This window comes from Streptomyces sp. NPDC017095, assembly GCF_044332325.1.
In the GTDB taxonomy this organism is placed as follows: Bacteria; Actinomycetota; Actinomycetes; order Streptomycetales; family Streptomycetaceae; genus Streptomyces.
Genome location: NZ_JBIROU010000001.1, coordinates 338,305 through 448,439, shown reverse-complemented (window position 1 = coordinate 448,439; position 110,135 = coordinate 338,305). Strand labels below are relative to the sequence as shown.

Genomic DNA, 110,135 nt, shown 5'->3' with positions numbered 1-110,135 from the left:
TCTCCTCGATGTGCTCGATGGGTTTGCGGCGGAGGATCCCCTCACCCGGACGGAGCCTGCCCATGCGTCTCACCTCTTCGCCTACGGCAACGGCTGACGGCGGATCATGATGTCCCAGCCGTGCCGCCCAGGGAAGACGCCACGCACGGCCGCACCGGCGTCCGCGGCCCCGGCCGGGCGCCCTACGGCACGACCGTCACCGGCCAGCGCCCCGCCTTCACCAGCCGGACCGCCACCGAGCCGATGATCCGGTGGCCGGCCTGCTCGGAGGCGCCCACCACCACCGCGTCCGCCTTCAGCTCGTCCGCCGCCTTCACCAGCCCGGTGTACGGGTCGCCGCGGAAGGTGTGGAACTCCCAGCGCACCTCGAATATCCCCTTGACCCGCTCGGCCGCCTCCCGGATCTGCGTGATCAGGTCCTCGGCGATCTCGTCGGTCGTCTCGGCCACCGGCGCCCCGAACGCCGCGCCCGCCGCGAGCACCGGCTGCACGTACACCACGGCCAGCAGCGCGTGCTGCCGCCGGGCCAGTCCGCCCGCGTACGCGGCGGCGCGCAGCGAGGAGTCGGAGCCGTCCACGCCGACGACGATCACCTTCGGGCCGTCCGTGCCCCGTTCGAACGTGTGCGAGGGCTGTTGCTGCTGTTCCGTCACGGCCCGAGGTTATCGGAACCCTTCGTTCCCGCCCACGTCCCGGGTTCCGCGGGCCGCGGGCCGTCCGTCTCGGCCGCGCTGCGCTGTCCGGGTGCATTCCCGCCGCCGTCCCCGTGGCGTTGCGGTGCGCCGGTGTCCGGCGGGGCGAGTGATGAGTCATGCAGAAGGATCAGTTGTTCACGCGGCGCCGGATGCTCCTCGCCGGTGCCGCCGCGCTCGGCTCGGCGGCCACTGCGGGCCTCGTCCTCGCGGGCGACGGCGAGGAGACCGTCCGGCCCGCCGCGGCCCCGGCCGCCGGTCCGCCGGCCCGCCAGGCCCGCCAGGCCCTGAAACCCTCCTCCTTCCGGCTCCAGCCGCTCACCGGCGAGGGCCCGCCGCGCGCCGCGCCCCGCAGGCTCGCCGTGCGCGAGGAGCCCCTCCTGCGGCTCTCCGGCCCCGGCCGGCACATGGTGCTGACCTTCGACGACGGTCCCCACCCGGACTACACCCCGCACATCCTGGACACCCTCGCCGAACACCGGGTCCGGGCGATGTTCTTCGTCTGCGGGGAGTGCGTCGCCGACCACCGGGAACTGCTGGCCCGGATGGCCGACGAGGGCCATGTCGTCGGCAACCACACCTGGACGCATCCGCTGCTGACGACCCTCGGCCGCGCGGAGATCCGCTCCGAGATGGAGCGCACCAGCGACATCATCGAGGACAGCTACGGCGAGCGCCCCCAGTGGTTCCGCGCGCCCTACGGCGCCTGGAACCGGGCGACCTTCGAGCTCGGCGCCGAGATGGGCATGGAACCGCTGGCCTGGACCGTCGACACCACCGACTGGATGGAGCCCGGCACGGACACGATCATCGACCAGGTGGAGAGCGGCGCGGGCCCCGGCGTCGTGGTGCTCTCCCACGACGCCGGGGGCGACCGCTCGCAGACCGTCCGCGCGATCCGCGAATGGCTGCCCTACCTGATCGACTCCGGATACCGCCTCACCGTGCCGCCCCGCCGCGTGTGACGGCGGTCCCGTCCGCGTCCTCCGCCCGTTCGCGCGGGGCGCGCGCCGCCCGCCGGGCCGCGGCGGTTCAGACGACCGCGGCCAGGCGGGCGAAGACGACGACGTTGCCCTCGTAGCCGTTGCGCTGGGAGAAACCGCCTCCACAGGTGATGACCCGCAGTTCCGGCGCCCCCTTCGAGCCGTAGACCCGGTCGCCGGGGAAGGCGTCCTTCGCGAAGACCTCGACGCCGTAGATCTCGAACACCGCGGTCTTCCCGTCCTGGCGCGCGACCTCGACCTGGTTGCCCTTCTTCAGCGCCCCGAGGCCGTAGAAGACCGCGGGGCCCTGCTTGTTGTCGACATGGCCGACGATGACCGCGGTGCCCTTCTCGCCGGGGGACACGGCGCCGGTGAACCAGCCGGCCAGGCCCGGGTTCTCCGGCGGCGGCGCGGCGACCCAGCCGTCCGGGTCCAGCCCGACCTGCACGACGGGCGCGTCCACCCGGATCGCCGGGATCCGGACCCGCTGCACCGGCGAGAACGGCAGCGCGGTGGGCGCGGGCGCGAGCGTGCCGAGGGTGGCGCGGCCGTCCGGGGCCGCCGCCGAGGCGGGCTGCGGCGGCCCCGTGTCGAATTCCCCCGAACCGTTGCGGAGGAGAGCCAGGCCGGTCAGCAGGACGAGCGCTATCACGCCCCACGGGGCGCGCCTCTTGCGCCGCTCCTCCTCGGCAAGCTCGGACAGCACGGACGCAGACATTCGCCATCCCCTCTCGACGCGGTCCCGCCACGTCCCTCGCACCTGGGAAAACGCTAAGTCCCGTGCGGGCGGCGGGCGACGGGTCAGTGGGCGAACGGGTGGCCGGGCAGCCGCCCGGTGCGCCATCCGAGTTGCCGTCCCCAGGTATTTTCTGACGGTCCGTGACCTGCGGCAATATCCGATTGTGTGGTTATCCGTCGGCGTGTCTGATCACCAGGACGGACCATTCTCGACATGCGGGCGTGTTCCGCGCGTCCGAGGGTCTGTCCGGGAGGTGTTTCTCGCCGATCCACCGGGGACGGGACCCGGTCACCTTCCGCGGAGGATCACATGCGCAACCAACGTGCCCTGGCGGCGGCGTGCACCACGGTCGCCGTCCTCGGGCTCGCCGTCCCCGTGGCCGTCGCGGACGGCATGGGCAACGGGGGCGGCCCGAGCGGCACCGACACGACCGTCGTCGTCCCCGGCACCGGCACCGGCAACATCGGCACGTTCAGCGGGAACGGCGTCTTCCCCGGCAACGGCAACGGCAACGGGAACGGGAACGGGAACGGAAACGGTCACTTCAACGGCGGCGGCAACGGGAACGGCAACGGAAACGGCAACGGTCACTTCAACGGCGGCGGCGGCAACGGCAACGGGAACGGCAACGGGAACGGGAACGGGAACGGTCACTTCAACGGAAACGGGAACGGCAACGGAAACGGGAACGGCAACGGAAACGGTCACTTCAACGGAAATGGCAACGGAAACGGTCACGGAGGCGACGGCTTCGGCAACGGGCACGGAGGCGAGGGCTTCGGGAACGGCCGCGGGGGCGAGGGCCGTGGCGGTGAGGGCAACGGCCGTGGCGGCGAGGGCGGCCGTGGGGACGACTTCCGCCACGGAGGCGGATTCGGCGAGGAGGGCGAGGGCGGCCACGGCGAGGAGGCCGGCAACGCGCGCGACATCTTCGTCACGCCCGACGTCCTGCCCGCCGGCGGCCGCCTCACCATCATCGTGAACGGCTGCCGCGGCGGCACCGCCGGCTCCGACGCCTTCGGCACCGTCCGGCTGGAGTCGTTCCGCGACGACAGCGCGCGCGGCGTCGCCGTCGTCGACCGCGACGCCCGCCGCGGCCGGTACGACGTCACCGTCCGCTGCGACGGCCGCACCCTGACCCGCCGCGGGGCCTTCACCGTGCTCGGCGGGGTCAACGGCGGCCTCGGCGGCAGCAGGACCAGCGGCGCGACCCCCACCGACATGGCCATCGGCAGCGGCCTGGTGGCCACCGCCCTGATCGGCGGCGGGGCCTTCTGGCTGCGCCGGCGGCACGAGAACCGGATCTGAACCCCCGGTGCGCCGCCGAGGCCACCGCGACCGTTCCGGCGCCGGGCAGCCGTACCGCGACAGGCCCTCGCTCCCGTTCCCCTGCGGAACCGGGAGCGAGGGCCTGTCGCGCCGGCCGTGCCCGTCCTGCCCGGCCGGGCGGTGCCGGCCGTCCGGGAGCTACCGGCCGGCGCCCGGGAACAGGCTGAGGAACGGCTCCGCGGTCACCGCGATGCCCCGGCCGTACGGCGCGTCGAGATCCCAGATGAGGAACAGCATGAAGGCGATGGTCGCCGAGAACAGCCCGGCCAGGACCAGTTCCCTCGGGGTGCGCCGGATCTGCAGGGCGAACACCATGCCGATGGTGATCAGTCCGCCGGTGATCAGGCCCCACCACACGACCGGCGGCATGGTGGGCCCGGTGGCGTCGGCGCGCGCGTTGCGCTCCTGGTCGGCGGCGGCCAGCTGGTCCAGCAGCGGCTGGTACGCCTGGGCCTCGAAGTCGTTCGCCGGCCGGTAGTCGGTGACGTCCGCGCGCAGCCGCCGCAGCAGTTCGGTGCCGCGCCCGGTGACCTGCTCGTCCTCCGCCATCCGCCGCCACTCGGTGTGGACGACGTAGCCGACGTAGGTGTCCACGTCCTCGCGGATGCGGTCACGCACCTGCGGCGGGTAGACCCGCACCCGCTCCGAGATCTCGTGCAGCGCCTGCGCCTCGGCCTGGACATGGTCCTCGGCGGCGCTGCGGGCCTCCCAGACGCCCGCGATGGCCAGGCCCAGGACGATGGCGTAGATGACGCCGATCCACATCGTCATGTACTCGATGACGTCGGGGGTCTCGCTGGGGTCCTCGTCCTCGGCGGCCGTGCGGTGCCGTACCAGCGTGATGACGACCACCACGGCACAGGCCCCCAGCATCGCAAGGACGAGAACAAGCCAATCCGACAAGTGGTGCCTCCGGAGATGACGGGCCCGCGCGTCAGCGCGGACGGAGCGCCGCGACGGCGACGATCGCGGGGACGGTGATGAGCAGGACGTAGATGACGGGGGTGGTGTGGCGGGGCGCCCGACGGCGCACGACGTGGGCGTGGTACGCGGGGTAGCTCACCGGCGTCGCGGAGGGCCGCGGGGCGGGCCTGGGCGACGGCTTGGGCACGGGTGTGGGCCGGGGCGCCGGAGCCGGTGCCGGCGGGGCGGCCGGCCGGGGCGGCGGGGGAGCCGGGGCGGGCCGGGCGGGCGGCCTCGGCGCGGGCGCCGGCGGGGGCGTGGGCGCCGGCGGTGGCGGCGGTGTCGGCTTCGGCGAGGGCGTCGGTCTCGGCGACGGGGTGGGCGTGGGTGTGGGGGTCGGGCTGGGCGTGGGTGTCGGCGTAGGCGTGGGCGGGCACGGAGGCGGGGGCGGCGGGCAGGGCGGGTCGGGCCAGTGGTGTCCGCCGGCGTGGGTCTCGACCACCGCGCCGCCGGGGCCCGTCGAGGCGTACGCGCAGGCGTCGGCCGAGGCGCTGGAGGCCGGCCAGCCCGCCAGGGCCCAGGCCAGCGCCAGCAGGGCCAGCACCCGTGCGGCGGGCGCGCGTCGGGTCACTTCGGGTCCATGCACGACGCAGATCATGAGGCGCGGACGGCCGCCGTGCGCCGGGCCGGCCGCAGATTGGCCCGAAAGAGCGAGATAACGTGATCGGAGGTTTCGCGGACGGAAAACACCCATCGGCGCGCTCTGTCCCCTTATGCCCACCGAGACGCGCGTACGGCGTCCCGGGGCCGGTGCCGGGGGCCGGCGCACCGCGCCCGGGAAGAAAGTCCGCCCGCCGTTGAACACCGCGGCCCCCCGGCCGCGTACCCATGGCCGTGCGGTGGCGTGGCAGGCGCCGTACATCCAGGTGACGATGGGGAGTTGACGATGAATACCTCCTGGCGGACCGCCTCGCTGGTGGCCACGGCCGCCGCGGTGCTGGCGCTGACGGCGGCGTGCGGTCAGGACGACACCACCACTCCCGCGTCGGCGGCCCGGGACATCGGGGCCACGGCGCCGGCCGGCGACTACGGCGGCCCGGGCGGCCAGACCGCGACCGGCACCGGCACCGGCACCGGCAACGGCTACGGCGCCGACGGCAGCCAGACCACCGCCCCGGCGGCCCAGGCCGCGCCCGCGGGCGAGCTGACCGTGGCGGACAATCCCGACCTCGGCCCGGTGCTGACCGACGGCTCCGGCCTCACCCTCTACCGGTTCGACAAGGACACCGCCGATCCGCCCGCGTCCCACTGCGCCGGCGACTGCGCCACCACCTGGCCGCCGGTCCCCGCCGGCGACGCCACCGCCGGCGCCGGCGTCGACAAGGCGCTGCTCGGCGAGGTCACCCGCGCCGACGGCTCCCGCCAGCTCACCGTCGGCGGCTGGCCCGCCTACCGTTACGTCAAGGACGTCAACGCCGGTGACGTCAACGGCCAGGCCGTGGGCGCCACCTGGTTCGCGCTCGCCCCGAACGGCAAGAAGGCCAAGGCGTCCGCCCTGCCCGGCCTGTCCGTGCGCAAGGACCCCGAGCTGGGCGAGATCGTCGTGGACCGCCACGGCAGGACGGTCTACCGCTTCCTGAAGGACCAGGCCTGGCCGAAGTCCGTCTCCCGCTGCACGGGGGCCTGCCTGGAGAAGTGGCCGGCCGTCGGCCCGGTCGCCGCCAACGACACCGAGGGCGTGCGGAAGAAGGGGCTCATGCCCTTCACCCGGCCCGACGGGGTGAAGCAGATGACCGTCGACTGCTGGCCCGTCTACACCTTCTCCGGGGACAAGGCCCCGGGCGACACCAACGGTCAGGGCGTGGGCGGCACCTGGTACGCCGTCTCGCCCGACGGCAAGCCGGTCGGCGCGCCGGGGAAGTAGACCCCGCCCCAGGGTCGACCGTCCCGCCCGGCCCGGCGCGCGGCCGTGATCCGCCCCCTCCGTACCGCACGGAGGGGGCGGATCGTTGTGCCGTGCACGAGCCGTCCGCCGGGTGCGCCAAGGCAGTCCGGCCGTCACGCAACGGGGTCGGACGGGCACTTGTCGCAGGCAGTGACCGGGAACGGATGGTCAATATCCGGTTCGGGTCGCCCCTTTGGCGGGCGATCAGTAGCCTCAGCTCGAACACCGGATCGCCTACACCCTGTCCACGCCTTGGAGAGATACATGGAGCGTCCCGCCTGGGCCCCACGCAGCATCGACATCACGGTGCCGAGCGTCTCGCGGATCTACGACTACTACCTGGGCGGTTCGCACAACTTCGAGGTCGACCGGGAAGCGGCGCGCAGGACCCTGGAGTTCCTGCCGGGCCTGCCGAAGACCATGCAGGCCAACCGGGCGTTCATGCGCCGCGCGGTGCGGTTCGCGGCCGGGGAGGGTATCACCCAGTTCCTCGACATCGGCTCCGGCATCCCCACGTTCGGCAACGTCCACGAGGTGGCCCAGGCCGCCGCACCGGGCGCCCGGGTGGTGTACGTCGACCACGACCCGGTGGCCGTCGCCCACAGCGAGGCGGTGCTGGCCGGCAACGACGACGCGGACGTGATCGCCGCCGACCTCCGCAAGCCCCGGGAGATCCTCGCCAGCCCCCGGCTGGAGCGGCTGATCGACCTGAACCGGCCAGTGGCACTCCTGCTCGTTGCCATACTGCACTTCGTGGACGACGCGGACGACCCGTACGGCGCGGTGGCCGAGCTGCGCGAGGCACTCGCGCCCGGCAGCCTGCTGATCCTCACCCATGCCTCGTACGAGGGAATCCCGCTGCCCGCCGAACGGGCCGAGGGCGCGGTGGACGTATACAAGGACATTCGCAACCCGCTGATCATGCGCTCGCGCGAGGAGATCGCGCGGTTCTTCGAGGGGTACGACATGGTGGCACCCGGACTGGTGCAGATGCCGCACTGGCGCCCGGACTCGGCGCCTCAGGACGAGGATCCGTATGCCTTCTCCGGTTTCGCCGGCGTGGGGCGTACGGCGTGATCACCGAGCCGGACGGGCCGGAGGGCAGACTGCGCCGGCTGACGACGATCTGGAGCCGGGCGCTCTTCCCGGTGACCTCGACCTCGCTGACCCGCGTCGAGTTCGAAGAACAACTCCTGCCGCTCGCCCGCCGGTTGAGCGAGCAGCTGCGCGCCCGCAACTTCGACGCGGGCGAGGCGAAGGCCGTCGGCGCCGCCCTGGTCGAGGCGCACTGCACCGACCCCGAGGCGCTGGCCCGCACCCTGGACTGCGTCGACGCCTATCTGGTGCTGTACTGCGGCGCGGACGGCCCCCAGGACGAACTGCGCATGCGCTCCTCGCGGTTGCAGCACGCGCTCGCCGCCGGCTACGCCCAGGCGCTGCGCGAGCGCACCCTCGCCGAGCAGGAGGCCATCGCCCAGGCCGCGTTGCGGGCGCAGGGCGTGGTCGCCCAGGCGCTGCACGCCAGCGAGGCCCGCTTCCGCGCGGTCTTCGAGGGCGCCGCCATAGGGATCGGCATCGCCGACCTCGACGGCAACGTCCTCCAGGTCAACGAGGCGCTGCTGCGCATGTTCGGGCTCTCCGAGCAGACCCTGCGCGGCCGGCGCGTGCAGGACTGGGTGCACCCGGAGGACGCCCCGCAGACCTGGCGGCTCTACCAGGAACTGGTGCGCGGCGAGCGCGAGCACTACCACCTGGAGAAGGCGTTCAACCGGCCCGACGGCACGGCGCTGTGGACCAATCTCACGGTCTCCCTGCTGCGCGACGCCGACGGCAGACCGCAGTACCAGCTCGCCCTTATGGAGGACACCACCGAGCGCCGGCTGCTCAACCTGCGGCTGCGCTACGAGGCCACCCACGACGCCCTCACCGGCCTGCCCAACCGCACGCTGTTCTTCGAACGGCTGGAGAAGGCGCTGAACGCGGGCGAGGGCCAGCGCTTCGGCCTGTGCTACCTGGACCTGGACGGTTTCAAGACCATCAACGACAGCCTCGGCCACGCGGCCGGCGACCGGCTGCTGGTGGAGATCGCCGACCGGCTCCAGTCCTGCGCGACCGCGCCCGGCGAGATGGTCGCCCGGCTCGGCGGCGACGAGTTCGTGGCCCTGACCACCGGAGCCGCCGCCGAGGGCACGGTGGACGACCTCGCCGAGCGCATCATGAACGCGCTGGTGACGCCCATCAGCATCGACGGCCGCGACCTGCTGGTCCGCGGCAGCCTCGGCATCGTCGAGGGCGCGGCGGGCGAGCGCACCGCCGCCGAGGTGCTGCGCAGCGCCGACATCACCATGTACCGGGCCAAATCGGCGGGCGGCAACCGCTCGGAGCTCGCCGACCCCGAGGCCGACGCCCGCGCCATCACCCGGCACGGCCTGACCACGGCCCTGCCCACCGCGCTGGAGCGCGGCGAGTTCTTCATCGAGTACCAGCCCCTGGTCCACCTCGGCGACGGCAGCGTGCGCGGCGCCGAGGCGCTGGTGCGCTGGCTGCACCCGCAGCACGGCATCCTCGGCCCCGACCGGTTCATCCCGCTCGCCGAGCACACCGGGCTGATCGTGCCGCTCGGCCGCTGGGTGCTGGAGGAGTCCATCCGGCAGGCCCGCGCCTGGCGGGAACGCCATGGCGAACAGGCCGCCGGCCCGCTGCGCATCAACGTCAACCTCTCGCCCTGCCAGCTCAGCCACCCCGGGCTGGTGCAGGACACCGTCGACATCCTCGAACGCGCGGGCGTCGCCCCGGAGGCGCTGTGCCTGGAGGTCACCGAGTCCGCGCTCATCGGCGCCGACGACGACCTCCTCAAGCCCCTGCGCCGGCTCGCCGACATGGGCGTCGACATCGCCCTGGACGACTTCGGCACCGGCTACTCCAACCTGGCCAACCTGCGCCGGCTGCCGGTGAGCGTCCTCAAGCTGGACCGCTCCTTCACCCAGGGCATGCAGCGCTTCCCGGCCGATCCCGTCGACCTGAAGATCGTGGAGGGCATCGTCTCCCTCGCCCACAGCCTCGACCTGGCGGTGACCGTCGAGGGCGTGGAGACCGGCGCCCAGGCCGAGCAGCTGCGGATACTGGGCTGCGACACGGCCCAGGGCTGGTACTACGCGCGCCCCGGCCCGCCGGAGCGACTCCACGACCTGGCCCTGGTGGACGCGACCGGCTGACGCGCCGAGGGACGGTCCCACCGGGCGGACGCCCGCGGACGGACCGTCCCTCACCGCTCCAGCAGCATCCGCTGCAACTCCCGGGCCGCCCGCGGCGGGGCCACGTCGCTGCGGTGGGCGAGCGCGATCGTCCGGTGCAGTCCGGGCCGGGCCAGCGGGGTCACCCGCAGGCCGCGGCCGGCCCGGGCGGCGACCATGCGCGGCACCACGGCGACGCCCAGCCCGGCCCGCACGAACCCCAGCACCGCGTCCATCTCGCCGCCCTCCACGGCGAAGTCCGGTTCGAAGCCCTCGGCCCGGCACGCGGCCACGGTCAGCTCCCGCAGGTCGTACCCGTGCCGGAACATCACCAGCCGCTCGCCCGCCAGATCGGCGACGCGTACCGACCGCCCGCCGTGGCCGGGCGCCGGCGCCTCCGGTGAGGACACCACCACCAGGTCCTCGCGCAGCAGCTCCACGGTGGTCAGCGCGGGCGCCGGCGCCGGCAGCGGCAGCACGACGAGCGCCAGGTCGAGCGCGCCGCGCGCCAGCTCCCGCACCAGGTCGTGCGAGCCGCTCTCCTCGATCAGCAGACGGATGCCCGGGTAGCGGTCGTGGAAGGCGCGCAGCACGTCCGGCAGCAGACCGGTGCACAGGCTCGGCGTGGCGCCCAGCCGCACCCGCCCGCTCCGCAACTGCGCCAGCTCCTGCACCTCCTGCCGGGCGGTGTCCGCGTCGGCCAGGATGCGCCGGGCCAGCGGCAGCAGCGCCTCTCCGGCGTCGGTGAGTGTGATGTTGCCCCGGGCGCGCAGGAACAGGTCCGCGCCCAGCTCCCGCTCCAGCGCCTTGATCTGCTGCGACAGCGAGGGCTGGGCGACATGGACCCGCTCGGCGGCCCGGGTGAAGTGCCGGGTCTCGGCGACGGCCACGAAGTACCTGAGCTGCGGGAACTGCATGCTGCCATGATAGCTCGGGGCTATGGAAACAAGCTGGACCATGTCTTGGACCGATCGGGATCTGTGGCCCTAGCGTGCTTGCCATGGCTCTGGCAACGCGGACGGACCGACGGCCGTCCATGGCGCGCACGGTGTGGGACTCCACCGTCGGCAAGAAGACGGTGATGGCCGTCAGCGGTCTGGTCATGCTGCTCTACCTGGTGGCGCACATGATCGGCAATCTGAAGATCTTCTTCGGCGCGGGCGAGTTCAACCACTACGCGCACTGGCTGCGCACCGTCGGCGAACCGTTCATGCACTACGAGTGGACGCTCTGGCTGATCCGGATCGTCCTGGTCGTCGCCGTGGCCGCCCACGCCACCTCCGCCTACCAGCTCAGCCGCCGCGACCTCAAGGCGCGGCCCAGCCGGTACGTCCACAAGAAGCCGCGGGCGAGCTACGCGACGCGCACCATGCGCTGGGGCGGCGTCATCCTCGGCCTGTTCGTCGTCTGGCACCTGCTGGACCTGACCACCGGCACCGCGCACCCCGGCGGCTTCCAGAACGGACACCCGTACCAGAACGTGGTGGACACCTTCTCCACCTGGTACGGCGACGTCGTCTACATCGTCGCGATGCTCGCGCTCGGCCTGCACATCCGGCACGGCTTCTGGAGCGCCGCCCAGACCCTCGGCGTCGGCAGCCGCGCCCGCGACCGCGTCCTGAAGACCCTCGCCGACGTCCTCGCGCTGCTGCTCACGGCCGGCTTCATCGCCGTACCCGTGGGCGTCATGACCGGAGTGGTGAGCTGACCATGACGTACACCGACTACGCGACCGGCACGCCGGTCACCGACACCAAGGCCCCGGCCGGCCCGATCCACGAGCGCTGGGACAAGCGCCGGTTCGAGGCCAAGCTGGTCAACCCGGCCAACCGGCGCAAGCACACGGTGATCGTGGTGGGCACCGGTCTCGCCGGCGGCTCCGCCGGCGCCACCCTGGCCGAACAGGGCTACCACGTCGTCCAGTTCTGCTACCAGGACTCCCCGCGCCGGGCCCACTCCATCGCCGCGCAGGGCGGGATCAACGCGGCGAAGAACTACCGCAACGACGGCGACTCGATCCACCGGCTGTTCTACGACACGGTCAAGGGCGGCGACTTCCGCGCCCGCGAGTCCAACGTGCACCGGCTCGCGCAGATCTCCGTCGAGATCATCGACCAGTGCGTGGCCCAGGGCGTGCCGTTCGCCCGCGAGTACGGCGGGCTGCTCGACACCCGCTCCTTCGGCGGCGTCCAGGTCTCCCGCACCTTCTACGCCCGCGGCCAGACGGGCCAGCAGCTCCTCCTCGGCGCCTACCAGGCGCTGTCCCGGCAGATCGCCGCCGGGAACGTCGAGATGCACCCGCGCACCGAGATGCTCGACCTGATCGTCGTCGACGGGCGGGCGCGCGGCATCGTCGCCCGGGACCTGGTCACCGGCCGGATCGACACCTACTTCGCGGACGCCGTCGTCCTCGCCTCCGGCGGCTACGGCAACGTCTTCTACCTGTCGACCAACGCCATGAACTCCAACGCGACCGCCGTCTGGCGGGCGCACCGGCGCGGCGCGTACTTCGCCAACCCCTGCTTCACCCAGATCCACCCCACCTGCATCCCGCGCACCGGCGAGCACCAGTCCAAGCTGACCCTGATGAGCGAGTCGCTGCGCAACGACGGCCGGATCTGGGTGCCCAAGGCCAAGGGCGACACCCGGCCGCCGCACCAGATCCCCGAGGACGAGCGGGACTACTATCTCGAACGCGTCTACCCGTCCTTCGGCAACCTGGTCCCGCGCGACATCGCCTCCCGCGCCGCGAAGAACGTCTGCGACGAGGGCAGGGGAGTGGGCCCCGGCGGACAGGGCGTCTACCTGGACTTCGCCGACGCCATCCGGCGCCTGGGCCGCGGGGCCGTCGAGGCGAAGTACGGCAACCTCTTCGACATGTACCAGCGGATCACCGACGAGGATCCGTACGAGGTGCCGATGCGGATCTACCCGGCCGTGCACTACACGATGGGCGGCCTGTGGGTCGACTACGACCTCCAGACCACCATCCCCGGCCTGTTCGCGATCGGCGAGGCCAACTTCTCCGACCACGGCGCCAACCGGCTCGGCGCCAGCGCCCTGATGCAGGGCCTGGCCGACGGCTACTTCGTCCTGCCGGCCACCATCAACGACTACCTGGCCCGCCACCCCCACCAGGAGCCGGTGACCGCCGCACACCCCGTCGTCCAGGAGGCGCTGGCCGAGACCGAGGATCGGATCAGCCTGCTGCTGGCCGTGGACGGCGACCGCACCCCGGATTCCTTCCACCGCGAACTGGGCGAACTGATGTGGGAGTTCTGCGGCATGGCCCGCTCCGACGCCGGACTGCGCAAGGCCCTGGAGCGCATCCCGCAGATCCGCGAGGAGTTCTGGCGGCGGATCAAGGTGCCCGGCACCGGCGAGGAGTTCAACCAGTCGCTGGAGAAGGCCAACCGCGTCGTCGACTACCTGGAACTCGCCGAGCTGATGTGCCTCGACGCGCTGCACCGCACCGAGTCCTGCGGCGGCCACTTCCGCGAGGAGTCCCAGACCCCGGACGGCGAGGCGGCCCGCCGGGACGAGGCGTTCTCCTACGCCGCGGCCTGGGAGTTCACCGGCACCGGCGAGGCACCCGTCCTGCACCGGGAAGACCTGGTCTTCGAGTACGTCCATCCCACCCAGCGGAGCTACGCATGAAGCTCACCCTGCGCGTCTGGCGGCAGAAGAACGCCGGCGCCGAAGGAGCGATGTCCACCTACGAGGTGGACGACATCTCGCCCGACATGTCCTTCCTGGAGATGCTGGACGTCCTCAACGAACGGCTCATCCTGGCCGGCGAGGAACCGGTCGCCTTCGACCACGACTGCCGCGAGGGCATCTGCGGCGCGTGTTCGCTGGTCATCAACGGCGACGCGCACGGACCGGAGCGCACCACCACCTGCCAGCTGCACATGCGGTCCTTCCGGGACGGCGACACCATCGACATCGAGCCGTGGCGGGCGTCCGCGTTCCCCGTGATCAAGGACCTGGTGGTGGACCGGTCGGCGTTCGACCGGATCATCCAGGCCGGCGGCTACGTCACCGCGCCGACCGGCTCCGCGCCGGAGGCCCACGCCACCCCGGTGCCCAAGGCCGACGCCGACTTCGCCTTCGAGCACGCCGAGTGCATCGGGTGCGGGGCCTGCGTGGCCGCGTGCCCCAACGGCGCGGCGATGCTGTTCACCTCGGCCAAGGTCAACCACCTCAACGTGCTGCCGCAGGGCGCGCCCGAGCGGGAGACGCGGGTGCTGGACATGGTGGCGCAGATGGACGCGGAGGGCTTCGGCGGGTGCACGCTGGCCGGCGAGTGCGCCACCGCCTGCCCCAAGGGCATCCCGCTGATGTCGATCACCAGGATGAACAAGGAGTGGCTGCGGGCCGCCCGGAAGACGGGCGGGCGCTGAGCGCCGCGGCCGGCCGTGCCCCGCGCGGGGCACGGGTATGAGCGTTCGCCCAACAGGAGGCGGGCGGGCGGGGCCGGGAGTGGTGCTCACCGGCCCCGTCTGATGTCCGGCCGGAGCCGAGGCGGCCGGAAACGTTCGGAGCCGAGGCGGCCGGGAACGGACCGAGGCGGCTGGAAACGTTCGGCACCGAGGCGGCCGGAGATGTCCCTCGCGCCGGCTCACGCGGTGGGGCGCACCACGCATTCCAGGACGGCCATCGCGCTGGGGAGTTTCATCGCCGCCTGCGTCCAGGCGAGCGAACGCGGCCCGTCCAGCACCGCGCCCGCGACCTCGTCGCCGCGGTGGGCGGGCAGATCGTGCAGGAACGACGCCCGCGGCCAGCGGCGCATCAGCGCCTCGTCCACGTGGAAGGGCCGGAACACCTCCCGCCACGACGCGTCCGCCTTGCTGGTCCCGGTGGTCTGCCAGCGCGTGGTGTACACGACGTCGACCCGGTCCGGCGCCTCGGCCGGGCAGTGGGTCTCGGCCAGCACGGCACCCGTGTCCCGCGCGACGCGCCGCGCGGCGGCCAGCACCCCGTCCGGCAGCCCGTACCCCGGCGGGGTGACGAAGGTGACGTGTGCTGCGGGCACCGTGGCGAGCCCGTGGGCCAGCGCGGTGGCCGTGTTGTTGCCCTCGCCGAGGTACAGCACGCGGATCCCGCTCAGATCGCCGTACGCGAGCGTCAGCGTGGCCAGATCGCACACCGCCTGCGTCGGGTGCTCCTCCGCCGCCATCGCGTTGACCACCGGCAGCCCGCCCTCGCCGGACAGTTCCCGCAGGTGCCGCACGGGCCCCGCGGTGCGCGCCACGAGCAGGTCGAGCATGGCACCGAGAATGCGGCCGGTGTCGCCCACCGACTCCCCGGTGTCGAGCTGGAGGTCGTGCGGCCCGTAGCAGACCGGGGTGCCGCCCAGGCGTACCGCGCCGGCCTGGAAGGCGGTACGGGTACGGGTGGAGGTGCGGGTGAACAGCACCCCGACGAGCCGGTCCCGCAGCGGCAGATCGTGCGCCCGCCGGTCGTGGAACAGCTCGGCGGACCGCGCGACCAGCTTGCGCAGCGCCGCGGGCTCCACGTCCGCCAGCGAGAACAGCCCCTGCTCCCGGGTGGCCGCGGGGCGGCCGTGCAGCGTGCTCATGCGGTCCTCTCCTTCGGTGCGGTCGCCGCCGGCGCGCGCTCGTCCGTGCGGGCCCGGCGGCGACCCAGTGGACCGCATCCGGCGGGCCCGTCCACGGCCGACATGCCGGACGGACCGCCTGTCCCGCCCGCCGCACCTCTTCCCATCGGCTGATCAGGTGGTAGGAAACGTCGTTTTATGGCACCCCGCATGATGTGCTGGTTAGCATGAACCGCTCAGTTCCCGACCACGTCTCCCCAGGGGAGTTATCGGTGAGTGCATCGCCGTCGAACGACGCGCCGGACCGTGCCATCGCCGAACGGCCGGACGACGGCACCGCCGTCGTCCGGGTCGCCGACTACCGCCATCTGCGCCCCGAGGACCGCACCCCGCCCGGCCGGGCCCGGGTGTTCTTCGACCCGGTGGACACCGAGATCGGCGTGTGGGCGACCGTCGACGTCCTCAGGCCGGGCGCCACGGTGCTGGACCTCGGCTCGGGCAGCGGCGCGGCCGCCGCCGCGGTGGCGCGCGCGGGCGCCGCGCGGGTGCACGGCGTCGACGTCTCCGCCGACAGCCTGGCGTGGGCCGCCGCCCGCTACGCCACCGCAACCGAGGCCGCCGACGCCACGGACGGCGCGGCGCCGGACGGCGCCGCCGGCGGCCGGGTGTCCTTCGGCCCCGCCGACTACGCCGCCCTCTCGCCCGACGGGCTGCTGGCCGCCTGTCCGTTCACCGCCGCACCGGACGTGATCGCCAGCAACCCGCCGTACGTGCCGCTGCCGTCGGCCGCCGGCACCGGCGGCCGCACGTCGATCGACGGCGGCGCCGACGGACTGAGCCTGGTCCGGCACGTGCTCAGGCACGCCTCGGCGCTGGGCGCCGACCTCGCCCTGACGGTGGGCAGTTACACCACGCCCCGCCGGACGGCGGCCCTGCTGCACGAGCACGGCTACCGGATCACCTCGCTCACGCTGGGCGCCCTGCGGCTCGGCGAGCACACCCGCGACCACATGGCCCGGGTGCGCGAACTGGAGGCGTCCGGCGAGGGCCCGCTCCTGCGCACCCCCGACGGCGTCCCGTACTACCTCGTCGTCGGCCTGTCGTGCCGGCGCGACGACGGCACGGCGGCCGGGGAATCCGCGCCGCGCCGCTTCCTGCCGCCGGAGGAGCTGCTGCCGCTGCTCCAGCTGGCCTGCCGGTCCCGGACGCTCGAGCTGGAGACCCTCGACGCGGCACCGGCCGGCCGGCACGTCCCGGTCCGGGTCGTGAGCCTGCCCGACGAGTCCCGGCGCCGCCATGTCTGACCCCGGGCGCCGGGAGGACGCCGCCGCGTGGCCCGCGGACGGACCGCTCACCGTCGGGGTGGAGGAGGAGTTCTTCGTCCTCGACCAGGACACGCACCGGCTCGCCGACAGCGCGCCCCTGCTCGACGCCCTGCGCGGACACCTCGACGAGGACGGCAGCGAGACCTACAGCTGCGAACTGCGGCCCTGCATGATCGAGAGCCGCACCGGCATCTGCGGCGGTCTGGACGCCCTGCGCGCCCAACTGTGCGAGCGGCGGGAGACTTTGAGCCGGGCCGCCGCGGGACACGCGCTCGCGATCGCGTCCTCGGGCACCTACCCGCTCGCCGACTGGCGGCAGGAGGGCTTCACCTCCTCGCCGCGCTACGACCACATCGCCCGCGTCTACGGGCGCCTCGCCGCCGAGCACCTGGTCTGCGCCTGCCATGTGCACGTGGGAGTCGCGGACCGCGACACGGCCGTCGCGGTGATCAACCGGGTCCGCCCGTGGGTGCCCGTGCTGGCCGCGCTGGCGGCCAGCTCCCCGTTCTGGACCGGCGAGGACACCGGCTACGCCAGCTACCGCGGCATCATCTGGTCCCACTGGCCGACCGCGGGCATGCCCCCGACGCTCGCCTCCTACGCCGACCACCGCGAGCGGGTCCGCGGGCTCGTCGCCCTCGAGGCCGGCGCCGACGCCGGGCAGGTCTTCTGGGACGTCCGGCCGGGCACCCGGTACCACACCGTCGAGTTCCGCATCGCCGACGCCTGCACCACCGTCGGCGAGGCCGTGCTCCAGGCCGGGCTGGCGCGCGCGCTGGTCCGCCAGTGCCTCACCGAGATGGCGAACGGGGACCCGGCTCCGGAGGTGCACCCGGAACTGCTGCGCGTGGCGAAGTGGCGGGCCGTCCGGTTCGGCCTCACCGAGCGGCTCGTCGACCCGCTGGCGGTCGCGCTGGTGCCGGCCGCCGAACTCGTCCACCGGCTGCTCGACCACGTGCGCGGGCCCCTGACGGACACCGGGGACTGGGCGGAGGTGACCGGCCTGGTGGACCAGGCGCTGCGCCAGGGCACCTCCGCCGACCGCCAGCGCCGCGCCCTCACCGCCGGCGCGGGACTGGCGGACGTGGCCGAACTGCTGGTCACGGAGACCGGGAACTTCCGGTCCGCACCCTCGCTCTGAACGGGTGCGCACCGGTCGCGTCCGGCGAGACATGGCCCCGGGCGAGCCGCGGGCCATGACACCGAACAAGGAGGAGACAGCGTGCGAGAAGAGCCCGACTGCGTGATCACCGCCTATCCGGACGGTCCCCTCCTGGTGCGCGGCGCGCACCGCGTCGTGGACGCCGACGGCACGGAGACGGAGGTCACCCGGCCCGTGGTGGCGTTGTGCCGCTGCGGCCGGTCCGGCCAGAAGCCGTGGTGCGACAGCACCCACAAGCTGACCCGCTTCCGCGACCGCGGCCGCCGCCGCGACACCGAGTAGGGGACCGGCCCCCAGTCTGGGCGGCGGGGCGGCTCACACGGTCCGCAGCGTGGGCCGGCCCTCCGCCCAGCAGTCGAGCAGATACTGGGCGGACAGCGCGTCCAGGCCGCTCGTCGCCGTGGCCCCGAAGAGCACGTCCGGTGCCAGCGCGGGCTCCTGCGCCAGCAGGCCGCCCACCAGATCGTGCAGCGCGATCACGTCGTGCACGGAGTCGGCGAGGACGTGCTCGTCGAAGAAGCCGGTGGCCGCCGGGCCGAGGCCCAGCCTGCGCAGGCCGTCCGCCACGTTCTTGTTCGCCAGCGAGGACGTCATCTCCGCGAACGCGAGATGGCCCGCGAGCGCTCCCCGCAGCCGCCGGTGCAGACCGAACAGCGACATGAGGTTGACCGTCGCCAGCATGAGCCCGGGCACGGCGTCCAGATAGGCGCCGTACCGGCCGTCCAGGTCCAGCGCGCCCATCGTCTCGCGGTACAGCTCCGCGTGGATGCGCTCGGGCCGGCCGCTGCCGAACTCGTCGAACTCCACCTCCAGCAGCGCCGCCTTCGCCCGGCCCGTCAGGCGCGGAATGGCCCAGGCGTGCGGGTCGGCCTCCTTGAGCTGGTACGCGGACCGCAGGGTGACGTAGTCCCGCACCTCCGCGAGGGTGGCCTCGTCCCGCACATGGCGCGAGAGCGGCGGCCCGGGCTCGTCGGCGATCCGGTTCAGCGCCGCGATGACCGCGGCGGCGTCCTCGGGCGGCTCGGCGCCGAACCGGTCGCGCAGCGCCGCCTCGAACGGCCGCTCCAGCCGGCCGCGCAGGGCCAGCACCGCGGGCTCCCACTCCCAGCGCTCGTCCACGCCGGCGAAGCCCCGGTAGTGCAGTTCGTAGCACACGTACAGGGCGAGGTGATGGTCGTCGCCGGTGAGCGGGTCGTCCTCGGCGGCGGGCGCGGCGAAGTCGCCCGGCTCGCCCGCCAGCGCCCCCAGCAGCGCCTCCGTGACCGGCCCCCGTGGCTCCGGCAGCTTCGCGACGCCCTGGTCCGACAGATCGGGGACAGTTGTGCGAGCAGCAGCCACGGAAGCCTCCTCGGCCCGGCGCCCCGACGGGTAGCCGGTTGTCATATGTGTCGTACCGCCTCACCACAGTACGGGCGGCACACCGGACACCTCAACACATGACCGCGGCAGGCGACCGCACTTGGCCGGGTCCTGCGTGCCCGGCCGGATTCCGTGGCCGCTTCCGTGGTGTCACCGTGCGGCCGCGCGGCTGTCCACGCGGCGGAGGATGTGTCCGGTGGGGACCGGCCCGTATGACCGGGGCCGTCACCGGTCCGGATCCGGGGCGCGGCCGGCGAGGAAGGCCAGGGCGACGGCGGCCTCGCAGGCGATGCCGGTGGCGATGACGTCCTCGTCGATGGTCATCCTGGGCGAGTGCAGTGCCGGTGCCTCGTGCGGTGCGCGGTCCGGCGGGCAGGCGCCGAGGAAGGCCAGGGCGCCGGGCACGGCCTGGAGGACGTAGGAGAAGTCCTCCGCCGTCATCTGCGGGGCGGGCAGGACGTCCACGGCCCCGGCGCCGAGCGCGTCGGCGGCGGCCCGCAGCACGAGGCCGGTGACGCCGGGGTCGTTGACGGTGACCGGGTAGCCGGGGTCGATGACGGCCTCCGCCGTGGCCCCGTGCGCGGCGGCCACTCCGCCGGCGACCCGGGCGATCGTCTCGTGCAGCCTCAGCCGGGTCGGCCCGGCCAGCGTGCGCAGCGTACCGGCCAGTTCGGCGGTGTCCGGGATGACGCCGGCGGCGGTGCCCGCGGCCAGCCGGGTCACGCTCAGCACGGCGCTGTCGTCGGCGGCCACGCCCCGGGTCAGCGCCGTCTGCAGCGCGAGCACGATCTCGCAGGCCACCGGCACCGGGTCGCAGGCGGTGTGCGGGGCCGAGGCGTGGCCGCCGCGGCCCCGGACGACGACCCGGAACCGGTCGGAGGCCGCCATCTGCGGTCCCGGCCGCAGCCGTACCGCGCCCGCCGGCAGGTTCGGGTGCACATGCAGGGCGAACGCGGCCTCGGCGCGGGTGCCGGACGCCTCCAGCACGCCTTCCTCGATCATGAGGCGGGCTCCGTGGTGGCCCTCCTCGCCGGGCTGGAACATGAACACCACGCGTCCGGCGAACGCGGCGCGCCGCCCGGCGAGCAGCCGCGCGGCCCCCACCAGCATCGCCATATGGGCGTCGTGCCCGCAGGCGTGCATCAGCCCCGGGGCCCGGGAGGCGAACGGCAGACCGGTGTCCTCGGTGACCGGCAGCGCGTCCATGTCGGCCCGCAGCAGGATCGTCGGACCGTCGCCCGCCCCGGTGAGGGTCGCGGTGACGGAGGACAGGGCGCGGCCGGTGCGGATCTCCAGGCCGAGGCCGTCGAGCGCGTCCAGCACCAGGCGCTGGGTGGCCGGCAGGGTGAGGCCCTCCTCGGGGCCGCGGTGCAGGGCGCGGCGCAGGGCGACCGCCTGCGGGGCCAGCCGGCGCGCCTCGCCGAGCAGGTCCGGTACGGCGGGGGCGCCGGCCGCCGACAGATGCGCGGCGGGACCGGGCGGGCCGGGCGGGTCCCGGGGCGGAGGTGTCATCCGGCGGTTCTCCTTCCGGCGACCGGCGCTTGGCCGGCGGTACGTCCCCACGGTAGGGAGCGCGGTGCCGGCCGGACAGTCCCTCCCCGGCCCCGGCGCACCGGAATCCGGCCAGCGCCGTCCGGCGTCAGGATGGCGGATTTGGCCCCCTGACCGGGAGCCGACGCGCTGACATGATCGGAAGCGGAAAGTCCGCAGGCCCGAGTGAGCGTAAGGACCCACCCATGGCGATGTCCGTGTCCGCGGCACTACTCCGGCGCCCCTGGGAGCGGGACGAGAACGAAGGGCGGCGGCACGCCGGCCGCGTGCCGGCCGAGCGTGGCCCGGGGCCCGAGCCCTGGTCCGGCGGGGCGCGCCGGGCGGCGGCGCCTTCCTTCGGAGCCCACCACGAGACGATCCCGTCCCGGCACCGCGAGGCCGCGTCGGGCAAGCCACCACGGGCCGGGTACGGCGCCCGGACCGGCGCACCCCGCGTACCGCGCCTCCCGGAGCGGCACGGTGTACCCGCCACGCACTTCCGGCCGGCGGTGTCGGCGCCGCCGCGTCCCGACGAGGCCCGCGGTCACGCCGTCACCTCCCCGCACCGGGGCCCCTCCTCCGCGGTACGCCTGCCCACCCCGCCACGAGCACCGAGCCCGCTGTGGCGCGACGCGTTGTCCGCCGCCCACACCGCGGGCGCACGCCGTGTGCGGCAGGAGGCGCACGGGGACGGCGCGCTCTGATGGTGTCGACGTCACGAGCAGGGGGCGGCCCTGCGCCGACCCCGGTGGTCCGGCTGCGGCTGGAAGTCGACGGCATCCCGCGGGAGCTGTGGCTGAAACTGGAGAGCTACAGCCCGTACGGATCCGTCAAAGGGCGTACCGCGCTCGCGCTGTGGCGGGACGTCGAGGCGCGGGTGGACCCGGCGGCGGGGCTGGTGGAGTCCACGTCCGGGAACCTCGGGCTGGCGCTGGCCGCGCTGGCCGCCGCCCACCGGGTGCCGTTCACCGCGGTGGTGGACCCGCGCACCAGCGCCGCGCTGCTGTACGACATCCGCGCGCTCGGCGCCCGGATCGTCACGGTGGACACCCAGGACGGCGCCGGCGGCTACCTCCTGGGCCGGCTGGACCGGGTGCGGTCCCTGCTCCGTGAGCGGCCCGGCCTGGTCTGGACCGACCAGTACCACAATCCGGCCAGCCCGAACGCCCACACCACCGGCACCGCGCCCGAGCTGCACCGGCAGACCCGCGGGCAGCGGATGAGCGTGCTGGTGGCCGTCTCCACGGGCGGCACCCTGGCCGGTTTCCGGCGCTACGTCGAGGAGTCCGGCCCGGACTGGGAGCTGGTCGGTGTGGACGTGACCGGTTCGGCGGCCCTCGGCGGTACGGCGGGCCCGCGCCTGCTGTCCGGCATCGGCGCCAGCCGCCGGTCCGCGTTCCTGCCCGACGGACACCGGCCCACGGTGCACATCGACGCCCAGGAGGCGGTCACGGTGTGCCTGTGGCTGCGCGACACCGCCGGCGTCGGCGTCGGCGGCAGCGCCGGGGCCCTGGTCGCGGCGGCGCTGCGGAGGTTCCGGGCCGACCCCGCGTGCACCAGCGCCGCCTGTCTGTGCCCCGACGGCGCCGACCGCTACCTCGGCACCGTCTACTCCCCGGACTGGCGCAGCGCCCACGGCCTGACCGGGACCGCCCCGCCGCCCGGCGTCCGCCTCCTGGCCGCCGACGGGCCCGTACCCCGGACCGAGGGCACGGGATGACCCAGGCAGGCGGCGCCGGACGGGACTGGTACGCCAAGGCGGGCGTCCGCCGCGATCCGCGCCGGCTCCGTGGGACGAACCGAGCACCGGACGCCTGTACCTGCCCTCAGCCCGTACGCCGGCCACCCCCGGGTGCGGGCGACGGGAGTGCTCGCGGCAGACGGCGCCCGTGACGCCGTACACGCGGCGGGCCTGCTGACCGAGACCGAAGGAGACGACTGGTGACGGAGGAATCACGCGTGCCCGCACACCCGACCCTGACCGGCCCCGGCGGACCACCCGCCCGGGACCTCGCCGGACCGCCCGACCTGCTCGGCGTCCCGACCCCCGCGCCCGAGCGGGGACTGTTCACGCTGGCCGAGGTGGAGCCCGAACGGCTGCGCCGGCTCGTCGCCCGCTCGGTGGAGCTGTTCCGGGACCGGACGGCCCACGACCGGCCGCTGCGGGACCGGGTGGTCGGAGTGCTGTTCACCCGCACCTCCACCCGTACCCGGACCGCCTTCCAGACCGGCGCCGTCCGGCTCGGCGGCACGCCCGTCACCTACGGGCCCGGCGACCTTCAGTTGAACACCGGCGAGTCGCTGCCGGACACCGGCCGGGTCCTCGGGGCCATGCTGGACCTGCTGGTCGCGCGCACCGCCGGGCCGCTGACGGAGCTGCGGGAGCTGTCCCGGGCCGGCCGGCTGCCGGTGATCAACGCGATGGCGGCCGAGGAACACCCCACGCAGGGTGTGTGCGACCTGGCCGTACTGACCCTGGCCTACGGCGACTTGAGCGGCATCCGGCTGCTGTACACGGGGGAGGGCAACAACACGGCGACGGCCCTGGCCCACGGGCTGGCGACGGTGCCCGGCGCCCACGTCACCTTCGCGACCCCGCCCGGCTACGGCCTGCCCGCCGACGCGCTCGCGCTGGCCCGCAAGAACGCCGAAGCCGTCGGGGCCCGGCTCGACGAGATCCACGACCTCGCGGACGCGCCCGCGGAGGTGGACGCCGTGTACACCACGCGCTGGCAGACCACCGGCACCAGCAAACCGGACGCGTCCTGGCGGGAGATCTTCCGCCCGTTCCACGTCGACGCCGCGCTGCTCGACCGCTGGCCGGGCGCGCTGTTCCTGCACGACCTGCCGGCCCACCGGGGCGACGAGGTCGCCGGCGAGGTGCTGGACGGGCCGCGCTCGCTGGCCTGGACCCAGGCCGCGATGAAGCTGACCAGCGCCATGGCCGTCCTGGAACACGCCGCCGAGTCACCGCCCGCCTGACCCGGGGCCCCGCACCACCCGGCGCGGAAGCGGAGCCGGCGGGCGGCCACGCTCCGCGGCCGGGTCCGCCGCCTCCCGACCGGTGAGCCCGGACACGCCGGGCGCGAGCCGCCGCCCCGGCCGGACCGTGTTGTGGGTCTGCCGTCCCGGCTGGGCCGGGACGGCCGGTGAGCACCAGTAGGCTGCCGTACCCGGCCCGCGCGCCCCGCAATCGGTCCGGGTCCGGCAGGACGGCGTCGTGGAGCCGGGTCGGTGGCGCGTTCGCCGGCTCCGCCGGGGCGAGTCCGCGCTCGCTCGGCATGGTGCTGACCGGTATCAGGGTTCACGGGAGACTGATCCGGCCACTCGGCCACCGCGCGCCACGGCCGGAACGGCGCGGTCCGGCACCCCGGCGGCCGGCCGGCGGAAGAACGGCGTTCACCACCCTCACATCCGCTCTCCCGGCACAGGTCACGCGCACGCCAACCGGCCTCGGCAGAACAGGAGCGGCGGGCCGCACCACACCGGGTCCGCCGCCGCTGCCGCCGAACCGGCCCGTCACCTGGAGTGAGCCATGACCGGCGTTCCCACGCTCGACCGTCCCGCGCAGCCCGCCCCACCCGCCCGCTACACCGTCGCCCTCGCCCGCGACGAGGCCGACGTCCGGGCCGCGCAGCGGCTGCGGTACCAGGTCTTCGCCGGGGAGCTGGGAGCCCTGCTGGGCGACGCGGAGCCGGGGCACGACATCGACGCCTTCGACGCCTACTGCGACCACCTCCTGGTGCGGGACACCGCGACCGGGCAGGTCGTCGGCACCTACCGGCTGCTGCCGCCCGAGCGGGCCGCGGTCGCCGGACGGCTCTACGCCGAGGGCGAGTTCGACTTCACCGGGCTCGGCGCGATCCGGTCCGGCCTGGTCGAGGCCGGCCGCTCCTGCGTCCACCCCGACCACCGCGACGGCGCCGTCATCGGCCTGATCTGGGCCGGCATAGCCCGCTACATGACCGGCCGGGGCCACGAGTGGCTGGCCGGCTGCTGCTCCGTCCCGCTCGCCGACGGCGGCGCCCTCGCCGCCGGCACCTGGGAGCGGGTCCGCGCCGGACACCTGGCGCCCGAGGAGTTCCGGGTCCGGCCGCTGCTGCCCTGGACCCCGCCCGCCGCCCGGGCCACGGCCGGTCCCGGCGAGCTGCCCGCCCTGCTGCGCGGCTACCTCCGGCTCGGCGCCTGGGTGTGCGGCGAGCCCGCGCACGACCCGGACTTCAAGGTCGCCGACCTGTACGTCCTGCTGTCGATGCGCCGGATCCACCCGCGCTATCTGCGGCACTTCCTCTCCCTCGTCCCGGCCGGATGAGCGGCTGGCTGCCCACCGCGCCCTGCACCCCGGCGGCCTGCGCGGAGCCGGACCGGCCCGCCGTGGCCGTCGCCCGTGCCGCGCTGCGGCTGACCGCCGTCGCGGCCCTGGTGCTGGCCGGGATCGCGCTGTCCCCGGTCGTCCGGGGGCGGCGCGGCGCGCGGGGGAGGAGGTCCGCCGAGTGGGTCCGGCGGTGGTGCCTGGTGATCGTGCGGGCCGCCGGGGTCCGGGTCCGCGTCACCGGCGCCGCCCCGCCGGCCGGCGGGCTGCTGCTGGTCGCCAACCACGTCTCCTGGCTGGACGTTCCGCTGCTCGCCGCCGTGCGCCCGGCCCGGATGGTCGCCAAGGCCGAGGTCCGGCGGTGGCCCGTGGCGGGCGCGCTCGCCGCGCGCGGCGGCACCCTGTTCATCGAACGGGACCGGCTGCGCGCCCTGCCCGGCGCGGTCGCCCGGATCGCCGCCGCCCTGCGCGCGGGCGCGGCCGTGACCGCCTTCCCCGAGGGCAGCACCTGGTGCGGGCGCGCCCAGGGCCGGTTCCGCCGGGCCGTCTTCCAGGCCGCGCTGGACGCGGGCGTACCGGTGCAGCCGGTCGTCCTGCGCTACCGGCGGCTGGACGGCGGCCCCGGCACCGCGGCGGCCTTCGTCGGCGAGGACACCCTGCTCGCGTCCCTGTGGCGGGTGGCCCGCACCCGCGGCCTGGTCGCCGAGGTGGAGATCCGGCCGGTGCTCCCGCCCGGCGTCCACCCCGACCGCCGGACCCTCGCCCGCGCCGCCCAGCCGCCCGCCCCGGAGCCGGCCTGGACCCACACGGCCCTGGTCACGAGCGGGTGGCCGCGGGAGCCGGCGAAAGCACGCGGACCGGCGAGAACAGGCGGGCCGGGGAGAACACGCGGGCCGGAGACAACAGGCGGGCCGGCGAAACCGCGGGCCGGGCACGGTGCTCAGGGCATGACCCGCGCCAGATAGGGTGCCGTCGCGCTGCCCGGCGCGCGGGCCACCTGGTCCGGCGGGCCGGCCGCCACGATCCGCCCGCCCCGGTCGCCGCCGCCCGGCCCCAGGTCGATCACCCAGTCGGCGCCCGCGACCACCGTCATGTCGTGCTCCACCACGACGACCGTGTGCCCGGCGTCGACCAGCCCGTGCAGCCGGTCCATCAGCACCTCGACGTCGGCCGGATGCAGCCCGGTCGTCGGCTCGTCCAGCAGGTACAGGGTGTGGCCCCGGCGCCCCCGCTGGAGTTCGCTCGCCAGCTTGATCCGCTGTGCCTCGCCGCCGGACAGCTCGGTCGCGGGCTGACCGAGCCGCAGATAACCGAGGCCCACGTCGAGCAGGGCGCCGAGACTGCGCGCGGCGGCCGGGCTGTCCGCGAAGAACTCCGCGGCGGCCTCCACGGTCAGGTCCAGCACCTGCGCGATGTTCCGGCCCCGGTAGGCCACTTGCAGCGTCTCGGGGCGGTAGCGGGCGCCCGCGCAGTCCGGGCAGGGCGCGTACGTGCTCGGCAGGAACAGCAGTTCCACGCTGACGAAGCCCTCGCCCTGACAGGTCTCGCAGCGCCCGCCGGGGACGTTGAAGGAGAACCGCCCGACCCCGTAACCGCGCGCCTTCGCCTCCGCGGTGCCGGCGAACACCTTCCGTACGACGTCGAACAGGCCCGTGTAGGTGGCCAGGTTGGACCGCGGGGTGCGGCCGATGGGCTTCTGGTCGACCCGGACCAGCCGTCCGACACCGGGCACGTCCTCGGTCAGCTCGCCGATGAGCGTGGACTTCCCCGAGCCGGACACACCGGTGACCGCGGTGAAGGCGCCGACCGGGAACCGGGCCGCCACCTCGCGCAGATTGTGCCGGGTCACCGGGCCCACCGTCAGCCAGCCGCGCGGCTCGCGGACCCGGCGGACCGGCCCGGGCGACTCGTCGAAGAGGTACCCGGCCGTCACCGACCGGGCCACCGAGGCCAGTTCGGCCGGCGGCCCGCTGTACAGCACCCGCCCGCCGTGCTCGCCCGCGCCCGGTCCCACGTCGACGACCCAGTCGGCGCCGCGCACCACGTCCAGGTGGTGCTCCACGACGAACACCGAGTTCCCGGCCGCTTTCAGCCGGTCCAGCACGGTGAGCAGCGCCTCGGTGTCCGCCGGGTGCAGTCCGGCGGACGGCTCGTCCAGCACGTACACCACGCCGAACAGTCCGGAGCGCAACTGGGTGGCGAGCCGCAGCCGTTGCAGCTCGCCCGCGGAGAGCGTCGGGGCGGCCCGGTCCAGGCTGAGGTAGCCGAGGCCCAGCTCGATCACCGGCGCGATCCGGGACTTCACGTCCGCCGTGAGCACCCGGGCCGCCTCCGAGCGGCCGTCGAGCAGCGGGACGAGGTCGGTCAGCGGCAGCGCGGCCAGCTCGGCGATGGTCCGCCCGCCGAACGTCACCGCGAGCGCCTCGGGCCGTAGCCGGCTGCCCGCGCACGCCGGGCAGGGCGCGCTGGTCAGGAACCGCTCCGCCTTCGCCCGCAGGGTGGCCGACCTGGTGTCGGAGAACGTCTTCAGCACATACCGGCGGGCACTGGTGTAGGTGCCCTGGTACGGCCGCTGGATGCGGTCCGCGTCCCGCACCGGGTGGACGGTGACCACCGGCTGCTCGTCGGTGAACAGGATCCACTCGCGCTGCTCGGCGGGCAGCTCGCGCCAGGGCCGGTCCACGTCGTACCCGAGCGCGTCCAGGATGTCCCGCAGGTTCTTGCCCTGCCAGGCGCCCGGCCAGGCCGCGACGGCCCCCTCGCGCACGGACCGCGACGGGTCCGGGACCAGCAGCTCCTCGGTGGTGTCGTGGACCTGACCGAGGCCGTGGCAGGCCGGACAGGCACCGGCCGCCGTGTTCGGCGAGAACGCGTCCGAGTCGAGCCGCGCGGCACCGGGCGGATAGGTGCCGGCGCGCGAGAAGAGCATGCGCAGCGAGTTGGACAGCTGGGTGACCGTGCCCACCGAGGAGCGCGAGGTCGGTGCCGAACGGCGCTGCTGGAGCGAGACCGCGGGCGGCAGCCCGGTGATCTCACCGACTCTGGGCGCCCCGACCTGGTGGATCAGCCGGCGCGCGTACGGCGCCACCGACTCGAAGTACCGCCGCTGGGCCTCGGCGTACAGGGTGCCGAACGCCAGGGAGGACTTGCCCGAGCCGGAGACGCCGGTGAACACGGCCAGTACGTCCCGGGGGATGTCCACGTCCACGCCCTTGAGATTGTGCTCGCGGGCGCCGCGGACGCGGACGTACGGATCATGGGAACTGTGCATCGGGGGCCTACTCTATGCCGCCCCCGAGCGCTACGACCGCGGAGGGTTGCCCCGGTCCCCGCGGGTGCCGAACTCGTCCCTCGCCTTGTCCTGCCCGGTGTCGACCTGCGACCGGTACTTGTCGCCGGTGCGCTGGTCGATGTAGTCGCCGCCCTTGTCGATGCCCTTGTCGGCCACGCCCTCATGGCCCTTGAGCATGCCCTTGATCTTGTCCATGAAGGACATGGCAGCCCTCCTCGTCGATTGCGGCTTGCCCTTTCAGGGTCACCGGCCGGGGCCGGGTCCGCATCTCGGGCGGCTCAGCGGCCCGGCGCGAAGAGCGCGGCGAGCCGCCGGTAGGAGTCCAGCAGGGCCGTACGGTCGTATGTGCTGGTGGTGACGAGCACTTCCGCGGCGCCCGTCTCCTTCAGCACCGCCTCCAGCTCGTGGGCGACCTGGTCCGCGGTGCCCGCGATGTGCCCGGCGAGCCCGGACGCGTACAGCTCCCGCTCCCTGGCGGTCATCGTCCGTGCCTCGACCGCCTCGGCGGGGGCGAGCGGCGGGAACGTGCCGTGCGTGCGGGAGTGCGCCAGCGCCCAGGCCTCGGGGACCAGCAGTCGGCGCGCCGCGGCCTCGGTGCCGGCGACCGCGACCGTGCCGGAGATCACCACGTACGGCTCGGCGGCCCAGCGGGAGGGGCGGAACAGGGAGCGGTAGCGGTCGACGCCGCGCAGCAGCTTCTCGCGGCCGCGCAGATCCCCGATGACCAGGGGCAGTCCGGCGCGGGCCGCGATCCGCGCGCCCTCGCCGGTGGCCAGCACGAACGGGGGCACGGTCAGACCCTCGGCGGGGCGGGCGCGCACCCCGGCCGGCGAGGCGCCCGTGAACCAGTCCAGCAGCTCGCCGAGCTGCGCCGCGAAGTCCTCCGCGTCGCCCTTGTCCCGGCCGAGTGCCTTGCGTACCCCGTCCGTGAAGCCCACGGAGCGACCGAGCCCCATGTCGACGCGGCCCGGGAACAGCGCTTCCAGGACCCCGAACTGCTCGGCGACGACCAGGGTGCGGTGGTTGGGCAGCATGACACCGCCGGTGCCGACCCGGATGGTGCGGGTGGTGGCGGCGACCGCGGCGGCGAGCACGGTCGGCGCGGAGCCGGCCACCCCGGGCACGCCGTGGTGCTCGGAGACCCAGAACCGGTGGTACCCCAGCGCCTCCGCCTCCCGGGCCAGCGCGACGGTGTCCCGCAGCGCCTCGGCGGGCGGGTGGCCCTCCCGGGTGCGGGAGCGGTCCAGGACGGAGAACCGGGTCCGGCTGATCACAGAGCTGCTCACGCAGGGTTCAACGCCTGCGCGGGCCGGTGATTCCCGCGGCGCGCAAGCGCGGGGGCGTGGGCCCGTCTCCCCCAGGACGCGCCGGCCCGTGCCCGGCCCGGGGTGTTCCACGGCAGGCCGCTGGTTAGGGTGGCCGGTGTGAGTGACAGCAGCGGGCGGCCGATCGCCGTGTTCGACCTCGACAACACGCTGGCCGGCACCGCCCACCGGCAGCACCATCTGGAGGTCCGGCCCCGCGACTGGGAGGCGTTCTTCGCCGCCGCGCCCCAGGACCCGCCGCTCGCCGAGGGCGTGGCGCTGGCCGTGGAGAGCGCCCGCGCCTGCGAGGTCGTCTATCTCACCGGGCGCCCCGAGCGGTTCCGCCGCGACACCCGGGAGTGGCTGGCGGCGCACGGACTGCCCGAGGGGCGGCTGTTCATGCGCCGCGACGCCGACCGCAGGCCGGCCCGGTCCACCAAGCTGGAGATCCTGCGCCGGCTCGCCCGGGACCGCGAGATCCGCTTCCTCGTGGACGACGACGAGCTGGTGTGCGACGCCGCCGAGCAGGCCGGGTTCACGGTCGTACGGGCCCGCTGGGCGGTGTCGTCGGACGCGCTGCGGGAGGCGCAGGAGCGGGAGGGCCGTACCTGACGCCGCCGTGCCCGGGCGGCTCGGGTCCCGCGTCCTGCCGGGGGCGGCTCAGGTGCCGTCCTCGATGCGGAAGCCGACCTTCAGACCCACCTGATAGTGCTCGATACGGCCGTCCTCGATCTGGCCGCGCACCTGGGTCACCTCGAACCAGTCCAGGTTGCGCAGGGTCTGGCCGGCGCGGGCGATGCCGTTGCGGATGGCCTGGTCGACGCCCTCGTGCGAGGTGCCGACGATCTCGGTGACCCGGTAGGTGTGGTTCGACATGCGGGTGCTCCTCTCGTTCACGCCGTACTCCACCGTGCCGTATCCGCGCCGCCCCCGCACGGCGTCCCGTCCGTACCGCCCGGTAACGCTTGACCTCCGCATTGGTACATACCAAAATCACCCCACCCGTACGAGCCTTCCCGCTCGTCCCCCCACGCCGGGCCCCCGACCGCTGTCCCAGCACCCTTGCCAGACAGAACAGGACCCCTCGTGAGACGTCGTCTGCTCGCCCTCCTCTGTGCCACCGGCTCCCTCGTCAGCGCCTGCGGAATGCTCCCCGGCGGCCACGAGCGCACGACCGTCACCGTCTGGCTGATGAAGGACAGCGCCTCCGGGGAGTTCCTGCGGCGGTTCACCGAGGACTTCGAGCGCACCCATGACGACCTGCGCCTCGACATCCGCATCCAGGAGTGGACCGGCATCGTGGAGAAGGTCCGCGCCGCGCTCAAGGCCGGCCCGGGAGCCGGCCCCGACGTCATCGAAGTCGGCAACACCCAGGTGCCGCTGTACGCCGACGGCGGCCGGCTGGCCGACCTGACCCTGGAGTCGATGCGGGACTGGGGCAAGGAGAAGTGGCTGCCGGGCCTCGCCCAGCCCGGCAAGGACGGCAACAAGCAGTACGGCGTGCCCTGGTACGCGGCCAGCCGGGTCGTCGTCTACCGCAAGGACCTCTTCCGGCAGGCCGGCATCGACGGCCCGCCGAAGACCCGCGACGAGTGGCTCACCGCCACCGAGAAGCTGAACAGCGGCGGCAACCAGGGGATCTACCTCGCCGGGCAGGACTGGTACACGCTGTCGGGGTTCATCTGGGACGAGGGCGGCGAACTCGCCGAGGAGAAGGACCACGAGTGGCTCGGCACCCTGGACAGCCCGGCCGCGCTGCGCGGCATGGACTTCTACCGCCGGCTCCAGGCACTGGGCGAGGGCCCCGCGGCGGCCGACGAGGAACACCCGCCGCAGGCCGGGGTGTTCGCCGGCGGCAAGGTCGCCCAGATCATCGCCGTACCGGGCCTCGTCCAGGCGGTCCTGCGGAAGAACCCGGAGCTGACCGGCGAGATCGGCTTCTTCCCCGTGCCCGGCCGCACCGCCGGCCGGCCCGGCGCCGTCTTCACCGGCGGCTCCGACCTGGTGGTGCCGCAGAACACCGACGACCAGTTCGCCGCGACCACCGTCGTCGGGGCGCTCACCGGCGCCAAGTGGGACACCGAGCTGGCCCGCACCATGAACTACGTGCCCAACAAGACCACCCTCGCCGGCGCGGTCGCCGGCGAGGAGGGGGTCGCCGCCATGGCCGCGGGCGCGGCGCACGGCCGGGCGACCCCCACCACTCCCCAGTGGGCCGACGTCGAGGCCGACAACCCGATCAAGGAGTACATGACCCGGGTGCTCCAGGGCGGGGACCCGGCGACCGAGGCCCGCCGCGCCTCCCGGCAGATCACCGAAGCGCTCGTCCCGGACCTGCGCTGAGCCGCCGGGCCCCGCTCAGCGCACCACGCTCAGCGACAGCGCGAACCGGTCCTGCTCGTCCGTCCACCAGTGGGTCAGGTGGAGCCCGGCTGCGGCCAGTTCCGCGGTCACCCGCTCCTTGCGGAACTTCGCGGACACCTCGGTGCGCAGCTCCTCGCCCGCCGCGAAGTCCACGGCGAGGTCCAGCGCGGGCACCTTCACGGTCTGGGCGGTACGGGAGCGCAGCCGCATCTCGATCCACTCCTGCCCGGCGTCCCACCGGGCCACGTGCTCGAACGCCTCGGGGTCGAAGTCGGCGCCCAGTTCGCGGTTGACCACGGACAGCACGTTCTTGTTGAACGCGGCCGTCACCCCGGCCGCGTCGTCGTACGCCCGGACCAGCACCCGCTCGTCCTTCACCAGATCGGTGCCGAGCAGGAGCGTGTCGCCCGGGTCGAGCAGCGCGCGCACGGACGCCAGGAAGGCCGCGCGTTCGGCGGGCAGCAGATTGCCGATCGTGCCGCCGAGGAAGGCCACCAGCCGGGGCCCGGGGGTGCGGGGCAGGGCCAGCGGCGCGGTGAAGTCGGCGATCAGCGCGTGGACTTCGAGGCCGGGACGCTCCTCGACCAGGGCCTGCCCGGCCTGGACCAGGGCGCTCTCGCTGACGTCCACCGGGACGTAGGCGGCGAGCGGGGTGAACGCATCCAGCAGATAGCGGGTCTTCTCCGAGGACCCCGAGCCCAGCTCCACCAGGGTGCGGGCCCCGCCGGCGGCGGCTATCTCACCGGACCGGGCGGCGAGGATCTCCCGCTCGGCGCGCGTCGGGTAGTACTCGGGCAGCTCGGTGATCTGCTCGAACAGCTCGCTGCCGCGGGCGTCGTAGAACCACTTGGGCGGCAGCCACTTGGGCGTGGCGGTCAGACCGCCGAGGACATCGGCGCGCAGCGCGGCGTCCGTCGCGTCCTCGGCGAGGGTACGGGTGACGTGCAGGGGGCTCAACGACAGGGCTCCTTCGAGGGTACGGCCGCCGGAACGTCCAGCGGGGCGAGCAGTACGCCGGTGCGGCTCGCGGTGAGCACGGTGCGGTCGGGGACCTCCTGCCACAGCGGATCGTCGTCGTACGGCTCGGAGGCGACGACCGTGCTCCGGCCGGGCTCCGCGCGGTACCAGAGCGAATCGCCCCAGGCGGTCGCGGCGATCGTGTCGCCGTCGGTCAGCAGCAGGTTGAGCCGGGACGCCGGGGCCGCCCGGGCCAGCCGGCGGACCGGTTCGGCCAGCGCCCGGTCCGGCGTGTCGCCCGCGCGCAGCCGGTGCAGGACCAGCGCCCAGACGAACGCCGAGTCGGTGCGGGCCTGGAGCGACAGCAGTTCGACCGGGGGCAGCCCGGCCGCCAGGGGGGCCACCGAGTCCGGCCAGCCCGCGAGGGCGCCGTTGTGGCTGAACAGCCAGCGCCCGGCGGCGAACGGCGCCGCGGCGGCCTCGGCGTCCGCTCCCGCGAGGGTGGCGTCGCGGACCGCCGCGAGCACGGCGCCCGACCGCACCACCCGGGACAGGTCGGCGAAGGACAGGTCCGCCCAGATCGGCCCGGAGCGCCGGTAGCGCGCCGGGACCGGGTCCCCGGGCGCGTACCAGCCCACTCCGAAACCGTCGGCGTTGACCGTCCCGTACCGCTGCCGGCGCGGCTCCCAGGACTGGCGGAACAGGCTGTGCGGGGGTTCCACGAGCAGCCGGCCGAGCGGCTCCTCGGGTCCCAGGTAGGCGAGGTGACGGCACATCAGACGGCCTCCGACCGGGCGGTGCGGAAACCGGAGAAGATCTGCCGGCGCACGGGGTAGTCCCAGTTGCGGAACGTGCCGCGGCAGGCCACCGGGTCCACCGCGAACGAGCCGCCGCGCAGCACCTTGTGCTCGGGCCCGAAGAACACCTCCGAGTACTCCCGGTACGGGAAGGCCCTGAAGCCCGGGTACGGCAGGAAGTCGCTCGCCGTCCACTCCCACACGTCACCGATCAACTGCCGTACCCCGAGCGGCGACGCGCCCGCCGGATAGCTGCCGGCCGGGGCCGGGCCCAGGTGGCGCTGGCCGAGGTTGGCGTGCTCGGGCGCCGGATCGGCGTCACCCCACGGGTAGCGCCGGGAGCGGCCGGTGGCCGGGTCGAAGCGCGCCGCCTTCTCCCACTCGGTCTCGGTGGGCAGCCGCCGCCCGGCCCAGCGGGCGTAGGCGTCCGCCTCGTACCAGCACACGTGCAGGACCGGCTCGTCGGGCACCACCGGTTCCGTGGCCCCGAACCGGCGCCGCAGCCACTGGCCGCCGTCCCGACGCCAGAACAGCGGGGCGGTGATGCCGTGCCGCCTGATGTGCGTCCAGCCCTCGGGCGCCCACCAGCGCTCGGTGTCGTAACCGCCGTCCTCGATGAACGCCTGGTAGGCCGCGCTGGTCACCGGGGTGGTGTCGATCCAGAACGGCTCCACCTGCCGCGGGTGCGCCGGGCGTTCGTTGTCCAGCGCCCAGGGCTCGGTGGAGGTGCCCATCGTGAACGGGCCGCCGGGCACCAGGACTTCGGCGTGCCCGGTGAACGGCGGGGCCGGCTCCGGGCCGGGCGCGGTCAGGGCCGGCGGACCGGTCCGGAGCTGATGGGTGATCAGCATCGTCTCGTCGTGCTGCTGTTCGTGCTGGGCGATCATGCCGAAGGCGAAGCCGGCCTCGGTCAGCCGGCTGCCGCCGAACTCGGCGTTCTCCAGCAGGTCCAGGGCCCGGCCGCGCACCTCGGCCGCGTACCGCCGGGCCTCGGCGGGCGGCAGCAGCGGCAGCGAGGGGCGCTCGGCCCGCGGATGCTCGAAGGCGTCGTACAGGTTGTCTATCTCGGGGCGTATCGCCTCCCGTCCGCCGACCGTCCGCAGCAGCCACTGCTCCTCCTGGTTGCCGATGTGCGCGAGATCCCACACCAGCGGGGACATCAGCGGGGAGTGCTGGGCGGTGAGGTCGGGTTCGTCGACGCAATTGGTCAGCAGCGTGGTGCGGGCCCGGGCGGTGGTGAGGCTGGCCAGCGCCCGCTCGCGCAGGGCGTCGGTGTCCGGTGTGGTGTCCGTCGTGGTGTCTGTCGCGGTGTCCGTCGCGGTGGACGTGTCGGTCTCCCGGGCGGTCATGTGCGGAGGTCCTTCCTCCCGTGAGCGGTGGGTGTGCCCCCGGTCCGGGGCGGCGGCGTCATGGCGGGCAGCCGGTCCAGCAGGTCGTCGGCGGGGCAGCGGCCCCGGGCCACGTGGCGGTCCCGGAAACCGGCCACGGCGTCGACGATCCGCGGAGCGGCGCCGAGCCGGGGCAGCGCCTCCAGGGCCGCGGCGAAACAGGCGTCGGCCGCCTCGCGCAGCTCCCGGTCGGCGAGCCCGTGCCGGGCCGCGTCGGACCACAGCGGGTTGTGCGGGGCGGGCCGGTCCCGGGCCCGCTCGGCGAGCGGTTTCACGGTCCGGTAGGCCGTCTCGGCGGCCCGCGGGTCGTCGAACAGCGCCGCCGTCACCGCGAGCGGCACGATCCATCCGTCCCGGCCGGGCTGCGCGTCGATCATCCGCAGCTCCAGGTGGCCGCGCGGCCGGACCGGCGGGAACAGCGTGGTCAGGTGGTAGTCGAGGTCGGCCCGGGTGGGCGCCCGGGGCGTCCGGGAGCGGGTCCACTGCCGGAACGTGAGGCCCGCCGGCACCTCCCACGGGCCGCTCTCCCGGCGGACGCACATCACCGGGGAGTCCAGCACGTGCCGGGCCCAGGCGGCCCGCGGCTCGGCGTCCAGCGGCGGCGCGCCGGCCCGGCCGGCCCCTATCTCCATCCACGTCAGCTGGCGGGTGGACTGCCAGCCCGTGGGCCGCCGGCCCAGCAGCGGGGAGTTGGCGAACGCGGCCACCAGGACCGCGCCGAGCTGATGGGCCAGCCACCAGCGCCGGGCGTGCCCCAGCGGGCCGGGCTCCTCGTGGCCCGCGTCCACGCACACCTGGACGGAGGCGGAGGTGCACATCATGCGCCGGCCCGCCGGACCGGTGCGGTCCAGGCACGTCTCCATGGCGTCGTAGCGCGGCGCGCGCAGGAACCTGCGGGGCGGGTGCCAGGGGTCGTGGCCGATGCCGGCGAGGCCGAGTCCGTGTCCGGCCAGGGCCGCCCGGACGGTGTCCAGATCGGCGGAGACGGTGTCGACGCACTCCATCAGGGAGGCGGCGGGCAGGGAGCTGAGCTCCAGCTGGCCGCCGGGCTCGACGGTGAGCGCCGAATCCAGGGGCAGGGCCCGCAGTGCGGCGTAGGCCGCTTCGAGTCGTTCGGGTGTGACGGGGAGCTGGGGGCGCTCCAGGGAGTGGACGAGCCACTCCAGTTCGACACCGAGTGTGCGCGGTGGTCCGGTCTTGAAGCAGATGCCCCGTATCAGGGCTTCCGCCTCGTCCTCGGTGACGGCGGCGTGGTACTCCGTACAGTCGCCGTCGTCGCTCTGTGTAGCCGACATGTCGGGGTCCTCCTGAGGTCCACCATGTCACCTGCCCGGAGCGGTCGCCGGGCAGGCACTCGTCCCACCCAAAACCATTCGGCGGGCGCGCACAAGGGCGCGCGCCCGGACGTTGCGGACCGCTCACGTCCGTTTCGCCGCCCGTTCCGCTCGCCGTTCCGCGGTCCGTTCCCTCGCCCGTCCCGGCTTTCCGCGCCGGTCCGGCCCGCGTCTCCCGCTCGGCTGCCGTTGCCCTTCCGTTCGTCTCCCGTGCTGGTCACGGCGGTCCGGGGCGGGAAAACCCCGTTGCGCCGCAGCACCAGCATCGCCCAGGATGCGGAGATGAGCACGACGGGGGAGACCGCGCGGGACGCGGTCACGGCGTCCACGGGGGTGGCGCCGTGAGCGCGCGCCTGCGCGGGATCGCCGCGGAGACGGAACAGATCGTGGCGGCGGGCCGGTACCGGGCGCCGGACGGCCGTGAGGTGCCGCTCGCGGACGCGGTCGGGGCCGCGCGGGCGGGCACCCGGATGTTCGGGCCCGAGCCGGTTCCGGTGCCGTCCGAGCCGGTTCCGGTGCCGCCCGTGGCGGCGGCCGGCGCCGGCCCGCTCTGCGAGGTCACCGGGGAGAGCAGCCTGGAGGCGGCCCGCCGGCTGGCCGGCGCCCCCGTCGCGGTGCTGAACTTCGCCTCGGCCCGGAACCCGGGCGGCGGCTACCTGAACGGCGCGCAGGCCCAGGAGGAGGCCCTGTGCCGCGCCTCCGCGCTGTACACCTGTCTGCTGACGGCCCGCGCCTTCTACGACCACCACCGCGCCGAGCGCGACCCGTTCTACTCGGACCGGGTGATCCACTCGCCGGGTGTCCCGGTCTTCAGGGACGACCGGGGCCGGCTGCTGGCCGAGCCGTTCCGCGCGGGCTTCCTCACGGCCGCCGCGCCCAACGCCGGTGTGATCCGGCGTACGGCGCCGGAGCGGGCCGCCGGGCTGCCGGGCGCCCTGGCGGTGCGGGCGGAACGCGTGCTGGAGACGGCCGCGGCCCACGGCTACCGGCGGCTGGTCCTCGGCGCCTGGGGCTGCGGTGTCTTCCAGAACGACCCGGCGCAGGTCGCGGGCGCCTTCCGGGCGGCGCTAAGGCCCGGCGGCCGGTTCGCGTCCTCGTTCGAGCACGTGGTGTTCGGGGTGCTGGACCGGACACCGGGAGCGGCGGTGCGGGAGGCGTTCGCGCGGGCGTTCCCGCAGGCGCGGCGGGACGGGCCGCCGGAGTCGTGACGCAGGTGTCCCCGGCGTGCGGGTCCGCGGGGCGCGGCCGGGCGCGGCCGTAGCGCTCTGCCCGGTCCCGCCGTGCCGCTCGTCGCACCGCCGCACGGCGGGGAAGGGGCCGGTCGCGCCGAACTCGGCCCTGCTGGGCAGGTGTTGTCCGGCAGGCCGGGTGTCAGGGCGACGCCGGGCCGGGGATGCGGTCCGGTGCGGTGCCGGGGCGGGCGCCGATCCGCATGCCGGGGCGCCGGGTGTGCACGGTGACGTACGTCAGGCCGGCCGGGCCCGCGGTGATGCCGCGCACGGCGCCGTGCGGCAGCCAGACCAGGGCGCCCTCGGCGAGCGGCCGGGCCGTGTCCGGGGAGCCGTCGCCGAGCACGCCGTCACCGGCGACGACCAGGACGAGCACGTCCAGGTGCGCCTCGGTGTGGGCCGGGACCCGTCCGCCCGGGGCCAGCCGGACCACGTTCGCGTCGAGCTGCCGCCCGCTCTCGGCCAGCTTCCACAGCACCCCGGCCGGCACCGGCGGCTCCTCGGCCAGCGCGCGGGTCTCGCACAGGACGCGCGGCTGCGGCGCCGGACCGGCGGCGGGCCCGGTGTCGGTCGCGGACGGCGATGTCATCTGCTGTTCCCCTCGGCTCACGGTCCCCCGTTCACGGGCTGCGGCCACTCTACAATTAGTCCATGTACGATTCGTGAAAAATGGCCGTGGGCGGAAGAAGGGGTGGGTCCGGACGTGAGTACGCGGGAGAGTCCGCGCCGCCGGGCGCTGCTGGACGTGCTGCGCGCGGCGCCCTCGCCGCTCGGGGTCGCGCAGGCGGCCGAGCGGATGGGACTCCACCCCAACACCGTGCGGTTCCACCTGGACGCCCTGATGGCCGACGGCCTGGTCGAGCCCCGCACCGAGACGCCCGTCGGACCCGGCCGGCCCCGCACCGTCTACACCGCGCGCCCCGGCATGGACCGCGGCGGCCCGCGCGACTACCGGCTGCTGGCCCGCATGCTGCTCAGCCGCTGGGCCGCGACCGCCGGCCCGGCCGAGGCACGGGCGCAGGCGCGGGAGACGGGCCGTGCCTGGGGCGGCTTCCTGGCCGACCCGCCCGCGCCGGGCGGGACGCCCACCCCGGAGCGGTCGACGGCCGGGCTGCTCGGCCTGCTGGACGGCCTGGGCTTCGCGCCGCACCCGGAAGGCGGCGAGCCAGGCGGGCCGCCGGAGCGCATCCGGCTGCGGCACTGCCCGTTCCTCGAACTCGCCGAAGAGCAGGGCGAGCTGGTGTGCGCACTCCATCTGGGCCTGATCCAGGGGGCGTTGGCGCGGCTGGAGGCGCCGCTGACGGTCACGGCCCTGGAACCGTTCGCCGAACCCGACTCCTGTGTCGCCCACTTGTCCCGCACGACTGCTGACTGAACCCCGCCCACTCCGGCGCAGAAAGGCCCGTACCGCATGAACGCCACCTCCGCCGCCATCGGCGCGGCGGTCACCTTCGTCTGGCTCGGCATGGTGCTGGCGATCTCCTTCCTGGAGGCGCCGCTGAAGTTCCGGGCCCCGGGCGTGACGATCCCCGTCGGCCTGGGCATCGGCCGGCTGGTGTTCCGCGCGCTGAACGCCGTGGAGGCCCTCCTGGCGGTCGCCGTGGCCGCCGCGGTGACCGTGGGCGACGCCCCGGCCGGGTCCGCCGCCCTGACCGCGGCGGTGGCGGCCCTCCTCGTGATCCAGCTCGCCGTCGTCCGCCCGCGCCTCAACCGCAGGTCGGACCGGGTGCTCGCGGGCGAGGAACTGCCCCGCTCGCGCAGCCACCTGGGGTACGTGGCGCTGGAGGTCCTCAAGGTCGCCCTCCTGATCGCCCTGGGCGTCGCACTGTCCGCGTCCTGATCCGGGGGCCGGGCCCCGGATCAGAACGGCTACGGAAGATGAGCCGGCGTGCCGCGACGGCGCGCGGCGCGGTCGGCGTCGCCTACCGCGCGAGCAGCCGTCGCAGCCAGTCCACCCGGGCCGCGCGGGCCGCCCGGGACAGGGCCGCGTCCGGGGCGAGCGCGTCGAAGCCGTGGCAGCCGCCCGGCCAGACGTGGAGTTCCGCCACGCCGCCGGCCTGCCAGATCCGGGACGCGTAGTCGGTCACCTCGTCCCGGAAGGTCTCCGCCGAGCCGACCTCCAGGAACGCCGGGGGCAGGCCGGACAGGTCGGTGGCGCGGGCCGGGGCGGCGTACGGGGAGACGCCGGGGCCGCCGCGGCGGTCGCCGAGCAGGGCCGTCCAGGCGGTGTCGCCCGCGGTGCGGTCCCACAGGTCCACGCCGGCCATCTGCCGGCTGGAGACGGTGTGGCCGCGGTCGTCCAGCATCGGGCTCATCAGCAACTGGCCGAGCGGACGGGGCCCCTGCCGGTCCCGGCCGAGCAGGGCGAGCGCCGCGCACAGACCGCCGCCCGCGCTGGCGCCCGCGACCACGATCCGGTCCGGGTCGCCGCCGATCTCCCGCGCGTGCTCGGCGGTCCACAGCAGTCCGGCGTACGCGTCCTCGACCGGCGCCGGGTGCGGGTGCTCGGGCGCGAGCCGGTACTCCACCGACACCACGACCGCGCCCAGTTCCCGGGCCCAGGCCAACGGCTCGGTCACACCGGCCCGGTTGGTGCCGGCCACCAGCCCGCCGCCGTGCGCGTGGTAGAACACGGGCAGTCCGGCCGGGACGGAGGGGGCCGCCGGACGGCAGACGAGCAGCGGGAGACCGGGGGAGTCCCCGGGGCCGGGGACCGTGCGGTCCTCCGCCTCGAAGGCGCCGCCCAGGGTGACGTCGACCGGCACCGCGGCCGCGCCGCGCCGGGCGGCGGCGATGTCGTCCGGCCCGAACCCGGGCGTCAGCGCGCCCTGGAACGACTCCAGTACGGCGGCGAGTTCCGCGTCGAACGGCGGCGGGACCAGGGACATGGGTTCTCCTCCGTGACTGGCCCGGTGGCGGACCGGTGCCGCGCCGCGAGGCGCGCACAGGGGCCCGTCTACCCGCTCCGGGCCGGACGACGACCCGGCCGCCGGCCGGTGCCGTGGGCGTCACGGCGCACCAAGGGCCGGAACCACCTCGGTTCCGGCCCAGGGGAGACTACCGCTCAGGGGAGGGCGTACGGCTCAGGCCGCGGCGCCCACCGTGCCGTGCAGCCGGGCCACGACCTCGGTGAGCTGGGCGGCGACCTCGGCGTCGTCGGACGGGTGGGTCTCGGCGAAGCGGGTCAGGGAGCCCGGGATGGACAGCTTGATGTCCTCGATCACCTTGCCGCCGGCGATGCCCACGGCCTTGCGGGTGTCGTCCTGGGCCCACACGCCGCCGTACTGGCCGAAGGCGGTGCCGACCACGGCGACGGGCTTGCCGCCGAAGGCGCCGGCGCCGTACGGGCGGGACAGCCAGTCGATGGCGTTCTTCAGGACGGCCGGGATCGTGCCGTTGTACTCGGGGGAGAAGAAGAGGAAGGCGTCGGCGGCCTGCGCGGCCTCGCGCAGCCTCTCGGCGGCGGCCGGGACGCTGCCCTCGACGTCGATGTCCTCGTTGTAGAACGGGACGTCGGCCAGGCCCTCGAACACCTGCACCTCGGCGCCCTCCGGGGCCAGCTTCACGGCCGCCTCGGCGAGCTGGCGGTTGTGGGAACCGGCGCGCAGGCTGCCGACGAGCGCGAGGATACGAACAGACATGGGAACTCCAAGGGAAGGAAAAGCCGGTGACACGATCCGGACCTAAGTCCGTTTAATTGTGTACCACCCTAAGCGGACCGCGGTCCAGTTTTCTTCCCGATGCTTTACGCTGTCGTCATGTCCAGCGCTCTGCCGCCCTTCCCGCCTCGAGAGCCCTCCGACGCCTCCGGCTTGCTGGAGGTCGGCACGGCCCCCGAGGAGCCGTGCCTGCGCGCCGACGCGGCCCGGAACCGGGCCCGGCTGCTGGAGGCCGCCGCACGGCTGATCGCGGAGCACGGGGTGGCCGGGGTCACCATGGAGGCCGTGGCCGCGGCGGCCAAGGTGGGCAAGGGCACCGTCTTCCGTCGCTTCGGCGACCGCACCGGACTGCTGATGGCCCTGCTCGACCACTCGGAGCGGCAGCTCCAGGCGGACTTCCTGGGCGGCCCGCCCCCGCTCGGGCCGGGCTCGCCGCCGCTGGAGCGGCTGCGGGCGTTCGGTCTCGCGGTGCTGTACCGCTCGGTGGAGCACCTGGACCTCCAGCTCGCCGCCCAGCCGGAACCGACCCGCCGGTTCTCCCACCCCGCCGCCGGATCGCTGCGCACCCACGTCACGGTGCTGCTGCGGCGGATCGTGCCCGACGCCGACTGCGACCTGCTGACCCACACCCTGCTGTCCTCGCTGGACCCCGCGCTGATCCACCATCTGACCCGCGAGTGCGGGATGCCCATGGCCCGGCTGGAGACCGCCTGGCTCGACCTGGTCGCCCGGGTGACGCGCACCGAGCCGCCACGCTGAGGCCCGCCCGGCCGCCACGGGCCGGGTGCGGCGGGCCGGTGCGGGTCAGCCGCCGTGGCCGGTGAACATCTCCACCAGACCTCCCGGCGCGTCCTCGCGGAACAGCAGGGCCTGACCGTGGGCGGACTGGGCCGCGGAGTCCTTCGCGCGGGGGAACATCCGGGCCTCGTACGCGGCGAGCGCGGTCTCCGGGTCCCGGGGGTGCGCGGCCAGCGCGAGACCCAGTTCGGCGCCGTCCAGCAGGGCCAGGTTGGCGCCCTCGCCCGCGAACGGCGACATCAGGTGGGCGGCGTCCCCGAGCAGGGTGACCCCGGGCACCCGGTCCCAGCGGTGGCCCGCCGGCAGGGCGTGGATCCGGCGCGGCACCAGCGGTCCGTCCGCGTCCGCGACCAGCGCCCGCAGCCGCCCGTCCCAGCCGTCGAACTCCTTCAGCACGGCCGCTTTCGCCGCCTCGGTGTCGGTGAAGTCGATGCCGTCCAGCCAGTCCTCGGGGGCCACGACGGCGGCGTACACGTGCAGGCTGCCGTCGGACTCGCGGTGCGCGAGGAACCCGCGGCCCGGGCCGGACGCGAAGAGCATGCCGCCGCCGACGACCTCCGCGCTTGCCCGGTGCCGGACGTCCGCGTCCGTCAGGTCCGCCTCGACGAAGGACACGCCCGTGTACGCGGGCCGGGCGGCGGAGACCAGCGCCCGCACCCGGGACCAGGCGCCGTCCGCGCCCACCAGGACGTCGGTGGTGAACGCGGTGCCGTCCGCGAGCGTCACCCGGTGCCGGCCGCCGTCCAGCGGGCGGGCGCCGGTGACCCTGGCGCCCCACCGGACGGTCCCCTCGGGCAGTGAGCCGAGCAGCAGGTCGCGCAGCTCGCCCCGGTCGATCTCCGGGCGCCCGCCGGTGCCGTCGTCGGGTTCCTCGAACCGGACGGTGCCGTCCCGGTCGAGGACCCGTACGGCCTGGCCGCCGGTGTGCACGCGGGCGAGGAACCTCTCGTGCAGGCCGGCGGCCCGCAGCGCCTCCTGGCCGGTCTCGTCGTGGATGTCGAGCATGCCGCCCTGCGTCCGGGCGGCCGGTGACGGCTCCAGGTCGAACAGCGCGGCCTCGATGCCGTGCACCCGCAGCACCCGGGCGAGAGCGAGCCCGCCGAGTCCGGCGCCGACGACGGCGACGGGGTGGTGGGGGAGGGACGCGGGGATCATGGGGCCTCCTGGCCTTCGGTGGGTACGGCGGTCCGCTCGATGCCGTTGATCAGGGTCTGGAAGGCCCACGACAGGCGGGCCCGGGGGGTGCCCGACAGCAGCGCGTCGGCGTCGGCGGCGATGCGCGGATGGGTGGCGGCGGGCGCCTCGCGCAGGGCGCGGATCACCGCCTGCCAGTCGTCGGGCGACTCCTCGCCGGCGTGTTCGGCGGCGGTCGCGGTGGCGTGCTGGAGCAGCAGGTCCACGCCCCACGCGGCCTGGGCGCGCGGTACGCCGCCGGTCCGCAGGAGGTCGAGCAGGGTCTCGACCAGACGCAGGTAGTGCGGGCCGCTCGGCCGGGCGGTGAGCGCCGAGCGGGCCAGGGTCGGGTGCTCCAGGAGCATCGCGGTGTAGCGGGTGAGGACCCGTTCCAGCCGCTCCCGCCAGTCGCCCTCGGCGGGCGCGGGGCCGACCGTGCCGAGCAGTTCGTCCAGGACGGCCGCGTGCAGCTCGGCGGTGTTGCGCACGTACACGTACAGCGAGGCGGGTCCGGTGTCGAGTTCCTGCGCGAGCCGGCGCATCGTCACCTTGGACAGCCCCTCCGCGCGCAGGATCGCGACGGCGGCGGCGATGATGCCCTCCCGGGACAGGGCCGGCTTGGCGGGGCGCTCGCGGCGCGAGCGGGGAGCAGCGGTCATGCCGACACCCTAACGAACATGTTCGGTCCGAACAAGTTCGTGGCGAACATGTTCGACGCAGGGTGCGGGCGTGCCCGTGCGGGTCCACCGCACCGTGCGCGTGGGCCGGAGCCGTCCAACGGTGAACCACCGCGCCCCGGCCGCCCCCGGTCCGGGCCCCTCTGCCAGGATGCGGTCTGTCATGGCGCAGCTACCGAAGACACCCACGAGCGCCGACGTGGCCCGCCTGGCCGGCGTCTCCCGCTCGACCGTCTCCTACGTCCTCAACGACACCGGTTCGGTACGGATCAGCGAGGCGACCCGCCTGCGCGTGCGCGCGGCCGCCCGCGAGCTGGGGTACGTGCCGCACGCGGCCGCCCGCAGCCTGCGCGCCGGACACAGCCGTATCGTCCTCATACCCGCCCCGGCCGTCCCGGTGGGCCCTCTCTACGGCGGGTTCCTCAGCGACCTGCAAGAGGCGCTCGGCCGGCTCGACTACACCGTCGTCCAGTACGGCGGCGTCCGCCTCCAGGGCGACGAAGCCGCCCGCGCCTGGGCCGAGCTGCGGCCCGTCGCCGTCCTGGTGCCCGAGGCCGGCCTCGGCCCGCAGGGCGTCGCCGTGCTCAGACGGGCCGGCGCCCGGGCCGTGGTCACCCTCGGGCCCGCCCGGGTCGAGGGGGCGCACGCCCTGCTCATGGACCACACCACGGTCGGCCGCTGCGCGGGCGCCCACCTGTACGACCGGGGCCGGCGCCGGATCGGGGTCGTCATGCCCGGGGAACCAGGGCTGGAGACCTACGCCCGGCCCCGGCTGGCCGGCGTGCGCGAGGCGCTGCGCGGCACGGACGCCACCGTGACGGAGCTGCCGCTCGCCTGCACCGAGGAGGCCGCCGCCGAACTGGCCGCCCGCTGGCCGGCGTCGGGCCTGGACGCGGTGTTCGCGTACGACGACGCGTACGCCATGCTGCTGATGCGCGCCTTGCAGGACGAGGGCCTGCGCATCCCCGCCGACGTGGCCGTGATCGGCGCCGACGACCTGCTGCTTGGCCGGCTGCTGCGGCCCCGCCTCAGCACGGTCCGCATCGAACTGCCCCCGGGGCGCGACCTCGCCGGGCTGGTCGACCGCGCGGTCCGCGAGCCCGGCGCCGAGCCCGGCGTGCACACCGTGCTGGGCGCCTCGGTGGTCCGGCGCGAGTCCAGCTGACCGGACCCGCGCCGGGGCACCCGCCGCCCGTTACTCCTGGGGCTGCTCCTGCTGGGCGGAGATGCTCTTGCGGACCTCGTCCATGTCCAGCCCGCGGGCCTGCCCGATGAGGTCCGCGAGGGCCGGCGCGGGCAGGGCGCCGGGCTGGGCGTAGACGGCGACCTGGTCACGGACGATCATCAGCGTCGGGATCGACTGGATCTGGAAGGCCTCGGCCAGCTCCGGCTGCGCCTCGGTGTCCACCTTGGCGAACACCAGGTCCGGGTTCTCCTCGGCGGCCTTCTCGTACACGGGCGCGAACGAGCGGCAGGGCCCGCACCAGGACGCCCAGAAGTCGATGAGAACGAAACCGTTCTCGCTGACCGTCTGGTCGAAGTTCTCCTTGGTCAGCTCCACAGTGCTGGTCATGGCGTGATTCCCTCTTCCTGGTGTGGGGTGTGCCGACGGCACCAACACGGCCGCCGGGCCGCCTATTCCGCCCGCGCACGCCTGTACTCCGGGCGCGTACCCCTGTGGTCACCGCGCACACCACCCACCACACCGGCCCCGGGTCCGTCAGACTGGCCCCATGACGGAAACGGAATCCATCGCCTACGACGTCGTGGTGATCGGGGGCGGGCCGGTGGGGGAGAACATCGCCGACCGCACCCGCGCGGCCGGCCTGACCACCGCACTCGTGGAGAGCGAACTGCTCGGCGGAGAGTGCTCGTACTGGGCCTGCATGCCCAGCAAGGCCCTGCTCAGGCCGGTCATCGCGCAGGCCGACGCCCGCCGGCTGCCCGGCCTGGCCCAGGCGGTGCGGGCCCCGCTCGACGCCCCGGCCGTCCTCGCCCGCCGGGACGACTTCGCCGCGCACTGGAAGGACGACGGCCAGGTCGGCTGGCTGGAGGGCACCGGCACCGACCTCTACCGGGGCCACGGCCGGCTGGCCGGCCCCCGCACGGTCACCGTCACCGGCCCCGACGGCACGGTGACCACGCTGACCGCCCGACAGGCCGTCGCCGTCGCCACCGGCACCCGCGCCCAGCTCCCCGACCTGCCCGGACTCGCCGGTGTCCGGCCCTGGACCAGCCGTGAGGCGACCAGCGCCAAGACGGCCCCCGGCCGGCTCATCGTGGTCGGCGGCGGAGTCGTGGCCGCCGAGATGGCCACCGCCTGGCAGGCCCTCGGCTCCCGGGTCACGCTGCTCGTCCGCGGCAAGGGCCTGCTGAGCCGCATGGAGCCGTTCGCCGGGGAACTGGTCGCCGACGCCCTCGTCGAGGCCGGCGTCGACCTGCGGACCGGCACCTCCGTGGAGTCCGTCGCCCGCGAGAACGGCACGGTGGTCGCGGTCACCTCCGCCGGCGACCGGATCGAGGCCGACGAGATCCTCTTCGCCACCGGCCGCGTCCCGGCGACCGGCGACCTCGGCTTGGACACCGTCGGCCTGGAACCCGGCTCCTGGCTGGACGTGGACGACAGCCTGCGCGTCACCGGCACCGACTGGCTGTACGCGGTCGGGGACGTCAACCACCGCGCCCTCCTCACCCACCAGGGCAAGTACCAGGCCCGGATCGCGGGCGCCGCCATCGCCGCCCGCGCCACCGGCGACCCGGTCCTGGCCGAGCCCTGGGGCGCCCACGCGGCCACCGCCGACCACGACGCCGTACCCCAGGTCGTCTTCACCGACCCGGAGGCCGCCGCGGTCGGGCTCTCCCTCGCCGAGGCGGAACAGGCCGGGCACCGTGTGCGCGCCGTCGACGTCGCGTTCTCCTCCGTCGCGGGCGCCGGCCTGTACGGCGACGGCTACCAGGGCCGGGCCCGGATGGTTGTGGACCTGGAGGACGAGATCCTGCGCGGGGTCACCTTCGTCGGCCCCGGCGTCGGCGAACTCATCCACTCCGCCACCGTCGCGGTCGCCGGCCGGGTCCCGGTCGGCCGGCTGTGGCACGCCGTCCCGTCGTACCCGACGCTGAGCGAGGTGTGGCTGCGGCTGCTGGAGGCGTACCGGGACAACTGAGCGGGCCGGGGCCCGTCCGCCCGGCGGACCGGCCCCGGGCGCTACGGCAGCGGGAAGCCCAGGGCCTCGGCCGCCGCGTGGGGCGTCGGCTGGGCCCACAGGGCCGCCACCGCCTCGCCGGTCGACAGCGAGCGCGGCTCCGCGCGGTCCAGGTACAGCGTGCCGTCGAGGTGGTCCGTCTCGTGCTGGACGATCCGGGCCGGCCAGCCGGTCACCACCTCGTCCAGGGCGCGGCCCCGCTCGTCCTCGCCGCGCAGCCGGACCTCGGCGTGGCGTGCCACCACCGCCTGCCAGCCCGGCACGCTCAGACAGCCCTCGAAGAACGCGGCGCGGGCGGGGCCGGCCGGCTCGTACACCGGGTTCACCAGCACCCGGAACGGCTGCGGGACCCGGCCCCGGGCGGCGGCGACCTCCTCGGGCACCGTCGCCGGGTCCTCCATGACCGCGATCCTCAGCCCCACCCCGACCTGGGGCGCGGCGAGGCCCACCCCGGGAGCCGCGTGCATGGTGACGCGCAGCGCCTCCACGAACCGGGTCAGCAGGGCCGGACCCAGCTGACCGTCGTACGGCGCGGCGGCGCGGCGCAGCACGGGCCGGCCGGCCGCGACGATGGGCAAGGGGCCGCCGGCGGCGAGGAGTTCCTCGACCCGCTCGGCGAGCGGTGTGTCGTCACGCTCGGATGCCATCGCGTCAGCATGCCATGCCCGCCCGGCCGCCCGGCCCCGCACCGGCGCGGGCACGGCGGTGTCGGTGGCGTGAAGTAGCGTGGGACGGTGGGTGAACCAGCAGGCGGGAGACGGGGGAGGGAACCGGGGATGACGCGGGACGACGGCCGGGACGACGGCCGGGCCCGGCGGCGCGGGCAGGGCGAACTGGAGGGCCAGGTGCTCGGCGCGCTGCGCGAGGCGGACGGTCCGGTGACCGCCGCCTGGGTGCGCCAGCACCTCGGCGGCGACCTCGCCTACACCACCGTCGTCACCATCCTGACCCGGCTGCTCGCCAAGGACGTCGTCACCCGCGAGCGGGACGGCCGGTCCTTCCGGTGGACGCCGACGGCCGACGTGGCCCGGCTGGCCGCGCTGCGCATGCGCCGCCTGCTGGACGGCGAACGGGACCGCGAAGCGGTGCTGGCCAGCTTCGTCACCGCCCTGCCGCCCGGCGACGAACAGGTGCTGCGGGCCCTGCTCGACATCCCGGCCCCGGACGCCGGCGGCACGGAGGACTGAGCGCCGATGGGGGTCTTCGTCTTCCTGCCGCTGGTGCTGCCGCTGTCCGCGTGGCCGGTCGCCCGGCTCGCCGCCACCCGGCTGCACCCGCGCACCGCCACCCGGCTGCTGACCGCGGTCGCCGTCGTCATGGCCGTGTGCAGCACGCTGTGCCTGGCCCTGCTCATGGTGGTCGGCACGGCGCAACTGCCCGGCAACCCGCTGCCGGACGGCTGGTCCGACCCGCAGGTGCGGGCCGCCGTCCCGCACGACGAGGTGGCCGGCCGGGCCGCGATACCGGCGCTCGCCGCGGTCGCCGCCGCCTGTGCCCGGACCCTGGGACGGCACCGCCGGGTCACCCGCCGCGCCCGCCGCGCCCTGGCCGGGGTGCCGGGGTCCACGGTGGCGGTCCTGCCCGACAGCGAGCCGTACGCGTACGCGCTGCCCGGCGACCGGGGCCGGATCGTCGTCAGCACGGCGCTGCTGGCCGCACTCGCCCCGGCCGAGCGGCGCGCCCTGTTCGCGCACGAGCGGGCCCACCTGGCCGCCCGGCACCACCGCCACCTGCTCGCCGCCCATCTCGCCGCCCGCGCCAACCCGTTCCTGCGCCCGCTGCGCACGGCCGTGGTCTACACGGCCGAGCGATGGGCCGACGAGGAGGCGGCCCGCGCGGTCGGCGACCGGCGCACGGTCGCCCGTGCCATCGGCAAGGCGGCCCTGCTGGCGCCGGGCACCCCCGCGCCGACCCTGGCCGCGCTGGCCGCGCCCGGTCCCGTGCCGCGCCGGGTCGCCGCGCTGCTGGCGCCCGCCCCGGCGGCCCGCACCTGGCCGTCGGCGTTCACCGCCGCCGGCCTGGCGGTCTGGGGCGCCGCGGCCGGGGCGCTGGCCTCCGCGATGTCGTCGGCGAACTCGGCCGTCACGCTGGTCCTGATCCTGCGCGCGGCCACCCCGCTGTGACGCCTCACTCCTCGGGGAAGTCGCCCGCGAGGGCCGAGGCGATCCGCAGGTGCCGCTCCGCCTCCTCGTGCCGGGCCTGCCGCTGGAGCGTGCGGCCCAGCATGAGCCGGGCGTAGTGCTCCACCGGGTCCCGCTCCACGATGGTGCGCAGCTCGGCCTCGGCGCGGCGCAGCTGGGCCGAGTGGTAGTAGGAGCGGGCCAGCAGCAGCCGGGGCCCGGTCTGCTCCGGTACCTCCTCGACCAGCCCGGACAGCACCCGGGCCGCGCCCGCGTAGTCCTTCGCCTCGAAGAACAGTTGCGCGCGCTCCCAGCGTTCGGCGGCGCTGCCGTGGGCGTAGTACGTGCTCTCCGGTCGCGTCTGCATCGGAGTCTCCTCTCGCGTCCCCGCTGTGATCTCGTTCGGCTGCCACAACCGGGGGAGGTTGTTGAATATTCCACCTCTTAGGGTTGACCTCTTGGGGGCCCGGGCACCGCACTGTCTCCCCGTGCCGCTCGCACCGGTCACGCGGCCCCGCCGCTCAGCGTGCGGGCCCGGCCGCGCGCCGGCCGACCCGCCGGGTGCCGGGCGGGCCGCCAAGTGGTGACCAGCGCCGCCGCCAGGAGGAGTTCGGCGATGTCACCGCCGTAGTACATGAGTGTGGCGCCGCCCTGGACCTGGGCGACGGGAGCGTCGACGGCCACCCCGAACCCGCCGTACATCAGCTGTGCCGCGACGGCGTGCACGGCGATGGCGCAGCCGAGGAACACCAGCCGGGCCCGGACGCCGGGCCGGGACGGGGCGGGGTCGGGACCGGCGACGGCGTGCGCGAACAGGCAGCCCGACAGCAGGAAGTGCGCGTGCAGCAGCCAGTGCCCGGCCGGGTGGGCGAGGACGGCCTCGTACAGCGGCGTGAAGTACAGGACCGGCAGGCTGCCCGCGGACAGCACCAGGGCCACCGCCGGGTGCGCGAGCAGCCGGGCCGGCGTGCTGTGCAGCACCGCCGTGAGACGGCGCGCGCGGGGCGCGGAAAGGGTGCGCAGCAGCAGGGTGACGGGCGCGCCGAGCACCAGGGCGAGCGGGGCGTACATCCCGATGAGCAGGTGCTGCGCCATGTGACCGCGGAAGTCGCGGTGCGCGAAGGACGCGACGGGCGGCAGCAGCGCCACCGCCAGCAGGGCCAGGCCGGTGCCGAAGGCGGCGGTCCGCCAGGGACTCCAGCCCCGCACCGGATTGCGGCGCCGCGCCCGCCACGCCGGCAGCAGATAGCCGGCCGCGCACACCAGCAGCGCGAGGAGGGGCAGGACGACGCCCGGCGCGCCGCCCGCGTCCGGGTGGCCGGTGTGCGAGGTGTGGTCGTGGCCCATCAGGCGGCGACCCCGTCCCGTCCGGGGCCGGCCGCCGCCGGGTCGAAGGACCGGCCGCCGCGCGCCAGCAGCCAGCCGACGGCCACCAGCAGCGCGCCCAGGACCAGGAAGGCGATGTCCCACCACAGCTGGTGCGGCCCGCCGCGGACGTGGTGGATGCCCAGGATCTGATGGTCGAGCAGGCCCTCCACGAGGTTGAACAGGCCCCACCCGGCCAGCACCCACCCCCACAGCACCCGGGACGCCCACACCCGCCGGCGGCCGGTGGTCACCCGGGCGTACAGCACGGCGAGGCCGGTCAGGACGGCGAGCCAGCACACGGTGTGGAAGACACCGTCCCACACGGTGTTCATCCGCAGCCCGGAGACGGTGCCGGGGTCGTAGTACTTCACGCCGATGCGGTCGTGGTCGGTGCTGGTGAGCATGTGGTGCCACTGGAGGAGCTGGTGGAGCAGGATGCCGTCCACGAATCCGCCGAGCCCCACGCCCAGCAGGATGCCGGGCAGGCGCAGACTGGCGGGCGCGGTGTCGGTGCCGGTGTCTCGCACGGTGGTTGCCATCGCTCCTCGTCTCGGTCGGTCCCGGACCGGTCGGTCCCGGGGGCGGTCGGTACCGGATCGGCCGGAGCCGGGCCGGTGGGTGCCGGGGCGGCCGGTCCCGGGGCGGCCGATGCCGGGGCGGTCGGTGCCGGGCCGGCCGGTCCGGGGTGCCGGTTCCGGCGGAGGTGCCCTGACGACAGCTACCAGCTTCCGGGCCCCGCCGCTGCCCCACACTCGGCCATCCGCGCCGCCCGGGACGGCGGGCGGCTCCGGCCGCGGGAGTACCCCGCCCGGGGGACCCGCACGCACGGCAACCGCACGCCCCTCCGTACGGCGTGCGCCCGCACCTCCGGGCCTCCCGGGGCCGTGCGTCCGGCCACCCCGGACCCGTGCGTCCGGGCACCTTGCGCTTCTCCGCAGACGCCCCCGTGACCTGGGCCGCGCCGCCCGCCGGAGCCGTGCCCCGGCGGGCGGATCCGCAACTAGTACGGGGCGAAAGATTGATAAGCCATAACTTGCATGCTTTCCCCAGCGTTTCACCGGGTGCGGGCGAGTGCCCGCGACCGTATCTGGAAGGACAGGGAACCGATGAAACGGGTTACCCGAAACAGTGTGATCGCCTTCGCCGCCGCCTCCGGAGCGATGGCAGTGGCCGGGCCGGTGTACGCCGACTCCGCCGCCAACGGTTCCGTGGGCGGTTCGCCCGGGCTGATCTCCGGCAACGGCATCCAGCTGCCGGTGCACGTTCCGGTGAACGCGTGCGGGAACACCGTGGACGTGGTGGGGCTGCTCAACCCGGCCATGGGCAACCGCTGCGCCAACCTGGGCGGCCACGAGGGCAAGGCGGGCGCGGCGAACTCGGGCGGGGCCACGGCCCACGGCGCGGTGAAGGGCTCGCCGGGCGTCGTCTCCGGCAACGGCGTCCAGCTTCCGGTCGACGTGCCCGCGAACGTCAGCGGCAACAGCGTCGACGTGGTCGGCATCCTCAATCCCGCCTTCGGCAACACGTCCGTGAACGCCTCGCGTCCGCACGAGCCCGGCCGGGTCACACCGCCCGCGCACGAGCCGTCCGCGCCGCCGGTGCGCCACCAGCCGCCGCGCCACCCGTCCACGACCCGCCCGGCGCCGAAGCCGACGCCCACCGTGGTCCGGCCGCGCACGCCCGGCACCCTCGCGCACACGGGGGCGGAGGGCGCCTGGACGGCGGCCGCCGCCGGCCTGACGTCGGTGCTGGGCGGCGCCGTGCTGTACCGGCGCTTCCGCACCCGCACGGCCACCCCGGGGAACTGACCCCACCCGCCCCCCGGCCCCCGACCCGGGCCCGGGGGGCGGCTTCTTCCCGGACCCGCGACCGAGACGGCCACTTCTCACCCCGGCAAGACGGCCGCGCCGGCACCCGGCATCCGGGCCGGCCCCTACCCGGAACCCGGAACCTGGGCGGCCTCCTCCCGGGACCCGGGGCCGGGGGCCTTCTCCGGCACCCTGGGGCGGCCCTTCTCCGAGCCGGAACCCCTCGCCCGGAACCCGCCGGACGGACGCCCGTTCCCGGAACCAGGCATCGGGGCGGCCCTTTTTCGGAGCCCGGAACCCGGGCGGCCTCTTCCCGGGGCCGGGGGCCTTTTCCGGCGCCCTGGGGCGGGCTTTGCCCGCACCGGAACCCCCCGCCCGGAACCCGTCGGACGCCCCTTCCCTGAACCCGGCATCGGGGCGGCTCCTTCCCGCGGCCCCGACACCCGGGCAGCCGCTCCCCGGACCCCGGCACCCGGGCGGCCCTGCCCGGCCTGGCACCCGGACGCCCCCTCCCGGAGCCCGGCATCGGGGCGCCCCCTTCCCGGCCCGGCACCCGGGCGGCCCCTGCCCGAGCCCCGGCGCCGGGGGCCCCGCGCCCGTAAGGCGGTCTCACCACCCGGTGAACAGCAAACTGTTCAGCAGCAGGGCGAGGACCGTCTGGGTGGTGAGCCAGGCCCGGGGGCGGGGGAGGAACGCGCATGCCGGGAGCAGCCACATCGCGAACGGCAGCCAGATGCGCTCCGTCTCCGCCTTGCTCATCCCGGACAGATCCGCGGCCAGCACCGCGAGCAGGGCCGCCGCCAGGAGGAGGGCGAGCCGGTCGCCGGCCGGCCCGGCCGTACGGCGGACGGCCGCCGCGCCGGCCCGGCGCAGCCCCGCCACGGTCGCCACGCCCGTGATCAGCACGGTGCAGGCCGGATTGGCCCACACCCAGTAGCCGTACGGGCGGATGCCGCCGACGCCCTGGTAGTAGCGCGTCACCAGCAGCCGGTACCCCTCCCACCAGTCGAACCCGGCGAGCGCGCACGCCGCCGGGACGACCGCCGCCCCGGCCAGGAACAGCACCGGCAGCAGTACCGGCCGCTCGCGGACCCGCCGCCGGCCCAGTACCGCCACCGCCGCCCCGATCAGCGCGACGAGCGTCAGGCCGTAGGACAGGAAGCAGGTCAGGCCGTACAGCAGACCGCTGCCCGCCGCCCAGGCCGCGGACCGCCCGGTGACCGCGAGGGCCAGCAGCGCCACGGACCAGGCGGCCACCGCCGCGAAGTAGCCGTCGGCCGACGCGCCCACCCACACCGCGGCCGGGGCCGTCACCAGGAACGGCGCCGCCCGCCGGGCCGGTGCCTCGCCGGCCAGCGCGCGCACCGCCACCAGCACCGCCACGCCCGCGCTCGCGCCGACGGTGATACACCAGGCGCCGGCCCAGCCGCCGCCGTGCAGCCCGGCCCGGTCCAGCAGGACGAAGGTGAGGGTGGCCGCCGGCGGATGCCCGGCGACGTGCGCGGGCCAGGGGGCGGGGCCACCGCTCACGATGTGGTGGGTGAAGTCGCGCAGCGCGGCCGGGATGTCGTGGAAGCGGCCGAGGACCGTCAGATACTCGCTGCGGGTGGTGAGCCGCCCGGCCACGCCCCGCCGCCAGCCGTCCACCAGCGCCAGCGACCACGTCCAGGCCAGGGCCGTGCCCCAGGCCGCCCACAGCAGCCCCCGCCACGGCAGCCGGCCGGCCACGGCCGGCCCCGCGGCCACCACGCCGGCCGCCACCAGGACGGCGGCCGGCGTGCCCGGGCCCAGGTGCGGGTCCCAGTCGGCGAACAGCGGCGGCCAGTGGACGAACAGGGTGCGGCGGGTGTCCTGGAGGTGCCGGCCGACGAGCACGGCGACGAGGACGAGCGCGGCGGCGGCAGCGGCGGCGCACAGATCGGCGCGCCGGCCGGCGTACCGGTCACGGTGGGGAGCCTGGGTCACACCGGAACGCTAGGGCCGCGACCGGGTGACGACCGGGACCGGCGGTGCGACGTCAGCGTTTCGTCATGGGTGGCGGACCCGGTAGGGGCCGTACCCGGGCCTACCGTCACTCTCATGCGAGACGACCGCCCCCGGCTCCCCGGCTCTCCCGGCTTCTGGCGCAGCCCGCTGCGCGGCCCGTGGTTCACCTCGGTCCTCGGCGTGGTGCTGCTCGCCGGTGTCACCGTGCTGTTCGTGACCGGCCTGGTGTCGTACGCCGCCTACAGCCCGGACCTGTCCCCGGTGAACGACCAGACACCGGACAAGGGCCTCCTCGGGTTCTACCTCTTCACCTGGCCCACCGGCCCGGCCTGGCTGTACCGGCTCACCCAGGGCGTCCACGTCACGCTCGGCATCACCCTGGTCCCGGTGCTGCTGGCCAAGCTGTGGTCGGTGGTGCCGCGACTGTTCGCCCTGCCGCCGGCCCGGTCCGTCACGCACGCGCTGGAGCGGATCTCCCTGCTGCTGCTCGTCGGCGGCGGGCTGTTCGAGTTCACGACCGGGGTGCTCAACATCCAGTTGCAGTACGTCTTCCCGGGCTCCTTCTACCCGCTGCACTTCTACGGCGCGTGGGTGTTCTTCGCCGCGTTCGCGGCGCACGCCGCGCTGAAGGCGCCGACGGCGCTGCGGGCGCTGCGACGGCGCCCGGGCCTGGCGGACGACCTGGTCGCCCCGCGCCCCGAACCGCCCACCGTCACCCGGCGCGGCGCGCTGGGACTGGTCGGCGGCGGCTCGCTGCTGCTGTTCGTGACCACGGCCGGGCAGAGCCTGGGCGGATCCCTGCGCCGTACGGCCCTCCTCGCGCCGCACGGCGGAGCCGATCCCGGCGGCGGCCCGAACGGGTTCCAGATCAACAAGACCGCCGGGTACGCCGGGATCACGCCGGCCGACACGCACGAGGACGCCTGGCGGCTCGTCGTCACCGGGCGCACCGGGACGGTCCGCCTCAGCCGCGCCGAGCTGCTGCGGCTGCCGCAGCACAGCGCGGCGCTGCCCATCGCCTGCGTCGAGGGCTGGTCGACGGCGGACCAGTGGTGGCGCGGGGTGCGGCTGCGCGACCTGGCGGCGCTCGTCGGCCACGGCGGTGACCCGCCCGACGTGTTCGTGGAGTCGCTCCAGCGGCACGGCGCCTTCCGCCGCGCCGCCCTGCGGTCCGGCCAGACGGCCGACCCCCGCTCCCTGCTCGCCCTGTACGTCAACGGCGAGGAACTGTCCCCCGACCACGGCTACCCGGCGCGGATCATCGTGCCCGCCGCGCCCGGTGTGCTCAACACCAAGTGGGTGGCCCGGCTGACCTTCGAGGACCTGTGAACCGCCCGCGCCCGCCCCTCGGCAGCCCCCTCCACCTCCTCCTTCTCGTCTGCTCGTTCGCGCTCGCCGGCTATGCCGGGATCCGGCTGTTCGCGGACGACTGGCGGGGTGTGGCGCTGTGGCTGGCGGGGGCGGCGGTGCTGCACGACCTGGTGCTGCTGCCGCTGTACACGCTGGCGGACCGGGCGGTCGTCCGCGGGCTGGACGCGGCCGGGCGCCGGAACCGGACGATGTACGTCCGGGTGCCCGCGGCCCTGTCCGGGCTGCTGCTGCTCGTGTGGTTCCCGCTGGTCAGCGGGCTGGCCGGGCGGCACTACCGGTCCGCGACCGGGCTGTCGCCGGCCGGCTACCCGGCCCGCTGGCTGCTGATCACCGCGGTGCTGTTCGGCGGCTCGGCCCTGCTGCTGGCGCTGCGGGTGCGCAGCGCGGCGAAGCGGCGTCCGCCGGCCGCCCACTGATCCGCGGTCCGCCAGCCCGAGCGGGCCGCGTACCGCGACAGGGCCGGCGTGCCGAGCCGCGCCCAGGGGAAGACAGCGCCCGTCTCCTCGCCCGTCGCGCGTGCGGTGCCCGTGACGACCCGCACCTCGGAGCGCTCGTCGACGTCCACCGCGGCCGTCTCGGCGATCAGCAGCCCGCCGGGACGCAGCAGCCGGGCGACCCGGTCCAGCAGCGCGCGCGGGTCGCCGCCGATGCCGATGTTGCCGTCCATCAGCAGGACCGTGTCCCAGCGGCCCTCGCCGGGCAGCGGCTCGAACACCGAGCGGCGCAGGGCCCGACTCGCCCCGGGCGCCCGGCTGCGGAGCCGGCGCACCGTGTGGTCGACGGCGGCCGCGCTGATGTCGATCCCGAGGACGGTACGGCCCCGGGCGGCGAGTTCCGCCACCAGCCGGCCCGGTCCGCAGCCGACGTCGAGCACCGCGCCCTCGCACCGGTCCAGCACCGCCAGGTCGACCGGGTCCGCCCGCGCGCACCACCGCTCGACCTCCAGCGGCAGCAGCCAGCCGTCGCCGCGGCGCAGGAACAGCGGGCCGCGCCCGGTGCGCAGCGCGGCGGCGTACGGGTCGGCTCCCGCCCAGGCGACGGCCCGCGGCGTGCTCATCGCCCGGCTCCGGTGCGCGGCGGACAGGCGGCCAGCCGGGCGGCGAACCGGCCGCGGGGGGCCAGGGCGGCGACCGCCGCCGCGTCGGCGGCGGTGTCCACGTCCCGCAGCCGGGGCAGATCGCGCACTCGCAGCCCGGCGGCCACCAGCCGCCGCCGCTGCACGGCGCCGGTCCGCCCCGTCGACATCGGCACGCCGCGCAGCAGGGCCGGATCCGGTGCGGCCAGGCCCAGCGCCCAGAACCCGCCGTCGTCCGCCGGTCCGAAGCACGCGTCGCAGTCCGCGAAGTCCGTCGTGAGCAGGTCCGGGGTCACCTGCGGGGTGTCCATGCCGATCAGCAGGGCGGGCCCGGCGCACCGGGCGAACGCGTCGGCCAGCCGCGCGTCCAGGCCGCCCGCGCACTGCGGTACGACGTCGAAGCCGGGCGGCAGCCAGGGGCCGGGGGAGCCGTCCAGCACCAGCACGCGCCGGGTGGCGGGCGCGGCCGCCACGGCGTCCAGGGTGTCGGCCAGGGAGGCCTCGGCGAGGTCCGCCGCCTCGGCGGGAGTGAACGGCGGGGTGAGCCGCGTCTTGACCCGGCCGGGCACCGGCTCCTTGGCGATCACGAGCAGCGTGGTCACCGTACGGCCCTCCCGTCGGCCGGGGATTCCGCCAGGACCCGGCTCATGTCCCGCACCGCCTGCCAGGTGCCGCGCCAGGTGCCGGTCACCTTGGAGGCGCCGGTGCGCGGCCGGTACGGCACGTCGTGCTCCGTGATCCGCCAGCCGGCGTCGGCCGCGCGCACCACCATCTGGAGCGGATAACCGCTGCGCCGGTCGCCGAGGTCCAGCGCGAGCAGCGGCTCCCGGCGGGCGGCGCGCAGCGGGCCGAGGTCGTGCAGCCGCAGCCCGGTGCGGCGGCGCAGCAGCCGGGTCAGCGCGGCGTTGCCGGCCCGGGCGCGCACCGGCCAGGCGCCTCGGCGCACCGGCCGCCGGCGGCCGAGGACGAGGTCGGCGTCGCCGTCGCGGACCTCCCGCACGAAGGGCACGAGCAGCGCCGGGTCCAGGGAGGCGTCGCAGTCGCAGAAGCAGACGACGTCGGCGGTGGCGGCGGCCAGACCGGCGTGGCAGGCGGCACCGAAGCCGCGCCGCGGCTCGTGGACGACGGTCGCGCCGAGGGCGCGGGCGAGGCCGGCCGAGCCGTCGGTGGAGCCGTTGTCCACCACGAGGGCCCGCCAGCCCGCCGGGATCCGGTCGAGCACCCAGGGCAGGGCCCCGGCCTCGTCCAGACAGGGCAGCACCACGTCCACGTCCGCCGGTGGTGAGGATGTCGAGGAGGTCACGCCGTTCACCCTACGAATGGGAAGCGGACATACCGGACTTCCCCATCTTACGAAACGCGGACACCGGGCCCCGGGGCCGGCTCCGGGCGGGACGCCCGCGACGGCCCGGTGCGAGGCTGGAGGCATGCAGCAGCAGCCAGCCGTCCCGGCCGGGGACGCGGCCCCGGACGGGACCGCGCCCGACACGGCCCCCGCCGGACCGCCCGCCCCCGCGGCCGCCCGGATCCTGGTCGTCGACGACGACGCGACCGTCGCCGAGATCGTCGCCGGCTACCTGGGCCGCGCCGGGTACGACGTCGACCGGGCCGGCGACGGCCCCGCCGCGCTCGCCCGCGCCGCCGCGAACTGGCCGGACCTGGTGGTGCTCGACCTGATGCTGCCCGGCATGGACGGCCTGGAGGTCTGCCGGCGGCTGCGCGCCCGGGCGCCCGTCCCCGTCGTGATGCTCACCGCCCGCGGCGACGAGGACGACCGCGTCCTCGGCCTGGAGGTCGGCGCCGACGACTACGTGACCAAGCCGTTCAGCCCGCGCGAACTCGTCCTGCGGGTGCGGTCGGTGCTCCGCCGCACGCTCCCCGCCGCCGACCCGCGCCCGCTGGCCGCGGCCGGGCTCACCGTCGACCCGGCGGCCCGCCGCGCCACCCGGAACGGCACCGAACTCGCGCTCACCCTGCGCGAGTTCGACCTCCTCGCCTTCTTCCTGCGGCATCCGGGACGGGCCTGGAGCCGGGAGGACCTGATGCGCGAGGTGTGGGGCTGGGACTTCGGCGACCTGTCCACCGTCACCGTCCACGTCCGCCGGCTGCGCGGCAAGGTCGAGGACGACCCGGCCCGGCCGCGCCTGGTGCAGACCGTGTGGGGCGTCGGCTACCGCTTCGACCCGGCCGGCCGGGAGGAGACGGGCTGACATGCGCGACACCCTGCTCATCGCCCTCTACGCCTTCGCCGGGGCCGCCGCCACGGGCCTGGCGGGAGCCGCCGCGCTGCGGCTGCTGCGGCGCCGCTCGCTCACCGTGTCCCTCGCCGTGGTCGCGGCCGTCGGCGTCGGTGGCGTCCTCGCCGGCACCCTCGCCGTCGCCTGGGCCATGTTCCTGTCCCCGCACGACCTGACCGTGGTCACGACGGTCGTCGCGATGGCGGCCGCGGTCTCCCTGGCGACGGCGCTCGTGCTCGGCCGCTGGGTCGTCGCCCGCAGCCGCGAACTCGCCCTCGCCGCACGCTCCTTCGGCGAGGCGGGCGACTTCGCCGCGCCAGCGGCCCCGGCCACCGCCGAACTGGCCGAGGTGAGCCGGGAGCTGGCCGCCACCAGCGCGAGACTCGCCCGGTCCCGGGAACGGGAACGCGCGCTGGAGTCCTCACGCCGGGAACTCGTCGCCTGGATCTCGCACGACCTGCGCACCCCGCTCGCCGGGCTGCGCGCCATGTCGGAGGCGCTGGAGGACGGGGTCGCGGACGACCCCGCCCGCTATCTGCGGCAGATCCGCACCGAGGTGGAACGCCTCAACGCCATGGTCGGCGACCTCTTCGAACTCTCCCGCATCCAGGCCGGCGCCCTCCCGCTGAGCCCGTCCCGCGTCTCCCTGTACGACCTCGTCGGCGACGCCCTCGCGGGGGCCGGCCCGCTCGCCCGCGCGCACGGCGTCCGGCTGGTCGGCGACCGGGTGGCGCCGGTGCCGGTCGAGGTCGACGCCAAGGAGATGAGCCGCGTGCTGGGCAATCTGCTGGTCAACGCGATCCGCCGGACGCCCGCCGACGGCACGGTCGCCATCGCCGCCGAACGCTCGCCCGACGGGATCGTCCTCTCCGTCACCGACGGCTGCGGCGGCATCCCCGAGGAGGATCTGCCGCGCGTCTTCGACACCGGCTGGCGCGGCACCCACGCCCGCACCCCGCCGGCCGGCGCGGGCCTCGGGCTCGCCATCGTGCGCGGGATCGTCGAGGCGCACCAGGGCCGGACCGCCGTACACAACATCCCCGGCGGCTGCCGCTTCGAGGTCGTCCTGCCCACGACCCCCTGACCGGCGGCTTCCTGGTCACCTGCCTGTCCCGGCCTCCCGGCCGCCGCCAGCTCCCGCCAGCCCCCGCCCGCGCTCACTCGGGCACCGCGAACTCCCGCATGCCTTGAGCGAATTCCACCTCCGGACGCCAGCCCAGCTCGGTCCGCAGTCGCGCGGAGTCGGCCGTGATGTGCCGTACGTCGCCGAGCCGGTACTCGCCGGTGACCACCGGCGCGGGCCCGCCGTGGGCGTCGGCCAGCGCGCGGGCCAGGTCCCCGACCGTGCGCGGCTCGCCGCTGCCGGTGTTGTAGACCGTGAGCCGGCCCGGCGCGGCCGGTGCCGTCAGTGCCGCGACATTGGCCCGGGCCACGTCCCGCACGTGCACGAAGTCCCGGCGCTGCCGCCCGTCCTCGAACACCCGGGGCGCCTCGCCCCGGGCGAGCGCGGAGCGGAAGAAGGAGGCGACGCCGGCGTACGGCGTGTCCCGGGGCATCCGGGGCCCGTACACGTTGTGGTAGCGCAGCGACACGGCGGACCCGCCGGCCGACTGGGCCCAGACGGCGGCCAGGTGTTCCTGCGCCAGTTTGGTCGTGGCGTACACATTGCGCGGATCGGCCGGCGCGTCCTCGCCGACCAGCCCGGGCACGAGCGCGCCGCCGCACCGCGGGCACCCGGGGTCGAACCGTCCCGCGTCCAGATCGGCGACCGCCCGCGGCCCCGGCCGTACCACCCCGTGGTGCGGGCACGCGTACCGGCCCTCGCCGTACACGACCATGGAACCGGCCAGCACGAGGTGCCGTACGCCCGCCTCGGCCATGGCGGTGAGCAGGACGGCGGTCCCCAGGACGTTGTGCGAGACGTACTCCGCCGCGTCCCCGAATCCCGTGCCGAGCCCGACCAGCGCGGCCTGGTGGCAGACGGCGTCCACGCCGGACACGGCCCGCGCGACCGCGACGGGATCGCGCACGTCCGCGTCCGGAGCGGCGCGCGTGTCGAACACCGCCGGCTCGTGCCCGTGCGCCGTGAGCGCCTCGACGACATGGGACCCGATGAACCCGGCACCGCCGGTGACCAGTACGCGCATCACACCACGCTAGGCCCGCCCCGGCATTGGGCCGCCCGGCCGCGCCCGCACGTCACGACTCCGTAAGACCGCGCGCCGCCCGGGACCCGGGCGGCCTCACCAGGTGACCGGCAGCCGCAGCGGGAAACGGCGGATGGTGCCGGTGTCCCACTCGATGTCATCGGCCGGGACGGCCAGCCGCAGACCGGGGAAACGGGTCAGCAGACCGGTGACCGCGCTCTCCAGTTCCGCGCGGGCGAGCGGCGCGGCGAGGCAGTGGTGCCCGCCCCAGCCGAACGTCATGTGCGGGCGCACCGGCCGTTCCAGGTCGAGGGTGTGCGGGTCGGGGAAGACGGCCGGATCGCGGTTGGCCGCCAGGTAGGACACGTGCACGTAGTCGCCGGCGCTGATGCGGACGCCCTCGATCTCCGCGTCCTCCAGCGCGATCCGGGGGATGCCCACGCCCTTGCGGAACGGGATGAACCGCAGCAGCTCCTCCAGCGCGCCCGGGAACCGGCCGGGGTCGCGGACGAGCGCGGTCCGCTCCTGTTCGGGGCGGGTCAGCAGCAGGTACGCGATGTTGCTGATCTGGCAGGTCGCGGTGTCGTTGCCGCTGAGGATGAGCGTCACCGCCAGGACCGCCAGCTCGTCGTCGCTCAGCGGTTCCTCGCCCTCCGGCACCGGAGCCGTGGCCAGCGCGCTGAGCAGGTCCTCGCCGGGTGCCTTCCGGCGCTGCGGTACCAGCCCGGCGAAGTACGCCCGCAGGGACGCCTTGGCCTCGGCCGCGTCCTGCCGGGCGTCCGGGGAGGTGGCGAGCAGCCGCATGGTGCGGTCCCGCAGCTCCGCGCGGTCGGCCTCGGGCACGGCGAGCAGCTCGCAGATCGTCAGGTGGGGCAGCGGCACCGACAGATGGGTCACCAGGTCCGCGGGCGGCCCCGCCTCGGCCATCTTGGTGAGCAGCCCGTCCACCACCCGGTCCACCGCCGGCCGCATGGCCGCCACCCGGTCCCGGGTGAACGCCTGGGCCGCCACGTGCCGCAGCCGGGTGGCGTGCGGCGGGTCCGTGACGTTGATCGACTCGGGTGACACGATCGGTTCGGGCGTCATCCTCGGGTAGTCGCGCCCGACGATCGCCGCGCGGCTGAACCGCGCGTCGATCGTCACCTGCCGCACCCCGGCGAAGCTGGTCACGAGCCACGCCTCCGCCTCGCCGTAGGGCAGCCGGATCCGGCTGACCGGGCCGCCCCGCGCCAGGGCGGCCAGCTCGGGATCGAACTCCAGCGCGTCAGCGAAGTCGAAGGGGCAGTCGAGCACTGCCGGGTCGTGGAAGGACATACAGCCTCCTTTGTGCGCCGCCGGGCGCGTGGGCCCCCGAAGGCGCCGGTGTGTCCCGTGCCGCCGACGGGGTCGGGGACGAGGCGGCCCCCGGAGCATGCCCGGCCGCGCGGGTACTACGGCCGGCCGGACCTGCGTCCGCAGAGGTCACGTTGTCCAATATGGGGGAGGTCGACGGGCTTCGCACCACAGGGGCGTCACCCACCGCCACCTCCGGACCGCGCCGGGTGGCGTTCCGGGGCGGTCACGCCCGGACGGACCGGGACGCGCCGGCGGCCGTCGCTTCCTCGGCTCGGTCGGTGCTCTCCCCGTGCCTCCGGCTCCGGGATGCCGGTGCGGACGGTGCGGTACGCCTTCTATCTCCGACCGCGGTTGTTCCTAGAATGGCCGGGTGGACGACATCGACGCGATCGCGGCGCTCCAGGATCCGGTACGGCGGCGGCTGTACGAGTACGTGGTGGCGCAGGGCCGCGAGGTGGGCCGCAACGAGGCCGCCGAGGCGGCCGGCGTGGCCCGCACGCTCGCCGCGCACCACCTGGACAGACTGACCGAGGCCGGACTGCTGGAGAGCGGCAGCCGCCGCCTGACGGGCCGCACGGGGCCGGGGGCGGGCCGGCCCGCCAAGGTGTACACACGGGCGCGGGCCGAGCGGACGGTGTCGCTGCCGGCCCGGGACTACCGCACGGTCGCCGAACTGCTCGGCGAGGCCGCCGAGCAGGCCGGTCTGGACGCCGGCCTCTGCGCGGCGGCGCGCCGCCGCGGCGAGGCCCTGCGCGGCGCGGAGGGGCCTTGCGGCGACCTGGACGAGGCCGTGCGGACCCTGGCCGCCCGCGGCTACGAGCCGTACCGGGAGGACGGCCCCGAGGAGGCGGCCGGGACCGCCGGACCGGTGGTCCGCCTGCGCAACTGCCCCTTCCACGCCGTCGCCGAACGCTTCCCGCCGCTCGTCTGCGGCATGAACCTCGCGCTGCTGGAGGGACTGCTCGGCACGGACGGTCCCGTCCGCGCCCGTATGGAGGCCCGGCCGGGTGAATGCTGTGTGGTGGTCGAGGATTCTAAAAACAAGATTGATTGACATAGAAAACGGGGCATGCTGATATGGGGTCATGACCCCCTCCACGCCTGCCTCCGCCCACCTCGCCCAGCTCAACGTCGCCACCCTCCGCCACCCTCTCGACGATCCGCGCATGGCGCCGTTCGTCGAGATGCTCGACCCGGTCAACGCCGCCGCCGACGGCACGCCCGGCTTCGTGTGGCGGCTCGTGGAGGAAGGGGCTCCCGACGCCACCGGTCTGCGCCCGGCCGGCGAGGACGTCATCGTCACCATGTCGGTGTGGGAGACCCGGGAGGCGCTGTGGGACTTCACCTACCGCAGCGGACACCTGGACCTGATGCGGCGCCGCCGCGCGTGGTTCCAGCGGCACGTCGAGGCGCACCTGGTGCTCTGGTGGATCCCGGCCGGCCATCTGCCCACCGTCGACGAGGGTTTGGCGCGGCTGGCGGAGCTGCGCGCCCACGGGCCGTCGCCGCGCGCGTTCACCTTCACCTCCTCCTACTCCGCCGCCGAGGCCGCCCCGTACCTCCGGGACGTACCGCCGGTCCCGGCCGCGGACGCGGCGGGGGTGTAGTGCGGGGGGGCGGCGGCCCCGGTCAACTCCCCTTCTGTTGCGAGTAGTTCAGGATGTGACGGCCGGGGGCCGGGTCCTCGGGGCGGCAGGCTCTTGGTTAGCCTGTTCCCGGAGAGGAAAGACGGGGATCGTGCCCGTGCGGTGCGTGAGGAAACGGCGTGGCCGCACATCCCCGTGGACACTCGAAGGGACATCTGGAGACATGACTCGCATCGCCATCAACGGGTTCGGCCGCATCGGCCGCAACGTGCTGCGCGTCTTACTCGAACGCGACAAATCGCTCGAAGTCGTCGGGGTCAACGACCTGACGGATCCCGCCAGTCTGGCCCGGCTGCTCAAGTTCGACTCGACGGCGGGCCGCCTCGGCCGCCCGGTGGAGGTCGACGGCGACACCCTCGTCGTGGACGGCCGCCGCATCAAGGTGCTGGCCGAACGCGAACCGGCGAACCTGCCGTGGCGCGAACTGGGCGCCGAGATCGTGCTGGAGTCGACCGGCCGGTTCACCGCCGCCAAGGCGGCCGGCGCCCACCTGGACGCCGGCGCGCGGAAGGTGCTCGTCAGCGCGCCCTCGGACGGCGCCGACGTCACGCTCGCGTACGGCGTCAACACCGACGCCTACGACCCGTCCGCGCACACCATCGTCTCGAACGCCTCCTGCACGACCAACGCGCTGGCACCGCTGGCCTCGGTCCTGGACGACCTGGCCGGCATCGAGCACGGCTTCATGACCACCGTGCACGCCTACACCCAGGAGCAGAACCTCCAGGACGGCCCGCACCGCGACGCCCGGCGCGCCCGGGCCGCCGCCGTCAACATCGCCCCGACCACCACGGGCGCGGCCAAGGCGATCGGCCGCGTCCTGCCCGGTCTCGACGGCAAGCTGTCGGGCGACTCGATCCGCGTCCCCGTCCCGGTGGGCTCGATCGTCGAACTCAACACGCACGTCAGCCGGGACGTGACGCGCGGCGAGGTGCTGGAGGCCTACCGCACCGCGGCTCAGGGCCGGCTCGCCGGCATCCTCGAATACTCCGAGGACGAGCTGGTGTCCTCCGACATCACGGGCAATCCCGCCTCGTCCGTCTTCGATTCCGCGCTGACCCGCGTCGACGGCCGTTACGTCAAGGTCGTCGCCTGGTACGACAACGAGTGGGGCTTCTCCCACCGCGTGGTCGACACGCTGGAACTCCTCGCCGGGAGCTGACCGGTGAACGGGTGTCTCCGGGACGGCGCCGCCGCCCCGGAGACACCCGCTCTCACGCGAGGAACTCCGTGATGATCTTCAGGAGTTCGGCCGGCTTCTCGATCGCCGCCGCGTGTCCCGAATCGATCTCGACGTACTCGCTGCCCGGTATCGCGGCATGGAAGTGCCGCGCGTAGCGCACCGGCACCAACTGGTCGTGCTTCATGCCGACCACGAGCGTGGGCGACGTGATACGCCCCACGTAGTCGCTGATGTCCACCCGGCTCACCAGGTCGACCAGCGCGACCATGCCCTCGGTCGGCATCAGCCCGGCCCGCAGCCGCAGGCGGTCACCCGCGCTCATGGAGTCCAGGAACTCGTCCGAGAGCACATGCAGGAGCGTGTACTCGGCGAAGGCGTTCGCGTCCAGCTCGGCCAGCCGGCGCCAGGTCCGCGCGAGCAGACGCTGCCAGGGCTGGCGGTAGTTCACGAATCCGCCCAGCAGGACCTGGCGCCGCACGAGGTCCGGCTCCTTGGCGGCCGCCGCCGCGGCGACGACGGCGCCGGTGGAGATGCCGAAGAGGTCCACCGGGCCCTGCGCGGCGTCCTTCACCACGCCCAGCACCTGATCGGCCAGCAGATCGATGTCCACCTCACCGTCGGGCAGCGGTGTGAGGTCGCTGCCCGAGTACCCCGGCACGATCACGGTCCGGCGCGGTGTGAACTCGTCCAGCAGGGTCGCGAAGCTGGTCTCCGGGTGCCCGGTGCCGCCGTGGATGAGGACGATCTCCGGTCCCTGGCCGTCCTTGTAGTACCCCACGGGTATGCCGGCGACGTCGACGCTGTGCTTCTCCATGCTGACCATGCGTTTTCTGTCCCGTTCTGTCGAAGGTGGGCGCCGGGCGGGTCACTTCGCGGTGGCGGACAGGGAGCCGGCCTCGTCGGCGGCCTTCCGGCGGTCCGGCAACAGCCAGCTGAGCAGGGCCGCACAGGCCGCGAAGCCCGCGGCGACGGGCAGCACCAGCGCCGCGGAGTGGGTGAGGATGACCGCCCCGAGGGCGCTGGAGAGGAAGTTGCCGAGATACGCGGCGGAGGTGTTCAGGGAGGTCACCACCGACGCGCCGCCGGGCGGCGCGTAGGTGATGATCCGGTGCTGCTGCGGTCCGATGACCGAGTACGACACGACACCGCTGAGCGCCGTGGCGATCGCCACGAGCACGAAGGTCTCCCGGATCGGCAGCATGATCAGGAACACCGCGGTGACGCCCACCGTGGCGCCGATGACCACGCGTCGCGGGTCGTACCGGTCGGCCAGCGTGCCGGCCGTCAGGTTCCCGCCCGTGGCGGCGATGCCGAACACCAGCAGCAGCAGCGCGAGCCGGGCCTGCTCGCCGTCGATGGCCGGCGCGAAGACCGCGCTCATGTAGGTGAAGGGCAGGAAGATGCCGGTGAACGCCAGCAGGGTCACCACCAGGACGCGCAGGACCCGCCCGTCGGTCAGCGGCGCGATGCGCTGCCGCAGCGAGGCGCCCTGGTCGAGCCGGACGGCCGGCAGCAGGGCGGCCACGACGGCCGCCACCACGGCGGCGACCGCGGCGACGAACCAGATCGCCGCCTGCCAGCCCCAGGCCCCGCCGATCAGGGTGCCCAGCGGCGCACCCAGCACCAGGGCCAGTGTCGCCCCGGCGGTCACCATGGCGATGGCCCGGCCCCGCCGTTCCTCACCGGCGAGATACGCGGCCGTGGCCACGGCGCTCGCCATGAACAGGGCCGCGCCGGCGCCGGCCAGCACGCGCGAGGCGAGGACCAGCCCGTACTGGTGCGCCGACGCGGTCACCGCGTTGCCCACGGCGAGCAGGGCGACTCCGGTCACGAGGACCCGACGCCGTGACCACTTGCCGGTGAACGCGGCGAGGACGGGTCCCAGGATCGCGTACGCGAGCGAGAACAGACTCACCAACTGTCCGGCAGCACCCGTGCTGACGTGCAATGTAGTGCGGATTTCGGGCAAGAGGCCGACGATGATGAAGCCGTCGGTCCCGACCACGAACGCGCCGAGGGCCAGAACCGCGGTCGGCACTCGCCAGTGAGAGGTGCCTGCGGACGTGTTGTTTTCCGCCACCGTGATGCGATCTCCAAACCGGTTTTCATAATTGCCGATATTTCAGTGGGGGCGCCCCTTCGCCGGGGCGCCGTGGCCGGGGCCGCCGCCCCGGCGCCCCGCCCCGCGGCGGGCACCGGGCGGCAGTCGCCCTCACGCCGTCGAGACGGCGCTGATCAGCCAGTTCCGCGGTACGCCGCGGACTTCCCGGGGTGCGACGGCGTACGGCCAGCGTCCCGCGCCCGCACCCGGCTCTCCCGGCTGCTTCAGGTCCCGCACGGCCCAGCCGTGGCCGTCCAGGAACTCCTCCGGGTCGTCCGTGCCGAACTGCCACGGCGTGCCGTCCTCGCGCAGGGAGCGCAGGAACGGCTGGGTCATCGGGTGGCGCAGCAGGGTCGCGCTGGTCATGTCGACGATCAGCCAGCTCTCGGCCGGACAGGCGCCGGCCACCGTGTCGAGCAGCCGTCCGACCTGCTCCTCGGTGAGGAAGAAGACCAGTCCCTCGGCGACCCACAGGGTGCGCTGCGCGGGGTCGAACCCGGCCGACTTCAGCGCCTCCAGCCAGTCCCCGGCCAGGTCGGCCCGGACGGGCACCGTCGGCACCCTCGGCTCGGCCGCGAGCGACGCCAGCCGCGCCTGCTTCTCGTCGAGCAGCGCGCCGTGGTCGACCTCGTAGACGGTGGCGCCCTCGGGCCAGTCGAGCCGGTGGGTGCGTACGTCCATGCCGTTGGCCAGCAGCACGACCTGCCGTATCCCGGTCCGGCCGAGGACGCCGGTGAGCGCGTCGTCCATGTAGCGGGTGCGCACGGCGATGAAGTCGGACACGGCGGCGCCCTGGTAGCGGTCGAGCAGCTCGAACCCGCGGGGTTCGGCCAGGGGCCGGGCGTAGTCGTCACGGAACATCGCGTCCGTGCGCTCACTCTCCAGCGCGCGTGCGGCCGCGGTCCACTGGGCGGTGTAGGAGATGTCGTCCACGCGGATGTCTTCCTCTTCGTTCCTCAGGCGGACAGGAAACGCTTCTCGATGGTGGCCAGGGTGCGCACGTCGTTGATGTCCAGGGAGTCCATGTCGATCTCCGCCCCGCCGGTCTCCTCGATCAGGAACACGAACTCGACGAAGGAGAGCGAGTCGACGAGGCGGTTCTCTATCAGGTCCTCGTCGGGACCGATGTCGGTCCGGTCCTCGTGCCTGGCCAGGATCCAGTTCTTGATGACGTCGATCCCCGTTGCCTGCGGCTCGGTCACAGTGACACCTTTCTCGTGTGTGGCCTCATGTGTGGACGGCCGCCGCGACCGCCACGGCGTAGCCGCCGTCGTGGGCCAGGCTGACCGATATCTCGGGATGCATCCGGGCGGCCTCGGCCAGTTCCGCGGCCACCCCGTGCAGCCGCACGACCGGCCAGGTGCCGGCCCCGCTCTCCACCTGTATGGAGCGCCACGGCACCGGCCTGTCCCGTACGTGGAAGAGCTTGAAGACCGCCTCCTTGACCGCCAGGAGACCGGCGACGGAGCTGGGGTCCAGGCGGCCCTGCCGGGTGCAGGCGGCGATCTCCTCGGGCAGGAGCATGCGGCTGAGCACCGGCCGGCGGTCCGGCCGGACGAGTTCCTCGGCGCGGGAGAGCGGCACGATGTCCACCCCGACGCGCGGCGCGCTAGGCGGAGCCGGTCGCACGGAGTGCCTGCTCGACTCGGGTCAGGGCCTGCTGGGCGCCTCCGTGACGGTCGATCAGGGCCCCCACCCACCGTTCGAGCCCGAACGCGACACAGCCGGTGAACGCCACCGCGTCGTCCTCCCCGACGGTGATCCGGCACCGCTCGCCGAAGAAGTTCCGGTGTGTGTTCACCGAGGCGATGGCGACACCGTCGACCTGGAACTCGTACTTCACCGGCTCCAGCCGCTGGAGCAGGGCGCGCGCGCCGCCCTGGAAGAACGGATCGGTCGCGGCCTGCACCTCGACGTCGAGCGACAGCCGGCCGAGGAACTCCTCGATCCGCTCCCGGTACCGGGCGATCACGCTCTGGGTGTGCTCGAACGACCCGATGGCGACGATCTCCCGCATCTGGAAGCTGAGCAGCCGGCGCAGGCCGTCGAAGTGGGTCTCCTTGCGGAAGCACCGGTTGACGAGTGTCACCAGGGTGTCCGCGGGCACCCGCGTGTCCTGGTAGAGCAGGTACGCGGCGAAGCAGGTCGCGGTGGACAGGCCGAGGTGCGGCTCCGCCGCCTGCTCCGTGGTGAACCGGCCCTTGGCCGGCCCGGAGGTGGGCGTCCGGAGCCCGCCGGCGACCAGGGCCAGATGGGGGAAGTTGACGTAGAGGTCCAGGTTCGCCAGGTCGTCCACCGGATAGACCGGCGGCGCGGAGATCTCACCGGCGCCCGCGTCGGTGCCCCAGCGTCTGAACGTGTCGTCCAGCAGCCGGAGCAGCGCCGCTTCCGAGGGGCCGAGGATGGCGAGGCCACCGGTGATCCGGCTGCTGCCCACGCGGGTCACTGTGCTGTCCTCCCGGACGGTCCGGCGGGCCGTGCCTCGTCGGAGAGCAGGCCCAGCTTGGTCAGATACGGCAGCGTCTTGCGGAACACCTGCGCCTCGAACTCGTGGCGCCGCGGCCCTTCGAGCAGCCGCCGCCGGACCTCCAGCGGCTTCGGGAGGCCGGCGTCCCGGTAGACCTGCGGGTTGTACAGCGACTCGAAGCTGTACGTCAGGTAGCGCTTGATGTAGTTGCTCACCTCGGCGAGTTCCTCGGCGGTCGCCCGGCTGCGGAAGCTCTCGAACAGCGCCTTGACCAGCTCCCGGCCGAACGCGATGTGCCGGGACTCGTCCTGGTGGTGGATGCGGTTGATGCCCCGGATCGTGTCGTGCAGGCGCTCGTCCGCGCCCATCCGCACGTTGAAGTGGTCGACCAGTTCCTCGAAGATGAGGATGCGCGCGAAGACGAGCAGGCTCGCCGCGTTGTCCGCCGGGATGGTCTCGGCCCCGCCGCGTATCTGCTTGTAGATCTTCCGGCCGTACCGCTGGCAGAACTCCGCGAAGAACCACATGTGTTCGTTCTCCTCACCGATGAAGTGGTGGAAGAACTCCGAGGACCTGGCGAAGTCGTCGGTGTGGATCCGCTTGGTGACCTCGATGAGCAGTTCCCGGATGCCGTGCACGTTGAGGCTGTAGAAGTTGACGCTCTCGTACTTGGACAGCGCGTGGAGCTGCTCGCGCGTCAGCTCTTCGGCGACGTCCGTGCCGTACGTCGTGGTCAGCTCGGGGCTCATCCACCACATGTCCTCGGGCAGCGTGTCCGGCCACTCGAACATCTGGTACGGGTTGTAGTAGTCCTCGATCGACTTGGCGCTCAGCCGGTCGAGGATGTCGAGAAGACGCGGATTGTCTTCCATGAGGGTGTCCGTCATTGCAAGAACCCCAATCGTCGTTCAGTGTGCCCGCGTTGCTCCGGCGGGCCTCAGCGGGCCCGCCGTACCGACTCGACGGCCGTCCGGGCGAGCCGGGCCGAACGGTCGTCCGTCGGCGTGTACTGATCGAGCCGGTGATTCAGCTGCGTGGAGGTGTAGGCGAAGGCGAGGTCGTGCTCGGGGACGGCGAAGACCAGCGCGCAGTCCTGCCCGTAGTGCCCGAAGGACTCGACGTCCAGGCCCGCTTGCGGAAGGTTGTGGTCGGGCAGCATGAACCCTTCCGCGTAGGCGCGCTCCCGGGCGAAGACCCGGTCGGTGCCCCGCCTGCGCAGCCGGGAGGCCCGCCGCAACGTCTCCTGGTTCCACAGGCGTACGCCGTCGACGGGGCCGAGGGTCGCCGCGAAGATCCTGGCCAGCGGCCGGGCGGTGGAGACGGCGTTGCAGCCGGGCACCTCCGCGCTCAGATACCGCAGCGACCGCTCGGCGTTCAACAGGTTCGGATTCAGCTGCGACTTGCTCAGCAGGGAGGACTTGTCTCCCAGCAGGTTGATGACCTCGGCGGCCGTTCCGCTGCCCGCCGGACGCGTTTCCTGGAACGGCACGAACCGGGTGTAGTCGCCCGCGTCGATGCCGATGCGGACCTCGGCGCCGAGCGGTCCCCGGAACTCGTCCTCGAAGAGGGCGTCCACCGTCTTTCCGGTCGCCCGCCGCAGGTATTCGCCCACGCCCCAGCCGAACGTCAGGTCGTGGTAGCCGTGATCGGTGCCCGGCTCCCAGTACGGCCGCTGTGCGGCGAGGGCCTCCACGGCCGGGTCCCAGTCGAGCACGTCGTCGACGGAGAGCCGGCGGTCGACGCCGACCAGCCCGGCCTGGTGGCTCAGGAAGGTGGCCAGGGTCAGGGATTCCTTCCCGGCGGCGGCGAACTCCGGCCAGATCCCGGCCATGGGGCTGTCGAGGTCGATGACGCCCCGCTCGTGCAGCGCGTGCGCGATGACCGACAGCAGGGCCTTGCTGACCGAGCGCACGTTCTGCAGCCGGTCCGGCTCCTGCCCCCGGGAACGCAGCGCGACCCGCTCCTCGCCGCCCACGTAGACGCACAGCTCGGCGCCGGAGTCCGCGCCTTCCTGATGGCTGCTCTCGAACTCCCGCACCAGCGGCAGGAATTCCTCCGCCGCCGTGCCGGTGACGTGCTGCGCGCGCACGGAGTCGTGGCCGTCGTCCGGCCCCACCGTCATCTTCATGTCAGTCCCGAATCTCCGTCATCCGCTTCTCGATGTCGGCGGCGAGTTCGCTGAGGGTCGGCCTGTCGAAGCAGATCGAGGCAGGCAGCGGCACCCCGAGGAGGCGCTGGAGCTTGTTCCGGATGGTGAGCGCGTTGAGCGAGTCCATGCCGGCCTTCGTCAGGTCGATCCGGCCCAGTTCCTCGGCGTCGTAGCCCAGGACGCGGGAGACCACCTCCTGGCAGCGGGCCAGGATGTCGGCCGGCGTCACCGGTGCCGGACCGTCCGGGCCGGCGGGCGAGGGCGCGGAGGTGTCGCCGGTCACCCCGCTCAGGACCGGGTTGGAGGCCAGATGGTGGTCCGCGGCGAGGTCGTCCCACCGGGTGGGCAGGACGGCGACCTGTCCCGCGGGCCAGCCCTCGATCGCGGCGCGGACCGCCGGCCGGCCCTCCGCGCTGGAGATGGTGCCGACGCCCTGCTCCCGCAGCCCGCGCAGGAAGGCGTCATTGCCGGCCAGGTACCCGACGTCCGACCAGGAGCCGAGGTCCAGGGAGAGACCGGCCAGCCCGACGGCCCGGCGGTGGGCCGCCAGCGCGTCGAGGAAGGTGTTGGCCGCGGCGTGGCCGGCCTGCCCGGGGTTGCCGAACAGACCGCCGTAGGAGGAGGTCAGCACGAACAGGTCCAGGTCGGGCGCGTGCTCGGTGGCGCACTGGTGGAGGTTCCACGCGCCCTGTGCCTTCGGGCCCAGCACGCGCTCCATCCGGCTCCAGTCCGTCCGGTCGATGATGGCGTCGTCGATGACCCCCGCGGCATGGACCACACCGCGCACGGTGCAGTCCCCGCGGCCGTACTCGGCGAACAGCCGGGCGACCTGCCGCCGCGAGGTGACGTCGACGGTCTCCGTACGGATGTCCGCGCCGAACGCCTCGCGCAACCGCCGCACGCGCTCGGCGCGCTCCGGGCCGGGAGCGCTGCGGCCGCACAGCACCAGCTTCCTCGCGCCCAGTTCCAGCAGCGCCTGGGCGCACTCCAGTCCGATCCCGGACAGACCTCCGGTGACGAGGTACCAGCCGTCGGGCGTGACGCGCACGCGCCCGCCGCCGGCCGGGACCCGCGCGGGGCGCAGCCGGGGCAGCAGGACCCGGTCGCCGCGCAGCGCCAGTTCGCTGTCACCGTCGGGCGCCGTGCCGATGGCCGCCGCCAGCCGCGCGGCCGCCGCGGCCCACCGGTGCTTGGTGTCGGCGGCGCCCAGGTCGACCAGGACGTGGCGCAGGGTCGAGAACTCGGTGCGCGCCGTCCGCGCGACACCGACGACCGCCGCCTGCGCGGGAATCACGTCGTCCGAGGTGAGAACCCGGTGGGCGCCCGAGGTGACCGTGCAGACGGTGGCCTCGGGCAGGTTCGCCGCGGACAGCGCCTGGAAGGCCCGCAGGGTGGCGAGACCACCGGCGGCGACTACGTCGGCGGACACCGACTCCGTGGCGAGCGGCAGGCCGCCGAGGTCGGCGTGCCGCTTGCGCAGCGCCGGTACGGCGTTGACGACCATGGCGGGCCGGTAGCCGGCCATGGCCCGGGCGGCGGCGGCCACCGTGTCCGGCTCGTCGGAGAGCACATGGACCAGCACCCCGGCGCCCAGCCCTTCCAGCTCCCGGGCCAGTTCGGCGACCGACGCCGCCGAGGGCGCGAGGACCATGCACCGCGTGTCCGCCAGGGGCCGCGCGGCGGGCGCCCCGTCGGCCGGCGGGGCGTCGGTCCAGGTGACCACGTAGTGGCCGGTGCCGCTCGTGGGCGGCCCTTCCGCCGCGCCCGCGGCCACCGCTCCCATCGAGTCGCTGTCGACGCGCTCGGCCGCTGCCTCGCCGGCCGGCCGGGCCGGCGCGACCCAGTGGCGGCCCCGCTGGAACGGATAGGTGGGCAGGCCGGTCATCCTCCCGCCCGGGGACACGGCCGCCCAGTCGACCGCGACACCGGCCGTGTACGCGCCGGCCAGGGCCAGCCGGGTGGACGCGATGTCGTCGCGTTCCCAGCGCAGCGTCTCCAGGTACGCCGGTTCGCTGCGGCCGCCGTCGTCCAGCGCCAACTGGGTGAGGTTGACGAGCGTGTTGGACAGCCCGATCTCCAGGAATACCCCGGAGCCGTCGGAGGCGGCGGTGCGGACCGCTTCCAGGAACCGCACCGGATACCGCAGTTGCCGCCGCCAGTACCCGGGCGTGGCGATCTCCTCGCCGATCGCCGCTCCGGTCAGCGTGGAGATGATGGGCCGCGCCGGCGGGCGCATCTCGACGGACTCCAGGACGGCCGTGTAGTCGTCCAGGATGGCGTCCAGGTGCACGGAGTGCCCGGCCCGTCCGATGCGCAGCCGCTTGCAGGTGATACCGCGCCGGGTGGCCTCGGCGAGCACGCCGTCCAGGGCGTCGCGGTCACCGGAGATCACGGTGCGGTTCGGCGCGTTGACCGCCGCGACACCGACCCGGTCCTGGCCCTCCAGCAGGGCGAGCACCTCCTGCTCGCCGGTGAAGACGGCCGCCATGGCACCGGACTCCGGAACGCTGTCGAGCAGCTTCGCGCGCTCGCACACCAGGTACAGCCCGGTGTCGAAGTCGAACACGCCGGCGCAGTGCGCCGCGGCGTACTCCCCGAGGCTGTGGCCGATGTGCAGGTCCGGCGTGACGCCCCACGCGCGCCACAGGCGGGCCAGCGCGACCTGGAGGACGTAGACGACCGGCTGGGCCAGCCGGATGTCGGTGACGGGCATGCCGCGACGCGCGCTGTCCTGGTAGAGGAAGTCCGACACGCGGTGCCCGGTGTACTTCAGGACCTGCGGATCGGCGCTGTCCAGGACCTCCCGGAACACGGGTTCGGACAGGTAGAGGTCACGGCACGCTTCCAGGTACTCCGCGCCCTGCCCGGAGAACAGCATGGTCAGCCGGGGCGGTGTGCCGGGCGCCCGCCCGGACGCGACGCCGATCTCGCCGTCGAACCGGTCCGAGACGTCCGTCTCCCCGTCCGCCACGGCGTCCAGGAGCGCGGCGAGCGTCTTGCGGTCCGAGCCGACGACGGCCGCCCGGTGGGCGAAGTGCCGGCGCCCCTCGCCGAGGGTGAACGCCACGTCGGCGACCTCCGGGGCCGCGTCGTCCAGCAGCGCCTTGCCCACGCGGGCCGCCAGGTCGCGCAGCGCGGACTCGCTGCGTCCGGACAGCGGCAGCACCTGGACACCGGGTGCCGTGTCCCGGGCGGAGGCGTCCCGGTCGGCGGGCACCGGCGGCGCCTCCTCCAGGATCGCGTGCGCGTTGGTGCCGCCGAGCCCGAAGGCGCTGACCCCGGCGCGGCGCGGCCCGCCGTCGGTCTCCCAGTCCGCGGTCTTCGTCTGCACGAAGAACGGTGATCCGGCGAAGTCGATGGCCGGGTTGGGCTCCTGGAAGTGCAGGGAGGCGGGCAGCCTGCGGTGCCACAGGGAGAGGGCGGTCTTCATCAGCCCGGCGATGCCGCCGGCCCAGCTCAGGTGCCCGATGTTCGTCTTGACCGACCCCAGGGCACAGGACCCGGGGCGCACACCGCTGAACGCCTCGGTGAGCGCCGCGACCTCGATGGGGTCGCCGGTCGGCGTCGCGGTGCCGTGCGCCTCGACGTACGAGACCGATGAGGGCTCCACGTCGGCGGCGGCCAGTGCCTGCCGGATCACCGCGGCCTGGCCGGCCACGCTCGGCGTGCTGAAACCCGGCTTCCCGGAACCGTCGTTGTTGACCGCGGTGCCCCGGATGACCGCGTACACCCGGTCGTTGTCGGCGAGCGCCCGGTCCAGGGGCTTCAGCAGCACCACACCGACCCCGCTGCCGAAGACCGTTCCCGTGGCCCGCGCGTCGAAGGCCCGGCAGTGACCGTCCTGCGACAGCACCAGGCCCGGTTCCGGCTGGTAGCCGTCGATCTGCGGGACCGGCACGTGCGACCCGCCGGCCAGCGCCATGTCGCACTCGCCCGCCAGCAGCGCCTGGCACGCCAGGTGCAGCGCGTACAGCGAGGTGGCACACGCGGCCTGCACGTTGACGCTGGGACCGTTGAGGTCCAGCTTGTACGACACCCGGCTGGTCAGGTAGTCGCGTTCCGCGGCCATGGCCAACTGCAAATCGTCGGTGGAGTCGAGATAGTTCGGCAGGGATCTGCTGGCCTGGCCACTGAGATGGTGCATCAAATACAGGCTCGTCCCGCTGCCGCCGTAGACACCGATATCGGATATTCGCCGGCGGCCGGCGGCGCCGCCGTCCTCCAGCGCCTCCCAGCACACCTCCAGGAACAGCCGGTGCTGCGGGTCGAGAAGAGCGGCTTCCCGCGGGCTGTAGCCGAAGAATTCGGCGTCGAACCGGTCTATGCCGTCCAGGGTCGATCTGGCCCGCAGCCATCCGTTCGGATCGGCGTTGTCCTCGACTCTGATCGATTCCACTCCGTCGACCAGATTCGCCCAGAACTGCGCCGGGGAATCCGCGTCCGGGAACCGGCACGCCATTCCGATGATGGCCACGCTCTGCGAGGCGCTCGGGCCGTATTCCTCCGACGCGTCCCACGCGGTGTCTTCCAGCCGACTGTTCTCACTCACGTCGTGCTGACTCACGTCGCGAATCCTTACTTTCTGTGAGTTGTCCCGGCTATTTCGTTCGGCGGGCCAGCCGCCTGCGGTCCGCCGCGCTCAGCCGGGTGCGCCGGCTCTCGTCCTGCCGGACGGAGCCGCCGGCCGGCGACTGGGGCGGAACGGGCGCCGCGTGCGCTGCCGGCGGCTGCGTCCTGAGCCGCTCCGCCAGCGCGGGCACCGTGGGATACCGATACATCTCGACCAGTTGCAGGTTCGCCTCGGGGAATTCCGCACGAAGGCGGGTGAGGACCTGGCCCAGCAGGGCCGAATTCCCTCCGAAGTCGAAGAAGTTCCTCTCGGCGTCGGCCGGTACGTCCTCGCCGAGCACCGCACTCCACGCCGCGGCCACGAGGTCCTCGTGACGTCCGCCGGAGGAGCGGGACGTACGCTCCGGTGACGCGTCCGGACGCGGGACCGGCACCAGGTCCGCCAACTGGCGTTCCAGCGCCTTGCGGTCCAGTTTTCCGGTGACGCCGAGCGGCAGCTCCGGCAGGATCCGCACCGTCTGCGGGACCGCGTACGACGGCAGCACCTTGCCGATCTCCGCGAGGACGGCGGACTCGTGGACCCCGGCCGCCGTGGACTTCGCCGCCGCGGTCAGCCCGACCACCCGGGCGCTCGGGTCGCGGACCGGGAACACGGCGGCCTCCTCGACCCCGGGGACCGCGCGGATCGCCGCCTCGATCTCGCCCAGCTCGACCCGGAAACCGCGCACCTTGACCTGGCTGTCGACGCGGCCCCGGTACCGCACGGCCGCGTCCGCGCCGATGGTGACCAGGTCACCGGTGCGGTACCAGCGGCGCCGGTCCGTTCCCTCGCCGAGCACCGGGAACTTGCGGGCCGTCAGCTCCGCGTCGTTGAGGTAGCCGCGGGCCAGTCCCGGGCCGCCGATCAGCAGTTCCCCGGGTGTGCCGGGCGGGCAGTGGCGTCCGTCCTCGTCGACGACCCGCAGCTCCACACCGTCCAGGGGCCGCCCGATCGGCACCTGCTCGGTGTCCTCGTCGGAGCACTCGTGCAGCGTCGTGTACACGGTGGTCTCGGTGGGCCCGTACCCGTTGAAGACGTGCGGCACCGGTCGGAGCTGGGCGACCAGTTCGGGATGCACGATCTCGCCGCCCATGATGAGGACGTGGAGCCGGCGGACCGCGGCGGCGAGCACGGGATCGCGCAGCATCAGCTGGACGAGGGAGGGAGTGGACTGGAAGTGCGTGACCTTGCCGCCGGCCAGGACACCGGTCAGGAACTCGGCGCCTTCCGGGGATCTCCCGGCCAGGGAATCGATGTCGGCGATCACGACGGGGATTCCCCGGGTCAGCGGCCAGAACAGGTCGACGACGGACATGTCGAAGCAGAAGTTCGCCGCGGCCAGCCAGCACGGGGCGGACCGGTCCGGTGATTGCGGCAGCACACGATCCAGGGCGCGGAACAGATGGCTCACGCTGCCGTGTTCCACGGCGACGCCCTTCGGGTTACCCGTCGACCCCGAGGTGTAGATGATGTAAGCGAGATCGGAGCCGCTCAATTCGGTCAGCGCGGATTCCGGGGAACCCGGGGAATCCGCCGGTCCGGCCGCGGAACACGCGGAGGCGTCCACGGCCTCGTACGGCAGCGAGGCGAATCTCTTCGCGGTGACCTCGTCGACGATCACCCGGTCCGCCCCGGCTCCGTCGATGATCGAGCGGATTCGGCTGTCGGGAAAATGCGGGTCGACCGGTACGTACGGCGAGCCGCTGCCCATGATGCCCAGCATCGCCGCCAGCCGGGAAACCGTCGGTGACATACACAAAGCGATCGGGCGGCCCGGACGGCACCCGTGGGCGCGCAGCATCCGGGCCATGGTCTCGGTCCGGCGCCACAGCTCCGCGTAGGAAACGGACTCGGTGGCGTCCGACGCCGCCGGAGAGTCCGGTGATCTCATCGCAAGGCTGAGAAGCTGGTCGAGAATTGACCTCTTCTTGACTTCCTCATGATCTGCCGATGGCACGGTACATTCTCCGGCGACTGAGAGTTCAACGTGATGCCACAACTGGCTACGAGGGTGGGGGGGTTGTGGCTCTTTTCGCGCCTTGACGAGCGCCGATCGTACCCACTTCCCCGGGGCGGCTGCCATAACGGAGTCGTAGCTGACGCAAAATCGACGGGTCTCGGGAAGCGTCCGGCCGCCGGCCGGAACGGCGGATCGGGCCCCCGCGCGGCGGGCCGCCCGGCGCGGTCCGCCGGGGCGCTCCCGGCGGGCGCCGCCCGGCCCGTTCCGGCATCGTCCCTGGCCGGCGGGCGGATCGCACCGGCCACGGACCGGCCCCGGACACGGCCCGCCGCCCCCGCCCGGCCCCGGGCGGACGCCCGCGCCCCCCGGCGCGCGGGGGCGCTGTCAAGGCGCGCAGGGATGGCCAAATCCATGAGGCCCACATCTAGTTGGGCGGCGCGCGGGAACGGGCTGCTGGGGCGGCAGGTGACGAGGGCGACGCCCCGGATTCCTGAGCCGGCCCGGTCCGGAGGCACGGGTCGCTCAGCCTCCCAACTTCCTGCTGCGCGGCAGGCGTTGGGAAGCACGTCTTCGGCCGTTCACCCCGTGGTCGCCGCCGGTGGCCGACGCCCGGCCCCCGGCGCGCTCACGACCGGTGGGTGCTGGGGGAGGGCTCGGGTGTGACCGGGGACGGCGCCGGCGGGCTCGGGGCCGGGGACGGCGTCCCGGTCGACGGGTGCGGGGTGCGGGCCGGCTGGACCGGGCGCGGCTGCCCGCCGCGCGCGGCGAAGAACACCAGCGCGGCCACGGCGGCCAGGACCAGCAGGCCCGTCACCGTCCGGCGCACCAGGGTCCGCCGTGCCCGCGCCGGCCCGGTCGGCACGGGCAGCGGCCGCAGGTCGGCGGGGCCGACGCGGTGCGCACGCGCGGCCAGGGCGGCCCGCAGCCGCTCCTCGACCGCCGTAGCCGTAGTCCCCCTACTCTCCGTACCGGATTCGCTCATCGCAGTTCCTCCAGCCGCCGGCCCAGGGCGTCCAGCGCCCTGCTCGCCGTGGACTTGACGGCACCGCGCGACAGGCCGAGCGTCGCCGCGATCTCGGCCTCGGTCAGATGCGACCAGTAGCGCAGCACCAGCACCTCCTTCTGTCGCCGGGTCAGCGTGCGCAGCGCCGCCAGCACCTCCCGGTGGTCCTCGTGCAGCAGCACGTCCTCCTCCGGCGCGGGCGCGTGGCCCTCCGGAGCCGGGGTGTGCGCCCGTACGGTCCTGCGCCGGCGCAGCACCGAGCGGGCCGCGTTGACGACACTGGTCCGCAGGTACGCCTCCGGGTCGTCCAGCGCCGCCAGCCGGTGTCCGTGCCGCCGGAACAGCGCGGTGAACGCGTCCTGTACGACGTCCTCGGCCGTGGGCAGGTCGTCCACCAGCAGCACCGCGAGGCGTACCAGGGACAGCCGGCGGTGGTGGTACAACTCCTCGAAGTCCGCCGGGCCTTGGGCCTCGGTGACGCTCCGGGCGGCGACGGGGGCGGCCGGCGGCGTACCCGCGCCGATCCGGGTGCGGGCCAGGGTGAGGACGCGGGTGCGCACCGCGTGGGTGAAGTGCCGCCGCCGGGACGCGGCGGGCTCCGGGGTGCCGGCGCGTGCCCAGGGCGGGGCCGCGGCCGGTGGTGTCGCTGTCGTCATGGATCTCCCGGCACCGGAACGCGGGAGCCGCCGCACGACGGCTCCCGCGTTCCCGGCCCTGCCTCAGTACTGCTGCGGAACCGGCGCCGGCGTGGCGTGACGGTGGTACGGGTGGCGATGCGGCGGGTCCGGCACAGGGTGCCGGGGCCCGGGGCCGGCGGTGGACGGCACCGCAGAAAGGGAGGCCGGGGCGGGGCTCTTGGTGCGGGGCGGGGAGGGCACCGGGGAAGGTGTTCCGGTGTGGACCGGGGAGGGCACGGGGGAGGGGGTTCCGGTGCGGGGTGGGGACGGCACCGGGGAAGGCGTTCCCGTGCGGGGCGGGGACGGCACCGGCGATGGGGCCGCGTGGCGGTCCGCCGGGGCCGGGGCCGGTGCGGTGGCGGGTACGGCGTGCGCGGGAGCCGGTGCGGTGGCGGAGCGGTCGGCCTCGGTGCGATCGTCGCCCTGGGCCGCCTGCGCGGCGAGGGTGCCGGTGACGGCCAGGGCCGCGCCTGCGACGGAGACGCCCAGGGCGGTGCGCAGCCGGTGGGTGCGCGGTGAGTTCGGGGCTCGGTGTGCGGACATGTGTTCCTTCGGTCGCTCGGGTCGGACATCGGTTCGAAGTGGAGGCCTCCACCCCGACAGACGTCCGACCCCGGCCGAGGTTGCGACCGAGGGGCGAGGAATTCTCCACCGACGCCACCTCTCGCCGTCCGAGGCCACCGCGCCCCGCCCGCCCGGTGGGGCCGCCTCAACCACCGACCCCGCCCCAACCAGTGGGCCCGCCTCAACCGGCGGGCCCCCACGTGTCGCTCAGCCCAGTCGCTTCAGCAGTTCCTCGGCGACCGGTGTCGAGGAGGCCGGGTTCTGGCCGGTGATCAGGTTGCGGTCCACCACCAGGTGCGCAGCCCACGGCTCCGCCGCACGTACGTCGACGCCCGCCTCGGTCAGCCGGTCCTGGAGCAGCCACGGCGCCTGCCCGGCCAGGCCGCCCTGGGTCTCCTCCTCGTTGGTGAAGGCCGCCACGCGGTAACCGGCGAAGGCGTTGGCGCCGTCCGGCCGGACCGCGGCGAGCAGCGCGGCCGGACCGTGGCACACCACGGCCAGCGGCTTGCCCGAGTCCAGGGCCGCGACCAGCAGCCTGCCGGACTCGGCGTCCACGGCCAGGTCCTCCATGGGGCCGTGCCCGCCCGGGTAGAACACGGCGGCGAAGTCGTCGAGGTCCACCTCGGCCAGCGGCACCGGCGTCCGCAGCTCGGTCATCTCCTCCAGCGCGCGGGCGAACGCGTCGGCCTGCTCCTGGCCGCCGTTGACCTCGGCGGCCAGACTGGCCCGGTCGACCGGCGGCACCGCGCCGCCCGGCGTGGCGACGGTGATCTCGTGGCCGGCGGCCTCGAGGGCGCGGTAGGGGACCACGACCTCCTCGGCCCAGAAGCCGGTCGGGTGCGCGGTGCCGTCGGCGAGCGTCCAGTGGTCGGCGGCGGTCAGCACGAAAAGGATCTTCGTCATGGTGGTTCTCTCCAGGAAGCCGGGAGCCCAGGAAGACTGGGGTCTGAGGCTTCTGAACGTAGGCGAGGGAAGCCACAGGTCGCCAATGCCGTATTGCATGGCTGCCATAGCCAGCCCTATGGCAGCCGGGGCCGGGACGGCGGTGATACTCGGTGTGTGGAGACCGCTTCCCTCGACCTCAACCTGCTGCGCACCTTCCTCGCGGTGTACCGTTCCGGCTCCTTCACCGGCGCCGCCCGCCTGCTCGGACTGTCGCAGCCCACGGTGACGACGCAGATGCGCGCGCTGGAGCGGCAGACCGGCCGGGAACTGTTCGAACGGCTGCCGCGGGGCGTGTCGCCGACGCCGGTCGCCGACGAACTGGCGACGCGGATCGCCGCGCCCCTGGACGAGCTGTCCGCCGTCGCAGGGCCCGCCGCGCCGGCCGGGGCCCGGACCCGGCCCGTGCACCTGGCCGGCCCGGCGGAACTGCTGTGCACCACCGTGCTGCCGGCCCTGGCACCGCTGGTCGCCGAGGGCGTACGGCTGCGCGTGGCGACCGGGCTGACCGATCCGCTGCTGGACGAACTGCGCGCCGGCCGCCACGACCTGGTGATCGCCACCACCCGCCCGCGCGGCCGTACCCTGCACGCCGTGCCGCTCACCGACGAGGAGTTCGTCCTGGTCGCCGCCCCGGTCTGGGCCGCCCGGACGCCACCCGGCACCGCCGAGCCCCAGGACGCCGCCCGGGCACCCGGTGCCGAACGGTCCGCCGCCCCGGACCCCGCGTTCCTGCACGGTGTCCCGCTCATCACGTACGCCGAGGACCTGCCGATCGCCCGCCGCTACTGGCGGCACGTCTTCGGCCGGCGGCTGTCCCGTGCCGCCGACGTGACCGTGCCCGATTTGCGCGGGGTCCTCGCGGCCGTGGTGGCGGGCGCCGGGTTCGGCGTGCTGCCCCGGTACCTGTGCCAGGACCTGCTGGCGTCCGGCGCGCTCGTCGCGCTGCTGGAACCGGAGGACCCGCCGATCAACACCGGCTACCTCGTGCAGCGCCCCGGCACCTGCGACAACCCGGACGTGGCCCGCGTACGCGCCCTGCTGCTGCGGGCGGCGCCCGACTGGTGACCCACGCCGGCCCCCGGGTGCCGCCGGCCCGGCGGCGGGCTCGGTTTCCGTCTGCTGGCGGCGCCGGACCGCGGGGACGACGATGGAGTCGTGGGGTACGGCCGCGTGGCGCCGGGGCCGTCCGGGACCGTCGGCGGACAGCGGCCGGCCCCGGCCGCGGTGAGCGGCCGGAAGACCGGAAGGAAGGACACCGTCATGCTGGAAGTGAAGACGGTCGAGAAGCCGGACGAACGGCGCGACTTCCCCCGCGGCCACCTCGAGGCGCTCCACCTGAGCGGGCTCGACTTCGCGGTGGGCACCTTCGAACCGGGCTGGCGCTGGTCGCAGTCGGTGGGCCCGATCGCGGGCACCGAGAGCTGCATGGTCCACCACAACGGCTACGTGGTGCGCGGACGGATGCGCCTGCGCATGGACGACGGCGCGGAGGCCGAGGTCGGCCCGGGTGACGTCTTCGTGTGCGCGCCCGGCCACGACGCCTGGGTGGTCGGTGACGAGCAGGTCGTGCTGTACGACTTCGCGGGCACCATGGCGAACGAGTACGCGAAGGGCTAGCGCCCCGAGCCGGACCGGGCCGGACCGGGCGAGGTGCCCGGGCCCGGCCCGTCCGCGGCGCCGCTACAGGTCGAGCTGACGCTGATGTGTCGTGTGCGTCGGTGTGTAGCCGAGCGCGTCGTTGATCCGTCTCATGTGCGTGTTGCCCTCGGCGGTGTCGGTCAGGAGGCCGCCGAGGCGCGGATGGCGTCCGCGCGCCTGCCGGATCGACTCGGCCTTCATCCACCGGCCGAGGCCGTGCCCGCGGTGCTCGGGCAGTACGCCCGTGCCGTAGTGCTGGCCGTCCCCCGTGCCGTCGCCGGGAACGACGATTTCGGTGAACCCGGCGACCGAGCCGTCGCCGGTGTCGACGGCGACGACGGTGTGCAGCAGGTCGCCGCGCTGGGCGACGGCGGCCGCCGCGGCCCGGACACGGTCCACGTCCCAGGTCACCGTGGTGTGGTCGGCCTCGTCCATGGGCATGTCGTCCATGGCGCGCCGTGCGGCGGCGAACGTCGGCGCGAGGTCGTCGGGGACGGTGCCCTGCCAGGACACGAGCCGGTAGCCCGGGTGCGGACGCGCGGCGATGCCGGCGAGGGCGGTGAGGTCCGCACCGGCCAGGGCCAGGCGGGAGAACCGCAGGGTGAGGACCCTGCGGAAACCGCGGGCCGCCAGGAAGCGGTCGCCGGGCGATCCGGCCTCGGCCTGCGCGACGACGCGGCGCCGGGCGTCGTCCCGGGCGGTGGCCACCGCGGCGTCGAGGAGCCGGGAACCGACCCGCCGGCGCCGCTCCGCGGGATGGACGCAGAGGGTCAGTTCGGCCAGGTGCCGCTGTCCGGGATCGGTGAACAGCCGCAGGAAGGCCGTCCCGAGAGGGAGGGAACCGGCGTCGGACGCCAGCCAGGCGAGCCGCCGGCTGTGCGGCCCGTCGACGGGGTCGGTCAGTGGGGTGATGCGAAGCGACAAGGTGTCTCCGTCGTGAGGAGGGGGCGAAGTCCGGTACGCGGGCTCGACTGCCGGGCACTCCTGCGCATGTGCTCCACACCTCCTCGTCGACGACGCCGGTCCGGGAACGGCCCGGCCGACGGGGAGAACCTAGCGGGCCCACCGCCTCCCGGTAAACGGAATATCGACGGACCCCGTCCCGGCGCTCACCCGCCGAACGTGCCCGCGCCCTCCTCCGCGAAGGTGATCGCCGCCGGGCTGCCGAAGAGGCCGGGCAGCCCGCCGGTGTGGACGAGGACGGTCCGCTCGCCCGGACGGATCTCACCGTCCCGGACGGCCGCGCGCAGACCGGCCAGGGCCCGGCCCGTGTAGACCGGGTCCAGGACCAGGCCCTCGGTACGGGCGGCGAGGCGGAGCGCGTCCGACACCGGGCCGGTCAGGGCCGCGTACCCGGCGCCCACCTGGTCCCGGCGCACCCGCAGCCCGTCCGGCGTGATCCGCTCCGCCGTCAGCGGTGCGGCGAACCCGGCCGCCGCGGCGGCCGGGTCGGCCAGCGCGCCCACGTCCACGCCGAGCACCGATCCGCTGCCCAGGGCCGCGACCAGACCCGCCATGGTGCCGCCCGAGCCGAGCGCGACCACCGCCGTGCGCAGCTCCGGGACCTGCTCGCGCAGTTCCGCGCCGCAGGCCGCGTAGCCCCGGGCCGCCGTCGTGCTGGAACCGCCGAACGGGATCAGCGCCGGACGGGCGCCCTGGGTCCGCAGCCGCGCGCAGACCTCGGCCGCCGCCGTGTCCAGCCCGGCCCGGTCCACCTCGCCGGCCCAGGCGAGCCGCGCCCCGAACAGCCCGTCCAGGGCGAGGTTGCCCGAGTGCGAGGCGCCTGGCGAGCCGCGCAGCACCAGGACGACGTCCAGCCCGAGCCGGGCGCCCGCGGCGGCGGTCAGCCGGGCGTGGTTGCTCTGCGCGGCACCGGTGGTCACGAGCGTGTCCGCGCCCTCGGCGAGCGCCGCGCCCACCGTCCACTCCAGCTTGCGGATCTTGTTCCCGCCGCCGCCCAGGCCGGTCAGGTCGTCCCGTTTCACCCACAGGTCGTCCGGCCCGAGCCCGAGCGCGGCGGCCAGCCGGGGCGCCGGTTCGACGGGAGTGGGGAAGGTGCCCAGCGGCACGGGCGGGTGCTGACTCATCACGGTTCCTCGGCTCGGTGGTCTGCGGGAGCGGCCGGTGCCCGCGGCCGGTCGGTCACGGTCTCACACCGGCAGCAGGCGGGCGATCAACGTGCCGAGTCTGACACCGGCAGCAGGCGGCCGATCAGCGCGCCGAGTCTCACACCGGCAGCAGGCGGGCGATCAGCGCGCCGAGTCTCACACCGGCAGCAGGCGGGCGATCAGCGCGCCGAGCTGCCGGGCCGTACGGCACTCGTGCATCTCGATCAGCTCGGCGTACGCGGGCGCGGCCGAGTCGCCGGTGCCCCAGCGGTCGCGGGGCTCGGGGTTCAGCCAGTACACGCGCCGGGCCCGCCGGGCGATGCCGCGTACGGCGGCGAGGTTGGGGTCGCTCATGTTCGTCCGGGCGTCACCGAGGACGAACACCGTGCTGCGCGGGCCGACCGCGTCGCCGTACCGCTCGGCGAACTCGCCCAGCGCCGCGCCGTAGTCGCTGCTGCCGTGCCAGCCGGTGAGCGTGGCCTCGGCGCGGATCCGGGCGCCGAGCCCTTCGGGGTCGGCGCCGCCGTGGCCGAGCAGGCCGGTGACCTCGTCCAGCCGGTTGACGAAGGCGAACACGCGCACCTTGCTGAACTCCTCGTGCAGGGCCTGCACGAGGAGCATGGTGAAGTCCGAGAACCCGGACACCGAGCCCGACACGTCGCACAGCAGCACCAGTTCGGGGCGGACCGGCCGGCGCCGGCGCAGCACCGGACGCATCGGCACGCCGCCCGTGGACAGCGAGGAGCGCAGGGTGCGGCGCAGATCGATGGTGCCGCGCGCGGCCCGGCGGCGGCGCGCGGCGAGCCGGGTGGCCAGCTTGCGCGCCAGCGGCCGTACCGTCCTGCGCAGTTCGGCGAGCTGGTCCCGCCCGGCGGACAGGAAGTCGACCCGGTCGGCGGTCGGCCGGACGCCCCGCCGCGCGATCTCCTCCCGGCCGCGCCGCTCGGCCACCCGGCGCCGTGCCTCCGCGCCCACCAGCCGCCGGAACTCCTCGATGCGGCGCCGGATCTCGTCGTCCAGCAGCCGGTCCGCGAATCCCGCGCCGCCGCCGTCCCGGCCCCGCACCTCCGCGCGTACCCGGGCCAGCAGGGTCTGCGGACGCAGCCGGTCCAGGGTCTGGTACGCCGACCAGCCGTCCGAGCCCGGTGAGGCGCCGTATCCGCCGAGCCCGTCGACGGCCTCCGCCGCCAGTCGTGCGAGCAGCGCCCGGTCGTCGTCGGCCAGCGCCTCGGCGAGCCGGTCGCGCAGGGCGTCCCGGTCCGCCGGGGCGGTCCCGGGGCCGCCGACCGAGCGCGGGAAGTACAGGTCGAAGACCGAGTCGAACACGGCCCGCTGGCCCGGCCCGTGCAGCAGCGTCGCGGCCAGGCCCTCGCGCAGCAGCTCCCGGTCCGCGAGCCCGAGCGCCTCCGCCGCGCGGGCCGCGTCCACGGTCTCCCCGGTGCCGACCCGCACCCCGTGCGCGCGCAGCGCCCCGGCCAGGCCTGTGATCCGGTCGGCGACGGTCACAGCGCGTCCAGGTCCAGTTTGGCCGCCGCCTTCTGGATGTCGTCCTGGTGTTTGAGGATCACTCCGAGGGTGTCCCGTACGACGCTCTCGTCCAGCGTGCCGGCGCCCAGGGCGAGCAGGGTGCGCGCCCAGTCGACGGTCTCGGCCACGGACGGCGCCTTGCGCAGATCCATCGCGCGCAGCGCGCCGACCACCCGGACCACCGACTCGGTCAGCGCCTCGCCGAGGCCCGGCACCTTCAGCCGGACGATCCGCCGCTCCAGCTCCTCCTCCGGGAACCCGATGTGCAGGAACAGGCAGCGGCGGCGCAGCGCCTCGGACAGCTCCCGGCCGGCGTTGGAGGTCAGGACGACGAACGGGCGGCGGGTGGCGGTGACCGTGCCCAGTTCGGGGACCGTCACCTGGAAGTCGCTGAGCACCTCCAGCAGCAGCCCCTCCATCTCGACGTCGGCCTTGTCGGTCTCGTCGATGAGCAGCACGGTCGGCTCGTCGCCGCGGATGGCGGTCAGCAGCGGGCGGGGGAGCAGGAACTCCTCGGTGAAGATGTCGGTGCGGGCCTCGTCCCAGCTCTCGCCGCGGCCCGCGCTGATGCGCAGCAGCTGTTTGGCGTGGTTCCACTCGTACAGGGCCCGCGCCTCGTCCACGCCCTCGTAGCACTGGAGCCGGACCAGGCGGGCCCCGGCCACCGCGGCGACGGCCTTGGCGAGTTCGGTCTTGCCGACCCCGGCGGGCCCTTCGACCAGCAGCGGCTTGCCCAGCCGGGCGGCGAGGAACACGGTCGTGGCGACGGCCGGCGAGGCGAGGTAGCCGGTCTCGGCGAGGCGGGCGGAGACGTCGTCGACGGACGTGAACAACGGGGCCTCCGGGCGGGTCGGGAGCAGCGGCCCGGGGCGGTTCCGGGCGGCTCCTATCTAAGCGCTTGTTCAACTTCCGCGCCACGGTATACACCGATCGGTTTCCCCGGGGCCGCGGCGCGGTAACCTCGCCCTATGGCCACCACAGACAAGGCGTCCCCGCGCGAGCGCCTGCTCGACGCCGCTGCCCGGCTCGCCTACCGCGAAGGCGTCTCCGTCGGCATCGAGGCGCTGTGCCGGGAGGCGGGGGTGTCCAAGCGGTCGATGTACCAGCTGTTCGACAGCAAGGACGCGATGCTGGCGGCGAGCCTCGAACGGACCGCCCCGTGGTACGACGCCGAGCTGACCCACCCGGACCCCGGCTCCGCGACCCCGCGCGAGCGCGTGTTGTACGTCTTCGAGCGGCTGGCCCTCGCCGCCCAGGACGCCGGGTACCGCGGCTGCCCCTACCTCGCCGCGCTGGTCGAGCTGAAGGACCCCGAGCACCCGGCGAGCCTGGCCGCCCGCGCCGTCAAGGACGCACTGGCGGCCCGCTTCCGCGCCGAGGCGGAGCTGGGCGGCGCCCGCGACCCGGCGCTCCTGGCCCGCCAGCTCGTCCTGGTCTTCGACGGCGCCAGCGCCCGGGCCGGCGCGGGCATGGAACGCCTGGACGACGGCCTCCTCACGACCACGGTGACCGCACTCCTGGACGCGGCCGGCCTGCACTGACCCCTACCGGACCGCGCGCGGCTGACCGCCGCCCGGCGCCGGCCGCTTGGGGCCGCCCTCTGCCCGGCGTCGGCTGTCTGCGGCTGACCGCTGGCCCGCGCGGACTGCCTACGGATGACCCCTGCCTGGCGCCGGCTGCCTACGGCTAGCCACTGCCCGGCGCCGACCCCTGTCTCGCGCTGGCCGCTTGGGGCTGCCCCCTGCCTGGCACCGGTCGCCTGCGCTGGCCGCGCTGCCCCGCGCCGGTCGCTTGCGGCCGGCCCCTTGACCGGCACCGGCTGCCTACGGCTGACCACCGCCCGGCGCCGACCGCCGCCCGGCACCGGCCGTGTGCGGCTGACCGCTGCCCGGCGCCGGTTGTCTGCGCCCGCCCCCTGCCGCGCACCGGCTGCTTGAGGCCGTCCCCTGCCCGGCACCGGCCGTGTGCGGCTGGCCGCTGCCCGGCACCGGCCCCCTGTGGCTGCCCCACCGCACCGGCCGCCTGCGCCCGCCCCCTGCCCGCACCCGCCGGCCCGACACCCCCCCGCCAGCCCGGCACCCCCCGCCGGCCCCCACCCCCGTACGGCCCACCCCGTCGCGCCGCCCCCGTGCTCGTCCCGTCCAATGGGTTCGTGACCGCGGTTCCGGATGACTGTCTCGTGCGCAACGAGTGGATCTGTGGTGCCTACTTGAGCACCCGGCGGCAGATCCTGCTGGACGCCGTGGTCCAGCATCTCCAGCTGACGTTCCTGTCGGTGCTGACCGGGCTGGTCATCGCGCTGCCGCTCGCGCTGCTGGCCCGCCGCGCGCGCTGGGCGGCCGGCCCGGTGCTGGCCGTCACGACGGTCCTCTACACCATCCCGTCGCTGGCCATGTTCTCCCTGCTGCTGCCGCTCTACGGCCTGTCGGCCACGCTCGTCGTGGCCGGGCTCGTGCTGTACTCGCTCACCCTGCTCGTGCGGAACATCCTCGCCGGGTTGCGCGCGGTGCCCGAGGAGACCCGGCAGGCCGCGCGCGGGCTCGGCTACGGCCCCGTCCGCCTGCTGCTCACCGTGGAACTGCCGCTCGCCCTGCCCGCCGCGATGGCGGGCCTGCGCATCGCCACCGTCTCGGCGGTCTCGCTGGCCACGGTCGGCGCCATCGTCGGCCACGGCGGCCTCGGCAACCTCCTCTACGCCGGCATGAACAGCTACTTCAAGGCCCAGGTGTTCACCGCGTCCGCGCTGTGCGTGCTGATCGCGGTCGCCGCCGACCTGCTCCTGCTGGGCGTGCAGCGGCTGCTCACCCCGTGGACCAGGGCGGCCGGGACATGAACACCCTGACCGCCGCCTGGGCCTGGCTCACCGACCCCGCGCACTGGCCGGGCGAGGACGGCATCCGGCACCGGCTGCTGGAGCACCTGACGCTCACCGCCGTCTGCCTGGTCCTCAGCTGTGTGCTCGCCCTGCCCGTCGCGCTCGTCCTCGGCCACCTCGGCAAGGGCGGCACGCTCGCCGTGAACCTCTCCAACGCCGGCCGCGCCGTGCCCACCTTCGCCGTGCTCGTCCTGCTCCTGCTGACCCCGGTCGGCCGGTGGGACCAGGGGCCCACCGTGGTCGCCCTGGTGCTGTTCGCCGTACCGCCGCTGCTCACCAACGCCTACGTCGGCATGCGCGAGGTCGACCGGGACGTCGTCCAGGCCGCCCGGGGCATGGGGATGACCGGCCGGCAACTGCTGTTCCGGGTGGAACTGCCCCTGGCGCTCCCGCTGCTGCTGACCGGGGTCCGGATCGCCGCGGTGCAGCTCGTGGCCACCGCCACCATCGCCGCGCTCGCGGGCGGCGGCGGCCTCGGCCGGATTATCACGGCCGGGTTCAACCTGGCCAGCACGCCCCAGGTGGTCGCGGGCGCGTTCCTCGTCGCCGTGTTCGCCCTCGCGGTGGAGGGCGTCTTCGAGCTGGCCGAACGGTCCGCCCCGGCCCGGGCGCGGGGCGGCGGCCGATGACCGGCGGCGGGCCCCGCGGACGGGCCCGGCTGCTGCGCACGGCACGCGCCGCGACGGCGCTGGCCGCGCTGCTCGCGCCGGCCGCCTGTGCCACCGGCCCGTCCCTGGAGGACCGCGGCCGGGTCACCGCGCCGCCCGGCGACAGCCACCGGCTGACCGTCGGCTCGGCCGGCTTCACCGAGAGCGACCTGCTCGCCCGGCTCTACGCCGAGCTGCTCGGCCGGGCCGGCTACCGCACGTCCCTCCTCACGGTCGCCAACCGGGAGCTGTACGAACCGGCCCTGGAAGCCGGCCGGATCGACGTCGTGCCCGAGTACGCGGCCACCTTCGCCGACTGGCTGGGCGCCAGGACCCACGGCGCCACCGCGGCCCCCGTCGGCTCGCCCGACCTCGGCGCCACCATGAAGGGCCTGCGCGCCCTCGCCACGCCCCGCGGACTGTCGGTCCTGCCGCCGGGCCGGGCCGTCGACCAGAACGCCTTCGCGGTGCGCGCCGCGTACGCCCGGCAGCACCGCCTGCGCTCCCTGGGCGACCTCGGCGCCGCGCGGCTGCCGGTACGGCTCGCGGCGGGCGACGAGTGCGTGCGCCGGCCGTACTGCGCACCCGGCCTGCGGAAGGTGTACGGCATCCGGCTCACCGGGATCGATCCCAAGGGCGTCGGCACCACCCAGGCCAAGCGGGCGGTGCGGGACGGCCGGGACCAGATGGTGCTGACCACCACCACCGACGCCACCCTCGACTCCTTCGGCCTGGTCCTGCTCGCCGACGACCGGCACCTGCAGAACGCCGACCACATCGTCCCGGTCGTCAACCGCTCCCGCGCGGGCAGCGCACGGGTGGCGCGGGCCCTGGGCCGGCTCAACACCGTGCTCACCACCGCCGACCTGGCCGCCATGAACCGGCAGGTCGACACCTGGCGGCGGCTGCCCGCCGACGTCGCCCGCGCCTACCTCCGGGCCAAGGGCCTGCTCCGGTAGCCGCGGCTCAGGCGTCCGCCACCGAGTCGAACGGCACCTGCCCGCGCCGGACACCGCGCGCGTCCGCGTCCACCGAGCGGCGCAGCGCCTCGTGCAGCTTCGCCGGGGTGAGGACGCCCAGGAACCGCGCGCCGTCCAGCACGGCCACCCAGCCGGCGTCGTGCTGGAGCATCACCCCGAACGCCTGCTTCAGCGACGCGCCGACCGGCACCCATGCCGTCATCCGGCGGGCCAGGTCCCCGACCGTGCCGCCCGCCGCCAGCCCGTCGGCGCCGACCCAGCCGTGCAGCTCGCCGGCGGTGTCCAGGACCACCGCCCAGCGGGCGTCCCCGGCCCGCAGCCGCGCCAGCACCCGGGCCGCGTCCTCCTCCGGCCGCGCCACCGGCGGCTGCTCCAGGTCGTCCGGTTCGACCGCGGTGACCGACAGCCGCTTCAGCCCCCGGTCGGCGCCCACGAAGGAGGCGACGTACGGCGTCGCGGGCGCCCCGAGCACCGCGCCCGGCGTGTCGAACTGCTCGATGCGGCCCCGCCCGTACACGGCGATGCGGTCACCGAGCCGGACGGCCTCCTCGATGTCGTGCGTGACCAGCAGCACCGTCTTGCGCACGGCCGCCTGCATGCGCAGGAACTCGTCCTGCAACCGGGCGCGCACCACCGGGTCGACCGCGCCGAACGGCTCGTCCATCAGCAGCACCGGCGGGTCCGCGGCCAGCGCCCGGGCCACGCCGACCCGCTGCCGCTGCCCGCCGGACAGCTGCCGCGGATAGCGCGGCCCGTACGTCGCCGGGTCGAGGCCCACCAGGTCCAGCAGCTCCGCCGCCCGGGCCCGGGCCCTCGCCCGCTTCCAGCCCAGCAGCGCGGGCACGGTCGCGGTGTTGTCCAGGACCGTGCGGTGCGGGAAGAGCCCCACCTGCTGGATGACGTAGCCGATGCGGCGGCGCAGCCGCACCGGGTCGACGGCCGCGACGTCCTCGCCGTCGACGAGGACGCGGCCGGACGTCGGCTCGATGAGCCGGTTCACCATCATCATGGTCGTCGTCTTGCCGCACCCGGACGGCCCGACGAGCGTCACCAGTTCGCCTTCGGACACCTCGAAGGAGAGGTCGTCCACGGCCATCGTACCGTCCGGATACCGCTTGGTGATCTGCTCGAACCGGATCATTCCCCCACGCTACGGCGGCGCGCGCCGGACCTCATCCCGCGCTGGCCCGGCCGGCGGACACCGGCCGTCACCGCCCGGTGGTCAGCACGATCTTGCCGTACTGCGTGCCCGCCTCCATGTACCGGTGGGCCTCGGCGGCCTCCTCCAGCGGGAAGGTGCGGTCGACCACCGGGCGCAGGGTGCCGGTGCGCAGCCCCGACTCGACGAAGGCGACACCGCGCCGCATCCGCCCGGGGACCGCCAGCACCTCCCGGGTCACCGTGTAGGTGCGCATGTTCAGCGCGGGCATGCCCAGGTCGAAGCCGGGGAACGGGGTGGGTTCGCCGCTCTGCATGCCCCACAGCAGCAGCGTTCCGCCGGCGGCCACCGCCCGGCCCAGCTCGCGTACGCCCGGTCCGGCGACGGCGTCGAAGACGTGCTCGGCGCCCCGGCCGCCGGTCAGCTCCAGCACGCGCCCGGCCACGTCCTCCTCGTCGGAGACGATCACCTCGGCGGCGCCGTCGTCCAGCAGGCGCTGCCGCTTGGCGCGGGTGCGGGTGACCGCGACGGGCGTGGCGCCGAGCCGGTTCGCCGTCTGGATCGCGGCGAGGCCCGGACCGCTGGAGGCGGCGGTGATCACGGCCGTCTCGCCGGCCCGGAGGCCGGCGACCTCCACCAGCGCGCCGTACGCCGTCAGGTAGGGCATCCACACCGCCGCGCCGCCGACCGGGTCCACGTCCGGGGAGCGGGGGAGCAGCGCCGTGGCGGGGACCAGCGCGCGTTCGGCGTAGACGCCGTAGTCGTTGTGCGAGAAGTTCGGGACGACACTGACGGGCTGACCGGGCGCGAAGCCGGTCACCCCGGGCCCGGTGGCCTCCACCACGCCCGCCGCCTCGTTGCCGAGCCGGGCCGGGAAGTGCTTGACCGGCTCGATGTACCGGCCGCCGCGGAACAGCCCGTCGGCCCGGTTGACGCCGATCGCCTCGATGCGCAGCAGCACCTCGCCGGGACCCGGCTCGCCCGGCTCCAGGTCCTCCAGCCGCAGCACCTCGGGCCCGCCGGTCTCGTGGAACCGCACCGTCTTCGCCATGCCAACTCCCCCTCGCCGCACCGGTGATCAGATGATCAGGCATCACTGTGCGGCATGGTACGACCGCTGTCAAACTACGAAGGCCGTCGTACCAAGGGGAGGGCTCAGCCGAGCAGGATCACCTCCAGGGTGCGCGGGCCGTGCACGCCCTCCACCCGGTCCAGCTCGATGTCACTGGTGGCCGACGGGCCCGAGATCCAGGTCAGCGGGCGGGTGGGAACCAGGCGTGCCAGGGCCTGCGGGACGGAGGAGACGACCTGGTCCGGGACCCGGACGACACAGATGTGGTGGTCCGGGATCAGCGAGACGCGCCGTCGGCCCTGGTCCGGGGAGCCGTCCAGGACCAGGGTGCCGGTCTCGGCGATCGCCACGGCGCAGCCCGTCACCACGCTGTCGACCCGGTCCAGCCGCCGCGCGGTGTCCGCCGCCCGGTCGTGGATGCGGACCGGATCGGCGGCGGACATCCACTCCGGCGGCAGCCCGGGCGGCACCAGCACCTCCTGGGAGCCGCGCTCGGCCAGCAGCCGCATCACGAGGCCGGACACCGACGCCGCGTCGGCCCGGTGCACGACGGCCCGGTAGTCGGCCAGGTTCCGTGCCAGCAGCTCCACCGTCTGCCCGGCGGTCCGCTCCCCGTGCTCGCGCACGTACTCCCGTGGCACGGCCTCCTGGTACGGCCGCCCGTCCGGTGGCACGTCCGCGAGCGCGCGCCGCACCCGGCCCAGGATCCGTTCCCTGCTGCTCACCGGGTGCCCTCCTGTCCGCCGCGCGTGCGCTGCCACCAGTCCCGGAAGGGTTCCGCGGGCACGGCCGGCAGGTCCCGGGCGCCGCTCCAGGCCCGGCCGGGGCCGGGCAGGGTGCGCGGATGCAGCCGGCGGGTGCGGGAGGCCAGCCGCTGGCCCGCGCGCAGGGCCCCGGGGCGGCCGAACGCCCAGCGCGCCGCCCGCATCGCCGCCCGCTCGGCCGCGTGCCCCTTCGCCGGCCGTAGCAGCACCCTGTTGCCCTGCCGCACCGCCGGACCGCCCTCGGCCACCCGCTCCCGCAGCCGCACCAGCACCTCGGGGATGTCGATGGCGACCGGGCACACCTCGTAGCAGGCGCCGCACAGCGAGGAGGCGTACGGCAGCGAGGCGTCGATCGCGCTGCCCGTGCCCCGTAGCTGCGGGCTGAGGATGGCGCCGATGGGGCCCGGGTAGACGGAGCCGTAGGCGTGCCCGCCGGCCCGCTCGTAGACCGGGCACACGTTCAGGCAGGCCGAGCAGCGGATGCAGCGCAGCGCCTGGCGGCCGACCTGGTCGGCGAGGGCGTCGGTGCGGCCGTTGTCGAGTAGCACCAGGTGGAAGGCGCGCGGCCCGTCCCCGTCCGTGGTGCCGGTCCACATGCTGGTGTACGGGTTCATGCGCTCGGCGGTGGAGGAGCGGGGCAGGGTCTGCAGGAAGACCTCCAGGTCTCGCCAGGTGGGGACGACCTTCTCGATGCCGACGACGGAGATCAGCGTCTCGGGCAGGGTCAGGCACATCCGGCCGTTGCCCTCGGACTCCACGACGACCAGCGTGCCGGTCTCGGCGACCATGAAGTTGGCGCCGGAGACACCGACCTTCGCCCGCAGGAACTTCTCCCGCAGGTGCAGCCGGGCCGCCTCGGCGAGTTCGGCGGGCGTGTCCGTCAGGCCCTCGGGGGCCGGGCGGCCCCAGGCGCCCATCTCGGAGCGGAAGATGTCCCGGATCTCGCCCCGGTTGCGGTGGATGGCCGGGACCAGGATGTGCGAGGGCCGGTCCCTGCCCAACTGCACGATCAGCTCGGCGAGATCGGTCTCGTAGGCGCGGATCCCCGCCGCCGCGAGGGCTTCGTTGAGGCCGATCTCCTGCGTGGCCATCGACTTGACCTTGACGACCTCCGGCTCGCCGGTGGCCCGGACCAGTGCGGTGACGATCCGGTTGGCCTCCTCGGCGTCCGCCGCCCAGTGCACCGTGCCGCCGGCCGCGGTGACCGCCTCCTCCAACTGCTCCAGATAGCGGTCGAGATGGTGCAGCGTGTGGTCCTTGATCCGCCGGCCCGCCTCGCGCAACTGCGCCCAGTCGGACAGCTCGCCCACCGCCTGGGCCCGTTTGGCGCGGATGGTGTGCGTGGCGTGGCGCAGGTTGACGCGCAGCGTCGGGTCGTGGACGGCGTCGCGCGCCGCCTCGGGAAAGGCCGGCATGCCGACGAACGTTCCGCTCATACCGCCGGTTCCTCCTCCGTGCTCGCCAGGATCTCCGCGAGGTGCACCGGCCGCAGGTCCGTGCGCAGCCGGCTCATCGTGCCGCCGATGTGCATCAGACACGAGTTGTCGGCCGCGCACAGCACCTGCGCGCCCGTCGACTCCGCGTGGCGCACCTTGTCCACCCCCATCGCCGCCGACACCTCGGCGTTCTTCACCGCGAACGTGCCGCCGAACCCGCAGCACTCCTCGGCACCCGGCAGCTCGACCAGTTCCAGGCCCCGCACCGCGCCGAGCAGCCGGCGCGGCCGGTCGCCGAGCCCGAGACCGCGCAGCCCGTGACAGGTCGGATGGTAGGTGACCTTGCGCGGGTAGTAGGCGCCCACGTCCGTCACCCCGAGCACGTCCACCAGGAACTCCGTCAGCTCGTACGTCCTGGGCACCACCGGCGCCAGGGTCCGCGCCAGCGCGTCGCCGCGTCCCTCCGCCCGGGCCCGCTCGCCCAGCCGCGGATACAGCTCCCGGACCATCGCCCCGCACGACGCGGACGGGGTCACGATCGCCTCGTAGCCGCCGAAGACCTCGGCGAAGTGCCGGGCCAGCGGCTCGGTCTGGTGCCGGTAGCCGGTGTTGTAGTGCGCCTGCCCGCAGCAGGTCTGGCCCATCGGGAAGTCGACGTCGACCCCCAGCCTGCGCAGCAGTCTCACCACGGCCCGGCCGGTGTCCGGATACAGCGTGTCGTTGACACAGGTCAGGAACAGGGCGACACGCATCGCGGCTCCTCGGTCTCGGTCATCGGTCATCAGGCGATCGGATGGCGGTCGGACAGGGTCGTGAGCGGTGCGGTCGGCCGGCGGAAAAAGACGGAAGGCGGAAGGCAGAAGCAGAAGCAGCGTAATCGGCGGACCCCGGCGCGGGCAGGCCGCGGGTCAGCGTGCGGCGAGCCGCGCCTCGGCCGCCCGCTCCCGCGCGGTGTCCCCGCGGTACGCGTACCGGGTGACCGGCCGGGCGCCACCCCGGCCGCCCGCTGACCGGTGGTTCAGTGACGAACCCTGGTCCCGGGTCTCGGCCCGCGTACGGCCGTGTGCTGAACTGGGTCGCGTCCCAGCCGCCCGTCCCGGGAGACCCGTTGAGCCTCAGCTACCGCCAGCCCGGCGTCGTCCTCACCGACCACCGCTTCACCGTGCCTCTCGACCACGCCGACCCGGCGGGCGAGACCATCGAGCTGTACGCCCGGGAGGCGGTGGCGAGCGACAAGGCCGGGCAGGACCTGCCCTGGCTGGTGTACCTGCAAGGCGGCCCCGGCTTCGGGGCGAACCGTTTCATCGGACGGCAGGCCTGGCTCGGCCGGGCCCTTGAGGAGTACCGCGTCCTGCTGCTCGACCAGCGCGGCACCGGCCGCTCCACGCCCGCCAACCGCCAGACGCTCCCGCTGCGCGGCGGCCCCGCCGCCCAGGCCGACTACCTCGCCCGCTTCCGCGCCGACTCCATCGTCCGCGACTGCGAGGCCATCCGCCCGCGGGTCACCGGCGGCGCCCCGTGGACCGTGCTCGGCCAGAGCTTCGGCGGCTTCTGCACCGTGTCCTACCTCTCCCTGGCCCCCGAGGGCATCCACACCGCGCTGATCACCGGTGGCCTGCCCTCCCTGCACGCCCACGCCGACGACGTCTACCGGGCCGCCTATCCGCGCATCGAGCGCAAGGTCGCCGCGCACTACGACCGTTACCCGCAGGACGTGGCGGCGGCCCGGCGGATCGCCGACCACCTCCTCACCCACGACGTGGTCCTGCCGAACGGCTACCGCCTCACCGTGGAGGCATTCCAGGCCCTGGGCCAGATGCTCGGCACCAGCGACGGCAGCCACCGCCTGCACCACCTGCTGGAGGACGCCTTCGTCCGCACCCCGGCCGGGACGGAGCTGTCCGACGCCTTCCAGGAACAGGCGCAGACCCTGCTGTCGTACGCCGCGCACCCGCTCTACGCCGTCGTCCACGAGTCGGTCTACGGCCAGGGCGCCCGCCCCACCGCCTGGGCCGCCGAGCGCGTCCGCGCCGAGTTCCCGCAGTTCGACGCGGCCAAGGCGCTCACCGGTGACGGCCCGGTGCTCTTCACCGGCGAGACCGTCCACCCCTGGATGTTCGAGACCGACCCGGCCCTGCGGCCGCTGCGCGAGACGGCCGAGCTGCTGGCCGCCCGCACCGACTGGCCCGCGCTGTACGACCCGGCCCGCCTCGCCGCCAACGAGGTGCCCGTCGCCGCGGCGGTCTACCACGACGACATGTACGTCGACACCGCCCACGCGCTCGACACCGCCCGCGCCATGCGCGGCCTGCGCACCTGGGTCACCGACGAGTTCGAGCACGACGGCCTGCGCACGGGCGCGCCCCGGGTCCTGGACCGGCTGCTGGCGCTCGTCCGCGACGAGGTCTGAGACCGGCGGTCGCCGCGCCGGTGAGTAGGCTGTGCGCCATGCCGGACCCGATCCCCGACCTCCTTGACCTGCGCGGCGACTGCGCCCAGTGCTTCGGCCTGTGCTGCGTGGCCCTGCCCTTCGCCCGGTCCGCCGACTTCGCGCTGGACAAGCCCGCCGGGCTGCCCTGCCCGAACCTCCGGGACGACCACCGCTGCGGCATCCACGACGGCCTGCGGGAGCGGGGCTTCAGCGGCTGCACCGTCTACGACTGCTTCGGCGCCGGCCAGAAGGTCTCCCAGGTCACCTTCGGCGGACAGGACCGGCGCACCGCGCCGAAGGAGCAGGCGCGCCGCATGTCCGAGGTCTTCCCGGTCGTCCGGCAGCTCCACGAGCTGCTGTGGTACCTGACGGAGGCGCTGGGCCTGCCCGCCGCCCGGCCGGTCCACCCCGAGCTGCGGCGGGCCCTGGAGAAAACCGAGCGGCTCACCCGGCAGACCCCCGACGAGCTGGCCGCGCTGGACGTGGCCGCGCACCGGCAGGAGGTCAACACGCACCTGCTGCGCGCCAGCGAGCTGGTCCGGGCCGGCGCCGGCGGCAAGGGGAAGGCCAAGGGCAAGGACCGGCGTGGCGCGGATCTGGCCGGCGCCCGGCTCAAGGGCGCCGACCTGCGCGGGGCGAGCCTGCGCGGTGCCTGTCTGATCGCGGCCGACCTCACCGGCGCCGATCTGCGCGGCGCGGACCTCATCGGCGCCGACCTGCGGGACGCCGACCTGACCGGCGCGGACCTCACCGGCGCGTTCTTCCTCACCCAGCCGCAACTCGACGCGGCCCGCGGCAGCGCCGGCACCCGGCTGCCCGGGACGGTCCGCCGCCCGGCGCACTGGACGGCGGAGCGCTGAGACCTCTCGTTCGGACCGCCCGGCACACTGGACGGCGGAGCGCCAGGGCCTCTCGTTCCGATCAGGCTCCGCGAGCCCGGTCCGCTCCGGAGGACAGGTCCCGCAGGTCCGGCCGGGCGCGCGGCTCGTCGGTGCCGCCGTGCGGTTCCGCGGGGCGCTGCCGGCGCTCCAGGCGCAGCCGCAGGCCCTCCGGCATCAGGGTCAGCCGTTCGGTGACGGCCAGCCGGTAGCCGGGGTCGGCGTGCAGGTCGTAGCGGCGCAGCAGGAGGCCGAGGACCAGCGCCGCCTCGTGCAGCGCGAACTGCCGGCCGATGCAGGCCCGCGCGCCGGTGCCGAAAGGCTTGAAGACGTGCGGCGGCCGGGCCCGTACGGCCGCCGCGGTGAAGCGGTCCGGGTCGAACCGCCCGGTGTCCTCGCCCCACGCCTCCGGGTCGCGGTGCAGCATCGGCGTCAGCACCAGGGCCCAGGCGCCCCGGCGCATCGGGTGCTCGCCGGCGAGGACCGTGTCGTGGCGGGCCTCGCGGGCGAAGGCGGGCGCGGTCGGCCACAGCCGCAGCGACTCGTCCAGCACCCGGCGGACATAGCGCAGCCTGGCTATCTGGTCGTAGCGCGGCTGTGCGGTCGCTCCCCAGACGCGGTCCACCTCGGCGCGGGCCCGGGCGGCGATCTCCGGGTGCCGGGCGAGGTAGTACAGCGCGAAGGAGAGCGCGCCCGAGGTGGTCTCGTGGCCGGCCACCAGGAACGTGATCACCTGCTTGCGGACGTTCTCCGCGGACAGCTTCTCCCCGGTCACCGGGTGCGCGGTGGCCAGCATGCGGTCCAGCAGGTCGCCCTCGCCGCCGCCGGACCGGCGCCGGGCGGCCACCAGCTCGTCGACCGTGTGGTTGAGGAAGGCCATGTCGGCCGCGTTGCGCCGGGTGGCGGAGCGCAGCAGCAGCGGGGCCAGCGGCGCGGGCACGCTGTTGAGCCGCTGGGCGTAGCCGAGCGTGCCGACCATGGCCGTGACGAAGGGGTGCGGGCGGTCCCGTTCGAAGGAGCCGAAGTCGTGCCCGAAACCGGTGCGGGCGATGGTCTCCAGGGTCAGCCGGGTCATGTCGCCGGGCACGTCGACCGTGTGCCCGGCCGCCAGCAGGCGGTCCCAGCGGTCGGTGAGCCGGCCGGCGACGGCCAGCATCATCCCGTGGTAGCCCTCCATGGCCTCGCGGCTGAACCCGGGCGCCAGGACGTCGTGCGCGAGCTGCCAGTTGGGCTCGTGGTTGTAGGCGGTGAACAGGCCGTCCCCGGCCACCGGCCGCAGGTTGGCGACGCCCAGCCCGACGTGCTTGGCGAACCGTGACTCGTCGGCGAGGTCGGCGACCAGCCGCGCCCCCCACACGAAGACGAACTCCTTGCCGAAGGCCCGCCGCCGGAAGACCGGGCCCAGTCGGCGGGCGTGGCGCATGGTGTCCTGGAGCGGCCGGCGCCCGTCGGCGCCGAGCACATCGCCGAGCAGCGGCACCCGGCGCGGCGGGTGCGGTATGCGGTGCAGCTCGGGCCAGCCCCGCTCGGCGCTCCGGAAACCCTTCGGCAGCCCGTTCTCCATGGTCTGCGTCCTCCCCGCCATGACGCGATCTCCCTTGGTCCAGCGGTCCGTTGAGGCGGTGTGCGCGGGTGCCGCGCGGTGTGTTGTACGTGGGTTCAATAACGCGTTCCAGTGTCGTCCGGGTGTTGAACCGGCGTCAAGTACAGTGACGGCATGCCCGCGAATCATCGGGAGCGCACCCGCCGCCGGCTCAGCACGGGGGAGCGGCGCGAGCAGTTGCTGACGGTCGGCGCGAAGCTGTTCTCGGACAGTCCCTACGACGATGTCCGGATCGAGCGGGTCGCCGAGATCGCCGGTGTCTCGCGCGGGCTGCTGTACCACTACTTCCCGACCAAGCGGGACTTCTTCGCCGCGGTCGTGGAGCGCGAGAGCGAGCGGATGCTGCGCATGACGGCGGCCGTGCCCGGGGTGCCGGTGCGCGAGCAGCTGACCGCCGGGCTCGACGCCTACCTTGGCTACGTCCAGGCCCACGCCCACGGCTTCCGCGCCTTCCACCGCGCCGACGCGGCCGGCGACCAGGCGGTGCGCCGGGTCTACCAGTGCGCCCTGGCCGCGCAGGAGCGCCAGATCCTGGCCGCGCTCGCCGCCGACCCCGAGTTCGGGCCGGCCGCCGAGACCGCTCCCGAGGTCCGTCTGGCGGTGCGCGGCTGGCTCGCCTTCACCACGGCCGTCTGTCTGGAATGGCTGCGCGGCGCGGGGGAGTCGAGCCGCGAGCAGGTGCGCGACCTGTGTGCCCGCGCGCTCCTGGGCATCCTTGCGTGACCCGGTGCGCCGACGGGGCGTGGTTGGCGCGCGCCCCGGACTCCGATAGGTTAGGCAAGGCTTACCTAAGGAGGTCTCGGGATGGGTGACACACAGGACTGGACGGCCGCCCCCGGCGCGGCGGAACGGGCCCGCTCGGTGCTGGCCACCGCGTGGTCGTGCGCGGTGACGGCGGACGGTGTGCGCGAGGAGTACGCCGGCGCGCACACCGTCACCGAGGACGGCCGGGTGTGCCTGGCGGTGCCCGAGGACAGCGGCCTGTCCGCCGCGTCCCTGTGCGCCCCGCGCCAGGAGCCCGCCGCCCTGCTGGAGTTCGCCGACGTGGCACCCGTACCGGTGCGCGACCGGATCCGCGCCCGGCTGTGGCTCTCCGGCACGCTCACCCCGGCCGGGGACGCCCTGCTCTTCCACCCCGCCCGAGTGGTGCTCCGGCAGGCGTCCGGACCGGTGGTCGTGGGCCTGGAGGAGTTCACCGCCGCCCGGCCCGACCCGCTCGCCGCCGCCGAGGCCCGGCTGCTCACCCACCTCGCCGACGCCCACCCCGACGCCGTCGAGCGGCTGACCCGCCTGGTGCGGCCCGAGAGCCTGCACGCCGCGACCCGGGTGGCCCCGCTCGCCGTCGACCGGCACGGACTGACCCTGCGCATCGAACGCACCCGTGTCCACGGCGACGTACGGCTGCCCTTCCACGCGCCCGCCGACGATGTCACCCAGCTCACCGAGCGCGTCCACGCCCTGCTCGCGCAGGCCGTCGCCGCCTCCTGCCCCCGCGCGCTACAGCGGCAGCGCGCAGACGGCGACCGGTGACGCGAACGGCTCGCCGGCCGGAGTGAGCCCGCCGCCGTCCGCGTCGACGTGGAAGACGGTGACCGTGCCGGAGCGCTGGTTCGCCGCGAACAGCAGCCGGCCGTCCGGTGCGCACGCGATCTGCCGCGGGAAGTCCCCGCCCGTCGGCACCGTGCCGAGCAGCCGCAGCCGGGCCCCGCCGGACTCGACGGCGTACCGCGCCAGGCTGTCGTGGCCCCGGTTGGCGAGGAACGCGTACCGGCCGTCCGCCGTCACCAGGATCTGCGCCGGATAGTTGGTGCCGCCCTCCGACCCGGTCGGCTGCGGCTCGCCCACGCTCAGCCGGCCCGAGGACGGGTCGTAGGCGCAGACGGTCACGGTGTCGTCCAGTTCGTTGGCCAGGTAGGCGTACCGGCCGCCCGGATGGAAGGTCAGATGGCGTGGCCCCGCGCCGGGCCGGGTGCGCGCCTGCGCCACCTCCGTGAGGGTGCCCCGCGCCGTGTCCAGCCGGTAGGTGTAGACGGTGTCGGTGCCGAGGTCCACGGCGAGGACGTATCGGCCGTCCGGGCTGGTGACGATCTGGTGGGCGTGCGGCCCCTGCTGCCCGGGACCGGGCGGCGGCGAGGTGTGCACGACCCGGGCGGTGCGCTCGCCGAGGGCGCCCGAGGCGTCGATCGGGTGCACGGTGACACTGCCCGAGCCGTAGTCCGCGCTCAGCAGCCAGCGGCCGCCGGGATGCACCGACAGGTGGCAGGGACCCGCGCCGCCGGTGGTGCGGGTGCCGAGCACGCGCCGGTCCGCGAGGCGTACGGCCGTCACCCCGCCGTCCTGCCGCTCGGCCACGGCGTACAGCGTGCGCCCGTCCGGGTGCACCGCGAGATACGACGGGTCGGGCACGCCGGTGAGCGTGCCGGTGCGGGTGATCCGGCCCGACTCCGGGTCGTACGACGCCACCGTGACGCCGGTGCCGCCGCCCGCGGCCGAGGTGTAGGTGCCCACGTACAGCGGGCGCGGCCCCGGGGGCTCCTGGCGCGGCGCGGCGGGCCCGGGCGCGACCCGCGCGGCCGGGGTGGCCGCCGGCGGGGCCGCCGGGGCCGGTACCGCGACGACCGCCGCCGCGCCGGCCACCGCCCCGGCGAACCGGCGCCTGGTCCAGCCGCCGCCCTGCTCCGGGCGCTGCCCGGGTGTCCGTGCCTGCGTGTCCATGCCGCACCTCAGTCGTCGGTCGCCCCGCTCGTGACAGACACCTTGGCGCGGGCCCGCCGCCGGAGGCAAGACCGGCAACAGCGGTTGCGTACTGTGCAACGGTACGGCGGGCGGGTCACCGGGAGCGGCTGCCGAAGCCGGCGCGGTTGCGCCACAGCTCCTCCTGGATGCCGAGCCGGTCGCGCAGCCAGGCCATCCGGGGCAGCTTGGCCCGCTGCTCGCGGGAGACCCGGTCCAGCTCCTCCAGCAGGCGCCGGGTGCGGTGTTCGGTGTCCAGCTCGTCGATGATCCTGGTCGTCTCGGTCACCACCGCGCCGAGCAGCTGCCAGTTCTCCCAGTCCTTGCCGATCTCCTCCCGGAGCAGCTCGGCCAGCCGGTCCCGGGTGCCGGCCGCGGTGTGCAGCTCGGCCGTCAGCCGGGCCTCCGCCGACTCGGCGTTCTCGCTCAGGTCCGTGGTCACCAGCACCGCGAAGCTGACCACCGCGTCGGCGATCTCCGACAGCAACTGCTCCACGGTCCCGCCGACCTGGGCCGGGAACAGCTCCTTCGAGCCGCGGGCCTTCGCCAGGTCCGTGAACGTGCGGGCCAGCACCCGCAGCACCACCGTGCAGATCTCCAGCGTGTCCAGACCGGTGCGCAGCACCACCCGGTGCAGCAGCCCCTCCTTGACGCGCGGGTTGAGCCGCAGGCTGTCCTCGGCCTGCCGCAGCGCCGCGTCCACCCGCACGATGTCGTGGTCGAGCCGGCGTGCCTCGTGCAGCCGCTCGGCCGCCCGCTGCCACGGGATGCGCCCCGCGGCCTCCTCGCCCATCCGCAGCATCAGCTGGCGCACCCGCCGGGCCAGGTCCTCGATGGACGCGCCCGCCTTGTCCACCCAGACGGGCGGCGGCAGCAGCAGGTTGCAGGCGGTGCCGACGACCGCGCCGATCAGCGTCTCCACGATCCGCGCCCAGGCGGTGAACCCCACCGTGGTGACCCCGAGCACCAGCATGGCGCTGATCGCCACCTCGGCCACGTACTCGTCCACCCGCACCAGGTGGCCCACGCCCAGCGCGGCGACGATGAGCAGCGCCAGGCTCCACCAGGTCAGCCCCACCAGCACGCTGAAGGCGATGGCCACCAGCACGCCGGCGACCACCGAGTTCACCCGGCGGATGCCGTTGGTGAGCGTGGCGTAGAAGGTCACCTGGACGACCAGCAGCGCCGTCAGCGGCGCGGTGAGCGGGGCCGGCTCCGGGCTCAGCCGGAGCGCGATGACGTAGGCGACCGTCGCCGCCGCGGCGGACCGCAGCGTCTGGACGACCACCGGTTCCCGGCGGCGCCCCAGCAGACGCAGCAGTCCAGAGGTCCACTTTCGTACGTCGAGCATCCTTGGCCTGTTCCCGTTAGGCGGCCAGGTCGAACGTGACCGTTCGCGGACTGTTTCCGGCCATCGGGCGACCGGGGACGGCACCCGGTGTTCAGACGTACAGCTTGGCGACGAACGCGGAGAGGTTGTCCCGGGTGCGGGCGATCTGCTCCTCCAGGGTCAGGCTCTCCGCGAACCGGGCGCCGGCGACGGGGGTCTTCCTGCCGCGCACGTACAGCGAACACGCCAGGTCCGTGCACATGTACAGCCCGACCGAGTTGCCTTCCCGGCCCGCCGTGCCCGCCTTGCGCGCGGTCATCAGGGACACTCCGCCGCCGGGGTGCGTGGTCAGGCACAGCGAGCACATGCTGCGGTGCAGGAAGCCGCGCTGCGCGGGCGGGAAACGCAGGGCGACACCGGCGGGCCGGCCGTCCCGTTCGGTGACCAGATAGCTGCGGTCGGGGGCCCCGGGATCACGCCAGCCGAGGAAGTCCAGGTCGTCCCACGGACGCTCCTCCAGATCGCGCGGCACGGTCAGCCGTTTGGCCTCGCCCTTGGAGCAGTTGACGAACGACGCGCGGATGTCCTGCTCGGTGAGCGCTCGCATGGGGGGAGTCCTTCCGGTGACGACGACGCAGCCTAGGAGCCCTAGGCAGGCGACTATCGTATGTAGCCGGGTGAAGGAGAGGCCAGCGAATTTCCTACTCGTCCTCGGCTGGGCTCGCCCGCGGCGGCCAGACCCCGGGCAGCAGGACCCCCAAGGCATAGGCGCGGGCCACCAGTTCGGTGCGGTTGGCCGCGCCCCAGCGCGCCGACAGCCGGCGCAGGTGATAGGTGACGCCGTCCCGGCTCAGGCCCAGCTCCCGGGCAGCGCGCGCGGTGGTGGCGCCACCGGCCAGCAGCGCCAGCACCTGCCGCTCCGCCTCGGTGGCCCGCACCGGCTCCGGGGCGGGCGCGGTGCGCTCGCCCCGTACTCGCAGCATCACCAGCAGTGCCGGGGTGTCCTCGGCGCTGTCGCTCACCGGGTCCGCCGTCAGCTCTCCGTACCGCTCGGTCCCGTCCGGCGCCCGCCAGCACACGGAGACCTGGTAGCGCGAGCGGTGCCGCAGCCGCAGCGCCTCGGCGATCCGCTCCACCTGGGTGGACTCCTGCGGCCGGAACAGCTCCAGCACCTGCCGGCCGCGCAGCCGGCCCGGGCTCGTGCCGCACTCGGCGGCCATCGCCGGGTTCGCCAGCACCACCTGGCCGTACACGTCGCACACCGCCACCGGGACCGACACGCGGTCGAACACGAGCAGGGCCCGGTTGCGCCACACCACCGCGTCGGCCCGTCCCGTCTCCATCACACCCTCCCGGTCCGCCGGCCGCACGCCCATCCAAGAGGACGAGGCAGGTCAGCGGCAACTCGGCGGGCGGGAACCAAGCGCCCGGCGCCCGGCGCCGCGGCCGTGTCCGGGCGGCCGGCCGACGGAGCGCCCGGCCGCGCAAGTCCGGCGGCCCGGTTTCCACTGCACGAACGTGTAGTGCCGTGGCGCGGGCACCGGCCGCCCGTCGACCACCCTGGAACACAGCAGTCCGCTACGCGAAAGGCAGTCGTCGCGCCATGCCCCCCACCACACTGCACTCCTCCTCCGCCGCGGCCCTGCCCGGCGTCCCCGTCGTCGACATCACCGCCACCGGACCCGGCCGCACCCCCATCCAGCAGGCCATGGAGCTGATGCGCGCCCACGGCCCGGTGCTGGTGCGCCGGCTGCACGGCCGGGACGCGATGTTCGTCGCCGACGCGGACCTGGTCGCCGACCTGGCCGACGAGGACCGGTTCGCCAAGCACATCGGCCCCGCCCTGGAGAACGTGCGCGAGTTCGCCGCCGACGGACTGTTCACCGCGTACAACGACGAGCCCAACTGGGCCCGGGCGCACGACATCCTGATGCCCGCCTTCGCGCTCGGCTCGATGCGCACCTACCACCCGGTGATGCTGGAGGTGGCCCGGCGGCTCCTCGACTCCTGGGACCGGGCGGCCCGGGACGGCCGGCCCGTCGACGTGCCCGACGACATGACCCGCATGACGCTCGACACGATCGGACTGGCCGGGTTCGACTACGACTTCGGGTCCTTCGCACGCGCCGAGCCGCATCCCTTCGTGGAGTCGATGGTCCGCTGCCTGGAGTGGAGCATGAACCGCCTGGCCCGCACCCCGGACCAGGACCACTCGGCGGCCGACGCCGCCTTCCGGCGGGACGCCGGCTACCTGGCCCAGGTCGTGGACGACGTCATCGCCGCCCGCACCGGCACCGACCAGAGCGGCGCCGCGGACCTGCTCGGCCTGATGCTCAGCGCCCCGCACCCGGCCGACGGCACCACCCTGGACCCGGCCAACATCCGCAACCAGGTCATCACCTTCCTGATCGCCGGCCACGAGACCACCTCCGGCGCGATGTCCTTCGCGCTGTACTACCTCGCCAAGCACCCCGCCGTCCTGCGGCTCGTCCAGCGCGAGGCCGACGCGCTGTGGGGCGACACCCCGGACCCCGAGCCGGCGTACGAGGACATCGGCCGGCTCACCTACACCCGGCAGGTCCTCAACGAGGCGCTGCGGCTGTGGCCGACCGCCGCCGCGTTCAGCCGGCACGCCCGCGAGGACACCCTGCTCGGCGGCCGGATCCCGCTGCGCGCCGGCCAGGCCGTCACCGTGCTCACCCCGATGCTGCACCGCGAGCCCGTCTGGGGCGACAACCCGGAGCTGTTCGACCCCGAGCGGTTCACCCCCGAGGCCGAGGCGGCCCGGCCGGTGCACGCCTTCAAACCGTTCGGCACCGGCGAACGCGCCTGCATCGGAAGGCAGTTCGCCCTGCACGAGGCGACCATGCTGCTCGCCCTGCTGGTCCACCGCTACCGGCTGCACGACCACGCCGGCTACCGCCTCACGGTGAAGGAGACCCTCACCCTCAAGCCCGAGGGCTTCACCCTCACGCTCACCCCGCGCACCGCCGCCGACCGCGTGCACGCGCCCCTGCCGGGCGCCGCCCCCGCGCCGGCCGCCGGCACCCCGGCCCCGGACACCCTCCCGGCCCGGGTCCGCCCCGGCACCCGCGCCCTGTTCCTGCACGGCAGCAACTACGGCACCTGCCGGGACTTCGCCGCCCGGCTCGCCGACGAGGCCGCCGCCGTGGGCTGCGCCACCGAGGTCGCCGCCCTGGACGCCTACGCGGACGGCCTGCCCGCGGACCGGCCCGTCGTCATCACCGCCGCCTCCTACAACGGCCGCCCCACCGACGACGCCACCGCCTTCGCCGCCTGGCTCGACGGCACGCCCGACCTGACCGGCGTGACCTACGCCGTCCTCGGCGTCGGCGACCGCAACTGGGCCGCCACCTACCAGCAGGTCCCCACCCGCGTCGACGCCCGCCTCGCCGAACTCGGCGCCACCCGGCTCATCGCGCGCGCCGCCGCCGACGCCTCCGGCGACCTCGCCGGCACCGTGGCGGAGTTCACCGCCCGCCTGCGCACCGCGCTGCTCCAGGAGTACGGCGACCCGGACGCCGGCACGGACGCGCCGCGGGAGCCCGCCCATGCCTACACCGTGCGCACCGTCACCGGCGGCCCGCTGGACGCCCTCGCCGAACGGCACGGCCTGGTCCCGATGACCGTCACCGAGACCCGCGACCTCACCGCGCCCGGCCACCCGCGGACCAAGCGGTTCCTGCGGATCGCCCTGCCCGACGGCGTCACCTACCGCACCGCCGACCACCTGAGCGTGCTGCCCGCCAACGCCCCCGGCCTGGTGGACCGCGCCGTCGCCGCTTTCGGCCTCGACGCCGGTGCCGTCCTGGACATCCGGGCCACCCGCCCGCGCCGCGAGGGCCTCGCCGTCGACCGCCCGCTGACGGTCCGTGAGCTGCTGACCCACCACGTGGAGCTGCAGGAACGGCCCACGGCCCGGCAGCGGGCCCTCCTCGCCGCGGCCAACCCCTGCCCGCCCGAGCGTGCCGCCCTCGCCGCCCTGCCCGATGACGACCCGCGCACCCTGCTGGAGCTGGCCGAGGACCACCCCGCGCTGCGCGGCGCCCTCGACTGGCCGGCCCTGCTCGACCTGCTGACCCCGCTGCGCCCGCGCCACTACTCCATCTCCTCCGCGCCGGCGGCCGACGCCCGCCACGCCGACCTGATGGTCTCCGTGCTCGACGCCCCGGCACGGTCCGGCAAGGGCCGCTACCGGGGTACCGGATCGGGCCACCTGGCCTCCCTGCGGCCCGGCGACACCGTGTACGCCCGCGTCCAGCCCTGCCGCGAGGCCTTCCGGATCGACGGCTCGGCACCGGTCGTGATGGTCGCCGCGGGCACCGGCCTCGCGCCGTTCAGGGGCGCCGTCGCCGACCGCCTGGCCGTCCGCCGCGCGGGCGCGGAACTTCCGCCGGCCCTGCTGTACTTCGGCTGCGACGCACCCGACGCCGACTATCTGCACGCCGACGAGCTGCGGGCCGCCGAACGGGCCGGCGCCGTCCGCCTGCGCCCGGCCTTCAGCGCCGCGCCCGAGAACGGCGCTTCCTTCGTCCAGCACCGCATCGCCGCCGAGGCCGGCGAGGTGTGGGAGCTGCTCGCGGCCGGCGCACGGGTGTACGTCTGCGGCGACGGCGCCCGGATGGCACCCGGCGTCCGCGACGCGTTCCGTACGCTGTACCGGGAACACACCCCCGGAGCCGACGGGGCGGCGGCCGAGCGCTGGCTGAACACGCTGATGGCGGACGGGCGGTACGTGGAGGACGTGTACGCGGCCGGCTGAGCCGCGCGGGAGGGGGCACCGTGGGCGACCCGGCGGAGCGGGGCGCGGCGGTGCCGCCGGCGGGGGCCCCCCCCCCCCCCCCCCGGCCCCCCCCCCCCCCCCCCAAAAGAGAAAAAAGAACAAAACAGGGGGGCAAAGTAAACCCCCCCCGACCCCCACACGGGTTATCAACA

At 74.8% G+C, this 110,135-nt stretch carries 105 protein-coding genes (1 of these 105 running past the window's edge); 45 read left to right on the top strand and 60 right to left on the bottom strand.

Features of this window, described 5'->3' with window-relative positions; genetic code table 11:
• A protein-coding gene (locus tag ACH4OA_RS01800; protein ID WP_397935145.1) for an amino acid permease crosses the window boundary here: on the bottom strand, positions 1-64 show its 5' end (the start). It extends 1,361 nt beyond the left edge of the window; the window shows 64 of its 1,425 coding nt (coding positions 1-64); it begins with the start codon at positions 62-64; its stop codon lies off the left edge, out of view.
• Between the two features lie 118 nt (positions 65-182).
• Positions 183-653, bottom strand: a complete 471-nt coding sequence (locus ACH4OA_RS01795) for a universal stress protein (RefSeq protein ID WP_365882878.1) — start codon at positions 651-653, stop codon at positions 183-185.
• A 158-nt stretch (positions 654-811) separates the two neighbouring features.
• Between ACH4OA_RS01795 and ACH4OA_RS01790 the strand changes: the two genes are divergently transcribed.
• Positions 812-1,657 (top strand): polysaccharide deacetylase family protein, encoded by an 846-nt coding sequence (locus ACH4OA_RS01790; RefSeq protein ID WP_365941951.1) that lies wholly within the window; start codon positions 812-814, stop codon positions 1,655-1,657.
• Positions 1,658-1,724: 67 nt separating this feature from the next.
• On the opposite strand, the gene ACH4OA_RS01785 is transcribed toward ACH4OA_RS01790, so the two are convergent.
• A complete protein-coding gene (locus ACH4OA_RS01785; protein WP_397935144.1) occupies positions 1,725-2,393 on the bottom strand; it encodes a class F sortase in 669 nt (222 codons plus the stop codon).
• A gap of 330 nt (positions 2,394-2,723) precedes the next feature.
• Between ACH4OA_RS01785 and ACH4OA_RS01780 the strand changes: the two genes are divergently transcribed.
• Positions 2,724-3,722: a hypothetical protein gene (locus tag ACH4OA_RS01780; protein ID WP_397967114.1), complete on the top strand. Its 999-nt coding sequence runs from the start codon at positions 2,724-2,726 to the stop codon at positions 3,720-3,722.
• 159 nt (positions 3,723-3,881) lie between these two features.
• Here ACH4OA_RS01780 and ACH4OA_RS01775 read toward each other — a convergent pair whose 3' ends face one another.
• Together ACH4OA_RS01775 and ACH4OA_RS01770 are read right to left on the bottom strand one after the other, a co-directional pair.
• Positions 3,882-4,646 carry a hypothetical protein gene (locus ACH4OA_RS01775; protein WP_365941762.1) on the bottom strand — a complete coding sequence of 255 codons (765 nt, stop codon included), beginning with the start codon at positions 4,644-4,646 and terminating at the stop codon, positions 3,882-3,884.
• 31 nt (positions 4,647-4,677) lie between these two features.
• Positions 4,678-4,806, bottom strand: a complete 129-nt coding sequence (locus ACH4OA_RS01770; RefSeq protein WP_365941764.1) for a hypothetical protein — start codon at positions 4,804-4,806, stop codon at positions 4,678-4,680.
• Positions 4,807-5,592: 786 nt separating this feature from the next.
• Between ACH4OA_RS01770 and ACH4OA_RS01765 the strand changes: the two genes are divergently transcribed.
• From ACH4OA_RS01765 to ACH4OA_RS01755, 3 genes are all read left to right on the top strand, one after another.
• Positions 5,593-6,570 (top strand): SCO0930 family lipoprotein, encoded by a 978-nt coding sequence (locus ACH4OA_RS01765; RefSeq protein WP_397967370.1) that lies wholly within the window; start codon positions 5,593-5,595, stop codon positions 6,568-6,570.
• Between the two features lie 285 nt (positions 6,571-6,855).
• Positions 6,856-7,668, top strand: coding sequence for an SAM-dependent methyltransferase (locus ACH4OA_RS01760; RefSeq protein ID WP_397935142.1), 813 nt, complete (start codon positions 6,856-6,858; stop codon positions 7,666-7,668).
• Positions 7,665-9,806, top strand: coding sequence for a putative bifunctional diguanylate cyclase/phosphodiesterase (locus ACH4OA_RS01755; protein WP_397935141.1), 2,142 nt, complete (start codon positions 7,665-7,667; stop codon positions 9,804-9,806). Before ACH4OA_RS01760 ends, ACH4OA_RS01755 begins: the two co-directional genes overlap by 4 nt.
• 50 nt (positions 9,807-9,856) lie before the next feature.
• On the opposite strand, the gene ACH4OA_RS01750 is transcribed toward ACH4OA_RS01755, so the two are convergent.
• Positions 9,857-10,741 carry a LysR family transcriptional regulator gene (locus ACH4OA_RS01750; protein WP_397935140.1) on the bottom strand — a complete coding sequence of 295 codons (885 nt, stop codon included), beginning with the start codon at positions 10,739-10,741 and terminating at the stop codon, positions 9,857-9,859.
• A gap of 119 nt (positions 10,742-10,860) precedes the next feature.
• On the opposite strand from ACH4OA_RS01750, the gene ACH4OA_RS01745 reads away from it, so the two are divergent.
• From ACH4OA_RS01745 to ACH4OA_RS01735, 3 genes are read left to right on the top strand one after another with little or no spacing between them, the layout of a single operon-like run.
• Entirely contained in the window at positions 10,861-11,532 is a 672-nt protein-coding gene (locus tag ACH4OA_RS01745) for a succinate dehydrogenase (RefSeq protein WP_397967368.1), read from the top strand.
• 2 nt (positions 11,533-11,534) lie between these two features.
• Positions 11,535-13,481 carry a fumarate reductase/succinate dehydrogenase flavoprotein subunit gene (locus ACH4OA_RS01740; RefSeq protein WP_397935139.1) on the top strand — a complete coding sequence of 649 codons (1,947 nt, stop codon included), beginning with the start codon at positions 11,535-11,537 and terminating at the stop codon, positions 13,479-13,481.
• Positions 13,478-14,227 (top strand): succinate dehydrogenase/fumarate reductase iron-sulfur subunit, encoded by a 750-nt coding sequence (locus ACH4OA_RS01735; RefSeq protein ID WP_365941767.1) that lies wholly within the window; start codon positions 13,478-13,480, stop codon positions 14,225-14,227. Before ACH4OA_RS01740 ends, ACH4OA_RS01735 begins: the two co-directional genes overlap by 4 nt.
• Positions 14,228-14,445: 218 nt before the next feature.
• Here ACH4OA_RS01735 and ACH4OA_RS01730 read toward each other — a convergent pair whose 3' ends face one another.
• Positions 14,446-15,405 carry an ornithine carbamoyltransferase gene (locus ACH4OA_RS01730; protein ID WP_397967112.1) on the bottom strand — a complete coding sequence of 320 codons (960 nt, stop codon included), beginning with the start codon at positions 15,403-15,405 and terminating at the stop codon, positions 14,446-14,448.
• A 251-nt stretch (positions 15,406-15,656) separates the two neighbouring features.
• Between ACH4OA_RS01730 and ACH4OA_RS01725 the strand changes: the two genes are divergently transcribed.
• The 3 genes from ACH4OA_RS01725 (at position 15,657) to ACH4OA_RS01715 (ending at position 18,153) form a co-directional block, all read left to right on the top strand.
• A complete protein-coding gene (locus ACH4OA_RS01725; RefSeq protein ID WP_397967109.1) occupies positions 15,657-16,688 on the top strand; it encodes a methyltransferase domain-containing protein in 1,032 nt (343 codons plus the stop codon).
• Positions 16,681-17,850, top strand: a complete 1,170-nt coding sequence (locus tag ACH4OA_RS01720; RefSeq protein ID WP_397967107.1) for a glutamate--cysteine ligase — start codon at positions 16,681-16,683, stop codon at positions 17,848-17,850. The genes ACH4OA_RS01725 and ACH4OA_RS01720 overlap by 8 nt, the downstream gene beginning before the upstream one ends.
• Positions 17,851-17,931: 81 nt before the next feature.
• Positions 17,932-18,153, top strand: coding sequence for a CDGSH iron-sulfur domain-containing protein (locus ACH4OA_RS01715; protein WP_365873281.1), 222 nt, complete (start codon positions 17,932-17,934; stop codon positions 18,151-18,153).
• 33 nt (positions 18,154-18,186) lie between these two features.
• On the opposite strand, the gene ACH4OA_RS01710 is transcribed toward ACH4OA_RS01715, so the two are convergent.
• The gene (locus ACH4OA_RS01710) at positions 18,187-19,209 is read right to left on the bottom strand and encodes an iron-containing redox enzyme family protein (protein WP_397945556.1); all 1,023 of its coding nucleotides are present in this window, start codon (positions 19,207-19,209) and stop codon (positions 18,187-18,189) included.
• A 246-nt stretch (positions 19,210-19,455) separates the two neighbouring features.
• Entirely contained in the window at positions 19,456-20,742 is a 1,287-nt protein-coding gene (locus ACH4OA_RS01705) for a M20 family metallopeptidase (protein ID WP_397967105.1), read from the bottom strand.
• Positions 20,743-20,966: 224 nt separating this feature from the next.
• On the opposite strand from ACH4OA_RS01705, the gene ACH4OA_RS01700 reads away from it, so the two are divergent.
• The 5 genes from ACH4OA_RS01700 to ACH4OA_RS01680 all read left to right on the top strand — a co-directional run bounded on the left by ACH4OA_RS01700 (position 20,967) and on the right by ACH4OA_RS01680 (position 26,037).
• Entirely contained in the window at positions 20,967-21,464 is a 498-nt protein-coding gene (locus ACH4OA_RS01700; RefSeq protein WP_397967104.1) for a hypothetical protein, read from the top strand.
• The gene (locus tag ACH4OA_RS01695; protein WP_397935127.1) at positions 21,464-22,480 is read left to right on the top strand and encodes a pyridoxal-phosphate dependent enzyme; all 1,017 of its coding nucleotides are present in this window, start codon (positions 21,464-21,466) and stop codon (positions 22,478-22,480) included. The genes ACH4OA_RS01700 and ACH4OA_RS01695 overlap by 1 nt, the downstream gene beginning before the upstream one ends.
• 221 nt (positions 22,481-22,701) lie before the next feature.
• The gene (locus tag ACH4OA_RS01690) at positions 22,702-23,742 is read left to right on the top strand and encodes an ornithine carbamoyltransferase (protein ID WP_397967102.1); all 1,041 of its coding nucleotides are present in this window, start codon (positions 22,702-22,704) and stop codon (positions 23,740-23,742) included.
• Positions 23,743-24,295: 553 nt separating this feature from the next.
• Entirely contained in the window at positions 24,296-25,072 is a 777-nt protein-coding gene (locus tag ACH4OA_RS01685) for a GNAT family N-acetyltransferase (protein ID WP_397967099.1), read from the top strand.
• Positions 25,069-26,037: a lysophospholipid acyltransferase family protein gene (locus ACH4OA_RS01680; RefSeq protein ID WP_397967097.1), complete on the top strand. Its 969-nt coding sequence runs from the start codon at positions 25,069-25,071 to the stop codon at positions 26,035-26,037. Before ACH4OA_RS01685 ends, ACH4OA_RS01680 begins: the two co-directional genes overlap by 4 nt.
• On the opposite strand, the gene ACH4OA_RS01675 is transcribed toward ACH4OA_RS01680, so the two are convergent.
• The 3 genes from ACH4OA_RS01675 to ACH4OA_RS01665 all read right to left on the bottom strand — a co-directional run bounded on the left by ACH4OA_RS01675 (position 26,013) and on the right by ACH4OA_RS01665 (position 29,650).
• Positions 26,013-28,343, bottom strand: a complete 2,331-nt coding sequence (locus tag ACH4OA_RS01675; protein ID WP_397967094.1) for an ATP-binding cassette domain-containing protein — start codon at positions 28,341-28,343, stop codon at positions 26,013-26,015. The two genes, ACH4OA_RS01680 and ACH4OA_RS01675, sit on opposite strands and share 25 nt — an antisense overlap.
• A 30-nt stretch (positions 28,344-28,373) precedes the next feature.
• A complete protein-coding gene (locus ACH4OA_RS01670) occupies positions 28,374-28,568 on the bottom strand; it encodes an antitoxin (protein ID WP_365873298.1) in 195 nt (64 codons plus the stop codon).
• 74 nt (positions 28,569-28,642) lie between these two features.
• On the bottom strand, positions 28,643-29,650 hold the full coding sequence (locus ACH4OA_RS01665) for an LLM class flavin-dependent oxidoreductase (protein ID WP_397967092.1): 1,008 nt from the start codon (positions 29,648-29,650) through the stop codon (positions 28,643-28,645).
• Between the two features lie 138 nt (positions 29,651-29,788).
• Here ACH4OA_RS01665 and ACH4OA_RS01660 point away from each other — a divergent pair, with 138 nt between their 5' ends.
• Positions 29,789-30,280, top strand: coding sequence for a hypothetical protein (locus ACH4OA_RS01660; protein WP_397967090.1), 492 nt, complete (start codon positions 29,789-29,791; stop codon positions 30,278-30,280).
• A 48-nt stretch (positions 30,281-30,328) separates the two neighbouring features.
• On the opposite strand, the gene ACH4OA_RS01655 is transcribed toward ACH4OA_RS01660, so the two are convergent.
• Complete coding sequence (locus ACH4OA_RS01655; protein WP_365873304.1) at positions 30,329-30,544, bottom strand: dodecin; 216 nt, start codon at positions 30,542-30,544, stop codon at positions 30,329-30,331.
• 210 nt (positions 30,545-30,754) lie between these two features.
• Between ACH4OA_RS01655 and ACH4OA_RS01650 the strand changes: the two genes are divergently transcribed.
• Positions 30,755-32,011, top strand: coding sequence for an extracellular solute-binding protein (locus ACH4OA_RS01650; protein WP_397935115.1), 1,257 nt, complete (start codon positions 30,755-30,757; stop codon positions 32,009-32,011).
• A gap of 15 nt (positions 32,012-32,026) precedes the next feature.
• Here ACH4OA_RS01650 and egtD read toward each other — a convergent pair whose 3' ends face one another.
• From egtD to egtA, 4 genes are read right to left on the bottom strand one after another with little or no spacing between them, the layout of a single operon-like run.
• A complete protein-coding gene (gene egtD / locus ACH4OA_RS01645; protein WP_397935113.1) occupies positions 32,027-32,989 on the bottom strand; it encodes an L-histidine N(alpha)-methyltransferase in 963 nt (320 codons plus the stop codon).
• Positions 32,986-33,765 carry an ergothioneine biosynthesis protein EgtC gene (gene egtC, locus ACH4OA_RS01640; RefSeq protein WP_397935112.1) on the bottom strand — a complete coding sequence of 260 codons (780 nt, stop codon included), beginning with the start codon at positions 33,763-33,765 and terminating at the stop codon, positions 32,986-32,988. Before egtC ends, egtD begins: the two co-directional genes overlap by 4 nt.
• Entirely contained in the window at positions 33,765-35,135 is a 1,371-nt protein-coding gene (egtB, locus tag ACH4OA_RS01635; RefSeq protein WP_397967088.1) for an ergothioneine biosynthesis protein EgtB, read from the bottom strand. The genes egtC and egtB overlap by 1 nt, the downstream gene beginning before the upstream one ends.
• Positions 35,132-36,469 carry an ergothioneine biosynthesis glutamate--cysteine ligase EgtA gene (gene egtA, locus ACH4OA_RS01630; RefSeq protein WP_397967086.1) on the bottom strand — a complete coding sequence of 446 codons (1,338 nt, stop codon included), beginning with the start codon at positions 36,467-36,469 and terminating at the stop codon, positions 35,132-35,134. Before egtA ends, egtB begins: the two co-directional genes overlap by 4 nt.
• 380 nt (positions 36,470-36,849) lie before the next feature.
• Here egtA and ACH4OA_RS01625 point away from each other — a divergent pair, with 380 nt between their 5' ends.
• A complete protein-coding gene (locus tag ACH4OA_RS01625; protein ID WP_397967084.1) occupies positions 36,850-37,716 on the top strand; it encodes a TIGR02452 family protein in 867 nt (288 codons plus the stop codon).
• Positions 37,717-37,879: 163 nt separating this feature from the next.
• Here ACH4OA_RS01625 and ACH4OA_RS01620 read toward each other — a convergent pair whose 3' ends face one another.
• Entirely contained in the window at positions 37,880-38,326 is a 447-nt protein-coding gene (locus tag ACH4OA_RS01620; protein ID WP_365873316.1) for a hypothetical protein, read from the bottom strand.
• A 114-nt stretch (positions 38,327-38,440) separates the two neighbouring features.
• On the opposite strand from ACH4OA_RS01620, the gene ACH4OA_RS01615 reads away from it, so the two are divergent.
• Both ACH4OA_RS01615 and ACH4OA_RS01610 read left to right on the top strand, forming a co-directional pair.
• A complete protein-coding gene (locus ACH4OA_RS01615; protein WP_397935105.1) occupies positions 38,441-39,112 on the top strand; it encodes a helix-turn-helix transcriptional regulator in 672 nt (223 codons plus the stop codon).
• 36 nt (positions 39,113-39,148) lie between these two features.
• The gene (locus ACH4OA_RS01610) at positions 39,149-39,577 is read left to right on the top strand and encodes a hypothetical protein (RefSeq protein ID WP_397967082.1); all 429 of its coding nucleotides are present in this window, start codon (positions 39,149-39,151) and stop codon (positions 39,575-39,577) included.
• A gap of 82 nt (positions 39,578-39,659) precedes the next feature.
• On the opposite strand, the gene ACH4OA_RS01605 is transcribed toward ACH4OA_RS01610, so the two are convergent.
• Complete coding sequence (locus ACH4OA_RS01605; RefSeq protein WP_397935102.1) at positions 39,660-40,625, bottom strand: alpha/beta hydrolase; 966 nt, start codon at positions 40,623-40,625, stop codon at positions 39,660-39,662.
• Between the two features lie 195 nt (positions 40,626-40,820).
• Entirely contained in the window at positions 40,821-41,378 is a 558-nt protein-coding gene (locus ACH4OA_RS01600) for an NAD(P)H-dependent oxidoreductase (RefSeq protein ID WP_365873324.1), read from the bottom strand.
• A gap of 99 nt (positions 41,379-41,477) precedes the next feature.
• On the opposite strand from ACH4OA_RS01600, the gene ACH4OA_RS01595 reads away from it, so the two are divergent.
• Positions 41,478-42,155 (top strand): TetR/AcrR family transcriptional regulator, encoded by a 678-nt coding sequence (locus tag ACH4OA_RS01595; protein WP_397967080.1) that lies wholly within the window; start codon positions 41,478-41,480, stop codon positions 42,153-42,155.
• Between the two features lie 45 nt (positions 42,156-42,200).
• Here the strand turns inward: ACH4OA_RS01595 and ACH4OA_RS01590 are convergent, their stop codons facing one another.
• Both ACH4OA_RS01590 and ACH4OA_RS01585 read right to left on the bottom strand, forming a co-directional pair.
• Entirely contained in the window at positions 42,201-43,349 is a 1,149-nt protein-coding gene (locus ACH4OA_RS01590; RefSeq protein ID WP_397967079.1) for an FAD-dependent oxidoreductase, read from the bottom strand.
• Positions 43,346-44,026, bottom strand: coding sequence for a TetR/AcrR family transcriptional regulator (locus tag ACH4OA_RS01585; RefSeq protein WP_397945546.1), 681 nt, complete (start codon positions 44,024-44,026; stop codon positions 43,346-43,348). Before ACH4OA_RS01585 ends, ACH4OA_RS01590 begins: the two co-directional genes overlap by 4 nt.
• A 181-nt stretch (positions 44,027-44,207) precedes the next feature.
• Here ACH4OA_RS01585 and ACH4OA_RS01580 point away from each other — a divergent pair, with 181 nt between their 5' ends.
• Positions 44,208-45,209 carry a LacI family DNA-binding transcriptional regulator gene (locus ACH4OA_RS01580; RefSeq protein ID WP_397945545.1) on the top strand — a complete coding sequence of 334 codons (1,002 nt, stop codon included), beginning with the start codon at positions 44,208-44,210 and terminating at the stop codon, positions 45,207-45,209.
• A 30-nt stretch (positions 45,210-45,239) separates the two neighbouring features.
• Here ACH4OA_RS01580 and trxA read toward each other — a convergent pair whose 3' ends face one another.
• On the bottom strand, positions 45,240-45,617 hold the full coding sequence (gene trxA, locus ACH4OA_RS01575) for a thioredoxin (protein WP_365873334.1): 378 nt from the start codon (positions 45,615-45,617) through the stop codon (positions 45,240-45,242).
• A gap of 160 nt (positions 45,618-45,777) precedes the next feature.
• On the opposite strand from trxA, the gene ACH4OA_RS01570 reads away from it, so the two are divergent.
• The gene (locus tag ACH4OA_RS01570) at positions 45,778-47,208 is read left to right on the top strand and encodes a dihydrolipoyl dehydrogenase family protein (RefSeq protein WP_397967077.1); all 1,431 of its coding nucleotides are present in this window, start codon (positions 45,778-45,780) and stop codon (positions 47,206-47,208) included.
• Between the two features lie 41 nt (positions 47,209-47,249).
• Here the strand turns inward: ACH4OA_RS01570 and ACH4OA_RS01565 are convergent, their stop codons facing one another.
• A complete protein-coding gene (locus ACH4OA_RS01565; RefSeq protein WP_397935091.1) occupies positions 47,250-47,894 on the bottom strand; it encodes a peptide deformylase in 645 nt (214 codons plus the stop codon).
• Between the two features lie 129 nt (positions 47,895-48,023).
• Between ACH4OA_RS01565 and ACH4OA_RS01560 the strand changes: the two genes are divergently transcribed.
• Positions 48,024-48,434 (top strand): BlaI/MecI/CopY family transcriptional regulator, encoded by a 411-nt coding sequence (locus ACH4OA_RS01560; protein WP_397967075.1) that lies wholly within the window; start codon positions 48,024-48,026, stop codon positions 48,432-48,434.
• Positions 48,435-48,440: 6 nt separating this feature from the next.
• Entirely contained in the window at positions 48,441-49,370 is a 930-nt protein-coding gene (locus tag ACH4OA_RS01555) for a M48 family metalloprotease (RefSeq protein ID WP_397967073.1), read from the top strand.
• Positions 49,371-49,374: 4 nt separating this feature from the next.
• On the opposite strand, the gene ACH4OA_RS01550 is transcribed toward ACH4OA_RS01555, so the two are convergent.
• The 3 genes from ACH4OA_RS01550 to ACH4OA_RS01540 form a co-directional block, all read right to left on the bottom strand.
• The gene (locus tag ACH4OA_RS01550; protein ID WP_365873344.1) at positions 49,375-49,734 is read right to left on the bottom strand and encodes a tetratricopeptide repeat protein; all 360 of its coding nucleotides are present in this window, start codon (positions 49,732-49,734) and stop codon (positions 49,375-49,377) included.
• Between the two features lie 137 nt (positions 49,735-49,871).
• Complete coding sequence (locus tag ACH4OA_RS01545) at positions 49,872-50,714, bottom strand: cytochrome c oxidase assembly protein (protein ID WP_397967071.1); 843 nt, start codon at positions 50,712-50,714, stop codon at positions 49,872-49,874.
• The gene (locus ACH4OA_RS01540; protein ID WP_397945541.1) at positions 50,714-51,274 is read right to left on the bottom strand and encodes a DUF2243 domain-containing protein; all 561 of its coding nucleotides are present in this window, start codon (positions 51,272-51,274) and stop codon (positions 50,714-50,716) included. The genes ACH4OA_RS01545 and ACH4OA_RS01540 overlap by 1 nt, the downstream gene beginning before the upstream one ends.
• A gap of 591 nt (positions 51,275-51,865) precedes the next feature.
• On the opposite strand from ACH4OA_RS01540, the gene ACH4OA_RS01535 reads away from it, so the two are divergent.
• Positions 51,866-52,543 (top strand): chaplin family protein, encoded by a 678-nt coding sequence (locus ACH4OA_RS01535; protein ID WP_397967068.1) that lies wholly within the window; start codon positions 51,866-51,868, stop codon positions 52,541-52,543.
• 609 nt (positions 52,544-53,152) lie between these two features.
• Here the strand turns inward: ACH4OA_RS01535 and ACH4OA_RS01530 are convergent.
• Positions 53,153-54,508, bottom strand: a complete 1,356-nt coding sequence (locus ACH4OA_RS01530; RefSeq protein WP_397967066.1) for a hypothetical protein — start codon at positions 54,506-54,508, stop codon at positions 53,153-53,155.
• A 114-nt stretch (positions 54,509-54,622) separates the two neighbouring features.
• Here ACH4OA_RS01530 and ACH4OA_RS01525 point away from each other — a divergent pair, with 114 nt between their 5' ends.
• Positions 54,623-55,858 carry a molybdopterin-dependent oxidoreductase gene (locus tag ACH4OA_RS01525; protein ID WP_397967065.1) on the top strand — a complete coding sequence of 412 codons (1,236 nt, stop codon included), beginning with the start codon at positions 54,623-54,625 and terminating at the stop codon, positions 55,856-55,858.
• Entirely contained in the window at positions 55,855-56,316 is a 462-nt protein-coding gene (locus tag ACH4OA_RS01520) for a hypothetical protein (RefSeq protein WP_397967062.1), read from the top strand. The genes ACH4OA_RS01525 and ACH4OA_RS01520 overlap by 4 nt, the downstream gene beginning before the upstream one ends.
• Here the strand turns inward: ACH4OA_RS01520 and ACH4OA_RS01515 are convergent.
• From ACH4OA_RS01515 to ACH4OA_RS01505, 3 genes are read right to left on the bottom strand one after another with little or no spacing between them, the layout of a single operon-like run.
• Complete coding sequence (locus ACH4OA_RS01515) at positions 56,205-56,957, bottom strand: class I SAM-dependent methyltransferase (protein WP_397967060.1); 753 nt, start codon at positions 56,955-56,957, stop codon at positions 56,205-56,207. The two genes, ACH4OA_RS01520 and ACH4OA_RS01515, sit on opposite strands and share 112 nt — an antisense overlap.
• Positions 56,954-57,577, bottom strand: a complete 624-nt coding sequence (locus ACH4OA_RS01510) for a DUF2064 domain-containing protein (protein ID WP_397967057.1) — start codon at positions 57,575-57,577, stop codon at positions 56,954-56,956. The genes ACH4OA_RS01515 and ACH4OA_RS01510 overlap by 4 nt, the downstream gene beginning before the upstream one ends.
• Positions 57,574-58,287, bottom strand: a complete 714-nt coding sequence (locus tag ACH4OA_RS01505; protein WP_397935078.1) for a glycosyltransferase family 2 protein — start codon at positions 58,285-58,287, stop codon at positions 57,574-57,576. The genes ACH4OA_RS01510 and ACH4OA_RS01505 overlap by 4 nt, the downstream gene beginning before the upstream one ends.
• 115 nt (positions 58,288-58,402) lie before the next feature.
• On the opposite strand from ACH4OA_RS01505, the gene ACH4OA_RS01500 reads away from it, so the two are divergent.
• Entirely contained in the window at positions 58,403-59,185 is a 783-nt protein-coding gene (locus ACH4OA_RS01500; protein WP_397967054.1) for a response regulator, read from the top strand.
• Position 59,186: 1 nt separating this feature from the next.
• The gene (locus ACH4OA_RS01495) at positions 59,187-60,296 is read left to right on the top strand and encodes a sensor histidine kinase (protein ID WP_397935076.1); all 1,110 of its coding nucleotides are present in this window, start codon (positions 59,187-59,189) and stop codon (positions 60,294-60,296) included.
• 73 nt (positions 60,297-60,369) lie between these two features.
• Here ACH4OA_RS01495 and ACH4OA_RS01490 read toward each other — a convergent pair whose 3' ends face one another.
• Together ACH4OA_RS01490 and ACH4OA_RS01485 are read right to left on the bottom strand one after the other, a co-directional pair.
• Entirely contained in the window at positions 60,370-61,359 is a 990-nt protein-coding gene (locus tag ACH4OA_RS01490) for an NAD-dependent epimerase/dehydratase family protein (protein WP_397935075.1), read from the bottom strand.
• Positions 61,360-61,455: 96 nt separating this feature from the next.
• Positions 61,456-62,673: a cytochrome P450 gene (locus tag ACH4OA_RS01485; protein ID WP_365883031.1), complete on the bottom strand. Its 1,218-nt coding sequence runs from the start codon at positions 62,671-62,673 to the stop codon at positions 61,456-61,458.
• 391 nt (positions 62,674-63,064) lie between these two features.
• Between ACH4OA_RS01485 and ACH4OA_RS01480 the strand changes: the two genes are divergently transcribed.
• The 3 genes from ACH4OA_RS01480 to gap all read left to right on the top strand — a co-directional run bounded on the left by ACH4OA_RS01480 (position 63,065) and on the right by gap (position 65,502).
• Positions 63,065-63,748 (top strand): helix-turn-helix transcriptional regulator, encoded by a 684-nt coding sequence (locus ACH4OA_RS01480; protein ID WP_397935073.1) that lies wholly within the window; start codon positions 63,065-63,067, stop codon positions 63,746-63,748.
• Positions 63,749-63,779: 31 nt separating this feature from the next.
• Positions 63,780-64,301 carry a DUF3291 domain-containing protein gene (locus ACH4OA_RS01475; RefSeq protein WP_397945530.1) on the top strand — a complete coding sequence of 174 codons (522 nt, stop codon included), beginning with the start codon at positions 63,780-63,782 and terminating at the stop codon, positions 64,299-64,301.
• Positions 64,302-64,503: 202 nt separating this feature from the next.
• Entirely contained in the window at positions 64,504-65,502 is a 999-nt protein-coding gene (gene gap, locus ACH4OA_RS01470) for a type I glyceraldehyde-3-phosphate dehydrogenase (protein ID WP_397967052.1), read from the top strand.
• 52 nt (positions 65,503-65,554) lie between these two features.
• On the opposite strand, the gene ACH4OA_RS01465 is transcribed toward gap, so the two are convergent.
• From ACH4OA_RS01465 to ACH4OA_RS01405, 13 genes are all read right to left on the bottom strand, one after another.
• Positions 65,555-66,346: an alpha/beta fold hydrolase gene (locus tag ACH4OA_RS01465; RefSeq protein ID WP_397967051.1), complete on the bottom strand. Its 792-nt coding sequence runs from the start codon at positions 66,344-66,346 to the stop codon at positions 65,555-65,557.
• A 42-nt stretch (positions 66,347-66,388) separates the two neighbouring features.
• Positions 66,389-67,561, bottom strand: a complete 1,173-nt coding sequence (locus ACH4OA_RS01460; protein WP_365880246.1) for an MFS transporter — start codon at positions 67,559-67,561, stop codon at positions 66,389-66,391.
• 174 nt (positions 67,562-67,735) lie between these two features.
• The gene (locus tag ACH4OA_RS01455) at positions 67,736-68,557 is read right to left on the bottom strand and encodes a class I SAM-dependent methyltransferase (protein WP_397935070.1); all 822 of its coding nucleotides are present in this window, start codon (positions 68,555-68,557) and stop codon (positions 67,736-67,738) included.
• A gap of 23 nt (positions 68,558-68,580) precedes the next feature.
• On the bottom strand, positions 68,581-68,826 hold the full coding sequence (locus ACH4OA_RS01450) for a phosphopantetheine-binding protein (protein WP_397935069.1): 246 nt from the start codon (positions 68,824-68,826) through the stop codon (positions 68,581-68,583).
• A 25-nt stretch (positions 68,827-68,851) separates the two neighbouring features.
• Complete coding sequence (locus ACH4OA_RS01445) at positions 68,852-69,253, bottom strand: holo-ACP synthase (protein WP_397935068.1); 402 nt, start codon at positions 69,251-69,253, stop codon at positions 68,852-68,854.
• Complete coding sequence (locus ACH4OA_RS01440; RefSeq protein ID WP_397967048.1) at positions 69,234-70,061, bottom strand: aminoacyl--tRNA ligase-related protein; 828 nt, start codon at positions 70,059-70,061, stop codon at positions 69,234-69,236. The genes ACH4OA_RS01445 and ACH4OA_RS01440 overlap by 20 nt, the downstream gene beginning before the upstream one ends.
• 5 nt (positions 70,062-70,066) lie before the next feature.
• On the bottom strand, positions 70,067-70,978 hold the full coding sequence (locus tag ACH4OA_RS01435) for a diiron oxygenase (RefSeq protein ID WP_397935064.1): 912 nt from the start codon (positions 70,976-70,978) through the stop codon (positions 70,067-70,069).
• A 50-nt stretch (positions 70,979-71,028) separates the two neighbouring features.
• A complete protein-coding gene (locus ACH4OA_RS01430) occupies positions 71,029-72,219 on the bottom strand; it encodes a serine hydrolase domain-containing protein (RefSeq protein WP_397967045.1) in 1,191 nt (396 codons plus the stop codon).
• 1 nt (position 72,220) lies between these two features.
• The gene (locus ACH4OA_RS01425) at positions 72,221-76,804 is read right to left on the bottom strand and encodes a type I polyketide synthase (protein WP_397967043.1); all 4,584 of its coding nucleotides are present in this window, start codon (positions 76,802-76,804) and stop codon (positions 72,221-72,223) included.
• Between the two features lie 34 nt (positions 76,805-76,838).
• Positions 76,839-78,740 (bottom strand): amino acid adenylation domain-containing protein, encoded by a 1,902-nt coding sequence (locus ACH4OA_RS01420; RefSeq protein WP_397967041.1) that lies wholly within the window; start codon positions 78,738-78,740, stop codon positions 76,839-76,841.
• A 694-nt stretch (positions 78,741-79,434) separates the two neighbouring features.
• Positions 79,435-79,791: a hypothetical protein gene (locus tag ACH4OA_RS01415; protein ID WP_397967039.1), complete on the bottom strand. Its 357-nt coding sequence runs from the start codon at positions 79,789-79,791 to the stop codon at positions 79,435-79,437.
• Complete coding sequence (locus ACH4OA_RS01410) at positions 79,788-80,468, bottom strand: RNA polymerase sigma factor (protein ID WP_397935058.1); 681 nt, start codon at positions 80,466-80,468, stop codon at positions 79,788-79,790. The genes ACH4OA_RS01415 and ACH4OA_RS01410 overlap by 4 nt, the downstream gene beginning before the upstream one ends.
• A 792-nt stretch (positions 80,469-81,260) precedes the next feature.
• The gene (locus ACH4OA_RS01405) at positions 81,261-81,956 is read right to left on the bottom strand and encodes a type 1 glutamine amidotransferase domain-containing protein (protein WP_397967037.1); all 696 of its coding nucleotides are present in this window, start codon (positions 81,954-81,956) and stop codon (positions 81,261-81,263) included.
• 156 nt (positions 81,957-82,112) lie between these two features.
• Here ACH4OA_RS01405 and ACH4OA_RS01400 point away from each other — a divergent pair, with 156 nt between their 5' ends.
• Entirely contained in the window at positions 82,113-83,063 is a 951-nt protein-coding gene (locus ACH4OA_RS01400) for a LysR family transcriptional regulator (protein ID WP_397967034.1), read from the top strand.
• A 195-nt stretch (positions 83,064-83,258) separates the two neighbouring features.
• A complete protein-coding gene (locus tag ACH4OA_RS01395) occupies positions 83,259-83,615 on the top strand; it encodes a cupin domain-containing protein (RefSeq protein WP_365884177.1) in 357 nt (118 codons plus the stop codon).
• Between the two features lie 63 nt (positions 83,616-83,678).
• Here the strand turns inward: ACH4OA_RS01395 and ACH4OA_RS01390 are convergent, their stop codons facing one another.
• From ACH4OA_RS01390 to ACH4OA_RS01375, 4 genes are all read right to left on the bottom strand, one after another.
• Positions 83,679-84,560, bottom strand: a complete 882-nt coding sequence (locus tag ACH4OA_RS01390) for a GNAT family N-acetyltransferase (protein ID WP_397967033.1) — start codon at positions 84,558-84,560, stop codon at positions 83,679-83,681.
• Between the two features lie 185 nt (positions 84,561-84,745).
• A complete protein-coding gene (locus ACH4OA_RS01385; RefSeq protein ID WP_397967031.1) occupies positions 84,746-85,723 on the bottom strand; it encodes a D-cysteine desulfhydrase family protein in 978 nt (325 codons plus the stop codon).
• A 177-nt stretch (positions 85,724-85,900) separates the two neighbouring features.
• Positions 85,901-87,250 carry a VWA domain-containing protein gene (locus ACH4OA_RS01380; protein ID WP_397935052.1) on the bottom strand — a complete coding sequence of 450 codons (1,350 nt, stop codon included), beginning with the start codon at positions 87,248-87,250 and terminating at the stop codon, positions 85,901-85,903.
• Positions 87,247-88,104, bottom strand: a complete 858-nt coding sequence (locus ACH4OA_RS01375) for a MoxR family ATPase (protein ID WP_365883103.1) — start codon at positions 88,102-88,104, stop codon at positions 87,247-87,249. Before ACH4OA_RS01375 ends, ACH4OA_RS01380 begins: the two co-directional genes overlap by 4 nt.
• Before the next feature lie 135 nt (positions 88,105-88,239).
• Between ACH4OA_RS01375 and ACH4OA_RS01370 the strand changes: the two genes are divergently transcribed.
• The 4 genes from ACH4OA_RS01370 (at position 88,240) to ACH4OA_RS01355 (ending at position 91,752) form a co-directional block, all read left to right on the top strand.
• Positions 88,240-88,812 carry a TetR/AcrR family transcriptional regulator gene (locus tag ACH4OA_RS01370; protein ID WP_397935049.1) on the top strand — a complete coding sequence of 191 codons (573 nt, stop codon included), beginning with the start codon at positions 88,240-88,242 and terminating at the stop codon, positions 88,810-88,812.
• Between the two features lie 611 nt (positions 88,813-89,423).
• On the top strand, positions 89,424-90,104 hold the full coding sequence (locus tag ACH4OA_RS01365; protein WP_397935047.1) for an ABC transporter permease: 681 nt from the start codon (positions 89,424-89,426) through the stop codon (positions 90,102-90,104).
• A complete protein-coding gene (locus ACH4OA_RS01360) occupies positions 90,101-90,775 on the top strand; it encodes an ABC transporter permease (protein ID WP_397935045.1) in 675 nt (224 codons plus the stop codon). The genes ACH4OA_RS01365 and ACH4OA_RS01360 overlap by 4 nt, the downstream gene beginning before the upstream one ends.
• The gene (locus ACH4OA_RS01355; protein ID WP_397935043.1) at positions 90,772-91,752 is read left to right on the top strand and encodes an ABC transporter substrate-binding protein; all 981 of its coding nucleotides are present in this window, start codon (positions 90,772-90,774) and stop codon (positions 91,750-91,752) included. The genes ACH4OA_RS01360 and ACH4OA_RS01355 overlap by 4 nt, the downstream gene beginning before the upstream one ends.
• A 7-nt stretch (positions 91,753-91,759) precedes the next feature.
• Here ACH4OA_RS01355 and ACH4OA_RS01350 read toward each other — a convergent pair whose 3' ends face one another.
• The 5 genes from ACH4OA_RS01350 to ACH4OA_RS01330 form a co-directional block, all read right to left on the bottom strand.
• Positions 91,760-92,914, bottom strand: coding sequence for an ATP-binding cassette domain-containing protein (locus tag ACH4OA_RS01350; protein WP_397967030.1), 1,155 nt, complete (start codon positions 92,912-92,914; stop codon positions 91,760-91,762).
• A gap of 67 nt (positions 92,915-92,981) precedes the next feature.
• Entirely contained in the window at positions 92,982-93,983 is a 1,002-nt protein-coding gene (locus tag ACH4OA_RS01345; protein WP_397967028.1) for a zinc-dependent alcohol dehydrogenase family protein, read from the bottom strand.
• Between the two features lie 104 nt (positions 93,984-94,087).
• On the bottom strand, positions 94,088-94,729 hold the full coding sequence (locus ACH4OA_RS01340; protein ID WP_365884307.1) for a lactate utilization protein C: 642 nt from the start codon (positions 94,727-94,729) through the stop codon (positions 94,088-94,090).
• Entirely contained in the window at positions 94,726-96,204 is a 1,479-nt protein-coding gene (locus ACH4OA_RS01335) for a lactate utilization protein B (protein ID WP_397967025.1), read from the bottom strand. Before ACH4OA_RS01335 ends, ACH4OA_RS01340 begins: the two co-directional genes overlap by 4 nt.
• Positions 96,201-96,956 (bottom strand): (Fe-S)-binding protein, encoded by a 756-nt coding sequence (locus ACH4OA_RS01330; protein ID WP_397945508.1) that lies wholly within the window; start codon positions 96,954-96,956, stop codon positions 96,201-96,203. Before ACH4OA_RS01330 ends, ACH4OA_RS01335 begins: the two co-directional genes overlap by 4 nt.
• A gap of 356 nt (positions 96,957-97,312) precedes the next feature.
• Between ACH4OA_RS01330 and ACH4OA_RS01325 the strand changes: the two genes are divergently transcribed.
• Positions 97,313-98,614, top strand: a complete 1,302-nt coding sequence (locus ACH4OA_RS01325) for an alpha/beta fold hydrolase (protein ID WP_397967022.1) — start codon at positions 97,313-97,315, stop codon at positions 98,612-98,614.
• 38 nt (positions 98,615-98,652) lie between these two features.
• Positions 98,653-99,495, top strand: coding sequence for a pentapeptide repeat-containing protein (locus tag ACH4OA_RS01320; RefSeq protein ID WP_397967021.1), 843 nt, complete (start codon positions 98,653-98,655; stop codon positions 99,493-99,495).
• A 61-nt stretch (positions 99,496-99,556) separates the two neighbouring features.
• On the opposite strand, the gene ACH4OA_RS01315 is transcribed toward ACH4OA_RS01320, so the two are convergent.
• On the bottom strand, positions 99,557-101,098 hold the full coding sequence (locus ACH4OA_RS01315; RefSeq protein ID WP_397967019.1) for a cytochrome P450: 1,542 nt from the start codon (positions 101,096-101,098) through the stop codon (positions 99,557-99,559).
• Positions 101,099-101,230: 132 nt separating this feature from the next.
• Between ACH4OA_RS01315 and ACH4OA_RS01310 the strand changes: the two genes are divergently transcribed.
• Together ACH4OA_RS01310 and ACH4OA_RS01305 are read left to right on the top strand one after the other, a co-directional pair.
• Positions 101,231-101,839, top strand: a complete 609-nt coding sequence (locus tag ACH4OA_RS01310) for a TetR/AcrR family transcriptional regulator (RefSeq protein ID WP_397935034.1) — start codon at positions 101,231-101,233, stop codon at positions 101,837-101,839.
• 81 nt (positions 101,840-101,920) lie between these two features.
• Positions 101,921-102,646, top strand: coding sequence for a DUF2470 domain-containing protein (locus ACH4OA_RS01305; protein ID WP_397967017.1), 726 nt, complete (start codon positions 101,921-101,923; stop codon positions 102,644-102,646).
• Here the strand turns inward: ACH4OA_RS01305 and ACH4OA_RS01300 are convergent.
• The 4 genes from ACH4OA_RS01300 to ACH4OA_RS01285 all read right to left on the bottom strand — a co-directional run bounded on the left by ACH4OA_RS01300 (position 102,614) and on the right by ACH4OA_RS01285 (position 106,522).
• Entirely contained in the window at positions 102,614-103,831 is a 1,218-nt protein-coding gene (locus ACH4OA_RS01300) for a lactonase family protein (RefSeq protein WP_397967015.1), read from the bottom strand. The two genes, ACH4OA_RS01305 and ACH4OA_RS01300, sit on opposite strands and share 33 nt — an antisense overlap.
• A gap of 115 nt (positions 103,832-103,946) precedes the next feature.
• Positions 103,947-105,200, bottom strand: a complete 1,254-nt coding sequence (locus ACH4OA_RS01295) for an aromatic acid exporter family protein (RefSeq protein ID WP_365878747.1) — start codon at positions 105,198-105,200, stop codon at positions 103,947-103,949.
• A 91-nt stretch (positions 105,201-105,291) separates the two neighbouring features.
• A complete protein-coding gene (locus ACH4OA_RS01290; protein WP_365878749.1) occupies positions 105,292-105,786 on the bottom strand; it encodes an FBP domain-containing protein in 495 nt (164 codons plus the stop codon).
• Between the two features lie 94 nt (positions 105,787-105,880).
• On the bottom strand, positions 105,881-106,522 hold the full coding sequence (locus tag ACH4OA_RS01285; protein ID WP_397967013.1) for a PAS domain S-box protein: 642 nt from the start codon (positions 106,520-106,522) through the stop codon (positions 105,881-105,883).
• Between the two features lie 260 nt (positions 106,523-106,782).
• Here ACH4OA_RS01285 and ACH4OA_RS01280 point away from each other — a divergent pair, with 260 nt between their 5' ends.
• Complete coding sequence (locus tag ACH4OA_RS01280) at positions 106,783-109,962, top strand: cytochrome P450 (protein WP_397935030.1); 3,180 nt, start codon at positions 106,783-106,785, stop codon at positions 109,960-109,962.
• Positions 109,963-110,135 lie beyond the last annotated feature (173 nt).

Excerpts from the sequence above, each read along its gene's own strand:
- ACH4OA_RS01670 (WP_365873298.1), bottom strand. The coding sequence starts at position 28,568 with ATGTCCTTCATGGACAAGATCAAGGGCATGCTCAAGGGCCATGAGGGC.
- ACH4OA_RS01285 (WP_397967013.1), bottom strand. The coding sequence starts at position 106,522 with ATGGAGACGGGACGGGCCGACGCGGTGGTGTGGCGCAACCGGGCCCTG.
- ACH4OA_RS01565 (WP_397935091.1), bottom strand. The coding sequence starts at position 47,894 with ATGGCATCCGAGCGTGACGACACACCGCTCGCCGAGCGGGTCGAGGAA.
- ACH4OA_RS01420 (WP_397967041.1), bottom strand. The coding sequence starts at position 78,740 with ATGAGATCACCGGACTCTCCGGCGGCGTCGGACGCCACCGAGTCCGTT.
- ACH4OA_RS01720 (WP_397967107.1), top strand. The coding sequence starts at position 16,681 with ATGTCTGACCCCGGGCGCCGGGAGGACGCCGCCGCGTGGCCCGCGGAC.
- ACH4OA_RS01580 (WP_397945545.1), top strand. The coding sequence starts at position 44,208 with ATGGCGCAGCTACCGAAGACACCCACGAGCGCCGACGTGGCCCGCCTG.
- ACH4OA_RS01300 (WP_397967015.1), bottom strand. The coding sequence starts at position 103,831 with ATGGACACGCAGGCACGGACACCCGGGCAGCGCCCGGAGCAGGGCGGC.
- ACH4OA_RS01600 (WP_365873324.1), bottom strand. The coding sequence starts at position 41,378 with ATGTCTGTTCGTATCCTCGCGCTCGTCGGCAGCCTGCGCGCCGGTTCC.
- ACH4OA_RS01740 (WP_397935139.1), top strand. The coding sequence starts at position 11,535 with ATGACGTACACCGACTACGCGACCGGCACGCCGGTCACCGACACCAAG.
- ACH4OA_RS01550 (WP_365873344.1), bottom strand. The coding sequence starts at position 49,734 with ATGCAGACGCGACCGGAGAGCACGTACTACGCCCACGGCAGCGCCGCC.
- ACH4OA_RS01360 (WP_397935045.1), top strand. The coding sequence starts at position 90,101 with ATGAACACCCTGACCGCCGCCTGGGCCTGGCTCACCGACCCCGCGCAC.
- ACH4OA_RS01495 (WP_397935076.1), top strand. The coding sequence starts at position 59,187 with ATGCGCGACACCCTGCTCATCGCCCTCTACGCCTTCGCCGGGGCCGCC.
- gap (WP_397967052.1), top strand. The coding sequence starts at position 64,504 with ATGACTCGCATCGCCATCAACGGGTTCGGCCGCATCGGCCGCAACGTG.
- ACH4OA_RS01305 (WP_397967017.1), top strand. The coding sequence starts at position 101,921 with ATGGGTGACACACAGGACTGGACGGCCGCCCCCGGCGCGGCGGAACGG.
- ACH4OA_RS01295 (WP_365878747.1), bottom strand. The coding sequence starts at position 105,200 with ATGCTCGACGTACGAAAGTGGACCTCTGGACTGCTGCGTCTGCTGGGG.
- ACH4OA_RS01415 (WP_397967039.1), bottom strand. The coding sequence starts at position 79,791 with ATGAGCGAATCCGGTACGGAGAGTAGGGGGACTACGGCTACGGCGGTC.
- ACH4OA_RS01700 (WP_397967104.1), top strand. The coding sequence starts at position 20,967 with ATGGCGATGTCCGTGTCCGCGGCACTACTCCGGCGCCCCTGGGAGCGG.
- ACH4OA_RS01675 (WP_397967094.1), bottom strand. The coding sequence starts at position 28,343 with ATGCACAGTTCCCATGATCCGTACGTCCGCGTCCGCGGCGCCCGCGAG.
- ACH4OA_RS01465 (WP_397967051.1), bottom strand. The coding sequence starts at position 66,346 with ATGGTCAGCATGGAGAAGCACAGCGTCGACGTCGCCGGCATACCCGTG.
- ACH4OA_RS01750 (WP_397935140.1), bottom strand. The coding sequence starts at position 10,741 with ATGCAGTTCCCGCAGCTCAGGTACTTCGTGGCCGTCGCCGAGACCCGG.
- ACH4OA_RS01545 (WP_397967071.1), bottom strand. The coding sequence starts at position 50,714 with ATGGGCCACGACCACACCTCGCACACCGGCCACCCGGACGCGGGCGGC.
- ACH4OA_RS01490 (WP_397935075.1), bottom strand. The coding sequence starts at position 61,359 with ATGCGCGTACTGGTCACCGGCGGTGCCGGGTTCATCGGGTCCCATGTC.
- ACH4OA_RS01765 (WP_397967370.1), top strand. The coding sequence starts at position 5,593 with ATGAATACCTCCTGGCGGACCGCCTCGCTGGTGGCCACGGCCGCCGCG.
- ACH4OA_RS01585 (WP_397945546.1), bottom strand. The coding sequence starts at position 44,026 with ATGACCGCTGCTCCCCGCTCGCGCCGCGAGCGCCCCGCCAAGCCGGCC.
- ACH4OA_RS01430 (WP_397967045.1), bottom strand. The coding sequence starts at position 72,219 with ATGAAGATGACGGTGGGGCCGGACGACGGCCACGACTCCGTGCGCGCG.
- trxA (WP_365873334.1), bottom strand. The coding sequence starts at position 45,617 with ATGACCAGCACTGTGGAGCTGACCAAGGAGAACTTCGACCAGACGGTC.
- ACH4OA_RS01610 (WP_397967082.1), top strand. The coding sequence starts at position 39,149 with ATGAACGCCACCTCCGCCGCCATCGGCGCGGCGGTCACCTTCGTCTGG.
- ACH4OA_RS01540 (WP_397945541.1), bottom strand. The coding sequence starts at position 51,274 with ATGGCAACCACCGTGCGAGACACCGGCACCGACACCGCGCCCGCCAGT.
- ACH4OA_RS01730 (WP_397967112.1), bottom strand. The coding sequence starts at position 15,405 with ATGAGCACGCTGCACGGCCGCCCCGCGGCCACCCGGGAGCAGGGGCTG.
- ACH4OA_RS01370 (WP_397935049.1), top strand. The coding sequence starts at position 88,240 with ATGGCCACCACAGACAAGGCGTCCCCGCGCGAGCGCCTGCTCGACGCC.
- ACH4OA_RS01315 (WP_397967019.1), bottom strand. The coding sequence starts at position 101,098 with ATGGCGGGGAGGACGCAGACCATGGAGAACGGGCTGCCGAAGGGTTTC.
- ACH4OA_RS01760 (WP_397935142.1), top strand. The coding sequence starts at position 6,856 with ATGGAGCGTCCCGCCTGGGCCCCACGCAGCATCGACATCACGGTGCCG.
- ACH4OA_RS01350 (WP_397967030.1), bottom strand. The coding sequence starts at position 92,914 with ATGATCCGGTTCGAGCAGATCACCAAGCGGTATCCGGACGGTACGATG.
- ACH4OA_RS01335 (WP_397967025.1), bottom strand. The coding sequence starts at position 96,204 with ATGAGCGGAACGTTCGTCGGCATGCCGGCCTTTCCCGAGGCGGCGCGC.
- ACH4OA_RS01785 (WP_397935144.1), bottom strand. The coding sequence starts at position 2,393 with ATGTCTGCGTCCGTGCTGTCCGAGCTTGCCGAGGAGGAGCGGCGCAAG.
- ACH4OA_RS01345 (WP_397967028.1), bottom strand. The coding sequence starts at position 93,983 with ATGGCGAAGACGGTGCGGTTCCACGAGACCGGCGGGCCCGAGGTGCTG.
- ACH4OA_RS01655 (WP_365873304.1), bottom strand. The coding sequence starts at position 30,544 with ATGTCGAACCACACCTACCGGGTCACCGAGATCGTCGGCACCTCGCAC.
- egtA (WP_397967086.1), bottom strand. The coding sequence starts at position 36,469 with ATGTCGGCTACACAGAGCGACGACGGCGACTGTACGGAGTACCACGCC.
- ACH4OA_RS01705 (WP_397967105.1), bottom strand. The coding sequence starts at position 20,742 with ATGACACCTCCGCCCCGGGACCCGCCCGGCCCGCCCGGTCCCGCCGCG.
- ACH4OA_RS01745 (WP_397967368.1), top strand. The coding sequence starts at position 10,861 with ATGGCGCGCACGGTGTGGGACTCCACCGTCGGCAAGAAGACGGTGATG.
- ACH4OA_RS01685 (WP_397967099.1), top strand. The coding sequence starts at position 24,296 with ATGACCGGCGTTCCCACGCTCGACCGTCCCGCGCAGCCCGCCCCACCC.
- egtC (WP_397935112.1), bottom strand. The coding sequence starts at position 33,765 with ATGTGCCGTCACCTCGCCTACCTGGGACCCGAGGAGCCGCTCGGCCGG.
- ACH4OA_RS01485 (WP_365883031.1), bottom strand. The coding sequence starts at position 62,673 with ATGTCCTTCCACGACCCGGCAGTGCTCGACTGCCCCTTCGACTTCGCT.
- ACH4OA_RS01405 (WP_397967037.1), bottom strand. The coding sequence starts at position 81,956 with ATGACGAAGATCCTTTTCGTGCTGACCGCCGCCGACCACTGGACGCTC.
- ACH4OA_RS01595 (WP_397967080.1), top strand. The coding sequence starts at position 41,478 with ATGCTTTACGCTGTCGTCATGTCCAGCGCTCTGCCGCCCTTCCCGCCT.
- egtB (WP_397967088.1), bottom strand. The coding sequence starts at position 35,135 with ATGACCGCCCGGGAGACCGACACGTCCACCGCGACGGACACCGCGACA.
- ACH4OA_RS01570 (WP_397967077.1), top strand. The coding sequence starts at position 45,778 with ATGACGGAAACGGAATCCATCGCCTACGACGTCGTGGTGATCGGGGGC.
- ACH4OA_RS01680 (WP_397967097.1), top strand. The coding sequence starts at position 25,069 with ATGAGCGGCTGGCTGCCCACCGCGCCCTGCACCCCGGCGGCCTGCGCG.
- ACH4OA_RS01475 (WP_397945530.1), top strand. The coding sequence starts at position 63,780 with ATGACCCCCTCCACGCCTGCCTCCGCCCACCTCGCCCAGCTCAACGTC.
- ACH4OA_RS01525 (WP_397967065.1), top strand. The coding sequence starts at position 54,623 with ATGCGAGACGACCGCCCCCGGCTCCCCGGCTCTCCCGGCTTCTGGCGC.
- ACH4OA_RS01695 (WP_397935127.1), top strand. The coding sequence starts at position 21,464 with ATGGTGTCGACGTCACGAGCAGGGGGCGGCCCTGCGCCGACCCCGGTG.
- ACH4OA_RS01385 (WP_397967031.1), bottom strand. The coding sequence starts at position 85,723 with ATGAGTCAGCACCCGCCCGTGCCGCTGGGCACCTTCCCCACTCCCGTC.
- ACH4OA_RS01515 (WP_397967060.1), bottom strand. The coding sequence starts at position 56,957 with ATGAGCACGCCGCGGGCCGTCGCCTGGGCGGGAGCCGACCCGTACGCC.
- ACH4OA_RS01290 (WP_365878749.1), bottom strand. The coding sequence starts at position 105,786 with ATGCGAGCGCTCACCGAGCAGGACATCCGCGCGTCGTTCGTCAACTGC.
- ACH4OA_RS01410 (WP_397935058.1), bottom strand. The coding sequence starts at position 80,468 with ATGACGACAGCGACACCACCGGCCGCGGCCCCGCCCTGGGCACGCGCC.
- ACH4OA_RS01735 (WP_365941767.1), top strand. The coding sequence starts at position 13,478 with ATGAAGCTCACCCTGCGCGTCTGGCGGCAGAAGAACGCCGGCGCCGAA.
- ACH4OA_RS01500 (WP_397967054.1), top strand. The coding sequence starts at position 58,403 with ATGCAGCAGCAGCCAGCCGTCCCGGCCGGGGACGCGGCCCCGGACGGG.
- ACH4OA_RS01395 (WP_365884177.1), top strand. The coding sequence starts at position 83,259 with ATGCTGGAAGTGAAGACGGTCGAGAAGCCGGACGAACGGCGCGACTTC.
- ACH4OA_RS01310 (WP_397935034.1), top strand. The coding sequence starts at position 101,231 with ATGCCCGCGAATCATCGGGAGCGCACCCGCCGCCGGCTCAGCACGGGG.
- ACH4OA_RS01330 (WP_397945508.1), bottom strand. The coding sequence starts at position 96,956 with ATGCGTGTCGCCCTGTTCCTGACCTGTGTCAACGACACGCTGTATCCG.
- ACH4OA_RS01320 (WP_397967021.1), top strand. The coding sequence starts at position 98,653 with ATGCCGGACCCGATCCCCGACCTCCTTGACCTGCGCGGCGACTGCGCC.
- ACH4OA_RS01620 (WP_365873316.1), bottom strand. The coding sequence starts at position 38,326 with ATGACATCGCCGTCCGCGACCGACACCGGGCCCGCCGCCGGTCCGGCG.
- ACH4OA_RS01780 (WP_397967114.1), top strand. The coding sequence starts at position 2,724 with ATGCGCAACCAACGTGCCCTGGCGGCGGCGTGCACCACGGTCGCCGTC.
- ACH4OA_RS01435 (WP_397935064.1), bottom strand. The coding sequence starts at position 70,978 with ATGACGGACACCCTCATGGAAGACAATCCGCGTCTTCTCGACATCCTC.
- ACH4OA_RS01590 (WP_397967079.1), bottom strand. The coding sequence starts at position 43,349 with ATGATCCCCGCGTCCCTCCCCCACCACCCCGTCGCCGTCGTCGGCGCC.
- ACH4OA_RS01355 (WP_397935043.1), top strand. The coding sequence starts at position 90,772 with ATGACCGGCGGCGGGCCCCGCGGACGGGCCCGGCTGCTGCGCACGGCA.
- ACH4OA_RS01555 (WP_397967073.1), top strand. The coding sequence starts at position 48,441 with ATGGGGGTCTTCGTCTTCCTGCCGCTGGTGCTGCCGCTGTCCGCGTGG.
- ACH4OA_RS01790 (WP_365941951.1), top strand. The coding sequence starts at position 812 with ATGCAGAAGGATCAGTTGTTCACGCGGCGCCGGATGCTCCTCGCCGGT.
- ACH4OA_RS01605 (WP_397935102.1), bottom strand. The coding sequence starts at position 40,625 with ATGTCCCTGGTCCCGCCGCCGTTCGACGCGGAACTCGCCGCCGTACTG.
- ACH4OA_RS01280 (WP_397935030.1), top strand. The coding sequence starts at position 106,783 with ATGCCCCCCACCACACTGCACTCCTCCTCCGCCGCGGCCCTGCCCGGC.
- ACH4OA_RS01560 (WP_397967075.1), top strand. The coding sequence starts at position 48,024 with ATGACGCGGGACGACGGCCGGGACGACGGCCGGGCCCGGCGGCGCGGG.